This window comes from Rhizobium sp. BK529 (genome assembly GCF_014194105.1).
Lineage (GTDB): Bacteria > Pseudomonadota > Alphaproteobacteria > Rhizobiales > Rhizobiaceae > Rhizobium.
Genome location: NZ_JACIAU010000002.1, coordinates 518,371 through 632,627, shown reverse-complemented (window position 1 = coordinate 632,627; position 114,257 = coordinate 518,371). Strand labels below are relative to the sequence as shown.

Below are 114,257 nucleotides of genomic sequence, written 5' to 3'. Positions count from 1 at the left end.
CCGATGCAGGCCAGATTTCGATAGAGGCGAGAGTAAGCGACCTTGTCCGATTGGGCATCATTGGCCTTTTTGCCTATTGGACGATGGTTCTCATTGCACCCTTCGTACTGATCGTCATCTGGTCGGCGATCCTTGCGGTGGCGCTGTTTCCGATGTTTGAGGCACTCTCGCGGCTGATTGGAAACAGGCCGGCAATTGCGGCCACCATCATCGTCATCGGTTGCCTCGTCCTGATCATCGCGCCGCTCGCCCTTGTTGCTGTCAATTTTGCCGATGCGCTACAGGCGTTGATCGGCAAGTTACGGACGGGAAATTTCACGCTGCCTGCAGCACCCGCCGCCATTATGGAATGGCCTGTCGTCGGCGAGCGCATCCATGACATCTGGAATCAGGTTGCGGACAACCTGGCGTCCACCATCATCAAGTTTCAGGCGCCCGTTCGTGAGGTCATGGGCGTCATTGTCGCAAAGCTCGCCTCGATCGGCGGCGGCGTGCTGAGCTTCGTCGTTTCAATCATACTGTCCGGCCTGTTTCTGACTCAGGCCACGCGTCTGGCAGAAGCTATAAAGATGCTGGCAAGCCGGATTGCGGGCGAAAGGGGCGTCGGCTTCGCGCGGCTAGCTGGAACGACTGTGCGGAATGTCTCACGGGGCGTGATCGGCGTTGCCTTCCTGCAAACTCTGCTCTGTGGTTTATGTTTTGCGTTCTTTGACATTCCGGCACGCGGTGCACTGACCTTTGCGGTCTTCGTACTTTGCGTGATGCAGCTGGGGCCTGGACTTGTGCTTCTGCCGGTCATCATCTGGGGGTGGTTCTCCTGGTCACCCGTTACTGCCTTTGTCTTCACCTGCCTTGCCGTGCCGATCACGGTCGTCGACAATGTTTTGAAACCAATCCTGATGGCGAGAGGCCTCTCGACGCCGATGCTCGTCATTCTGATCGGCGTCATTGGCGGCACGCTCTCTCACGGCCTCCTCGGCCTGTTTCTTGGGCCTGTCGTCCTCAGCGTCTTCTACGAATTGTTGAGAGCCTGGGCCTGGCCGCAGGCGACCACAGAACTCGAAACCGAACACATCGGATAAATACTGGCAGGTTCATCGGCTGGTACAGTAGACGACGACTTCCTGCTCTATTTCGCGGCAGAGCTGCTCATATTCTGAAATCAGCCTGTCTTCCCTCGGTCTTTGAGTCCGGAACCTGTCCAACGCATCGACCGCAAGATCATAGGCCTCGAACATCTCGGCGAGCGTATCGTTGGTTATCTCCGCCAGAAGATGACGGATATCCGGAAGCCGCAACATCAGTTTTCTGCGGCCGCGTTCTCGGCTCATGGGTAGCTCCGTATTCATAGCAAGTCTGCAATACGAAGACGGAAGGGAACCGGATTGTTCCCCGCACGGTAAACTATATGTTCCGGTTTGGGCGCCCAAAATGCCAGATTCGTCTGAGATGACGGGGCGCATTTCAATTCCGGGCCGTTGAAGAGGGCACCCCTTTCAATGAAGATTGGAAGGGTCGCATCGTTGATTTTGCCATGTGCGCCAATGGGTCGGGTGAATGTCCAGCATCTCACCGGTCACGGCGTTGGCCCATCCGCCGGGCAGACGCTGGCAAGGAAAAACCAGGGCATGGGTGCCTTCGTCGTCGATGACGGCGAGTTCTATATCCTCTCCGAACGGAGCTGTAATGACCAGCCGCCACATCACCGAACCCTCCCCGACGATGCACCGACCGGCAAGAGGCCATTGTTTCGGTATGCCAATTGGTCTGCCGACGTGGCTTCTCCTGCCAGCACTCTTCGGATGTTGCATTCCGCTATTCCTGCCTTGGCGTCATACCAGCGATCATGAACTCTCTTCGCAGTGAACCCAGCGTAGCGGGCGATCGCTCATTCAATGTAGAAAGTCAGATTGCCGTTGCGGGCACGCGTCGCCCATTCGATATCGTTTGGTGTCAATTTCCTGGCCTTCAATTGCTGAACGAGCCACGGGTTGGAGCGGATAGCTGCCCGGATTGCCTTCACATGTTCATCACTGCCCGGCGAAGGCACCGAACCGATTTCATGTGCGGTATGATAACTGACGACCGAAAATCGCTTGCGCTGATAGCTGTTGATGTACTCCGGCAGGTTTTCTGCCCAATTCATGCGCCGGTATTCCTTGCGGGCCTCCTCGGCGGCGACGGGCAGCACCAGCGGCGCAGCGGTTGCGATAGCAATAGCAAGCGCAAACTTCCTCATCTTTCAGCTCTCTCAAGTGGCCGTATGGCAATTGTGCCACAGAGTAGCGGAACGAAGAGCCGGAGGCATTGAGCGGGATCAATGGTGAAGGGACCGGGCCAAACGCTGCCCGGTCGATCTTCGGCAGGTCGGGTTGTGGGAAAAGACCAATAGAGCCTACGCGATGCTACTCCGAGCTACCGTCCAAAGGAGGTAAACTCTCGCTATTGTTGAGAAGGAAAAGGTAGTCAAGGCACTGGACCAGTTCTGAAGGGGCGGAGGAGACCATCATGTCCACCAAGATGGAGGCGGCGCCGCATGTTGCCAAATACGGCTCCATCGTTTCAAGCCTGACGGGACGAAAGTCGTTCATCGGATCGCAAATGGCGCGCCACGAACCTGTGCATGCTTTGCCCCAGGAGGAGAACGGGCCACAGATGAACTGGATCCGTCAGCTCTATGAGCACATGCCCGACGCTGTGTTTTTCATGAGTAGCAAGAATAGAATTTCAGCGTGCAACAGGGCTGCGGTGACCCTGTTCGGCTACGAGGAAGAAGAATTGCTCGATGGCAAGATCGACCTCGTCTGGTCCTCGACGCCGGGCGTCCAGCTCAGGGGACGCTGGGCGGACCGGGGTGCGGTGCGCGCTGGCCTAGCAACGACCAAAGCCGGTGTTCAGTTTCCAGCTTCCCTGACCGTTATCCGGGAGCAGGACGAAAGAGAACCCTTTGCTGCGGCGATCTTCGAGGACTTCCGAACGGAGCGCGAAACATTGCAACAGGTTCAGGAGCTTCAAGGTGAATTGGCGCGTCTGGCAAGAATAGTCGCGCTCGGGGAGATGACCGCGACGCTTGCTCACGAATTGTCCCAACCGTTATCTTCGATCACCGCTTACTCGGAGGGCTGCGAGCGCCTTGTGACAGACGACCGCCGCCGGCACGGCGGAGAACTTCGCGAAGCCTTGTCCGAAATTACGCATCACGCCTTGTGGGCAGGAACGATCGTCCAGAATATCAGGGAATTCGCAAGGTACGGCACCGTCGACAAACGACTGGAAGCAATGCACACCTTGATTCCCGACGCAACGACACTTGCGCTCGCCGGAGCATTCCGGAAGGGCCTGCACATCGATCTGCAACTCGAAGCAGAGCGGGACATCGTGCTTGCAGACCGCGTCCAGATCATCCAGGTGTTGACGAACCTTATTCGCAATTCCGTGGAGGCGACCGATGGCGTGGAGCAACCGTCTATCGAGATCCACACCAGAATCGATGATTTCTCGCAACTGATTGTCGACGTGTCCGACAATGGCTGCGGAATTGCCACCGAGATCGAAGAGGCGTTGTTTCGCCCGTTTGTGACTAGTAAACCGCGCGGACTTGGCATGGGCCTGGCGTTGTCCAAACGCATCATCGAAGCGCACGGAGGCCACATAAGGGCGCGCAAGGGATTGCAGTGCGGTGCAATCCTATCGTTTTCGCTTCCGCTGGTGGAGGCTGCAATCAATGGCGAATGACCTTACAATCCATCTCGTCGATGACGAGGAATCGCTCCGGCGATCTTTAACGTTTCTGCTGGTATCGGCAGGCTTTGCGGTTCGCGCACATAGTTGCGCGAAAACTTTTTTGGATCTTCTACCGCTGTCAGGACGAAGCTGCCTCGTTACCGATCTAAGCATGCCCGATATCCATGGCATCGAATTGCTTCGACGATTGAGGCGCGTAAACGCAGACGTGCCGGCGATCATCATTACCGGCCAGGGAGATATCGCGACGGCGGTTCAGGCGATGAAGGTTGGAGCATCCGATTTTCTGGAGAAACCGATCGACGAAGAGACCCTGATTGCAGCCATCAATGGAGCAATGAGGCAAGGGTGGTGCGGCAGCGCCGTGACCGATTGCGAAAATGCTGCGGCGCGACTACGCCAGCTCACGGACCGCGAACGCCAGGTCCTGTCCGGCGTGCTCGATGGCTTACAGAACAAAATGATAGCCTATCATCTCGGCATCAGCTCGCGCACCGTGGAGGTCCATCGCGCCAATGTGATGGCCAAGATGGGCGCGCGCAATCTGGCGGAACTCATGCGAATGGCCATGACCATCGATACCGCGGCGCAACCGTTTGAAACCGCAAAGACTTTGCCGGCCGGCAGTTCGGCCATTTATCTTCGATAATTCTAATACACGCCTTGCAACCTCAGGCTCGTGGGATATGATAGGTTATAAAGGTCTTAAATGATTGCGTGCTCTTGTCGTAGGGGCGGTCATGAGGAGCGCAAAGGTCAGTGCTTTCAGTAGGCTTGGGCCGACGGCTGACGAGATCTGCCGGCAGGTAGAACGGATTCTTACAAGCGAGGAATTTCACGCGCCGAAACGCGGACGAAGTTTCCTGGAATTCGTCGTTAAAGAGACGCTTGCAGGTCGATCAGGCTTCCTGAAGGCATTTACGATCGCAAATGTGGTTTTCGGTCGGGAAGCTTCGTTCGACCCGCAGAACGATCCGGTTGTCCGGATCGAAGCAGGCCGAATACGAAAGGCGCTTGAGCGTTATTATCTCGTCGCAGGCCAAGAGGACGACGTCGTCATCACGGTGCCCAAAGGCGGATATGTCCCGCATTTCGAATATGCGCGGGGTGCCCCGGCCCCACTAGATCCGGTAGAGATCCTGGACAGGGCACATGACGCTGAATACGAAGCTCAGGATCATTCGCTTCCGAAAACGCATCGTCCGGGATTGGTCACCCTTTTGGGTCTCGGGGCTGCGCTCGCAGTCGTGCTGGCTCTTTTTATCCTCGCACTCACGCACGCATTGTCTTGGCGTGACGCTTCGACCGCGGTCGTGACGCCAACACGTCCTGGGCCAAAGGTGTTCATCGAATTTTTCACCGAAAGCAGCTCTGCTGACGCCGGCTTGGATATTGCACGGGGTCTCAGGGACGACATTATCGGGCGGCTTGCCCAGTTCGACGACATCGTCGTGGTCGCCGATCCGCTGCGTGGCGAGCACGGCGCCTCTGCCGATTACGCATTGCAGGGCAATGTCCAGCTCGATGGAAGCAGGCTGCGGGCTGCTGCCAGACTGGTGCGCCAATCGGATGGAGTCGTCATCTGGGCCGATAATTTTGATGCCGATCTTCAAACTCAAAACGAGCTTGCGATTCAAGGCAATGTCGCACGGCTGATCGCCGATGCGATCGCACAGCCCTATGGCGTGATCTTCCAGACCCACACGGATAAGCCAGCGAGACCGGCACAGACGGGAGACCAGACCGCCTATATCTGTATGCCTGCCTATACCAGCTATCGCCAGACCATGACCGCGCAAAGTCACAGTGCGGTACGCGAATGCTTGCAACAAGCGACGCAGCGTTTTCCCGATGACGCAGTGTCCTGGGCGTTGCTGTCCACGGTCTATCTCGACGAGATCAGATTCCGCCACGCGCTGGGTATGTCATCGTCAACCCTGCCTCTCGCACTGGCGAACACTGCGGCGGAGCGAGCGATATCGCTTGCGCCGGGAAATCCCAACGTGCTGCAGGCACAGATGCTAGTGAACTTTTTCAGCGGAGATATCGACGAAGCCCTGAAGGTAGGGACCGCAGCCTACGCCGCAGACCCTGACAATGTAGAACTCGCGGGCGAATACGGTTTTCGCCTGGCGATGTCAGGGAAATGGCAATCGGGCTGCGAGTTGCTGTCGGTCGCCCTCAACAAGGGTATTGGCGCCAGAGGTTATTATGAGATCGGCATGGCTTTGTGCGCCTTCATGAAAGGCGATATCGAAGAGGCTGAGCAATGGTCTAGGCGGTCCGATCTCGACAACAATCCCATGCATCGCCTTGTGCTTCTATCCATCCTCGGAGCAGCCGGGAAGATGGGCGAGGCCATGCAGCAAAAAGATTGGCTCAATATCCACGCGCCCGTTTTGATGGCGAATATCCGTCAGGAGGTTTCGCTCCGACTGCCACGACCAGAGGACCAGGAACGCTTCCTGAACGGACTGCGTGCCGCGGGACTGGTCATCAGCGCTGTGTCGGCAAGATAAAAGCTATTGACCGGCGCCGACGTTATTCAGCCTGTGGCTGCTCGATACCTCCATGGCGATTTGTGCTGCGAGCTCTTCTTCAACATCAAGAATGGCATGGCCGCGCAGGTCTCGATCATATTGATTTGCCCAGACAACTGCACCGTCAGCGCCGTTTATCAGGCGGACATGCAGGTGAAGGATCGCGCCTTCGACGAGCACACTTCCTTGCAGGTTGAAAAGTAAGCCGGACATTTCCACGCTGGACCTGCCCGGAGCAATCACGATAAGATTCTCTATCTTCATGAGCTTTGCAATCAACTGATCGGCCAATCCCTTCACGAAATCAGCTCCCTGCGCAGTGCCCCCAAGGACGGTAAAGGGATCGACAACAATCGTGATCTTGCTCTTCACCGCTGATGTAGCCGGCGCCGGTAATGGTTTTGGTGGAAAGAGATAGGCCTCAAGCGGACGGATAAGGGCGAGTATGGCAATTGCCCCGAACAGCGCGACGACACCGATCGGCAACAGGAGATCCCGATAGCGCACCGGTCGCTCCTGCTTAAGGGACCATCGCTTAGTCTTGTGGTTCTGCGGGATGGAAACTTCGTCTGCAATCGAACTGTCTTCTTCCACTGAAAAGTGCGGCGCATAGCCTCCTTTGGGAATTGTAATCTTAATGTGATCACCACGGCCGCAGACGAGATAGTATCGTTCGAGCGCGCGTCGGATCCGCCCTGCTTCAATGCGGACAACCGGATCACTTTGAGCATCGAAGGAGGCATCGCGTCCAAACACCGCCTGTGCAATCGTATAGGCCTTGAGCTGTTCGCCACGGCCTTCAAGCGTCTCTTCAACAATATATTGCAGGAAACGGCGGCCGCGCTCGGGGGCAAGGAATTCAGGACTGGCGAGGATAAGGTCAAGCTGCGCACGCACGCCCGCAGGATCTTGAAATGCGCGGCTGTCTCCTCCTTCATCCGATGCCATCAGACCTCCCGCGATACATCGTGTCGCTCTCATCAAGGAGAATGGACCTTATACACCGGTCGATGAGCCCGAGCTTCAGTAACACTACGTAAGGGGTATATCGAATACCGGCGCGGCCTGCGATTGCTTATGCTGCGATATGGATTGAGGGCGACGCGTATGCTTCAAAACCAGACGATCGTAAAGCAAACGACAGTTGAGGGCCACCGCCATGGCCACATTGCCGGAGCGGCCAGGGATCAATCAATCCGGCTCAAGCCCGACGAAACGATATATAGCGAAGGCGAACACGCTCTTGCGATCTACCAGGTCGAAGCGGGCGCGGTGCGGATCTACCGCCTCACGGCACGCGGTCAGCGATATATTTTATCCTTTTGCGGCAAGGGCGAATGGTTTGGACTCGAGACAGGTAATGTGCGAACCGATTTTGCAGAAGCCGTCTGCGAAACCTGTATCAGGCCCTTTCGCGCCGATCAGGACACAGTTGTCCCCATAGACCTTCTCCATATTGCTCTGACGAACCTCGCAAAGGCACAGCACAAACAGCTCGTCATCACCGAGCAAAGCGCTCTGAAGCGCGTTGCTGCCTTTGTCAATGAAATGGCCGATCGTCATCCCCGAGATTGCGAATTCGATATGATGATGTCGCGCAGCGATATCGCCGACTATCTTGGGCTTACCGTCGAAACCGTCGCCCGGTGCTTCACGAAACTCCGCGAAAAACGCATCCTCCGCCTGAACGGCAAACTGCAACGCGTCGTTCGCCTTCTCGATCACGATGCACTCATCGCAATGACGATCTAGCGGCAGCAAATTCCAGCAGAATTGATCGTGTAAAAAGAGGAATTGAGCAATGAGTTACGTATCCGGTCGCATTTCAAACGGATTGACCAAAATGCTCCTTGCAGGCCTGGTCTCGCTGGCGGCGGTTCCGCTCACCACCCTCCAGGCGCAGGACAATCCGTTCGATCAATTTCCATTGCTCATCCAATGCAAATACAAAGATACCTATCATGCCTTCTACATATCACGTATCTCCGCGGACGGTGTCGCGACCTATATGGCATCTGAACGGATTGCCGGCACGATCACCCTGGATGGCCACGCGAAGGCAACCGGCGGCGCGGAGGGCGGCAGCTGTGTCGGCAAGACCCTAGAAGAGCTTCGTGCATCCGGCCAGGCCTTTGACTTTAAACGTTAAGTGAGGACGAGGCCTAACGGCAGGTCGCTCGAGCGGATAAGAAACACCGCGCCGGTTCGATCAGTTTAGCCCTTGGTTGCCCCTGCAGTCAGCCCGCCGACGAAAAGGCTCTGGAAGAACAGGAACAAGAGCGCGATCGGGAGCGTCATCACCATGGAGGCGGCCATGACCGCTCCCCAATCGGCCGGCGTCGTATGTGTGAGAATGATACCGTCGACGGCCCCCTCCTCGACCAGATCCCGCACGGTTGCGAGTGGATCATCTGCCTGAAACTGCGGTGCCGCCGTGGTATGATAGTCACTTTGCTTCATCGCGCCACAGTGCGCAGTGTCACCCGCTGCATGCCCCTGCGGGATGCCGCCAGTTTTGTTCGATCCGCCACGCAGTTTTCCTCCAGTTCGCCGGACGACGCCCATTCCGCAACACCGCAATGTCTAGCCTATCATACGAGTTGCGTGCAAAGGGTGTTGCCAGATCCACGCCAGCGGGCGGGATTGGGGAAAACATCAGCGTTGATGGCGACAGCTTCCGCTAGCCACGCAACCGCCGTTCCCGTAGAAGCGGATAACCATTTGGTTATTTCGCAACCGCTGAGGTGTTCACCATGAAATTCTACAAGCTTCCGCAAGCCGACCTCGATGTGTCGAGCATCATCCTCGGAATGATGCGGATCGCCAATATGAGCAACGGCGAAATCCAGCAGCTGGTCGGCGCCGCTCGCGACGCCGGCGTGACGTTTTTCGACCATGCGGACATTTACGGAGGCGCACCGCATCGCTGTGAAGCCCGCTTCGGCGAGGCTATTTCGCTCACCGCCGCCGAGCGCGAAAAACTCCTCATCCAGAGCAAGGTCGGCATCCGCAAGGGATTCTTCGATTTCTCTGCCGAACATATTCTGGCCTCGGTGGATCAATCGCTTGCAGCGCTGAAAACCGATTATCTCGACGTGCTTCTGCTGCATCGGCCGGACACGCTTGTCGAACCCGAGGAAGTCGCGGCAGCCTTCGACACGCTTGAATCTGCCGGTAAGGTCCGGCATTTCGGCGTCTCCAACCACACGCCCGGTCAGGTCGAACTGCTCAAGACCGCAGTCAAGCAGCCGCTCATCGTCAATCAGGTGCAGCTCAGCATCACCCATGCGCCGCTCATTGCCTCAGGCATTGCCGCCAATATGGCCGGGCTCGACCAGTCGGTCGACCGCGACAACGGCCTCCTCGATTATTCCCGTATCAACGGCATGATGCTGCAGGCATGGTCGCCTTTCCAGAAGGGTTTCTTCGATGGCGTATTCCTAGGTGACCGCGAGAATTTTGCCGATTTGAACGACGCCATCGACGAGCTCGCAAAAGCCTATGGCGTAACCCCGACGGGCATTGCCGTCGCGTGGATCACCCGCCATCCTGCAAAGATCCAGGTCGTCCTCGGCACCACGAAGCCGGAGCGTGTCGCCGAAGCCGCCGCCGGCTCTTCTGTCTCGCTCACTCGCGAGGAATGGTATCGGCTGTTCAGGGCTGCAGGGCACACGCTGCCCTGACCTGCCGCTATGATACGGTCGCCTGATAACCAGGCGGCCGCCACTGCAGCTGCCGGCATTACGCTAAGTCGTTTTTAGCGAGACGAGGCAAGCTCAAACGCAGAGCCGCCGCTCGAGGCTGGCGATGTCGGATTGGCTCAAGCCTATCTTCGTGAGATAGGAATCAACGCCGCCGTAACGTCTGGCAAGGTGGCCGAGTGTGCGGGCCATGCTGTGCGGCGCCGACGCAAGGACTGCGTCCGCAAGGTTGGAAGGTATGCCGCGCGCGACCGCCCGTGCGTGGAGGTCTGCAAGCAAGGGAGAGAATATCGATCCGGTCAGCGCGTAATCTTCAATGATAACAGCGTCGTCGACGCCGGCATGTGCGAGCATCAGAGCGGCAATGATACCGGTACGGTCCTTGCCGGCTGTGCAATGGAATAGGACGATCCCTTCCGGCGCATGTGCAATTGTCCTCAGCACTTTGGCGATTGCCGGCTGACAATTATCGAGCGCCTGGCAGTAGCGGTCACCCATATCGAAATGGGGTGATTGCGCCGCCATCATTTCGACTGGCGCCAATGCCGAGAATAGCGCAACATTGTCGTACTGAACCCGCGCATCATTCGTGAAAGGATTGGCCTCCCGGGCCAGTTCCTGCGGGTTGCGCAAATCGATCACAGTCGTCACCCCGTGAGCGATCAGTGCCTCGATATCGGCCGCGCTCAGCGCATGCAGAGCGTCGCCGCGCAGGACCGAGCGCCAGCGCGTCAGTCCACCGTTGCCGGCCGGATAACCGCCAAGGTCGCGCACGTTGCGGGCGCCGGTGAGCGCGATAAGTCTCTCATAATTTTGCATGATCAGCGGATTCCGGATTTCATGAAGGATTCGATGACGTGCCGCTGGAGAACGAGATAGATCAGCAGGATCGGCAGGCTGGCGAGCGCCGCGGCCGCCATCAGCGGCCCCCACAGATTGCCCTCCTGCGTCATGAACATCTGCAGGCCGATCTGCACGACAGAGTTTTCGGGTCTGCGTGACAGCAGGAGCGGCCAGAAATATTCGTTCCAGGCGGAGATGAAGGCGATGATCGAAAGCGAGGCGATCGGCGCCCCCATATTCGGCATAACGACCTGCCAGAGAATGCGAAAGCTTCGTGCCCCATCCATGCGCGCGGCTTCCAGCACTTCGGTCGGGAAAGCCCGTAAGGCATGATAAAGCAGAAGGATGGCAAAGGCGTGTGCCGCGTTCGGCACGACGAGCCCCGTCAGCGTATCGAGCAATCCAAGCCTGGAAGCGAGCACGTAGTTCGGGATCATGGTGACCTGAAACGGCACCAGCCAGGACAAGGCGATCAGACCATGGACAACGGCCGACAGCCGCATGCGCCACTGCACAAGCGCATAGGCGGTCAGCATGCCCGTAGTCACCTGCAGAAGGGCGGTCGCGGCCGCGACGACGGCCGTGTTGAAGAGCATCTGCAGCATCGGTACGCGCGTCAGCACGAACAGGTAATTGTCGAACGTCGGATCGGACGGCCAGAGCGCCGTCGAGAACATCTCGTTTTCCGGCCTCAGCGACGTAACGATCATCCAGTAGACCGGAAAGATCGAGATGAGCGAAAGAAGGATCATGATGGCGTGCACGCCGAACTTGCGGAGGAGCCCGCGGGACGGTGCCGATCGGCCCGGCCGGTGATTGCGGAGGGCTTCAGTTGTCATAGAAGGCAATCCTCTTCGTCAGCCACATGCAGAGAGCCGCAAGCACGGCGAAACCGGCAAAGGCGATCATGCCTGCAGCCGAACTCCAGCCGGTCGAAAGCGTTTGAAAGCCGTATTCCCAAAGCAGATAGAAGATGTTCGTTGTCGATTTGAGCGGACCGCCATTGGTCAGCACGTTGATATAGGCAAAGCTCCATTGCGCTCCGAACAGCACCGTCATCATCGAGAGCAGCAGGATGGTCGGCGACAGCAACGGCAGCCTGATATCGCAGATGATGCGAAGCCGGCCGGCGCCATCGATGCGCGCGGCTTCGATATAGGATGGGTTGATCCCCGCATTCGCGGCAGAAAACAGCAGGGTCGAAAAGCCGATCAGCTTCCATCCGGTGATCCAGGTCAGCGTCGGCAAGGCATAGGCAGGATCGGTCAAGAAGCCGATGCGCCCAAGCCCGAGACGTTCAAGGGCGAGCGTGACGAGCCCCTGGTCCTCGTTCAGAAGCCAGCGCCATAGAATGGCTGCGACAACCGGCGCGATGATCATCGGCACGAAGATCATCGCCCGATAAATCGTTCGGGCGCGGCCTCCGAGATCCTGAGTCCAGATTGCGACGAAAAGGGGAATGATCACCGACATTGGAAACAGGCCGATCGTATAGTAGAGCGTGTTCCAGAGGGCATTACGCATTTCCGGCAGCGCCAGCAGCCGCTGGTAATTCGCGAGCCCCACAAAACGTTGCGGCGATGTCGGCAGCATGTTCCACTGATAGAAAGATAGGCGAAATGTCTCGGCGAGCGGCACGTAGGTCCAAACCATCAGCAGGACGAGCGCGGGCGCCAGGTATAGCCAGGGTGAAATGGTGAAGCGTTCACGGGTGATCTGCGCTCGTGCCGTAGCCTGTTTCGTTGAGGCGGGACCCACCACCTCTGCCTGGATATCCGTCATTGGCGAAAGCTCCGATCGGTTGCCCATAGAGGGCGGCAGGTGTCGCCGCCCCCTCACCTTCCAAAGCAGGTTTACGGCATCAGGTCCTGCCCCTGCTCCTGCGCACCCTTCAGGGCTTCGACCGGATCACCGTTTCCAAAGACGGCTTCACGAACACCGTCCATCATCATCTTTTCGACCTGGCGATAGTTCGGTCCGGGAAAGGCGACATTGGCCGTCAGGCGGTCAAGCTGTTCGAGGTTGGCCCGGAACATCGGGTTCTCATTGACCCAGGGGCCAAGGTAGTTGGGGTCATCGACGATATCGAGGCGCAGCGGCAGATAGCCGATCTTGCTGGTGATGATCGTGTAGGCTTCCTTGCTCGTCAGATATTTGAGGAGCTCATAGGAGGCGCGCTGTTTGCCGGGATCCTTGCTGAAAACGAAAAGGGCGCTGCCGGAATTGGTCGGTGCCGTCGGCTTGTCGCCGAAGGAAGGCATCGGCGCAAGGCGCAGGTCGAATTTGCCCTGGGCTGACTTCTTGACGCTGGAAAGCAAGGCACTCGTATAGAGGAACATGCCCATGTTGCCGGCGGCAAACGTATCGGATGCGCTGGCCGGATCGATCTTGGCATGGGCGCCGCTGTCGACCATGCCACGCAGCATCTTGACGGCATCGGCCGCGTCTTTGTCGGCAAAAGTCAGCTTGTTGCCGTCGCGCACCCTGCCGCCATTCGACATGACGATCGACTGATAGACGAAGGTGCCGTCGGTTGGGCCGTAGGCGCCGGGGAAGAAGCCATTCTTGCCGGTCTTTTCCCTGATTGCCTTGCCGGCAGCGTTGACATCATCCCAGGTTCTGGGCGGTTTGTCCGGATCGAGGCCTGCCTGCTTGAAGAGGTCGGCGTTGTAGAAAAGGATCGGCGTCGAGAATGTATAAGCAAGGCCATAGGTCTTGCCGTCGACCTTGCCAAGCTCCAACCCCTGCGGGATCATGCCGGTAACCTGATCCTTCAGTTCGTTCTCATCGACCATATCTTCAAGGGCATTGGCGCCGAGGTCGCTGGCAATATAGATCAGATCCCTGAAAACCAATTGCGCCACGTCCGGCTGCTTGCCGGCGACGATATCGGCCTGCACGCGCGACATGATCTCATTGGACGGGACGGCGATGGTCTCGACCTTGATGTTGGGGAATTTCTTTTCAAAACCGGCAATCAGTTCCTTGGTCGCATCGGCCCCGGCGCTCGCCGAGGCGAGATTGTAGTTGTAGAAGCTGATCGTCACCGGCTTGTCGACGGATGCGGACATTCCGGCAAAAGCACCTAAAGGTAAGAGCGAGACGGCGGCGAGCGCTGCCGTGAATTTCAATGCAGTTCTGCGCAACATGTCTGTCTCCTGGGACTTATTCGGCGGCGACGGGAACAGCCCGCGCCAGCAGCATTTCAAGCGGATAGGTGTTGAGTTCGGCGCGATCGGACGGCAGCGGCACGAAGGCCATAGTGAGGCCGGACGGGCGGATCGTGCCGATACCAAAAGAGGCGCCGCGCACCATGCGCAAAATGTCGGTGCGCAGAATGTCGGTCGCAGCATGCTGGCCGGTGCCGACGACGACGGGGATGCCGTGCCAGACCGAGACGCGGTCGTGATGGATGTGGCCGCTGAGGATGCCGACGATATTCCGGCCCTTGAGCAGTTCGCGGAACCGTTCCGACTGTGGGAAATGAATGGTGCGCCAATGGGTTGTATCGGGTTCGTCACCCAGAGCCGGCGGATGATGAACGACGATGAGCTTTGGCAGGTCGGAATGGGTATCCAGCGTCGAAGCCAGCCAGTCAAATTGCTCCGGATCGATCGTGCCGCCAATCAGGCCCGGTGTCGAGGAGTCGATCGTGACGATGTGAATGCCGTCGACGACGTCGTCGTGATCATAAGGGGCGTCCGGATCATCCGTCGCGATGCCCATGCCCTCGTAGAAGCCGGGCCGCGTGTCGTGATTGCCAAGCGCATAGATGACGGGCACATCGATCCGCGCATCCATGATTTCTTTCAGACGGCGAAAGCTCTCCGCGTCGCCGCGATTGGTGAGATCACCGCTGGCGATCACGAATTGCGGCTTCGGCGTGACTGTGGCGACCAGATCGAGCACCTGGCTGAGCGTTTCGGTCGTATCGCTATAAAGATGGTCATCATCGGCGGTGCCGATGTGCAGGTCGGTCAGATGAATGAAGGTGGTATCGCGGCGCATCGGAAGGCTCCCTGACGGTTCTCCTAAGGGACCGATAGAGGGAGCGTGTTTCGCAGGCGTGACGGATTTAGAATGCTGTTCGAAACACGTTCGGACCGGATCAGCTGATGTCAGGAAGGCCGCCGGAACATCGGCGCAATGACCTCTACCATTCGCGCGATGACGAGATCGGGATTGTCGAGATCCATCTGATGGTTGGTGAGAACCTCAGTTCTCTGCCGGCTGCGGGTGACCTGTGAGCGAATGCCGAGCGCACAGTTCAGACGCCAGCCGATATCCACCTCGTCGAGCCAGGGCGCGATCCGCTTCAATTGCGGGATGAAGGCGCGGTGATGCTCGACATCCTCGATGATGCGACGGTAGAGAGGCGCGCTGTCACGGTGGGAATGGGCCATGTAGGTGAAGTGCGACAACACAGGATAGCTCGACGTCGGGTCGGTTGCCCAGCGGATCGATGGACCGACGAGAGCTGCTATCACCTCTTCGATATCGGGAGGATTGGGCGCCCGCCGATCGACGGCTTTCTGCAGCAAGCTGAGGCGCTCAGCGTTTAACCGGCGATAGACGCGTTCGGCAACAGCCGTGATCAGCTCCTCCTGGGATCCGAAATGATAGGCGATCGCCGAAGGCGTCGCCTGCGCCTGGATCGCAATCCGGCGCGCTGTCAGCTCTTCCAGGGCGTGCGCCTCGCAAAGCAGCAGCTCGCAAGCATCCATGAGGCGTTTTGCAGTGACGTTCGTTCGATTGGACATGAGGCGAGAACCTCCGCCCAATGGCGTAGGCCGCAAGTGTGTAGTCCAGATGACGCAGAGCGATGAAAATTCGGCGAATGCCGGTGTCGCCCTCAATATGAGGCCAGCAGGTTCTGCCCGAAATCCGGTTCGACGCCCAGGATCGGTGCGACGCGGCTGATAATGTCGTGCACCATCGGAGCTGCCGTATTCGTAGCGAATGTCAGCCCGTGCTGACCGGTCAGCGGTTCGTCTATGAAGGACAGCACCACATATTTCGGCGCATCGATCGGGAAGGCCGCCAGATAGGCGTTGAAGCTCAGCGTGTGCGAATAATGGCCATTCACGACCTTGTTCGCTGTGCCTGTCTTGCCGCCGACATGGAAGCCCGGTACGTCGGCGGTGCGTCCGGAGCCTTGTTCGCCGTTGAGCTTGAAGAGATAACGGATCGTGTCGCTGGTGCTTTTCTTGACGATCTGCTGTTCGGTCTTCGCTGCCTCTTCGGCCGTACGCGGCAGGAAGGTCGGCTCTATGAGCTCACCGCCATCGACAAGGGCGGCACCGGCAACCGCGGTCTGCAGCGGTGTGGTTGCCACGCCATGACCGAAGGAGATCGTAATCGAATTGATCTTCTTCCACACTTTCGGCTGTGTCGGCGTCTTCACCTCCGGCAGTTCGGTTTGCATCTTCGTCAACAGGCCGAACCGGGTGAGATAGTCCTTCTGGCGATCCATACCGACTAGGTCCATCATCCTCGCCGTGCCGATATTGGAGGAATAGCGGAAGATTTCCGGAATGGTCAGCCAGCGGCGCGGCACGTCATGGTCGTCGTGGATGGTGAAGCCGCCGTAGTGCAGCGGTCCGGTGGCGTCGAAACTGTCGGAGAGTTTCACCGTGCCACTGTCTAGCGCCAATGCCATCGAGAAGGTCTTGAAGGTCGAGCCCATTTCGAACGTACCGTTCGACATGCGGTTCAGCCAGCCTTCGCTGCCGGTTGCCTGCGGATCATTCGGATCGAAATCGGGGGCGGACGCCATGGCGAGCACTTCGCCGGTATGGACGTCGAGGATGACGGCGCCGGCAGCCTTGCCCTTGTATGTGGTGATAGCGTCGGTGACGACGTCGTGAACCGCATTCTGCGCTCGGATGTCGATCGACAGGCGCACCGGCTCCAGATTCTCGCGCACCGCAAGTCCGGTGGATTCCAAATCCGAAAGACCCTGCATGTCGAGATACTTCTCCATGCCGGCCATGCCCTTGTTGTCGATATCGACATAGCCGAGGATGTGGGCTGCCGTGCGCCCTCCGGGATAGAAGCGTTTCACCTCCGGGCGGAAGCCGATGGCCGGAAGGCCGAGGGCCAGAACGTCGCTTTGTTGCTTCGGCGTCAGCTGGCGGCGCAGCCACGTGAATTGCGAACGCTTGTCGGACAGCTTCCGATAGAGCGCTTTTTGGTCAAGCTCCGGGAAAAGATGTGTGAGCTTCTCGACCGCTTCATCCACATCGACCATATGGCTCGGCTCGGCAAACATCGAAACCGTGCGGATATCGGTCGCCAGAAGTTCGCCATTGCGATCGAGAATATCTGGCCGGGAGGCCATGATCGGATTTGGCGGAATGCTCGATGTCGTCGTATCGACGGCAAGGCCATAATAGATGAGCTTGCCGAACATTCCGAGGTAGACGATGCTGAGAGCACTCGCGAGCGTGACGATGCGGCTTCTCGCTTGCCGTGCCGTTCCGGTCTTGCGAGCGGCCCGCGTGAAGGGAGCAGATTCGAAGGTGAGCTTCACCAGCCGACCGCTTCTTAAGCTGATACTATGAATGATCGACATCGACACACACCGAGAACAGAACGCACCAGCGCATAATCCACTCGTCTGCATCGGCCATCGAAGGGGACATGTGCGAATTCAAAGTCCTGCTGCGGACCGAATTCTCGCGCCTCAGGCAGAACGTTCAAACCTCTCTCCATCTGGGACCTGGATGGTTAACAACGTCTTATTCTGCTGCGTGCATTTTGTCGCAGTAATCCGATTTGGGCTGCGCCACATTCGGTCGCGGATTTAAAACGATTTTAAAAATCACCTCACGAAACTAATCGATTTTAATTCTATCGTTAAAATTTTCTTGTTGCAGCGCAAAAGGATTCGCGCCTAAATCGCTCCGAAGGTCAATTTGCTCTTTGGAGGAACGCATATGACTGTGGCATTTCCGCTGACTGAAAAGCGCAATGTCGACGAACTTCTGAAGCACCTGATCCAGCACAATCTCTCTTATCCGGGAAACTGTGCCGTTTCGCTCAAGGCTCATGTCGCCCTCGTCACCTCCTCCCACTCCTTCGCGCTGGGTACGGCGCGCACGGCTTGGTAGCAATCAGAAGCCGGCTTATAGATTATCTATGCCGCGAGACCGCTGCGAACTTTAGGTGGCCAACGCACGGTAAGCTCCTTTCCACCCAATAACCATCAAAGCACTTAGGCTGCAGGCGTAATAGCAACTCGTTCTCGATCTTTTGGGGGATGAGAAGAGTTTTATATTGTCCTAAATCAGAAATCTGATTTACTGGCGCCGCGCTGCTTGGCTTTGAGGGGGATATGGCCGATGGTGTGGACCCGCAGGAATATTCTGGCTGGCGGATTGGCGTTACTTGGGGCAGGCGCGGTACAAAGGCCGGCTTTTGCTCAGGCAGCGTCCTATTTCGCTGGTACCGCTGTCGATAATGGCGTCACGTTCCGAGCAACGAACTTTGCCAAAATCGACAGGCAATGGCACCGCCAGGTGGTGAAATATTTCAGCAGCGAACCAATCGGCACCGTAGTTGTCGATACGCGGCACCATTTTCTCTACGTGATCATGGAGAACAAGACGGCCATCCGTTACGGCGTCGGCGTCGGCCGCGAGGGCTTCAAATGGTTCGGCCGCGCCACGATCGACAGCAAATCACTTTGGCCGCGCTGGACACCGCCACCGGAGATGCGCAAGCGCCACCCCGAACTGCCAGAATTCGTGGCGGGTGGCTCACCAAAGAATCCACTTGGGCCCCGTGCCATGTACTTGCACCGGGACGGCGTCGATACAGGCTATCGCTTCCACGGCACACTTGAGCCGTGGAGCATCGGCAAAGATGCCTCCAGCGGCTGTATCCGCATGTTCAATGAAGACGCCATCGATCTTTACCAGCGTTGCCCGATCGGCACCGCGGTACAGGTCTTGCCGCATATTGCCGACCAGGCGCCAGCCGCCGAGGTCAGCCAGGCAACCCCTGTCGAATGAGGAAGATCAACTTGATGTCTGTTAGGATCGGATATGCGAGGCGCCTTTGCGTCGCGGCGGCCATGTTTTTGACGCTCACAGCCTGCACCACCACGGATATCGCCTCCGTGGAAGAGCCTCCCGCGGCGCCGTTGACTGGCCAGACCAATGATCCCGCGCCCGGTTTTGAAAACGTCAAGGCTGGCAGCGAAGAGGACTTCATCCTCAACGTCGGCCGACGAATCTACTTCACGCAAGATTCCGCCAAGCTCGATTCCGTTGCCATGGCGACGCTGGATAATCAGGCTGCCTGGCTCAACAGAAATCCGGCCTGGCTGATCAAGCTGCAGGGATTTGCTGACGATACCGGTTCAACATCGAAGATGAAGACGCTGTCACAACAGCGCGCCGACGCGGCAATGGCCTATCTGGCCTCGAGGGGCGTGGACCCGAAACGGATGTGGGCCAAGGGTTACGGCGAGGACCGAGAAGTCCGCGACTGCACGGAGCGTTCCTGCAGGGTACAGAACCGACGCGTCGTCGCCAATCTGCGCATGGAACGTGATGCGACCTGATCGCCGCTTATAACATCGATCGCTGAGAAACTCCTCCGACCTCCGCCGTCCTTGCACACGTCCGTGGAATGGAAACATGTGTTCCTGCTCGATCGAGGTAAAGCACCCTACTCCGCCTCATCAATATTGATGAAGTGAAGCAGCCGACCTCCATCTTCCTCAAGGCTCCGTCAGACTGCACACTGGTGTTGCGGCGCTGGACTCTGCGTCCGTCGTCCGCGCAACGCCTAAGGCATTGAACTTGTATCCGCTTAAGGATGCTTTGCAGGCTGGACACGTAGATGAAGTTATCGTACCGCGTTCCTCACATCTTCTTTCGTGCGGCGTTTGCCATCAGTGCTCTCGTCCTTCTTGCCGGGCCTGTGTCACCGGCTCTCGCCGACGACACTCCCTTTGCTCCTCAAACGAAAATCCGTCTGACGATTGCCCAGTGGATGCCATCCAAAGGCCAGTTTGAACGATGGGATGCGATCGGCGGCGAATACACCGTCTCGGATGAGGGCGCAGTCTTTTTGCCCTTCCTTGGAGCCCTTCCCGTCGGCAAGCTTGATAATGCCGGCCTCGCAAACCAGATTGCCACGCGTCTGCAGGAAAAGATCGGACTGATGCAGGCACCTGTGGTGATGATCGAAATTCTCGAATATCCGCCGATCTATGTCGTGGGAGACGTAGCCAAGCCGGGAGAGTATAAATTCCGCCCCGGCCTTACCGTCCTGCAATCGCTCGCAATGGGCGGCGGCCCGCTCCGCGCCAAAGGCGAGCAACAAACGCAGTCGATCAGGCTCGCAGGCGAATTACGCGAAACCGATCACTCGATTTTGCGCAGCGCCGCAAAGCTGTCGCGGCTCCAGGCGGAGATGGACGGAGCAAAAGAGATAACCTTCGACCGGACGGATGGCAGCGACCAGCAATATGCGGCGGGGATCTATAACGAGGAACGGGTCATTTTCCGGGCTCGAGCGAGTGCGCTGGAGAGACAGTCAAAGGCACTCGTGGAACTGCGTGACCTTCTGAATACCGAAATTTCGACGTTGGAAGAAAAGCAAGCGGGGGCAGACGAAAATATCAAATCCGTCGAGGACCAACTGGTCAGCGTTAAGACGCTCGTCGAGAAGGGCCTTACGCTCTCGTCGCGGCAAATGGACCTGCAACGGCTGCTGACGACCTATCGCGCTGACAAGCTCGACCTCGTCACTGCGATCATGCGGGGCCGTCAGGCCATCAGCGAGACAACACGGAATCTCGAGGGGCTTGCTGATACGCGCCGAAGCGAAATCGCAACCGAAGCGCAGTCCGAACGGGCAAATCTCGATCAGCTCAAAATGAAACGGGAACTGACGCAGAAGCTGCTCATCGAGGGGCTCGCCACTAGCGCCGACGCTAAAAACCCTGGCGATGAACTCCCGCTTACCTTTACCGTAAGCCGGCGGAATGACGGACAGATCAAACAATTCCCGGCCTCGGAAACGACGGCGTTGGAGCCCGGTGATGTGGTGAGAGTGGTCCAACCTCATATTTTGGAAGGCTCGTCCGATCCTGACTCCGCCGAGTCTTCCGAACAACCTCAAGCGCTTGCGGATCGGGCCAGCCAGTGACCGGCGAAAGCATGTGTTGCAACCAACAACTTTGCTGCCAGCCTATGGCCAGGGATATCTAATGACCTTGCGCATGATACCTCCTCGTGGCCAGACCTATACCCAGATTCTCAAATCGACGATGCTGATGGGCGGCTCCTCGTTGATAAACGTCGCGCTCAGCATCATCAGAAACAAAGCTCTGGCAGTCCTGCTCGGGCCGGAAGGCGTGGGACTTATCGGCCTCTATGGATCGATCATCGATATGGCCCAAGCGATTGCTGGTCTGGGCGTGAGTAGCAGCGGCGTGCGCCAGATCGCCGAAGCTGCCGGCACCAGCGACGCAGACAGGATCGCACGATCGGCGACCGCGCTCAGGCGCATATCGATGGTACTCGGCCTTCTTGGTGCGCTCTTGCTTGCCGCACTGGCCTTTCCGGTCTCGAATTTCACCTTTGGCGACTCCCAGCATGCAGCAGGGATCGCACTCCTCTCTCTAGCCGTATTTTTTCGGGTGGTCTCCGCCGGACAAACCGCATTGATTCAGGGAATGCGGAACATCGGAAGCCTTGCCGTCATCAACGTGCTCTCGGGGCTCTTCGGAACCGTGGTCAGCATCCCGCTGATCTATCTGTTTGGCGCACAGGCCATCGGGCCGTCCCTGGTCGTGGTCGCGGCTGCTTCAATTCTTCCCACCTGGTGGTACAGCCGACGAATCTCCACGCATCGCCCAGCAATGTCGGCGCGCCAGTTCGGCCAGGAAGCGACCGCTCTGCTCCGGCTCGGCTTCGCGTTCATGGCAAGCGGGCTTCTGACCTTCGGGGCGGCATACGCCATCCGCATCATCGTGCTGAAGGAGGGGGGCGTTGCCGCGGCTGGATTGTATCAGGCGGCTTGGGCGCTTGGCGGGCTCTATGCCGGTTTTATCCTGCAGGCGATGAGCACGGACTTCTATCCGCGCTTGACTGCAGCCGCAGACAACAATGCCGAGTGTAATCGGCTGGTCAACGAGCAGGCGGAAATAAGCCTGCTACTGGCCGGGCCTGGTCTGCTCGCCACCTTGATCCTCGCACCGCTCGTGATGAGTTTGTTCTATTCTTCGGAGTTTCATGGCGCCGTGGAGCTTCTGCGGTGGATCTGCCTTGGAATGATGCTCAGGATCGTCGCCTGGCCGATGGGTTTCATCGTCTTGGCGAAGGGTGCGCAGACGATCTTCTTCTGGACGGAGGTCGCAGCAACGCTGGTGCATGTGGGGCTGGCATGGCTCTTTGTGTCAAAATTTGGCACGCCAGGGGCCGGCATGGCTTTTTTCGGCCTATACGTCTGGCACAGTATCCTGATTTACGTCATCGTCCGCCGGTTTACCGGCTTTCGCTGGTCGCCCGCCAACCGGAGGCACGCGCTTCTGTTCCTGCCGACGTCGGGATTGGTATTCGCGGCCTTTTTGATCTTGCCGCCATGGTCGGCGATGGTGATTGGCTGCGTCGCCGTGGCTGCGAGCGGGCTTTACTCGCTACGCATGTTGGTCGAACTGCTTCCACCGGAGTCGGTACCCGCAATTGTCAGAGGATGGATCACGAAATCCGCATAAGAAAAGCGCGCATCAGATGATGCACGCTCCTTCTGATGCGCTATCCATTTCCCGCGGTATGCAGGTATCACTTCAGGCGGGCACGACGTGCTGTTCGGGCTGACGGACGACGCGGCCGGTGCTGACCTCGGCAAGGGCCTGACGCAACGCCTCGACGACCCCGATGATGTCGAGCTCCGTCATCTGGGCATAAAGCGGCAGGATGACGGTTTGCTGCTGCGCTGAGATGCTTCGCGTCAGGCTGGTGGCAGCGCGATGGGAGCCCTGATCGGCATAGGCGCCTTCCAGATGGATGTTCATCACACCGCGTCGGGTCGATATCCCTTGATCGAGCAGGACCTGCATGACCGCCCGTTGGTCGATTTCGTCAGACAATCGCACACAAAAGCTTTGCCAATTGCTGCGAGCCCAGCGGGGTTCGGTCGGGATCGACAGACCGGGGATCGTGGACAGCCGCTCGCAATACTGTTCGGCAAATCGCCGCCGCTGCGAAATCAGTCCCGGCAGCCGCCGCAATTGCTCCCGTCCGACGGCAGCCTGAAGGTCGGTCATGCGGTAATTGTAGCCCAGCTCGTCGTAATCCTCGAAGATAACCTGCTTCGAACCGTGCCGGACGGTATCGGTGACGCTCATTCCATGCTGACGCCAAAGCCGGAATTTCCGGTCGTAATCGGGATTGGCCGTGGTCAACATGCCGCCATCACCGGTCGTGACAACCTTGCGGGGATGGAAGGAGAAGCAGGCAATGTCGCCATGCGGCTTGCCGATCTTTTCCCAACGCCCGTCCCATAGGATTTCGCTTCCCGTCGCGCAGGCCGCATCTTCGATAACCGGAATCGAATGACGCTTGGCGATCTCCACGATCGTGCGGAGGTCGCAAGGCATGCCAAGCTGATGCACGCACAGGATCGCCTTGGTGCGCGGCGTGATTGCCGTCTCGATCAGGCTAGGATCGATATTGTAACCATCCGGCTCGATATCGACGAAAACAGGCACTGCATTGCAGTATCGAACAGCGTTCGCGGTCGCGATAAACGAATGGCTGACCGTAATGACTTCGTCGCCGGCACTGACGCCGACCGCCATCAAGGCGAGATGAAGCGCCGTCGTGCAGTTGGAAACGGCGCAAGCGTGCTCGGCGCCAACGTAGGCCGCGAATTCCTTCTCAAAGGCCGCGACTTCCGGCCCCTGCGTCACCCATCCCGATAGTATGACGCGGCGCGCGGCCTCAGCCTCCTCCTCTCCGAGGACGGGCTTTGCGACGGGAATTGTAGATAGCAGCGGGCTCATGCGGCCTGGCCTCCTGCCGCAGCAGTCTTCGACTGCCACCATGCGACGAGGTCACGAAGCCCCTGCTCCATCGATATCTCCGCCTTGAAGCCCAGGAGCCTTTCGGCCTTGCTGATATCGGCAAGACGACGGGTGACACCGTTGACGGCGCGCGCCTCCTTGTGCTGCGGCTCAAGCGAGGATCCCATGATGTTGCTCAGCATCTGCGCGAGTTCCAGCAGGCTTATTTCCCTGCCGCTCGCGACATTGAACACCTCGTCCGTGACGTCGCTCTTCGCTGCCAGCATGTTTGCCCGGGCGATATCGCGTGCGTCGACGAAGTCCATCGTCTGGCTACCGTCTCCATAGATGAGGGGCGGCATTCCAGCCGCAAGGCGCTCCATCCAACGGATCAGCACTTCGGTATAGGCGCCATAAACATCCATGCGCGGCCCGTAGACGTTGAAATAACGCAGCGCTACGTAGCGCAAGCCATACATTTCCGCGAAGCTGCGCAACAGCCCCTCGTTGAACGTCTTGGCCGCACCATAGATCGTCCTGTTATTGTAGGGATGATGCTGCTCCGTCGTCGGAAAGCTCTCGGCGAGCCCCAGCACGGACGCCGAGGAGGCCGCGACAACCTTTGACACGCCTGCCTTGACGGCAGCTTCAAGGACATTGAACGTGCCTTCGGCCAGAACTTCGAAGGCAAGCCGGGGCTCTTCAGCACATTGCGTGATGCGGATAGCCGCTTGGTGAAAGACGATGTCGACGCCCTCGAAGGTCTTTGCCAGAAGCGCTCTGTCGCGGATATCGCCCTCAATGATGTTAACGGACCCGCTGGCTATTGCCGTGCTGAGATTGTCCCGGCGTCCGCGCACGAAATTGTCGAGGACGATGATCTCCCGCGGCTTTTCCAATGCGACGAGATCGGCGATATGCGACCCGATCAGGCCGGCTCCACCGGTAATGAGTACCCGCTTATTTCTCATGATCTTCCCTCACGCGATATATTCAGCACAGGATCGGCATCCGTGCGCCAGCGTATGAATTTCGCGGGCACGCCGGCGACGACTGAGAATGGCTCGACATCGGAGACGACGACGGCGCCTGCACCGACGATCGCCCCCTTCCCGATGCGCACGCCGGGAAGAATTGTGGCGTTGGTACCGATATCGGCCCAGGCGCCGATGTGGACCGGCTTGATTTCGAGATCCGTGCGAATGATAGGAACATCCACGGGCAATGCCGTGTGGGTCGAACCAAGTACCTTGGCGCCAGGCCCCCAGCCGACAGATTCCTCGATCACCAGGTTGCGCGCGTCGAAGTAGGCCATCGGCCCAATCCAGACATTATCACCGATTACGCAAGTGCCATCGTAACGGCCCTGGATATAGGCTTGAGCGCCGATGAATACCCCATTGCCGATTTCGAACGTTTCCGGATGCTTGAAACCGGCACCGCCTGCGACCTGCAATCCTGTACCGCAGCTTCGCGCAATCGCCTGCCAGATGGCTTTCCGCATCAGGCTGTCTACGACGCCGTCGCCAGCTGCAAAGCGGCCGTAGAGTTCGATCAGACCGGCCCGTCCATACGATTGCTTGAGCTCTTCGGCGAGCCCGGCCTGATAGGCGGGATCTGCCGGCTTCTGGCTGCGGCCGTGAACGGCCTGCACGACGCGCGCCTCGCCTCCACGACTAGCTGACATAGGCATACTCCAGCGCTGCGGCGACCTGATCGACGTGCTGTACGGGCATTTCGGGATAGATCGGCAAGGAGAGAACCTCGCGTGCGGCGGCCTCCGAGACAGGGAAGTCGCCGACTTGGTAACCAAGGTCGGCATGAGCCTTCTGCAGATGAACGGGGATCGGATAGTGCAAGCCCGACGGAATACCTTCCGCTGTGAGCATACGCTGAAGGCCGTCGCGATCGCGGCTTCTGATAGCGTAGACGTGATACACATGCCGGCGGTCGGCGACCTCGACAGGCGTCTTCAGGTGTGACGAACCCGCAAGCAGCGAGGAGTAGCGGCGGCCATGAGAGCGACGTGCTTCTGTCCAGGCTTCGAGGTGCCGCAGCTTGATGCGCAGGATCGCACCTTGAATCGCGTCCATGCGATAATTGAAGCCTTTCAGCAGATGATGATAGCGCTGCTCCTGACCCCAATCGCGCAGCATGCGCATCGTCTTGGCCTGATCGTCGCTGTTCGTGACGACAATCCCGCCCTCGCCGCAAGCGCCGAGATTCTTGCCCGGATAGAAGCTGAAGCAGCCAGAGACGCCGATGCTGCCGGCGCGCGCGCCTTTGTACCGCGCGCCATGTGCCTGGCAGGCATCCTCAATGACCGGGATTCGATGGTGGTCAGCGATTGCCATGATCCCATCCATATCGGCCATCTGGCCATAGAGATGGACAGGAATGATCGCCTTTGTTCGGGAAGTGATCTTCGCCTCGAGCTGAGCCGGATCCATTGTGAGCGTCACAGGCTCTACATCGACGAATACGGGTGTTGCGCCCGTGTAGCAGATCGCCGACACGGTCGCGACAAAGGTAAACGGCACGGTAATGACTTCATCTCCGGGGCCGACGCCCGCGGCAAGCAGGGACAGATGCAGAGCGCTCGTTCCGGTATTGACGGCGATCGCATGCTTGACGTTGCAATAGTCAGCGAATTCCTGCTCGAGACGGGCAACCTCTTCGCCCAGTATGTATTGCCCCGAGGCGAGGACGCCGAGAACCGCAGCGTCTATCTCGCTCTTGATCGATTGATATTGTGCCTTCAGGTCCAGGAACGGGATCATGCAATGCGCCTCGCCTCTTCGAGCTCAATGATACGGCCGCGCTGGGCGAGCGACCGGCTTGCTGCTTCAAGGACGCGAACGACACGCAGCCCGGCATGACCGTCCGTAATCGGCCGTGAATTTTGCTCGATGCACTCGACGAACTGATCCAGCTCGCGCTTCAATGCCTCGGTCATATCGAGCTTAGGCGCCCACATATCGCCGCTGCGGTAGCCGACCAGCATCTGATGCACCTTCTCGCCATAGGCATCAGAATTGGGGCACATAGTGATGCCCTTGTCATAGACCTTGATCTTTTCGCTTGGCTCCAGGTCGTCATAGACGATCATCTTATTGCTGCCGCCGATCAGCGTGCGGCGGACTTTGACAGGGGCCAGCCAATTGACGTGGATATGTGCGATGAGCTTGCTCTCGAAGAAGAGCGTTAGGTAGGCGATATTCTCCGGCTCACCGAGCACATGGCTCATGCCAGTCGCCGACACGGCCACCGGCCGTTCCTGCAGGACATGGTCGAGGATGGAGAGATCATGCACTGCGAGGTCCCAGATGACGCTGACATCATGCTGGAAGAGGCCCAGATTGACCCGAACGGAGTCGTAATAATACATGTCGCCCAGGCCGCTTTCGACCAGTTCGCGCATTTTGCGGACGGCTCCTGTGTGGACGAACGTATGGTCCACGGCCAGCACGAGCCGCCGGCGCGCAGCCTCTTCGACCATCCGCAAGGCTTCTTCCGTCGTCGATGCCATCGGTTTTTCGACAAAGACATGTTTTCCGGCCATCATGGCCTGCATTGCGAGCTTGAAATGGGTCGAGACGGGCGTCGCGATGGCGATCGCATCCACTCGCGGATCGCGCAGGACTTCCTCGAAATCATCGGTGATCGTGACTGCGGGATAACGGCCTCTAACGGCCGCCAACCGCTCGACATTGAGATCGCAGACTGAAATCAGCTGCGCGCCGGCCGCTTCCGAAATGTTACGAACCAGATTTGGGCCCCAATACCCATAGCCAACAACGGCGATACCGATCATCGCACTCCTCCCAACGCAATTATGTCAACTGGACCGTCATTGACGCGACCGATCACCCTTGCCGGAACGCCGGCAACAATCGCGCCATCGGGCACGTCCCTTGTTACAACCGCTCCGGCGCCGACCTGTGCGGCCTCTCCGATGGTCACGCCAGGCAGGATGGTAGCGTTGCTACCGATCGACGCGTGGCGCCTGACCAGTGTCGGGACGACAACCCAGTCGGCCTCCGTTTGCAGACTGCCATCCGGATTGGCGGCACGCGGATATATGTCGTTGGTAAACATGACCCCGTGGCCGATGAAAACGCCGTCTTCCAGCGTCACGCCTTCACAGAGGAAGGAATGGCTGGAGATCTTGCAGTCTTTGCCGACGACGACGTTTTTCTGGATTTCAACGAAGGTGCCGATGCGCGTTCGCGCGCCGATCGTGCAGCCGTAGAGATTCACAAGATCTCGATGATGGATGACGCTGCTGTCATCCAGCTTGACGTTCGATGCAATCATACGCATGCACCCCTACTCTTCAACAAATCCTGATTTATAGATGAAACCGGAAACCCACTGATTGCGCCAAAGATTTCATCTAGACAGGACAAATATTTCTTGCCCCTCAAAGAGAATTGTTTTCGTCTTCTGAGTAAAGAAACAAAACGTCTAAGCTTATTCACCTAAAGGCGTATCTACTTATGACGACGTACCCCAAAATTCATAGCCCACAATCAACATTGGTGGTGGAGCAAGCTCGAATTCGGCTCGAGCGTACGCCACGGGCCATATTGATTTCATGCGTTTAGCGACTCGATTGGTAACTGGGGGACAACGCAATTAACTACTCGGCGATTGGCCTAGTATCGCATAGGTCCATACCAAGAATTAGGACCAATTTACATCTTGCGATGGAACTAATGTTCGTCTTTAGCCTATATTAGCTAGTTTGAGATCGCTGAAACTGTGGTATTTAATTCCCACTTTAGTGCTTCCAAACCCTCATATCTGAAGGGCTTGAGTGTTCGGTTGTTGTTGGGGCGTAGTGAAAACTCGGCTGGGGAGGATGAAGCAGTGAATTCAGCGCTTATACCAAATCTAGACCTAAGGCAGGAAAATGTTACTCTGCCACTTAAGATAGAGAATAATTCGACGGCATCGATCTCGCCGTCAAAGCCAAAGCATTCTCTCGTGATCCTCGATAACCGTGAACTTGATCGGCAATGCCTTGCGCAGTGCATGGCCGCCCACAAGACGGATCTACATGTCCTGGCATTTGGAGAGATTGAAGAGTGGAAGCAGAGACGCGACGAATATCCGCCGCTTTCGGCAATTCTCTTGAACATTGGCGGAAAAAAAATCGATGAACCTGCCGTTTCAGGACAAATCAGAAGCCTTTCGTCGGAATTCGGGACGATACCGGTCATCGTGCTGGCCGATAGCGACGATTTCAACCAAATCGTCAAGGCACTCGAATATGGAGCCAAGGGCTACATACCTGCCTCAGTGAGCGTCAGCGTGTGCATGGAACTCATCGCGCTGTCCGTTGCGGGCGGCGTCTTTGTGCCTGCAAGCACACTATTCGCCATGCGTCACCTGCTGGAGTCCAGCAACTCGACCGCTCGACCGCTGGCCGGCATGTTCACGGACCGTCAGGCCGAAGTCGTAGAGGCGCTCCGCCGAGGAAAGGCGAACAAGATCATCGCCTATGAGCTCAATCTGCGAGAAAGCACCGTCAAAGTGCATGTTCGCAACATCATGAAAAAGGTCAAGGCGACGAACAGAACAGAGGTCGTATTCAAGATCAACGATCTCTTCGACAGTATTACTTCCCGCGAGACAAGCAGAGACAGGATCGACGCTGTCGGACGGACAACTGTTCCGTCACATCACTAGCACAGCCTTCCTTAAAATCGGCCTCGGTGGATGCAGAGAATTGCACCACCGAGCCCAACGTTTGCGCCTGAGCACCTGAGCTCGGATGTGATCCGTTCAGCTTGCCCAAGCCCCACCATGTTTACCGTCACTTCCGGCTCTGCCCCACACGCAGTTGCCCACCATAGTTTTCCGCTCAGGTCTTACAAAGTCTATCGCTCGGCATGAACTGGACACCCGGCTGCAGTCCCGGGGATTGGCGGTCTGCTAAAACTCGTCCTTCTCGATTATTCAGCGAAGGACACCCTTAAGCGGCGCCGGCACTCATGAAGCATGTCTGGAAAGTAGCGCCGTTCGGATCCTGCGCAGCGGGCTTCTCTGCGAACGGGGAACCAGACCCTTTGCAAGATGCCAAAAATATCGGAACTCAGGCATTGGCGGCACATTCGGCCGCAATTGGTTCAAGCGCAGTATGGTGATCAGGTCATCAACGCCCGAGTACAACCTCTGGCGCCAGCCGATACCAGGTCTGAAATGTCGAGATGCTGTACGTTCGCCCGATCCCCCATCTGCGGAGGGACCGTGACGAAGAGCGTTCGCAAGATTCGGCTGCTGACAGCGATCGAGAATATCGGCGAAATATCCAAGCCATTCGGGATCGCTTCGTATGGGAAGCTGGTGAATGCTTTTTCGGCTCGTGCCGGATCCTTCGGAGATAAGCCGATTCTCTTGCTGGCTTCCTTGAGCGAGGACGAAGCGCGCGCGCCTGAGTTCGTCGTGGGACAGAGACGGATAAAAGTCTTGCAACCTTCGCGCTTGCGCGAGCTGGCCTTTACAGGCCAATGCGAGGAGAAAATACGCCCATTCGACCGGATCCGGGTCAGCCGCCCCGTAGTCGATCATCGTCACCTTGACCAAGTTCAACAGAAGCTCGTAGGCGCGATCGGCATTACCCTCATAAAGGGCACAAAGAGCGAGACCGAACTTGGCTTCAGGAAGGTAGGATACATACTCCAAGCAGCGCGCGTAGCAGTCCTTGGCCTCCTCCACGTTGCCCTGCTCAAGGAGCAGATTGCCTTGCTTCAACAAAGCGCGGTCGCTTGCCATTGCGGCGACTTGGATGCTTGCTTGCTCAGAGACGCGTTCAACTTTTATGAGGTCGCCGAAAGGCCCGGACTGAATGATCTTTTCCCCGGATTGCAGGCCCCCATTCAGCATAAACCATTGATATATTTGCGGCCTGTGATTCAGAGTGTGGCGAGAATGGACCAGATTATAGCCCGCCGTCGAAATACGCTGGATCTCGCCAGGGTGGGCAAAGAGATATTCCAATCGTTCAATCACGTCGTGGTGGTCGGCAAAGACACAATTTTCCATGTCGGCAAAGCCAGCCGCCTGCAGTGCTGCCGTCCGTTCTGTCACGAGACAGGAATTCGCCGCCGGGATCTCAAAATGCTTTCGCACCACCTCGCCGGCCATGGTGCCGCATGCCGGTACGACGAGGCTCGCGTTGAGCGCGCGGGCATAGGCCTCTCCCGACAGCAGCTGGGAGGCAAGCTTGCTCTCATAACTATGTTGCGGCGAAACCAGGCAGGGATATCGATCGCGGATTATCGGAAAGACCTTCTGCCGCCAGGGGTAAAGGCCATTGACCTGGCCCGTGAGCGTGACCGGTATGACCTTGTGCTGGTGATAGTCTTGAAAGACTTCCGGATCGATGAAATTTGGCCAGACGAACAGGTTGTCCTTTAGTTCCGGCATATATTCCGGAGCCAAGGTCGCAATCGAGAAATATGTCTCGATGCCCCATTGCTCCATATCGGAAAGAAAGCCGCTGCGCCGATCGCACCATGGATCCGCGTTATGAAGGCCAAGCTTCGGAACGCCGACATAAGCATTGGTATTGGTGATGCTTATCCGTCTTGATCCGTGCGACCGATAGCCGCTCTCAAACAGCGTCAGATCCGGCTCGTATCTCTCACATATCTCTGCGTAGTCGCAGTCGTGATTGACGACGACGACATCAAAGTGTGTGCTGAGGCACTTGACCTGCTGCTGCATGTGCAGCAGCAGGTAACCGGCTGCTTTCGCATTGGGTTGATGATCCCATTGAAAGAAAACGAGCCTCGGTTTGCGATGATTGCCGATGCTATTCATGTTCCTATCGCGTCGCTTCCGAAACAGGAAGGCCGATCGCCGGAATAGGCAGATGCGTATAAGCCGTTTGCGCAGGCCTGACGCCAGGCATGTTCCGCGATCCCCCGGAGAGCTTCCACTCGAAATAGGCGATCGTTCTCTCAAGCCCCTCACGCAGGCTCACCGTCGGCTGCCAGCCCAGTTCTTGCTTTGCGCGGCTGATGTCAGGTTTACGCTGCGTCGGATCGTCGACCGGCAGAGGCTTAAAGACAATGCCTGACCTCGACCCCGTCATTTCTATGACCATTTCGGCCAGCTCCCGAACCTGGAACTCGCCTGGATTGCCGAGATTGATCGGTCCGGTAACCCCGGCCGGCGCGCCCATCAGGCGGATGAAGCCCTCGATCAGATCGTCCACATAGCAGAAGGAGCGCGTCTGCGTGCCATTCCCGAAGATGGTGATCGGCTCGTTTTGAAGCGCCTGAACGATGAAGTTGGAGACGACGCGGCCGTCATTGGTCTGCATGCGCGGCCCGTAGGTGTTGAAAATTCGCGCTACGCGAATTTCCACGCCATATTGGCGGTGGTAATCGAAGAACAGTGTTTCGGCGCACCGCTTGCCTTCGTCGTAGCAGGCACGGGGACCGATCGGATTGACGCTGCCTCGATACTCCTCGGGTTGAGGATGGACTGCCGGGTCGCCGTAAACCTCGCTCGTGGAAGCCTGGAAAATCTTCGCCTTGGTGCGTTTGGCAAGACCGAGCATGTTGATGGCCCCGTGCACATTGGTCTTGATCGTCTGAACGGGATCGAACTGATAATGGACTGGAGATGCCGGGCAGGCGAGGTTGTAGATCTCATCAACCTCTACATAAAGCGGGAAGGTAATGTCGTGGCGAAGGATCTCAAAGCGAGGATCATCAAGAAGATGCAACACGTTGTCGCGCGAACCGGTGTAATAATTGTCCACGCAGAGGACGTCATTGCCTTCTCGCAAAAGTCGCTCGCACAGGAACGATCCCAGGAATCCGGTGCCGCCCGTAACCATAATTCGCTTGTGTCCGTGCATTGAAATGCTCCGTTGTTGATGTTTGCCTCGCAGAGCGAGGGGTCAGGTCAGTAGGCTCCCCTGCGTTTGAAGACCGCAGGGATTGTGCTGAGAAGAATGTGCCAATCGAACCACAGGGACCGATTGTCGATATAGAACTCGTCGAGTTGCTGCTGCAGTTCGAGATCCGCGCTGCTGCGTTCGGATATCTGCCAGAGACCGGTCAGTCCCGGCGTTACAGAGCGGCGCTTGTTTCGAAACTCACTGTCCATCGCCAGGAGGTGATACTCCGGGAACGGCCGCGGTCCGACGAAGGCCATTTCCCCTGCAATGATGTTCACCAGCTGCGGGAGTTCGTCGAAACTCGTCGAGCGAAGCAGATGCCCGATCACAGGCAAGACGCGTGGATCCTCTTTGAGCTTGAAGTGCGTCAGCCACTCGACGCGCATAGCAGGGTTTTCCCGGAACAATGCCTCGAGGCGCTGTTCTGCATCTCTATACATCGTTCGCAGTTTCAGGACGTGCACGGGCTTGCCGGACAGACCCTCCCTCGTGTGCCTGAAGAAGACGGGCCCTGGATCGATGGCGTAGATCGCGGCTGCGGCAACCATAATGAAGGGTGCGATCACGATCGTTGCTGGGATGGCGATTGCGAGATCGATGACCCGACGGATCAGGTCCGAGCTTGCCGAGCTCCCGCTGGAGGCGACACGAATACCGATCTCTCCGCCGACATCGGCAGGTCGCAACCCGTTTATCTTGAGGTTCGGCGTATCGGACAGGAGAATGACTTCGGCGAACTTTTGGCGCATTGCCGCCAGATCGGCGATAAGCGAGCCTGTGTCACCGGCAATCAGGGCAATGGATGGTGCGCTGTCAGGTGATGTTTCCGACGCATCGGGGAAAAAGGGTTCTGGCCTTATGCCGTACTGCCAATGATCCTTGAAATGCGCCGTGAGCGTAGGGGTAAGATTGCGGCCGCCTATGATCACCGCCCGCTCCCCCCAAATTCCAAGTCTCCGGCACAGGCCTCGTGCGAGCCAATGCGTAACAGGCTGAACAATCAGCCCGAGGCCGAGGAAACCGATGACGGAAAGCAGCAGTCGCCCCCCTTCCGGCAGAAGAATTGCTCCGAGCGCCGCGAGGACAGCCACCTTGAAGGCGGCTATCGTGCGGCGCCGCAGGTGTTCGTGGTCATGAAGCCGATACCCGGGATAGAGGCCGGCCGATGCATAGAGAACGATCGTCGCCAATGCTGCGAGGGCGAAAGCACGTTCCAATATCGTGCCCGCCGAACCATCGGGAAGGATGGAAAGGAGAGCAAGATAGACAATCAGATAGGCCGCAACGTCGCCGGCAACCAAGAGTGACGATGTTGCAAGTCGAGGAAATCGGCGCCGGAGCGCAAGCGGCATATTCAGCTCTGACTTCCTCAGGGGATCGGCTGTCCTAACAACTGTTATGGGTGGAACAGAGCTTGCCGAAGCTGCCCGCGATGCCGCGTCATTTGTGGTGGCGACCTTCGACGGACCCGATGTCATTGCTGACGGCGCAAGTAAGGACATGGTGGTTTACTCCTCTACGGCCTTTGTCCTGACGCACCCGATCCAGAAACAGAGTCCTCGATCGGAAACGTCCGAAGCCCCAGCCTCTGAAAGACAGTCAGTGAGATGAAGGTCGGCACGACGAGCGCATAGCGCCGCCACAACCGTCGCGGCTCACATAGAAGGCGAAACGCCCATTCGAAGCCGCTTCTTTGAATGACCCTTGGAGCCTGGCGTTTGAGGCCGGCATGAAAGTCGAAGGCAGCGCCCACTCCGATGAGAACCGAAGCTTCCAGATGATCGCGCATGCGCGCCATCCAAAGCTCCTGTTTGGGACTGCTCAGTCCGACCCAAATGATATCCGCGCCTGACCGATTGATCCGGTCAGCAATATCCCTTTCCTCTTGCAGCGAGAGTTCTCGAAAAGGCGGCGCGTAGGAGTCGACTATCCGTGCTTCCGGGAATTTTGCGATAAGCCGAGCCTGCAGCTGATCCAGCGTCTCGGCCGTCGCGCCATAAAGGAAGTGACGCAAGCCCTTGGATCTACCGGCTTCGAAAACAGCCAACATTAGATCCGGTCCGTAGACCCTGTCGCTTTCCACATGGCCAGCGCGCTTCAGCGCCCATACCAACGGCATACCGTCGGGGGTTACGAGGAATGCACGATTGTGTATGGACCGAAGCTCCGAGTCTTTCTGACACCGCACGACACCGTGCGCGTCGCGAACGCAGACATATTCTTTCCTGCCGTCTTCAATCGCCTTTTCAATCAGTCCGGTCGCGCTTTTGAGATTGACTGCCGAAACTCGAACACCAAGGACATTCGTCCACTCCAGGGTCCCCTTTGGATAAAGGTCTGGAGTTTGGTTTCTGTCTGCTGGTGAATTTCTCATGACCTACGCTTTACCTACGGCTTTTGCCAACTGAACGGTTGACAGAATATGCTGGCAAGGCGCCTGCCTCTAGACTTTCACATCCAGCTATTGGGCGTAGAAACACTTCACATTTCTGCGTCGCGCATAGAAATGCATTACAATATTGGAAGTAAGAACGTATCCGCCGGGTATGCCCCATTGATCTTTTGGATAAGCGTTACCCCGAAAAGGGCTGTTTTGACCCTCACTGGGCCACAGCAGACAGTTCTTTTAGCGCGACAAAAGCTGGGGAGGTTTGAGCCCGGCGATAAAGCCTAAAGAGAGGCAATGGCGAGTTCAGCAGGCGAATTGCCGGTACCTACCGGAGAGCCTCCAGAGGTGCCTGGTACTGCCAACCAACTGCAGAAGGATTTGAGCTCTGATGGCTATACCGTCATCAGGGATGTCCTGACGCCCGAGCAGGTGGAAGGATTGCGGCGGGTTGCCAAACAGTATCTGAGATCTGGTGGCTGTTATCCCTATGGCGGAAAATTCCAGCTTCATGCGATGTATGTCGTAGAGGAGGTCGCTAAGCTTTTAACTTCGAGCACGATCCTCGATCGCCGCAAGGAAATTACGCAACCGCTCGATGTGGTTCTTACAGGTGAATGCGATCTCATGATCAACACGACATCGTCATCGCATAATGACGTCCCTCACCATCCTCGCTGTGCTGATGGAAGTATTTTCTCGGACAAGAGTTTCAGGGTCTATAAGATCGCGTTTTACCTGCAGGACCAGGGCGAAAATTCGCGCGCGACATTGAAGGTTCGACCCGATCCCATCTCAAGGGCCTGACCCAAAGCTTGCCGGCGAAGAGTCTTGGCGCACGCGAGCGATGCTATCATTTTCGACGTGCGTATCGAACATGCCAGCAAATGCCGACACCTGTTGACAGGAGCCTGCTCAAACTATGTGAGCGGGCCGGACCGTGGTTTCGCCTGGATGTTCAGCGCGCTTTCACTTCAGCGCGATCAATCATTCGATGGTTCAGCAGAATGCCTGAGACCTATTCCTATGCCGAAGAAGGCCGCCATCGCCATCCCGACGTTCGGGGCACGCTCAGCGCAAACGTATTGATGCAGCTCGCAGTCAACAACATTGTCCCGCCCATTATCGGGGCCTCCGTATTGCATTGAACCGCCGGCTGCGGTTTTCGCTGAGCAGGAAAGAGCGCATCGTCGCCGTTACCGCATGCCGCGCGCACCCCAGGTCATGCGGCTCCATTACCGGTCATCTCGGCGCTATCAATCATTGGGACGAGTGAAAACACTGTCCTTGTCCGCACCAGCTCTCTGTAGATCGACCAGGCTGCCAAACGCACCCCACCGCATGATCGGCGGATCGATCCGAAAGCTCTTGTTGTTCAGATTGCCGCTGTAGCGGTTGCGCGCGAACTGCACGGATTCAGTCCCGTGGTTAGGCGCGTAGATGAAGGCTGCGACCCCGTTGCTGCTATCGATCGAGATGATATTGTCCTCTATCCGGTTTGGGGCGGCCCACGGTGGATGCCATCCCCAACCAGTGCCATCGTCCACGCGGAAGGCCGCACCCGAGCCGTTTGAGATGGTGTTTCCTGTCACCAGGTTATTCCAGCCGCCGTTGATGCCGATCGCACAGACGTTGCCGGAAAGAGTGTTTCCTTCGATGCGCACACCGCTCGCCTTGCCATCAGTATAAATCGCCCAGCTGATCGGAGACGGCCATTCATTGATATTTTCGTATCCCCGAGGCCAGAAAGTGCCATCGGCCCTGTTCATGAGATGCCCTGTCCCGGTGACGAGATTGTAGCGGATGATGCTATTTAGGAGGTCGGCCTGCTCTCCCATCATCTTGATGGCGCCACCATCGGCCGTCTGCTGATTGGCATTACGCACGATATTGTGTTCGATGATCGCGTCGTGGACTGCGTCCTGGCTGCCCCAAAGGGAGCCGCCGGCGATCCCGAATTGTGCGGTATTTTCGATCAGGTTGTTGGCGATCCGGATACCGTCGCCTGCCTGGAACCATATGCCCGCCGTCTCGAAGTAGACCTTTCCGATGTCATGTATATGGTTCGACAGAATTCTGACACCGTTCGATTTACCGAAACTGCCATAGGTGGTGCCGACATAGATGCCGTTGCCGGCGATATCTCCGATCACATTGCCGGCAATCAGAACGTCGCTGCTCTCAGTTACATGGATGCCGACGCCGACATTTTCGACGAGATTGCCGAGCAGCCTGACACCGTTGGCGTGTTCAAGTCGTATAGCGCCGAACCCTCTGGTGTCGGTATAGAATTTACCGCTGCCTTCGGGCGCTCCATCACGAAACTGGAGTCCTGATACGACCATGTCATCGGCACCCTCCAGCCGAAAGAATGTCGGCAGCACACCGGCCACAGCGGTCGAATTAGGCGAGAACCCCTCGGCAGGGATATAGTCGAGCTGGCCTGCTGCAACATTGTAGCGCCATTCCCCAGGTGCATCGAGAAAGGCCGCTCCTGTCAGGAAATAGCGGCTGCCTTCTGCGGTGAAGAAATAGCTGGTGCCCTTGGTTTGAACGGTCCGCGTTGCAGCGTCGATCGAAACGACCGGCAATGTATCGCTGCCCCATTGGCTTCCAGGCTTGAAACCACCGACGATGTTGACGACGAGCCCTGATGCGCCTTCGAGCGTCGGGATGTCGCCGGCATGATAGCAAAAGCGCGTATTGCCTTCCCATTGGTCAATCGCCGGCTTGCATTTGGCGGCAAACAGCCATCCCTTGCGAGGATCTCCATCGGAAGGAGCGTTCGGAAAGCGGGCCAGGGTCTGGCGAACCCCGTTGACGAAGAGATCGCCGACGGCTTCGCCCGGCGGCAAGCGCAGTGGCGCCGTCCAGCGTCCGGCAGCCTGTAACACCCAGTTATTCACAAGCCGACCGCCGTGCAAGATGGGTGTCTGGTCGCATCTCGCCGTGATAACCAGGCCCTTGTCTCTGGTATCGAAGACAATGGGGCGGGCGAGATAGTAATCTCCACCCTCCATGGCGATCGTGCTCTGGGCGCCCGCCGCCCGCGCAACGTCGCGCGCCCGCTCGATGCTAGCGAAGGGACCGTCTGTACCTTCCTTATTTGGCTCGGGATGACGACCGCTCCAAGTGTCGTTGCCGACGGGCGACACATAGAATATCGCGCGTCCCGCGGCCGTGCCGGTCCCCCCATCGCCACCGAGAATCCCCTTGAGTTCGTCCGATAATGCGCCTGGCGCGGCCTCGGCGCAGGTCGCTGCCTGGATTGTCTTATGCATGATGTCGGGCGCAACCGCGTCCGAACTCACCGGCGCCGAATTGCCCAAACGCGGAGAGAGCGCTGTAAGCAGTACGCAACAGGACAGCGTGAAACAAGGTCTCATGGGATTGATGGATCCGGCCTTGTGATGGGCATTCGCCATCCTTGGTCGACCTCAGCTGAAACGGCGGGCACATATAGCGAGAACATGATGATAGCTGTGCTGAACAGAATGAAAATGGCGTCATTCTGGACTAGAAAAATGCTCTCGGTCAGGTTCATCACCAGGACCATCACGGTGAAGACATTGAGCCAGAGCCAGCCATATTGCGGATTACGGCACTGAAGAATCGCGCCCTGGTGGACTGCGCGCAAAAGCAGCAGGACAAAGAAGGTCGTGCCGATGATGCCGAAACTGAGCATCGCATCGCGGTAGCCATTATGGGCGTGAGGCGCCATCCACAGAACTTCGGACCAGATGGACCATGCTCCAGGGTTAGCTTCCGTCCAAAACGCCTGATAGCCGAAGCCGAACATCAGGTGGCTGGCAATCTGGCGGTCGACCAGCTCCCACAACGGAACGCGGCCCGTCAAGGTAGCGTCCTTGCCGAGCGCTTCGAGGAACGGAACCAGGAACTCGTGAAGCGAGATAAGAAGGCCCGCCGCTAGCTGAACGAACAGCAGCACGAGGACGATGCGGCCGATGCCGCTGCTTCTCTGCAGGGCCGAATAGAATCCGATCAGGCCGAATGCCGAGGCGGTCGCGATTGTCGCGGTCATCGATCCCGAAGCAACAAGACAAATCCCGCTCGCGGCCAGCAGGATAAAAGCGGTCCGCCGCAAGCCGAGAGTCCCGTCGATCAGCACGACGGTCGCCGCCAGGATCATGATGCACGAATACCAGCCGAGGCTGTTCTTGTTGATGAAGATGCCTCGCATCTCGCTGTCCATGGGCATACGGGCAAGATGAGGCGCCACCGCGAACATCGCCAGGCTCAGTACGATACACGTTCCCAAAGTCGCAAAGACGAGCAAAAGCAGCTGTCTCGGCGTAAAGCGCATTGCCAGCACGTAGGCAAGAAGCATGGTAAACAAAAGGCCGACGGCGCGCCGCAGACTCAAGGATGGACTGATTGACCATAAGATGGACAAAAACGGCAGCATGAGCATCAGGGGGAGCAGTAGATTGCGCCTCAACGCCATGAGGAACAGCGGTAAATTTTTTGTCAGGATCAGTACTGTAAATGCATATACGGGCAGACTAACGAGGCGCAGCAGCGACTTGGAGTGATCGCTCAACGCTCCATCCGGATCTGACAGTAAAAGCGGAAAAAGCGCGCCTGTCTGCAGGAACAAGCATGTACCGGCGCCCCAGCATTCTATGCTTCGCCAACTGATGGTCGGCCCGCTTGTCATTCTAAGACCGTATATGCTCATTGTCGGTCCTGGCCGAGCTGATCAAAGGAGCGGCTGCAGTCTGGAAAGGCGTGCATCTCCTTTCACAGCTACGCTGCTACACTCAAGAACAACCATCCAAATATCCGCGCAGTCAACGCACGCAAATGACGGCGCGGCTACGTCGAATGCCGGCACCCACCTCCAAAGGACGTGCTTGCGATTAAGCGGGCGACTGGAACCTACCCCAAAAGATGAGCCCTAAGCCTACGGGATTGCCCATAAGAGCAGATGTTACCCATGTCCATTCGCCGGTAGCTTGCAAAGGTGCAGACAGCAAAGCACGCCACGTCGCGCGCCGCGAGCTTTTGACGAATTGAGCGGTTCCGACGACAGGCTGCAGTCCGCAAGCGATGCTTAGAAGGTTGGGATTGCTATGGTTTCGCGTTATGATCCTGGTTCGGCATGCTCCACGACGAGAGCTTCACCGGTCGCGGCGGCGTCAACGCCTGCCTCACCGTCCCTACCCCGAAAGCAGATCGGGGGCTTAGACGCATCTGATATAGCCATCCGCGAGGCCTCAGGTACTGGAGGCAACGGCGGGGCTGGCCTTCCACACAATATCAGGACCATGCTGCTGCACCGCCTTGCCGTGCTGCAAGCCGCTTGAGGGCGTCATGGAGCAGTCCGGCATCAGCGTTCTCATCAACAATTACAACTATGGTCGTTTCGTCGGACGGGCGATTGACAGTGTCCTGAGTCAGGATGTGCCCAACGTCGAAATCATCATCGTCGATGACGGATCGAGCGACGAATCGCGTTCCGTACTGGAAGCCTATGACGATAGGGTGAAGCTACTCTTCCAGGAAAATTCGGGACAGGCAGCCGCGATCAATGCTGCGGTAAAGCTCAGCAGCGGCGGTATCCTGTGTTTTCTGGACGCAGACGATTGGTGGGCTCCGGGCAAATTGTCGGCGATCCGCGCTGCCTTCCAGTCGGATTCTGCGGTATCGCTTGTCTATCACCGACTTCAGCCGGTTGCGATCGATGGCTCGCCAACTCTCAAGCCGATCCCCCGGACGCTCTGTTCTGGAGACCTCTCGGCGCGACTGACCAGATCGGCCGGCTGGTGGCCCTTCCCGTTGACGTCAGCCATCTCCGTTCGGCGCAGCGCGTGGGATGCTGCAGGGCCTATCCCGGACCAGTTCCGCATTTCGGCCGATGCGTGGCTCACGGGGATATATCCGTTTCTCGGAGATGTTGCTTCCTTGCCGGATGCACTCGGATTCTACCGGATCCACAACAACAACTGGTATCGGCCGGTCGACGATGCCGCGATGCTGCGACGGCGAATGGCCCATTGGCAGCGCACCGTCGAAGCGACGAACAGGTTTCTTGCAATTCACGAGATACCGGCACGGTTGAGCCTGACGGATCATTACCCCTACTGGGTGGCGTCGACGGGATTGGTCGGTGCTGATATGCCTACTCGCGTCAAGCTTGCCTTCGAAGGGCTGTTTTTCGCCGGCGAGCCAAACCTGCTCAGACGCACACGCGACGCATTCCGTTCAGCCCGTGATCTCCCTCGGTTCGGCCGGGACATCGGCTTATCGGAGGCAGCGAAATGAAGGCGCTGCTGCTTGTTTCCGAACTGGAAGATTATACGATCGCCTTCGCCAGCGGCGTCGCACGGCACCTTGATGTCGTCCTCGGCGTTCCGCGCCGACGCTACGCGCATCTGGCGTGCTGGTTCGATCCGGCAATCGATTTGCACCTGCTGGACTGGCCGCGGCACCGTTCGCTCGCCAATCCCTGGTTCCTGCATCAGCTGACCCGGCTCATCCGGCACGAAAAGCCGAGTATTATTCATCTTCTCAGCAATAGCACTCTCTGGCTGAACTTTGCCGCTCCGTTCTGGCGGCCGATCCCGCTCATAACGACGGTCCATGATGTCGATGTACATCCGGGAGATTCCGATACCCGCACCCTGCCCGGCTGGGCGCCGGAATTGATGGCAAGGCAGTCCGGACACCTCGTCGTCCACGGTGAAGCGCTGAAGCGGATGGCGCTCGATCGATATTCGAAATCTCCTGACTGCGTCCATGTCCTGTCGCACCCCGCCATTCAGCGTTACGCAAAACTCGCCCGGCAGCAGAATCTGGCGCGACGCCAAGCCGACGGCACTCTGCGCGTCCTACTCTTCGGACGGATCTTTGCTTACAAGGGCCTGGAGCATCTGATCCGCGCCGAAGCAATGCTCAAGGATGCGCTTCCGAACCTGCGCATTACGGTCGCAGGGCGCGGCGACAATCCCTGGCTGTTCAAGCCACTGATGGGGGACGCGGATCGCTATGATATCCGTAACCGCTATATCGAAGATGCTGAAGTTGCGCAGCTTTTCCTCGATGCGGATATCGTTGTGCTTCCCTATACCGAAGCCTCTCAAAGCGGGGTGCTCAATCTCGCCGCGGCCTTCGGCAAACCAGTCATCGTGACTGACGTCGGTGAGTTACGCACGACAGTTCAGCCGAATGGGCTCGGAATGGTGGTCTCGCCCGGAGATGCGGAAGACCTTGCAAAAGCCATCCGCACATTGGCCGAGAACAGTGAACTCAGAAATAATCTCGGCGCAAACGCGCTTGCCTGGGCCACAGGACCGAACTCACCCGAACAGGTTGGAGCCCAAGCAGCGGCCGTCTATCGCGAGGTCGTTCGATCATGCTGATGAAGACGTCGGCGGAAAGTGCTCAAATGGCAAGTGTACGCCACTATGTCCCGGGCGGCTGCGAGAATGGCGGCGGAATCGGCAGGCTGGTCGGCTATATAACCAGCAGTGCAAGGCAAGCCGGCGCAACGCACTTCGTCACCGACACCAGAGGGCCTCGGTGGTCCGCGGCAACGTCGACCCTGCGTCTGCTGGGCGCCATCCTGACGATGGCTAGGGATCGGGTCGTTGCTCCTACACGTATTCACCATATCCATGTCGCGGGTCGAGGCAGCACGTCACGAAAGCTGATCCTGACGGAGGCCGCCCGTATGCTGGGCTGCTCTCACATATTGCACTTGCATGACTATGATTACGCCAGCGATTTTGCTGCCCGTTCTCCACGCCAACAAGCGCTCATCCGTCGAATGTTTCAAAATGCCGACTGCGTGGTGGCGCTTGGCGAGCGCGATCGCGTGACGCTGACGACCCTCCTCGGCGTAGACGGTCACCGCGTCATCGTTGTCCACAATTGTGTCCCGGATCCCGGCGCACGGCGCAAGCTTCCCGCTGATCAGACGCCACTCATCGTCTTTCTCGGCCGTTTGAGCGAACGCAAGGGCGTGCCGGAGCTGTTGCTGGCGCTCAACCATCCGACAATGAGGAAATTACGATGGCGAGCCGTGCTGGCAGGGGATGGACCGGTTGAAGAATACCGCCGCCAAGCCGCCGCGATGGGGCTGTCCGATCTGGTGGAGATGCCAGGTTGGCTTGGGGCCGACAAGATCAAGAACTTGTGCGCCCGCGCCGACATTCTCGTCCTGCCCTCACATGCCGAAGGCCTGGCTATGGCCGTCATTGAAGGACTAGCCCATGGTCTTGCCGTCGTCACCACGCGGGTTGGAGCGCATGAAGAGGTCATCTCCGACGGCAAAACCGGCGTCTTCGTCCCTGTCGGGGACCAGGATGCACTGGCTGCGGCCCTGGCGGAACTGGTTACGAACCCTGAAATGCGTGCCCAACTCTCCATCAAGGGCCGCGCCCACTACCTCAACCACTTCAGTATGATGGCGTACATGAGGTCGATCGGAAAACTTTACGAGGCCATCTCCACGCAACCTCAGGCAAGGGTTAGCGCATCATGACAATCTCAACTTTCCCGCCAGATCGGAATGTTCCCATCAGAACGATGCACTACGAACCCCAGTTTCAGGCAGAGACGAGATCGGATGATTTCGATTTGGCATCCGGTTTGCGGCTGCTCCGCCGCCGGATGATGATGATTGCATGCCTGGTGGTGCTGATGATGGCCGTTGCTACCATTGTGATCCTGGGGATGCAGCCGAGCTATCATGCCGAGTCCCGGCTTATGATTCACGCGCCGCTGGCAAAGTCGGTGAGCAGCGACGATAGCGGCAATGATCCCTTGAACGTGGCATCGGAAGCGGAGCGGCTGCGGTCCAGGAGCGTGGCCGAACGCGTCATTCGCGATCTGCGGCTCGACGAGCGGCCGGAATTCAATCCGGAACTGCGTCAACCGTCTCTGACCGCCGAGATCAAGGCAAGTCTGCGGCAGTTGATTGACAGCGATAAACCGTCCGGGCCGCCGCAAGACAAGCTCGAGCCGGTTATCGAAGAATATTACAAGGCGCTCCAGGTGGTCCGAGACGGCCCCGGTGGTGTTATCCGAATCGGATTCGATACGTACGATCCCGAATTGGCGGCTGCAGTGCCCAATCGTCTGATCGATATTTACCTGGAAGAGCGCGAAGAGAGCGCTCGTAATCGTCTGGACGCCGCAGGAGGGTGGCTTCGACAGCGTATAGCGGAGCAGCAGGCTCGCACCGATGCGGCGCGCAATGCCGCCGACGAATATCAAAAGGCCACGGGTATCGTTCCAAATGACGACGCTCAGAGCGAACAGATCAAATCCATCATGGAACTGAGCGACCGGCAGGCAAAAATCGAACAGGACCGCGTCGATATAAAAGCAATCATCACCACCCTGGAGGCGGCCGACGACGCCTCGCTTGCCACGCAGAATGACTCCATTCCCGACAGTATCAGCGCAATGGAACGCGACCTTCGGGCACAGCAGCAGGATCTCGAACGTCTTCTCGACATATATGGCAGCGACGCCCAGCCGGTTGTCGATCTGCGTGCAAAGATTGACAAATCGCGGGCCGATCTCGGCACTGCCGTCGATCGCTATGTTCAATCGCTGCGCGCCAAGCTTGCTGCGCTTGATCGTGAAGACAGCACAGTCCGCTCCGCCCTGACGACCGCCTACAATCTGCGGTCTCGTTCCACTCTCGATAAAATCGAGCTGGCGCGGCTGGAGCGCGTCGCCGACAGGGAACAGACGGCCCTGGACAAGCTGGAGGAACAGCGCCGGGTATTTGCGGCGCAAGCCATGCTGCCCGGCGCGGAAGTTGAAGTTCTGTCGCCGGCTGCGGTGCCACTGGCGCCACAAGGACGGGGCCGGCTTTTCTATCTGATCGGCGCTCTCGTGGCTTCGGCCTCGATCGCCGTGACGGTCGCTTTTGCAGTCGAGATGATGGACAAGTCTGTCCGCAGCTTCGACCAGCTCGCCGGGATGGGACGCTTCGTACCTGCCGGTTTCATACCGCGCCTGAAACGGGCAACCAGGCGAAATCCTTCGGTCCTCTTTGGGCACATTCAGGGCGGGATGTTCGACGAAGCAATTCGTACCGTCATGATTTCACTCAAACAAACCAATGGCGGGAAGCTCCCGGCCAGCATTGTCGTCACGTCCGCCCATAGCGGCGAGGGCAAATCGCTTGTCGCCGGATCTCTGGCCATCGAACTCGCAGCCAACGGAACCCCTGTGCTGCTCATTGATTGCGACCTTCGGCGCGGAAAACTCGACTCGCTTTTCAAGTCGGGACTCAAGCGCGGACTGAACGATTTCATGAGCGGACATGCTGAAGTCGACGACATCATCTATCATCACCCAAGTGGTATCGACTTCATCCCCGCCGGCAACCCCAGCCACCTTCGGCACACCCGTCTGGCCGATCTAGCGGAGCTCATCGAAATGGCCCGGGCAAATGGCCAGGTTGTGATCTTCGACAGTGCGCCCGTGCTTGCCTCCACCGATACGGTGCATTTGACCGCAATTGCAGAGAGGACGCTCATGGTTGTCAGATGGGCAAAAACCAGCCGCCGCGCCGTCGATTTTTGCCTTCAACAACTGAGGGCTTCTTCACGAAGCCCGGACATTTCCGTCGCGATAAACGGGGTGAAGCCGAGAAAGCACGCCCTTTATACGTTCGGTGATTCCGAGTTGTTCGCGAGATCGTTGATGAAATACTACAAAACGACGGTTTAAACCCTGGAATAAACGACAGATGGCCAAGGAAATTCATCGGCGTTCGCGCCTTTCCTACACCACCAGCATCCAAAGATAGCGTTAGTATTCGAGTTGGAGAGCGACCATGGATACCGGAATGAGAAATAACAGGAAAGTTGCGCTGATTACCGGTGTGACCGGACAGGACGGTGCATACCTAGCTGAACTGCTCCTGGAAAAGGGTTATACTGTTCACGGCATCAAGCGGCGCTCATCGTCCTTCAATACTAATCGCATCGAGCACCTCTACGAGGATCCTCATGTCGAGAACCCTCGCTTCATTTTGCATTACGGGGATATGACCGATTCAACGAATCTTATCCGGGTCGTCCAGGAAACACAGCCCGACGAGATTTATAATCTCGCCGCCCAGAGCCATGTCCAAGTTTCATTCGAGACGCCGGAATATACTGCAAACGCGGATGGAACCGGCACCCTCCGGTTGCTCGAAGCAATTCGCCTTCTCGGCCTGACCAAGAAGACACGCTTCTATCAGGCATCCACGTCCGAACTCTACGGCAAGGTTCAGGAAGTCCCCCAGAGCGAAACGACGCCCTTCTATCCGCGATCTCCTTATGCGGCCGCCAAGCTTTACGCCTATTGGATCGTGGTCAATTATCGCGAGGCATATGGTATGCACGCCTCGAACGGTATCCTGTTCAACCATGAAAGCCCGATCCGCGGCGAAACATTCGTGACGCGTAAGATCACCCGGGCGGCAGCCGCAATCCATCTTGGCCTGCAGGACCGGCTCTATCTTGGAAATCTGGATGCCAAGCGCGACTGGGGGCATGCACGAGAATATGTCCGCGGCATGTGGCTGATGCTGCAGCAGGACGTACCGGAAGACTACGTTCTTGCGACGGGAGAAACCCACTCGGTTCGCTCCTTTGTCGAGAAGGCCTTTACAAGGGTGGGCATGCCAATCGAGTGGCGCGGCGAAGGTGTCGAGGAAAGAGGGTATGACAAGATATCCGGCCGGTGCGTAGTAGAGATCGACCCGGCCTACTTCCGCCCGACAGAAGTCGATCTTCTACTTGGCGATCCGACAAAGGCGCATACGAAGCTCGGCTGGAAACATGAGACCACTCTTGATCAACTGGTTTCGGAGATGGTTCGCGAGGACCTGAAAGTCATGGCACGGAATGTTCCGTCTGTCGGTGCGAACAAAGGTTTGGTCCATGCCTGAGGTGATCTACAGCCTCGCCGGAAAAAAGGTCTATGTCGCGGGCCACCGCGGCATGGTGGGGTCCGCGATCGTACGGCGTCTCGCTTCCGAGGGCTGCAAGATCTTAACGGCCACGCGCGCTGAGGTCGACCTGACACGGCAAGAGCAGGTGGAGGCCTGGATGGACAAGAACCGCCCCGACGCCATCTTTCTCGCCGCGGCCAAAGTTGGCGGCATTCTCGCCAACGATACTTATCCTGCCGACTTTCTCTACGAGAACCTGATCCTTGAGGCTAACGTCATTCATGCGGCGCATAGTGTTCGTGTCGAAAAGCTGATGTTCCTGGGGTCGTCCTGTATCTATCCGAAATTCGCCGATCAGCCGATCGTTGAGGAATCGCTTCTGAGCGGATCACTCGAGCCCACCAATGAATGGTATGCGATCGCAAAAATTGCCGGACTGAAGCTCTGCGCTGCCTATCGAAAACAGCATGGCGACAATTTCATCTCGGCCATGCCGACCAATCTTTATGGACCAGGCGATAATTTCGACCTCGAGTCAAGTCATGTCATGCCGGCGCTGATCCGTAAGGCGCACGAGGCCAAGATCAGCGACCAAAAGGAAATACGCATCTGGGGCACAGGAACGCCACGGCGCGAGTTCCTGCATGTCGATGATTGCGCCGACGCCTGCGTCTATCTCATGAAAACCTATTCCGACGAAAGTCACGTGAATGTCGGCTCCGGCGAAGACCTTACCATTCTCGAATTAGCTAGGCTTGTTGCGGAGATCGTTGGTTTCGAAGGCGACATCATATGCGATCCCAGCAAACCGGATGGCACGCCACGGAAGCTTATGAGCGCCGACAGATTGCGCAATCTTGGCTGGGCACCAGCGATAGGACTGAAAGAGGGTATCGCGGACGCCTACCGCTCTTTTTTGAATGGCCATTATCTTGAACGCAGCAACGTCGCCGCAGAGTAACGGCAGGCGACGCCTTTAACCCTGCAGAATGTGCTGCCTCACCAGATCCTTCAGGCGCTCCGTATCGCCGGCTTCGATGGCATCAATCATCTGGTGATGCTCCCGGCTCGATTGGTCTACGCGGGCGCGGGTTCGCCATTGCGACACAGGCGCCGATGAGGTTCGCTGGCGAACTTCGGTGATGAGATCGACCATTTCCTGATTGCCTCCAAGGACCAGCAATTGGCGATGGAAGGCAAGATTTGCCTCATAGAGCTCCAGCATGGTGCCGTTCAGCACCATGAAGTCGAAATGCTCGGCAAGCCCGCGCAGAGCGGCAATATCTTCCGGAGACGCATTCTGGACAATCGTTCCCGCGATAGCCGTTTCCAAGATGATGCGGATTTCGCTGACCTCGCGCGCACGCCTGCCATCCGGCTCGTAGACATGATAGCCGCGGTTCGGCACATGTTCGACGAGCCTCTTCTGCGCAAGTCGATCGAGAGCCCGGCGCACTTCCGGCCGTGTGCATTTGTAGCGTCGTTCGAGATCGATCTGTTTCAGCCACGTTCCCGGCAGCAGGACACCAGCGAGAATGTCCTGCAACACGAGATCCGTTACATCGCGCCCATCGGACGTGCCCTGCTCCGAATCTATCATGATATCTGCCATTCGAACGTCCCCTCTCCTTGTTCCTCGATATCACGGGCAGAGGCATTGCCGTAAGTCTGGCCGAATAATTTGCAGTGATGAAAATTTATTCGTGCACATGGATTGCGCATAGATTTTTTGTATCCTAAATTGGCGCCAATTTTGGATACTATGCAAAATGAAGCTGTTTTGGAAGCCATGAAAAACTCGGACGCCGTGTGGGATATCGTCGAAGCTAAGCGTGAAGCCTTCTTCGCGCTCAGCGACCGGATCTGGGATATGCCGGAGACGAATTACGAAGAATATCGCTCCGCCGAAGAGCATGCCCGCCAGCTGGAGGTGGAAGGGTTCCGTGTTGTACGCGGGATTGCGGGCTTACCGACGGCCGTTATGGGGGAAGCCGGCGACGGTGGCCCTGTCATCGCCATCCTCGGCGAATTCGATGCCCTGCCCGGGCTGAGCCAGCAAGCCGGTGTCGCTGAAAAGCATGAGGTAACGGCAAACGGCAATGGCCACGGATGTGGCCACAATATGCTTGGTGCCGGTTCGATGCTGGCCGCCGCCGCGGTCAAGGATTTCCTGGCGGCAAACGGCCTGAAAGGCCGCGTGCGTTACTACGGCTGCCCGGCCGAAGAAGGCGGCTCGTCGAAGGGTTTCATGGTTCGTGCCGGCGTCTTCGACGACGTCGACATTGCCATTTCCTGGCATCCGGCGGCTTTTGCCGGCGTCAACAACCCCGTCTCGCTCGCTTGCAACGAGATCAATTTTCACTTCACTGGCCGCTCCTCCCATGCATCTGCAACGCCACATCTCGGCCGTAGCGCGCTCGATGCCGTCGAACTGATGAATGTCGGCGTCAACTATATGCGCGAGCATATGCCTTCAACGGCGCGTATCCACTATGCGGTTACCGATACCGGCGGCTCGGCACCCAATGTCGTGCAGGCCCGCGCGACGGTGCGCTACCTCATCCGCGCGCGAAATCTTCCTGAACTCCTGTCGCTCGTCGCGCGCGTCAAGAAAGTCGCCGAAGGCGCCGCCCTGATGACGGAGACTTCGGTCCGCAGCGAAGTGATCAGCGGTGACGCCAATCTCGTCGGTAACGTCCCGCTTGAAAACCTGATGTTCGCCAACCTGGAGCGCCTTGGACCGCCTGTCTTCGACGAAGAGGACCGTGCCACTGCGCGCAAGTTCCAGGCAACAATGAGCACCGAGGACATTGCATCTTCCTATGCCCGCTTTGGTCTGAAGCCGAAGAAAGACCAGCCACTCTGCGAAGAGATCTTCCCGCTTTATGCCGGCGACAGCACGATCGTCGGTTCCACCGATGTCGGTAGCGTCAGCTGGGTGGTGCCGACGGTGCAGATGCGCGGCGCGACCTACGCGATCGGCACGCCCGGACATTCCTGGCAGCTCGTCGCGCAGGGCAAGCTGCCTGCGGCTCACAAGGGAACGGAACATGCGGCAAAGGTCATGGCGAGTACTGCCATCGACCTGATTGGCAATCCTGATCTCATCGAGGCGGCCAAAGCGGACCTGAGGGGCCGCCTCGATGGGACGCCATTCGTCAATCCGATCCCGGATGACGTTCAGCCGCCGCTGCCGGAGAAAAAGGCATCATGAACCAGCCCGGAATCCTCGAGCTTATAAGCTTCGGTCCCGATGGTTGGGGCAAGGCGCTGCTGGCCGGCGCGTGGATGACGATCCTGGTAGCACTGGCAGGTTATGCCATCGGCGCGGTAATCGGTACGTTCGGCGCCTGGGCGAAGATAACAGGTGGGCGCGGCATCAGAATCGTGGCCGATACCTATACCACGGTCCTTCGCGGCATACCGGATCTGCTTGTCATCTATCTCTTCTACTTTGGAGGTAGCGCGGCCGTCACGGCCATTGGTCAGTTTTTCGGTGCTGAAGGTTTCCTTGGCTTTCCCGGCTTCCTTGCCGGGTCGCTCGCTGTCGGCGTCACCTCGGGCGCGCAATTTACCGAGGTTTTCCGCGGGGCATTCAAGGCGGTTCACTCGGGCGAGATCGAGGCCGCGATTGCCTGCGGCATGGGCCGGTTGCTAAGGTTCCGTCGCATCGTAGCACCGCTGACGCTTCGCCATGCACTGCCAGGCCTCGGTAATGTCTGGCAGGTTATTCTGAAGGAATCAGCTCTCGTCTCCATCACCGGTGTTGCCGAGCTGCTCCGCCAGACACAGGTCGCGGCGGGATCGACTGGCCTACCTTTCGATTTCTATGTTGTTGCCGGTGCAATTTACCTTGCCATTTCAACCGGTTCTGGCCTTTTCCTGCGGCGGGCTGAAAAGTACTTCGCTCGTGGCGTGAGGAGAAGCTGATGGACTGGCATTTTCTTACCGAGACCTTCGTCAGTCTTGTTTCCGCGATCCCACTGACGCTTCAGCTTGCCGCAACCTCGATCGCACTCGGGGCTGTCCTAGCGCTTGCAATCGCGCTGTGCCGGCTTTCCGGTATTGTGGTCCTCGAATGGTTCGCGCGTAGCTATGTCTTCGTCTTCCGTGGCACTCCACTGCTCGTACAGATCTTCCTGATCTATTATGGGCTCGGTCAGTTTCCCGAGGTCAGGCATTCCATCTTCTGGCCATTCCTGCGCGAAGCCTATTGGTGTGCCGTTCTCGCGCTCACCATGAATACGGCTGCCTATGCCAGTGAGATTATTCGCGGCGGACTCCTGTCGGTGCCTTTCGGCCAGATCGAAGCGGCACGTGCCTGCGGCATGCCGCGTTTCATGCAGTTCCGTCGTATCGTTCTGCCTCTTGCGACAAGACAGGCCCTACCGGCTTACTCGAACGAAATGATCTCCATGGTGAAGGCGACATCGCTCGCCTCGATCATCACCTTGATGGAAGTGACCGGTGTTGCTGCCAGGATCATTTCCGAAAGCTATCGGGCAATCGAAGTTTTCATCGTGGCAGGCGCTATCTATCTGGCGATCAACTTCCTGCTGACGCGCCTTGTTTATCTTATTGAATATTGGCTAAGCCCGCATCTGCGCCAGCCTGCTCCCCATCATCCGGCGGTCACTCCCGGATCCGCCCTTGAAGGAGACGCCCGATGACTGTGGCGAACGTTCCTCTCTCTCCGATCGCGCTCAGCGTGAAGGATCTGCACAAGAGTTTTGGACCTGTGGAAGTTCTCAAGGGCATCTCGCTTGATGCGCATGAAGGCGATGTCGTCTCCATCCTCGGCTCTTCCGGTTCGGGAAAGTCCACCCTCCTGCGCTGCATTAACCTTCTGGAGACACCGAATTCCGGCGAAGTGACTGTCGCTGGCGAGACGATCCGCATGGTTGCTGACGGCAAGGGCGGCAGCCGACCGGCGGAGCGCAGACAGGTCGACCGTATCCGCTCGCAGCTCGGCATGGTCTTTCAGAGCTTCAATCTCTGGTCCTATAAGACCGTGCTCGAAAACGTCATCGAGGCGCCGGTGCATGTGCTAGGCCGTTCCAGAGCGGAGTGCATTGAGGAGGCGGAGACCCTTCTCGCCAAAGTCGGCATCGCCGAGAAGCGCAATTTCTATCCGTCACATCTTTCCGGCGGCCAGCAGCAGCGCGCAGCGATCGCGCGGGCCCTTGCCATGCGACCGAAGGTGATGCTCTTCGACGAACCGACGTCGGCACTCGATCCCGAACTGGTCGGCGAAGTGCTGCGCGTCATGCGCGCGCTCGCGGAAGAAGGCCGCACGATGCTGGTCGTCACCCATGAAATCGGCTTTGCGCGCGACGTCTCCAGCCGCGTCGTCTTCCTGCACAGGGGCGTCGTCGAGGAAGACGGCAGACCACAGGATGTCTTCGCCAACTCCCGGTCGGAACGTTTCCGGCAATTCATCAGCAAATAGTTCTCTCAGCCCAAACAAGAAAAGGGGAGCAAAATATGACATTCTTTTCAAGGGTTCTGATGGCGACATCAGCCGCTGCGATCATTGCAACGGCAGCCGTCGCGCAGGCGGAAGACAAGAAGTGGACGACGGTAACGATCGCCACCGAAGGCGCCTTCAAGCCCTATAACTTCACCAGGCCGGACGGCTCACTCGACGGGTATGAGATAGAGCTGACCAAATATCTCTGCGACCACATGAAGGTCGAATGCAAGATCGTTGTCCAGAACTTCGACGGCATGATTCCGGCGCTGAACGCCGGCAAGTTCGACGCCATCATTTCTGGCATGTCGGCGACGGCCAAGCGCGAAGAGGTGATTGCCTTCAGCGATTCCTACGGCTCCACCGGCCAGGCCTTCGCGACTTCGAAGACCGGCGATCTCGCAAACCTGCCGGACAAGGGCCAGGTCTTCTCGCTTGCCAGCGATGAGGCAGGTGCTGCTGCCGAGATCGAAAAGATCAAGCCTGCGCTCCAGGGTAAGACCATCGGTGTTCAGACAGCCTCCACCGCGGCCGCTTTCGTCGACAAATATCTGAAGGGTGTCGTCGATGTCAGAGAATATAAAACGACGGAAGAACACGACCTCGATCTCAAGGCAGGCCGCGTCGATATCGTCATGGCATCCATGGCCTATCTGACGACGGCCTCCCAGAAACCTGGCAATGAAGATATGACGACGACAGGTCCACGCTTCCAGGGCGGTTTCCTCGGCCGCGGCAGCTCGGTCGGCTTGCGTAAGAGCGATACCGAGCTGAAGGCCATGTTCAACGATGCGATTGCCGCCGCGAAGGCGGACGGCACCATCAAGACGCTTTCGGAGAAGTGGTTCGGCTTCGACGTGACGCCGAAGTGAGTTGATTTCAAAATGATACCCGGCGAGTCGTGCTCGCTGGGTATCGTGAGCTAACGTCACGAGACTTCAAAGATCAACGTGCATTCAGTTGTGCTCGCTCGGGCCAGTCCGAAGGGACGACGGGCGCATATATTCTCTGCTCGCTAAGTGTCGCCGAGATCGCTATTCGTGTGATTGCGGGTGTCGCCATTGGCGAACCCGGCATCGATTTAGACATGACACGATCGCAATGCGAGAGAGAGGGCAGCGATGGCCAATCTTCCCGATATGACGAAGCACCGAGGCTTTCCGTCCGGCATGCCCGGCAGCGGCATTCAGTTCACCATCCGCCGCGCCAACCCCAAGGGCGTGACGCCGATCAAGGCACTGCCTCGTCGCGCCCGGCCCGGCACGGCGGAACACCGTGTCGATGCAGCCTTCCTGCATGCGCTTTGGCATTACTTCGGGGCGGAGCCTTTCGAGCGCGGCAATCTCGACGCCGCGCGGCTCAACCTGCTGTTCGGACGAGAAGTGGTCGCAGTAGACAAGGATTTCGACCCGAAGTCCTATGAGGCGATGCTCGTCATCAACGAGAAGGTGGCGCGTCAGAATTTTCCGGAATCGTTCGAAGACGTTATGGAAGTCTGACAGGAGCGTTCATTGCGCGTTTCTGCCGCCGGACTAATTTTCAGTCTCGATGTTGACTTCATATTCGGCAAGCAAACGCTGTACGGTTTCGTTTCCGGTGTAAAAGCGTTTCAATCTGGCAAGCTCGGCGTCAGTCCCCGTGCAGAGCCGCTTCAGCTCCTCGTCAATCTGTGCGCGCCGTTCGGCATAGGGCGAATCCTCGCCCCGAAAGTGATCGCATCCGTCGCGGCGCTCCATAAAGGCTCGCACATCTTCAGGCAGTTTGAACGTATCGGACTTCCGATCGGCAGCCAGGCTTGCTCCGCAACACGCGCCAGAAAGGCTCAAAAGGAACAGGCCCATAGCGATCTTAGGCCCGACGATCATCATGCCAGCGCCCGTTCTACAGCGATCTGCGCCATCGCAAGAGCGGCCCCTCGCGTCTTTGCGGCTGCAACGAAAAGGCCCTTGTGGCAGAAAGTTGCTCCTTCGACGCCGCAAGCCAATTCCAGATCATGGCCGGTCAACCCTGCCCAGGAGGCAGGCAAATCCGCGCGCAGTTCAAAGCCCTCGTCGGAACGCCGAATGCCGGTGAGGCACCAGTCGTTTTCCCGCGGGTGAACGACGAAAAGCAGCTGATCGGCCTTGGCCTTTACAATCGCGGCGCGGAAGGGCATGCCCATCGGCAGTTCGAGGATCCTGCCCTCGCCTGTCTCATCGATCGCCTTGAGAACAAGGCCTTCGGCACGCAGCTTGGCATCCTGCGCCGCGATACCGGCCTCGACGAAACTGCGGACGATCGAAAGGGCAGCGTGGAACGCCCGGTCGTCGGCATCGGGATCCTTGGCATCGAAAACCGGCTTCAGGGTTTCAAGAAGCGCTGGCAGCGTCAGGCCGGCCAGCTCGCCTGCAATCGAAAGATCAAGCGCGCCATTGTCGGTCAAATCGACCGGCAGCACGAATTTGGCGTCGAAGGATGCATGCACCGCTGCGATATGCGCTTCGGGCACCCCCAAGGCCGCAAGATAATCCGGCCCGTAATGTTTCCAGATGAGGCCGAAGGAACTGTAGGGCCTTCCATCCTCTCGCACTGGCGCGCCGCGCTGATGGTGGTCGAAAATGCCCGCGGCAGGGTCATATTGCCCGCCGACATCATAGATGATGCGATCAGCGGCCGGCGTGGTCCATTCTATGTTCCTGCTTCGGACGATCCGTGCTTCGGGGAAGATTCGGCTGAGGATGACGCTCGAGAGCAGCTCATCAGCGTGAAAGCCGCCGGAATGCGTAACCAGGTATGAAAGGATCATTATCAGATACGCCTCTCGCAGCCGATTGTATTTCCGTCCTGATAGCCCGCGTCCGCTGCCAGCTCAACAGTGCGTGAGGAAAAGGGCGGCACAATTCTTCTGACGACGAACAATCGCACCTTGCCGGCCGCGGCATCCTCAGCTCAGGTTTTTCAGGTAAAGCGAGAGCAGCTGTGTTTGCGAGGAGATGCCGAGCTTGCGATAGACGTTGCGGCGGTGGACCTTCACGGTCCCCGTCGAAATGTTGAGCTTCAGGCCGATCGATTCCGACGAGTGCCCCTGTAACACCAGCTCGACGATCGCCGTTTCGCGACCCGTGAGGTTGAGATCGTGCCAGACCGTATCCGCACGTCGGACGATTTCGCTCTTACGGCGGCTTTTGCCCCTTGCGGCAAGCTGGGCATCGAAGCGTGGCGCGAGCCCGGCCCAGTAATGTTTCACCATGCTGGCCACGAGCGGCTCGACCTTTTTCAGCGTCGAGAATTCGGCGGGTGGAAAGCCGCCGGTCTTTTCCCGCCGCATCAGCGAAAGGACGACGGTAATATCGCCATCGACAGGCACGAAGAAGCCGATTTCCTCTGCAAGTCCGGTTTGAACGTAATAGGTGCGGTAATATTCGCTGGAGAAGAATCTGTCCGGTGCTAGTTCGCGCATCCTGAAGACACCTTCGCGACGTTCCCGAGCGGTATGATAGAAGGGGTCGAGCAGATAGGGACCTGCCTGATAGAGTGTGACGAAAACGACGTGCTCGTCGCGGTCGAAGGTGCTGTAGAGATCGATCGGCCGCTCTTTTGCCCGATAGGCGAAGACGACGACGTAATCGAAGCGCACGAGCGAGGCCATCATCTGGCGATATGTATCGCCAAAACCGGCATCGCTCATGGCGGGCTTGCCGATCGTCGCATTGAAGGCTGCAAACAGCGTCTCCAAGTCGATGCTCACCAGCGTGCTCCTTCCCCCGCGCCGCGCAATCCACGCGGCCGAGATATACACCTTCCACGAAACGTTACGCGCCTAAATACCTCTTTCGGGGTATATACCGTGCAAGAGGCTCAGGCTTACTCTTTCCTTAACGACGGTGGCAATAAGGCAGCGACAGACTGCCATTCCAAACCAACCGCAGGGAACAGACGTGGCATCCGCTTCGACGAACGATATCGAATTCCGTTCAGTCACGAAAAACTATGGCGCCGTGACCGCCGTAACGGACATCAACCTGACTGTGCCCAAAGGAGCGTTTCTAGCGCTGCTCGGCCCTTCCGGCTGCGGCAAGACGACCTGCCTGCGTATGATCGGCGGCTTCGAGCAGCCGAGCGCGGGATCAGTGCTGATTGATGGGCGCGAAATGAACGGCGTTCCCGCCTATCGCCGGCCCGTCAACATGGTCTTCCAGCATTATGCGCTATTTCCGCATTTCAACGTCGAGCAGAATGTCGCCTATGGGCTGAAGCAGATGCGCCCCCGGATCGCGGCGAAAGAGATCGACCGACGCGTCGCCGAGGCGCTCGAGATGGTTCGGCTCGGCGGCTTCGCCAAGCGGCGGATTCATGAAATGTCGGGCGGCCAGCAGCAACGCGTGGCCCTTGCCCGCGCAATTGTCAACCGCCCCTCGGTCCTGTTGCTCGACGAACCGCTGGCAGCACTCGACAAGAAGCTGCGTTCGGCCATGCAGATCGAGTTGCAGACCCTTCAGCGTGACCTCGGCATCACTTTCGTTCTCGTCACCCATGACCAGGAAGAAGCGCTTTCGATGGCCGATGTCGTCTGCGTCATGAGCGCGGGCCGCATCCGGCAACTCGGCAGCCCGCAGGAGGTCTATGACCGCCCGGCCGATCTTTTCGTCGCCGACTTCGTCGGCAAGACGAACCGTATCACCGCTTCGATGGAGGCCGACGGCACGACGCTCAGGCTGGCGGATGGCTCGGCAATCGCCTCCGGCAAGAAGCTCGAATCAGGCAACGTCATTGCGGCACTCCGACCCGAGGCAATCCATCTGACTCGCAAGGCGGCAGCAGGCACATCATTCAAGGGGACGGTGACGCATCGCATCTTCCTCGGCTCATCGGCGGAATATGCCGTCAGCGTGCCGGGGCTCGGCGATTTCCTGATCACCGCTGATCGACGCAGTATGAACGAGAGTGATCTCGTGGAGCCGGGCGAGGAGGTTTTCCTCGGTTTCGACCCTGCCGCCATCCATGTCTTTCCAGCATCGAATGCATAAACCGAAACAAGGGAACAGCATCATGAGCAAGGATTATAAGGACAATCTTCCCATCTCGGCCGAAGGCCTCATGGATGAATTCATGCGCCTGAAGCGCGGCTCCGTCAGCCGCCGACACTTCCTCGGCGTCACCGGTCTCGGTCTCGCAACCGCCGTGCTGTCGCGCTTCCCGGGCGCGCTTTCGACACCTGCTTATGCGGCAGAAGACTTGGGCACGCAGATGTCGATTGCCACTTGGCCGAACTATCATGACCCGGCGACTTTCGAGAACTTCAAGGCGGCAACGGGCGTTGCCGTCGAGGTCAACGTCTTCGGCTCGAACGAGGAAATGCTTGCCAAGCTGCAGGCCGGCGCCTCCGGCTGGTCGCTCTTCGTGCCGACCAATTATACGATCTCGACCTATCACAAGCTCGGCCTGATCGAGGAACTCGACCTTTCGAAGATTCCGAACTTCAGCCAGGCAAGCGAAAGCCCACGTTTCACCAAGGAAGGCCAAATCGACGGCAAGACCTATGCCGTGCCGAAGAACTGGGGCACAACCGGCTTCTCCGTCAATACGTCGAAGATCAAGACCAAGCTTTCGAGCTGGAAGGACTTTTTCGAGATCGCCCAGACGGAAGCCGACGGTCGTGCCATGGTGCACGACTATCAGCTGACGACGATCGGCAGCGCTCTTGTCTCGCTCGGCTACGATTTCAATTCGATCAAGGCCGACGAGCTCGCCAAAGCGGAAGAGCTGCTGGTCAAGGTCAAACCGCACCTCTTTGCGATCAATTCCGACTACCAGCCGTCGATGCGCTCGACGGATGCGTGGCTGACCATGTGCTGGACCAATGACGGTGCGCAGCTCAACCGCGACATGCCGGAACTCGCCTATATCCTGGGCACCGACGGCGGCGAGATCTGGACTGATTATTACGCGATCCCTAAGGATGCTCCGAACAAGGCCGCCGGCTATGCGCTGCTCAACTACCTGATGGACCCGCAGAATGCGGTGAAGGAGCATATCGCCAACGGTGCACCGACAACCGACAGCCGCGTGATCGCATTGTTGCCGAAGGAGATCACATCGAACAAGATCGTCTATCCGGATGAAGCCGCCCTCACCCCGCTGGAATTCGGCGCTGCCGTGACACTTACCGATCCCGGGCGTGCTGAGCTGATGGCGCGCTTCAAGTCGGCCTGATGCATTCTCCGATTCCCGTTCTCCCGCGGCAAACCGTGGGAGAACGGTTTAGCTCCTCGACCCGGCGAATGAAGACTGAGCCATGTTCCTGACCCACGCCACCAGACGGCGCCTGATCACCGCGGCCCTTGTCGGCCCGGCCAGTATATGGCTGTTCGTCTTTCTGGTACTGCCCTTTATCGCCATCATCGTCTTCGCTTTCGGGGAGCGCGCGCCGGAAGGCGGTTATCAGCCGGCTTTCACGTTCGAGCAGTTCGCCAATCTTGGTGCGCGCTCGGCCGCCTTCATCAATACGCTGATCCTCGCGCCAATCGGGGCAATCGCCTGTCTCATCGTCGCCTATCCGGTTGCCTATTACCTCGCGGTCAAGGCGAGCCCACAGCGCCGGCTGCTGCTCGTCTCGCTGGTCGTCGTTCCCTTCTGGACCAGTCTGCTGGTGCGCACCTATGCATGGATGTATCTGCTCGGCGCGCGCGGTATTCCGCATTTGCTCGAATTTGTCGGCATAGAAAACGTTCGGCTGATCAATACGCCCGGCGCCGTGCTGCTCGGCATCGTCTATGGCTACCTGCCTCTGATGATAATGCCGATCTATGTCAGCCTCGAGAAGCTGGATCGCAGATTGCTGGAAGCCTCGGCCGACCTCGGTGCGAAACCCATCTCGACTTTCTTCGGCATCACCCTGCCATTGTCGCTTCCCGGAGTGATGACCGGCGTTGCGCTGGTGACGATCCTCCTTCTTGGCGAATATCTGATCCCGCAACTTCTCGGCGGCGGCAAGGTCTTCTTCATCGGTAACGCGCTTGTCGATCTCTTTCTGCAATCCCGCAACTGGCCGTTCGGGTCGGCGATCGCCGTCACGCTCGTTGCCGTCGTGGTCATCGTGCTGCTTGTCGCAATGCGCATTGCGTGGCGTGTCGCCGGAACACGGCAGGTGGATCTTATCTGATGCGCGCGCTCGTCACCTTCGTCTATCTATTCCTCTATACGCCGATCGCGCTCGTCGTGCTGTTCTCCTTCAATGCGGGACGCAATGCCAGCGAGTTCACCGGTTTCTCGACGCAATGGTATGGCCGGGCTCTGTCGAATACCTTCCTGATGGAGGCGCTGCGCAATAGCCTGATGATCGCCGTGACCAGCGCGGCACTCGCGGCAATCTTCGGTACCATGGCGGCAATCGGCATGGAGCGGCTCGGCGCGCGGACCCGAGCGATCTTCGACGGGCTGTTTGCTGCTGCAATCGTCGTGCCGGGTGTCGTGATCGGCATTGCCACACTGGTGGCACTGGTCGAAGTCTTCGGCTTCATCAATCCCGTAGTGGCGGCCTTCTGGCCTGGCGATCAGCCGCCGAAACTTACACTCGGCTACGGCTCCATCATTGCCGCCCACGGGCTCTTCACGATGGCGCTGGTGACGATGATCGTGAAGGCGCGTATCGCCGGCCTCGGGCGCGATATCGTCGAAGCCTCCAGCGATCTCTATGCGACGCCATTCACCACGTTCCGGCAAATCGTGCTGCCGCAGATCATGCCGTCAATTCTGGCGGGCTTCTTGCTTGCCTTCACTTTCTCCTTCGATGATTTCATCATCGCTTTCTTTGTGGCGGGCTCGAACACGACGCTGCCGATCTATGTCTTCGCCTCCATCCGCCGTGGCGTGACGCCGGAAATCAATGCGATCGCGACGATGGTGCTGGTCGCCTCGCTCGTCCTTATTTTCATCGCGCGTTTCCTGATGCGCGAAAAGACAACGACAAACTGACCGGGGAAATGCCATGATACTGAGGGATCGCGTTGCAATTGTCACGGGGGCAGGCTCGGGTATCGGGCGGGCCGGTGCGCTGATCATGGCGCGCGAGGGCGCCCATGTGGTTGTTGCCGACATTGATTTCGCGAATGCTGAAGAGACCGTCGGCTTGATTGCCAAGGCGGGCGGCAGTGCCGAAAGTCTCGTCATCGATGTGACCGACGACGGGGCGCTCGAGACCGGCATTGCCGCCATCGCCGCCCGCCACGGCCGCATCGACATTCTCCACAATCATGCAGGCGCGCAAGTCGCCGGCGATCTGGAACAGGTTGCGATCGAAGGCTTCGACAGGTCCTGGAGTCTGAATGTACGGGCGCATTTCATGGCGTCACGTTTTGCCATGCCGATCATGAAAAAGGCCGGCAAAGGCGTGATCCTCAATACGTCATCATCGTCGGGCGTGCTCTACGACCGGGAAATGATCGCCTATACGACGACCAAACATGCTGTCATCGCCATGACCCGGCAAATGGCAGGCGACTATGCAAAGTTCGGTATCCGCGTGAATGCGATTTGCCCCGGATGGGTGGACACCCCGTTCAACGAACCGTTCATCGCGCAGATGGGCGGACGCGAAGCGATTGAAGGTTATATCGCCGAGAAGGTGCCCCTTGGCCGTTGGGCGAATGTCTCGGAGATCGCCGAGCCGATCCTATTTCTGGTCTCGGACCGTTCCTCCTACATGACCGGGCAGATCCTCGTCGTCGATGGCGGCGAGACCATCGTCTAGGGACCTTTGACGCCGTCAAGGCTTATCGAGAGACAGGCGAAACTGCCGGGGTGTGGCGCCGGTTCGTTGCTTGAAAATATCGTAAAAGCGGCTGCTGGAACCGAAACCGCAATCGAGGGCGATTTCCAGGATCGAGTCCTCGGTCTCGGCGAGCCGCTGCATTGCTCTGGCGAGCCGGTAACGCGTCAGATATTCCATTACGGAAATGCCGAGCACGTCGCGAAACGCTCGGTTGGCGGTGGTCGGGTGCACATGGGCACGTTTTCCAAGCTCCGCCAGGCTCAGTTGTTCGGAAAAATGCCGGTTGATCAGGTCGGTCAGCACTTCCGAATGACGAATTGCAGCGCTGACCGGCGTCGCGGCAGCCGCGATCAGCGACCCCTGACCATCGGCATGATCGAGTATGAGCCGGCGCACCCTGAGCTTTGCCTCCTCGGCAATCAGCTGACGCCGCACCGGATCGCCCCTGCCCCATTCCTCGACCCAGGCTGAGACGGTCAGCGATGTCGTTTCCCGCCGGCTGGGCTCGACCACGAATGCTCCCTGCATGATCGCCTGCCTCGCCTTCTTGTCGATGGCGAGCGCGAGAAAATCGACGAGCGGAAGGTAGATGCAGATAAGCGGCGCCTCCGGCGTGACCTGGATCGTCTGATGCGGAATGGCCGCCCAGAACAGGACAAGGCGGCCGGCATCAACCCGCTCCTGGCGCCCATTGAACAGATAGGTCATCGCGCCATCGAGAAGCAGGTTGATCTCGACATGGTCGTGCCAATGCGCAGCGCTCATAGCATCGGCCGTGTGGCGTTCGATCAGAAAGCCGGGCGGCGATCCCGTCCATTCACCACTCCTGTTGACGTGATCGTCGTTCATGGCATTCCTGCGCTCCAATCCGGGAATACTGGCTTCAATAGCAGGAAGAAATTCTGAATTGGAAGAGGCACGACTCTGGCAACTTGATTGGCGGGAGATCGAAATGCCGAAAATTTGCCTTGTGGGTGCGGGAAGCACCGTTTTTGCGCAGAACATTCTGGGAGATGTGCTGTCCACGCCCTCAGGCAGCAACTATACGATCAGCCTGTTCGATATCGATCCCGAGCGGCTGAAAACATCGGAGATCGTCGCGCGGCGCATCTGCGACGCACTCAATCTGCAAAATGTGAAGGTCGAGGCTACCCTTGATCGCCGCCAGGCGCTGAGTGGATCGGATTTTGTCATCCTGATGATGCAGGTTGGCGGCTACAGGCCGGCCACAGTGACGGATTTCGACGTACCGAAGAGGTACGGCCTGCGACAGACCATTGCCGACACGCTCGGCATCGGCGGCATTTTTCGCGGGCTTCGCACGATTCCCGTGCTGGAGGCGATCTGCCACGATATGGAAGAGGTATGCCCCAACGCTCTGCTGATGCAGTATGTGAACCCGATGGCGATCAACTGCTGGGCTGTCAAGGAACTGGCGCCATCCATCCGCACTGTCGGCCTTTGCCATAGCGTTCAGCATACCGCCGCGCATCTCGCCTCATGTCTCGGCGAGAACATTGCCGACATCAACTATATTTCAGCCGGCATCAATCATGTCGCCTTCTTCTTGAAATACGAAAAGCTGCATGGGGATGGCCGGCGCGAGGATCTCTATCCCCGCCTGAAGGCTTTGGCTGGAGAAGGACGCGTACCATCCGACGATCGGGTACGCTTCGATGTGCTCAAGCGGCTCGGTCATTTCGTAACGGAATCCAGCGAGCATTTCTCCGAATATACGTCTTGGTACATCAAGGAACGCCGTCCCGAGCTCATCGACAAGCTGAACATCCCGCTCGATGAATATATCAACCGTTGCGAGAGGCAGATCTCCGAATGGCATGCTCTGCGGCGGGATCTCGAAGGCGACAAGCCGATCGAGGTTTGCCGCAGCAATGAATATGCCGCTGGTATCATCAACGCTGCCGTCACCGGCAATCCGGCGCTGATCTACGGCAATGTTCCCAATAACGGTCTGATCGAGAACCTGCCCGCCGAGTGTATCGTGGAAGTACCCTGCCATGTTGACAGGAACGGCATCCAACCAACTCGCATCGGCAGGATTCCTTCGCAGCTTGCCGCGGTGATGAAGCTCAGCGTCTCGGTCCAGGAACTGACTGTGGAAGCAGCGCTTACGGGCAAGCGCGACCGCATCTATCAAGCCGCCCTGCTTGATCCGCATACATCGGCAGAACTCTCGCCGGACGAGATCTGGGGCTTGGTCGATGATCTGATCGAAGCACATGGCGATCTTTTGCCGAAATACCATTGAGGTCGATCAGAGCCCACTGCTCCCAGCAGATCAACTATCAGCAGGCGTGTCGCCCTTTTGGGCGGCGCGCTTTTTTCTTTGGCCATTTCAATGTTCTGTCAACTTCTCGAAAAAATCATAAACGATCATAATTATGATTGACATTGATCACATCGGGTGTGAACTTGACGCAAATATACGGAATAACCGCAGGGGACGATCGGTGAAGCAGAATGGTGGAGTGAAGACCGATCGGCTCGACGCCATCCGCAGCCACCTCTATGCGAACGGCTTTTCGACCATTCAGGATTTGGCTGAGGCTGTCGGCGCTTCGCTTGCGACCGTGCGGCGCGACCTGCAGGTTCTCGAACAGGATGGCGCCATCGATCGCGTCCATGGCGGGGCCCGCATCGCCGAGGGGTCTTCAGTCGAGCTTGCTTTTCAGGAGCGCGAAAAGCGTCATCTCTCGGCCAAGCGCGCGATCGCCAATGCCGCCTACGAAAAGCTTTTGCCGCGCACGGCGATCTTCCTCGATGCCGGTACGACGGTTCTTCAGCTTGCGAGGCTAATCCGCATCAATCCAATGCCGCTGCGCATCTTCACCAACGGTCTGATCGTCGCGCAGGAATTCCTAAACATTCCGCATCTCGAGGTCGTGCTTCTCGGCGGCCAGCTGCGCAGCGAAAACGCCTCGCTCGTCGGCCCGCAGGCCGAGGCGATGCTGGAAACGATCTGGTTCGATCAGCTGTTTCTCGGCGCCAGCGCCATCAGTCCCGATGGCGCGATCTATAGCGTCGACAGCGCGGAAGCCAGCTTGAACCGACGCATGCTCGCCCGCTCGGCCAACGGCTATGTGCTGGCCGACTCTTCGAAATTCGGAACCATGGCGACTTACAAGGTCGCGCCGCTCAACGCTGCAAAACTGATCACCGACAAGGGCCTGACGCCACAATGGCGCGCTGAGCTCGCCAATTTCGGCGTCGATGCGACCGTTGCTGAGCTTGGAGCAAAAGAATGAGCGAAGAGCTGATCCTCGGTATCGATGGCGGCGGAAGCAAGGTGCTCGTCACCCTGGCCGGCAGAGACGGCCGAGTCCTGCGCAGCGCGCTCGGCGGCGGCGTCAATCCCATGGATAATCCCGATTGGCGCCAGGAACTGGAGCGACATATCGAACCCTTCCGTAGAGAGGCGGGACTGGCCGCCGTCGGCGCTGCCTTGCCGGCCTATGGCGAGGTCGCATATCTCTCGACGCTGCAGAAACAATGCATCGACGAAATTTTCCCGGATGTCAGCAAGGCTGTGCTTAATGATGTCGATGCGGCCCATCTCGGCGCCTTTGCCGGTCGGCCAGGCATCCTCATCCTGTCGGGGACTGGCTCCATGTCCTGGGCGCGCAATGCTGCCGGGGCATCGGCTCGTGCCGGCGGCTGGGGCGATATGATCGGCGACGAGGGCAGCAGCTATTGGATCGGCCGCACAGCCCTGCATCTCATCAGCCAAAGCCTTGATGGGCGTGGCAAGCCAACCGCGCTGGCGACGGCCATCTACGATCATCTCCAGCTCGACATTTCGGATCCGATCAACGCGCTCGGCGGCTGGATCAACGGGCTTGCCATGCCTCGCGCCGGCATTGCCGCCCTCTCCATCCTTGTCGACAGAACCGCACAGCAAGGCGACGAAACGGCGATCGGTTTGATCGAAGAAGCGGCGGATGAGCTTGCCAAGCACCATTCAGCGATAGCAAGCCATTGCGAGGCCGGCACCGACTGGACCTATGCAGGCGGCACCTTTTCCAGCCGTCGCCTGCTCGAAGCGGTCGAGCGGCGGATCGGCCAGCGAGCGATCGCACCTGTACTTCCTCCCATTGGTGGTGCGCTTCTGGCCGCCGCCCAACTTCTCGACTGGCCCCTGGACGAGGGCTGGCTCGGGCAAATCGCGGTCGAGGCTGAAGCCGTGATCGCGCGATCGAGACAATGACTGTCAAAGAAAAAGAGGATGGGAACATGCGTAAATTCATATTGCCTTTGCTTGCCTCAGCTGCCCTTGCGATCGCCCTGCCTGCCATGGCAGACGACGCTAAGCCCCTCGCCGGCCAATCGATCACGGTGCTGATGCCATCGCCGCAGGGAGCCACCGTTGCGGCCGATTTTGAAGCCGAGACCGGCATTCATGTCGATCTCCAGACACTGTCCTGGGACGATATCCGCCCGAAACTGGTCACAGCGCTGGTCGCCGGCACGGCGCCGGCCGATGTCACGGAATTCGACTGGTCCTGGACCGGGCAGTTCAGTGCTGCCGGCTGGTACATGCCGCTGAACGACGTGATCGACAAGGACACGGTCGCCGACATCGGCGTCGCCAAAATCTTCACCGTCGATGGTCAGTTGCTCGGCGTGCCCTATACCAACGACTTCCGCGTCATGCTCATCAATAAGAAGCACTTTACGGATGCCGGCATTACCGAGACGCCGAAGACGCTCGACGAATTGGTCGCCGCGGCGAAGAAGATCAAGGAGAAGGGCATCTCCACCTATCCGATTGGCCTGCCGCTCTCGGCAACGGAAGGCGCTTCCACAAGCTGGTATCTGCTAACCAAGGCTTTCGGCGGCGAACTCTTCGACAAGGACTTCAAGCCGCTTTTCCTGACGCCCGATTCCGCCGGCTACAAGGCGCTCGCCTTCGAACTGGCGCTGCTGAAGGACGGCCTGGTTGACCCCGCTTCGACGGGTCTCAAGGACAGCCAGATCAATGAGAGCATGTTCGCACAGGGGCTGACCAGCATCATGATATCGGGTGAGCCTGGCCGGCTAGGTCAGATGAACGATCCAAAGCAATCCAAGGTCGCCGGCCAGGTCGAAGCGATCCTGGTGCCGACCGCCAGTGGTCAGACGCGCAGCTTCGGTCTTCCGGAAGCGCTCGCTATTCCGAACGTTTCGCAGAACAAGGAAGCGGCGATCGCCTTCGTCAAATGGTTCACCAGCAAGGAGTTTCAGAAGAAGAATGCGGCAAACGGCGCTCTGCCGACCCGTACTTCGGCTCTCTCCGAACTCAATTCTGAAGGCAAGCTGACGAGCGGCGACGCACTTGTTGCACAGTCGAAGACTGTCGAACCGCTGTTCCAGCAGGGTACGCCGCCATGGTATCCGCAGTTTTCCAGCGCGGTAAACACGGCGATCAACAGCGCGGCAAAGGACCAGATGACCGTTGATCAGGCCATGCAGAGCATTGCAGACGCCGCGAAGCAGGCGATGGCGCAATGACAGTCGTCACCGCTGAAGGTGTCGCGGCCAAGCGGAGTGTCGGCCTCAACGCCGACACCATGCTTGGATTGCTGCTGGTGCTGCCGATCCTCGTGACCATGGCAGCACTGGTCTTCTATCCGATGGGGCGAACGGTCTGGGACTCGATGCATCGGGTCAACCCGATGCAGGCGGGAACGCCTTTCGTCGGATTGGAAAATTACATCCGCATGTTGTCAGACGCCCAGCTGGCGTCGACTTGGACGAATACGCTGATCTATGTCGTCCTCGCAGTTGCCGCCGAAACCATTTTCGGCGTGCTCGCCGCAGCGCTCATCAATCAGGTGAGGGTCGGGCGTCAATGGGTGCTGGCAGCCGTCATCCTGCCCTGGGCGCTTCCCGGAGTTGTCAACTCCGTCATCTGGCTGTGGATCTATCAGCCCGGCGCCGGCTTGTTGAACGGCATACTTGTGGCACTTGGCCTGCCCTTTGAAAATCATGTCTGGTTCAACGACAGGACAAGCGCAATCATTGCCGTGACCGTCGTCCATGTCTGGCGCATGATGCCACTAACAATCGTCATCGTGCTCGCCGCCATGCAAAGCATTCCGGCGCATCTCTATGAAGCCGCGCGGATTGACGGAGCAACGCGCGTACAGATGTTCAGCCTGGTCACGCTTCCGCTCGTGCGCAGCGCCATCGCCGTCGCCATGACGAATGCGACCGTCAACGCCTTCAATCTCTTCGACGAGGCCTGGGTGCTTGCCGGTTCGAGCCTCGAAACGCGGCCTATCCTCGTGCAAATTTATCTCGAGACATTCCAGAACCTTCGTTTCTCCTATGGCATGGCGCTTTCGGTCGTCATCACGCTGGTCTCGCTGCTGGTCTCGCTCGTCTACGTCCTGCGCGTCTATCGCAACACACGGTTCGACTGATGAAACCAACCATTCTCTATCGACTGATGATATGGATCGGCCTTGCCGTGCTGCTGATCTGGTCGCTCGGCCCGATCTACTGGACGATCGCAAGCTCGGTGACGCCGACCGAGGACTTTTCCACGCGGCCGATCCACTTCTTCCCGCAACATTTCACACTGGACCATTATTCACGCCTTCTCGGCATCAACATCGCGCGGATCGGCGGAGTGGAAGTCTGGAAGCAGTTCCGCGCAGCACTCCTGAACAGCTTGATCACCTCTACGGCCGCCACACTGCTCTGCGTGGCAATCTCGGCACTCGGCGCTTATGCCTTCACCCGCATGCGCTTTCCCGGACGTCACCTTCTGTTTGGCGCTGTTGTCGCAACGCTTGCCATTCCCGCCTATGCGGTGCTGATCCCGCTTTATCAGATCATGATCAGGATGCACCTCGTCGATACCTATACCGGCGTCTCGCTGATCTATGTCTCGGCCTATCTGCCGCTCTCACTCTGGCTGCTGCGCAGTGTCTTCGAACAGCTTCCGATCGCGCTCGAAGAGGCAGCGCAGCTCGATGGCGCGGGCCGTCTCTACATCTTCTTCAACATCGTGTTGCCACTTGCTGGCCCCGGCCTGACGGCAGCCGCAATCCTCACTTTCCTGGGAGCATGGGGGCAGTACCTCGTTCCTCTCATCTTCTCGCCGCAGGCGACAAAGCCCCTGACGGTTCTCATCCCGGAATTCGTCACCAAGAACTTCATCGACTACGGGCTGATTACGGCAAGCGGATCGATCGCCATCGTCATCCCTGCCCTCGTCGTCATCTTCCTTAACCGGTACCTCGTCAGCGGTTTGCTGGCTGGTTCGGTCAAATAATTGGAGACATTATGAACACGACCGAAAAGGTAATCTTCGAGCAGTTCCCGTACTGGGAGAAAGCCATCGGCTCGAATGCAGCAAGCGGCAAGGCGGAAGATCTTCTCGTCTTCGTCGGCTGCGGCACTTCCTTCAACCTTGCCCTGTCTCTGGCGGCCTACGCCAATAACCTGAAGCGCAAAGCAATCGCGGTCCCCGGCGCGGAATGGCTCAACCGGCCTTCTTATTTCTGGCCGGAATGGCAGAAGACTCATGTGGTCGCGCTCTCACGCAGCGGCGAAACGACGGAAACGGTTGCCGCCGCAAAAGCGAGCCGCGCCGCCGGCGCCTATGTCACAGCCGTCACCGTCGAGCCGGAAAGTGCCCTTGCCAGGAACTGCGACCAGCTGATCTGCTCCCCGACCCATCCGGACGAAGGTATCGTCATGACGGTGTCTGCAAGCCTCATGGTCTTGCTCAGCCTGCAGATGATCGGCACGACCGTACCAGCTTCGGTCGTCGCATCCGCGCGCCAGCTCGCGAATGCGCTTGACGCCGCCCTGCCCGATATCATCAAGGACCGTTCGCACTTCGTTTTCCTGGGCGGCGGCCCACTTTTCGGCATTGCACTGGAAGGTGCCTTGAAGCTGATGGAGATGAGTCAGTTGATGACACAGGCCTTTCATCCGCTCGAATACCGCCACGGGCCGATTAGTCTCGTCGATGAAAAGACGGCCGCCATTATGCTTTACAGCGCGGATCAGAAAGCTGCCGAAGCCAAGCTCGTTGGCGAGTTGCGCGAAAAGGGTGCCGTCGTCATTGGAATCGGCGGTCCCGGCGACCTAGAGCTTGCCGTCGATGTCGATCAGTCATCTGCCGGCCTCGTTGTCCTGCCGGCCTTGCAGATCCTCGGGGAACGTGCTGCGCAGGCGAGGCAGATCGATACCGTTTCGCCGCGTCACCTCACCAAGGTTGTGACACTGGTATGAGTGCTTCGATCGATAAGAACCGGCAGATTGCCCTGGCGAAGCTTTTTGGTGCAAGAGACCTGCCGCTGCCACGTGGCATTACGTCGGTCTGTTCGGCCCATCCGCTGGTCATAGAGGCGACGCTTCGGCGTGCCGTCCGGCAGAAAGAGGCCGTGCTGATCGAGGCGACCTGCAATCAGGTCAATCAGGAAGGCGGCTATACCGGCATGACGCCGGCGGACTTTCGGACTTTCATCGAGCAGATCGCGGCAAGCGTTGGCTTTCCCGCCGAGCGCATCATTCTCGGCGGAGATCATCTCGGCCCAAATCCGTGGCGAAAGTTCGGCGCAGACGAAGCCATGACGCGCGCCGAAGTCATGGTCACGGCCTATGTCGAGGCCGGCTTCGAAAAGCTGCACCTCGACACATCGATGGGCTGCGCCGGCGAGCCTGTCGCACTCGCCGATGAACTGACAGCAGCAAGGGCGGCGCGCCTCGCGCAAGCAGCGGAAGAGGCTGCGCTTCGCACGGGTCGTCATCCGCCGGTTTATGTCATCGGTACCGAGGTGCCGCCACCCGGCGGCGCGACCCACGCGCTGGATGAACTCGAAGTCACGCGGAAGGAAGCCGCTTTGCGGACGCTTGACGTGCACCGCCAGGCGTTTGCCGAGGCCGGCGTCGGTTCGGCGCTGGAGCGTGTGATCGCTGTTGTCGTTCAGCCCGGTGTGGAATTCGGCAATGCCAATTTCGCACTCTACAAACCCGAGCGCGCGCAGACGCTCATTTCAGCGCTCGACGAGATGAACGGGCTGCTCTTCGAAGCCCATTCCACCGACTACCAGCCGGCGAGCTTGCTTTCGGCTCTGGTCGACGGCGGCTTTGCGATCCTGAAAGTTGGGCCTGGTCTGACCTTCGCCTTGCGCGAAGCGCTCTACGGTCTTGATGCGATCGCCGATGTCATCGACGATGCTGCGCAAGGTAGCGGACTCGCGGCGACCATGGAAAAAATCATGCTCGCCGAACCTGGTCATTGGGCAGGTCACTATGGCGGCACGCCGGATGAACAACGACTGCAGCGGCATTTCAGTTATAGCGACCGCATCCGGTATTACTGGCCCGATGAACGCGCGACCGAGGCAGTCGACAAGTTGCTAATCAGATTGCCCGATGCCATTCCGGAAACGTTGATCAGCCAGTATCTCGCCCGCCTCTATCCTGAAGTAGTCGAGAAGCGTATCGCACCGAAGGCGCGCGATCTCTGCCTTGCCGCCATTGATGCGGCGCTCGCCCCCTACGCCACCGCGACGGCGCCTCGATAAGAGGCGCGTCGTATGCCGCTCTTGATGAACGGCCGCAGATTCGAAACCAGATTTCAGCCGGAGACAGTTATGGCGTCCGTAAACGTAGCGAATGTCCGCAAGAGCTATGGTCACTTTGAGGTATTGCACGGGGTAGATATCGACATCGGTGATGGGGAATTCGTCATTCTCGTCGGTCCCTCCGGCTGCGGCAAGTCAACCTTGCTGCGCATGATCGCCGGCCTGGAGGAAATCTCCGGCGGCAATGTCTCGATCGGCAGCAAGGTGGTCAACAATGTCGCTCCAAAAGAGCGCGACATTGCCATGGTCTTCCAGTCCTATGCACTTTATCCGCATATGACTGTCGAAGCGAATATGGGGTTCTCGCTGCGGCTGGCGAAAGCGCCGAAGGAACAGATCAAGGCGCGCGTGCGTGATGCGGCGCAGATTCTCGGCCTCGAACATCTGCTCGACCGTTACCCGAGAAACCTCTCCGGCGGTCAACGTCAGCGCGTTGCCATGGGCCGGGCGATTGTCCGCCAGCCGCAGGTCTTTCTTTTCGACGAACCTCTTTCCAATCTCGATGCCAAGCTTCGCGTGCAGATGCGCTCGGAAATCAAGCAGCTGCACCAGCGGCTGAAGACCACGACGATCTACGTGACGCATGATCAGATCGAAGCCATGACCATGGCAGACCGCATCGTCGTGATGCGTGACGGTTATGTCGAGCAGATCGGTTCACCCCTCGATCTCTACGATCGACCGGCCAATCTCTTCGTCGCCGGCTTTATCGGTTCGCCGGGCATGAATATTATCAGAGGCAGGATCAGCATGTCTGGACCCCTTGAATTTATCGCCGATGGCGGAGCTCGCCTGCCGCTGCCGGAGACCGCTGCGGCAGCGCGCGGCACGGAAGTCGTCTACGGCATTCGCCCGGAGCATCTGATGATAAGCCCACATGGTGTGAGCGCCGAGGTCGTGGTCATCGAGCCAACCGGGGCCGAGACCCAGATCAACGCCAGATTCGGATCGGATCCGCTCGTCACCACAGTGCGGGACCGGCTTTCCCTTCAGGCTGGCGACACCGTCGGCATGTTGCCGGATCTGACGAAGCTGCATCTTTTCGATGCCAAGACCGAAAAGCGGCTATCGGTCGGGTAGCGATACGCCACTTGGTCTCTTCGTCGCCCGCACGAAATGAAGTACGAGAAGGTCATGAATGAAATCCCACCTTCTCGCTCATCGATCAGCTGCGAGATCAGGGATCTGGCGTTGTCAGTTCCGTTTCCTTGGTGTCGACGACAAATACGGCCAGAATTTTTGCCGGTTTCGTCTTGCTGGCATTTGCACTCACCAGATGGTGGTCGCCGGGAACTTCAACCCAGTTCTCACCGGTCTTGAAGACCTTTTCTTTGCCGTCGTTCACCTTGCTTTTGATCTCGCCTTCGATGACCGTCGCATAGATGAAGGCGCTTTTCGCATGAGTATGTGCCGGATTATAACCCCCCGGGCCATATTCTACGAGAACGCCGCGCATGCTTTTTCCAGGCACGTTGGGCAATTCGTGATCGAAGACGACCGTGATCTTTGCATTGTGTGCAGACTGGGCAGCAAAGGCCGGCGCTGCAACGAGGGTTAGTGCCAGCGCGGCAGTAGTCATGGACTTGAACATCGTATCCTTCTCCTATCAGGCTCGCTACGATCCGGGCAGGCTAAGTCCGCCCTGGGCGGAAGGTCAGATATACGATGGTTTGATGTCCGCGCTCACCGTCATCAACAGACAGCCCGCAATTCCGTCACAAACCAGTTAAGGTTGTTGTTGCGGTAATCGTCAACAAGATATATCCCGAGAATGCCACCCGAAATTGTCTTTCGCCGTCGTTTCGACTGAGGTCGAACTTCCAAACCGATCACATCCCGGAGCGATCGAATGCATGTCCAGCCGCAACACCGGATCTATGTCTGCTTCTTTCTCTTCGCTATTTCAATGGGAGCGCTGCTCTCGCGATTGCCTGACCTTCAGGACGCTCTCGGCGTCGACAAGTCCGAACTCGGACTCACGCTGATCGGCGCGGCGATCGGTGCGCTGATTTCCCTTACCTTCGCGTCCCCGCTGATTGCGCAGTTCGGCGCACGCAGGACGGCGTTCCTGACGGTGCTCGGAACATCCGCTCTACTCGCAACAATCCCCTGGGCCAACGCCGCCTGGCTGGTTTTCTTCATTCTTCTCTGCGAAGGCCTCCTCGCAGGCGCACTGGAGATCAATCTCAATGTCGAGATCGACCGTATCGAGGCGCAGCTTGGCCGTGGTGTGATGAACAGGGCGCACGGCTTCTGGAGCCTTGGTTTCTTCCTGACTGCGCTCGTTGGCTCGGCCGTTCGTCAAGCGGGCGTGCCCATGCATCTGCACCTTGCCCTGACATTCACCTTCGTCCTGATCGTCGGCACCGTGGTTATTTCGGGCATCAAGAATGCGCCAGCGCGTGCCGGGGGTGAGCATGTGGAGGGTCCGAGTATTGCGCTGCCGACATGGGGGCTGATGCCGCTCTGCATAATCGGCATCGCCGCCTTTCTCGTGGAAGGCGCCGGTATCGACTGGTCGGCCATCTATATGCGCGACGCCTTCGCAGCCGAGCCCTTTATCGGTGGCCTCGGATTGACGCTCTTTACCTTCTTCATGGCCCTGGCCCGTTTGTTCGTCGACCCGTTTGTCGATCGGTTCGGCGCGCGCGTGGTCGCGACTTTTCTGCTGGTTCTCTCGGTGGCTGGCCTTAGCGCCGTCTGGCTCGCGCCGCACCCCTATGTGGCCCTGTTCGGCTTTGCGCTGATGGGCGCTGGCTGCAGCGCGGTCTATCCGCTCGCCGTTTCCGCGGCGGCACAGCGGACCGATCGGGCGGCGCATTTGAATGTCGCGGCCCTCGGGCAGATGTCCTTCGTCGTTTTCTTCCTGGCGCCGCCGCTCCTCGGCTTTGTCGCTGAACACGCCGGCATCAGGGTCGCATATCTCGTCTGCCTACCCATTATCATTGCGGCTTTGTGCCTCACGAAAGCGCTAAAGCCACGTGGAACCGACTACAAGGCAGGGATCGAGAGTGAAACCAGTCAGGCGGCGCGCGTATAGGTGATCGCCCATGATTGGCTGATCTTAGGATTGGCCGGGTTGGCCAGCAGAACGGCGAACGACGAGCGTACAGGGTAATCTCTCAACACCCGGCTGGACCGTCTCGCCTTTCGACAGGCCGAGGATAGCAAGTCCCGCCCGGTGGCCGAGCTCCTTGAGCTCCATATCGACCGTCGTCAGAGGTGGACGCGTCTGACGTGAGACGACTTCCCAATTATCGAAACCGACGACTGCGATATCGTCGGGGATTGAGATGTTTCTGTCGCGCAACGCATCGATGACGCCGCGGGCGATCTCGTCGCTGCCGCAAAAGATCGCCTCCGGCTTCGGGCCGGAGCGGGAGAAGACGGTTTCGATCGCGGCGTGTCCCCATTCTTCCGACCAGTCGCCGAACATGACCTCGGCCGTCGGCCCGACGAGTTCCTGATAGGCTTCGGCGCGAATACAGGCGGCACGATAATTCTGTTCGCCGGTAATATGCAGGATACGAGACCGGCCAAGGTGCTGGAGATGTCCGACTGCCAGCCGCGCGCCCTGGGCATCATCGGGGTGGAAGCTGACGCTGTGCGACGGTCCCTGCGCGAAAACATAGACTACCGGTATGCGCAGCCTGGTCAATTCGGGGGGCGGCTCCAGATCGATACGCGTCGCCGTAAAGATGATGCCATCGACTTGCCGGTCGAGCAGCGCTTCGAGATGTAGTTTCGCCAATCGTGGGTCGTTGTTGGTCGCACAAAGGAAAAGCGAGACGCCGTGATCGACCAGCACTTCCGATACGCCGCTCGCCATCGGCAAGGTCAAGCGTCCATAAGTATCGTTGGTCAGCATGCCGATCGCATGGCTACGCTTCGTTAACAACCCACGCGCGAGCGCGTTTGGGCGGAATCCAATCTCCTCAGCGATCCGTCTTACCTTTTCGCGCGTCTCGGCATTGGTTCTCCCGGTGCCGTTCAGCGCATTTGAGGCCGTTGAAATGCTCACGCCCGCAGCCTTCGCCACGTCACGGATCGTATGCCGGCCGCTACCAGAGTCCTTCAAATTCGCACCCACTCAACTGGCTTGTTAAAACCTTTTAGCAGAAATAATTTAGTTGCTAAAAGGTTTTAACAAAAACATGACCTTTTAATGCATACAGCCTGTCGACATGAAAAATTTTCTCATCTAACGTCGTCTTTGTCTTGAGGCAGAGGAGCCTCGCATAAGAGAAGGGGAACCGCATGTTACATTTGAAAACCACCATTGCCGCTATTGCGCTGCTGGCGAGCTCTTCTCTCGCCAGTGCCGAAGAAATCACGCTATGGGTGCGGACGTCTTCTGGCGCCGTGCTCCAGGGCCTGGCCGAGAAATACAATGCTTCGCATTCCGACAAGGTTAACGTGACCCAAATCACCGCCGAGCAGATGGTCCCGAAGCTTGGTGCGGCGATTGCGGGTGGTGCAGCGCCCGATGGCGCGGTTCTCGATTTGATCTACCTGCCGACCTTCGCGGCCAATGACAGCCTTGAGGACATCAGCGATTTCGTCAAGAGCCTGCCCTATTCCGCGGCGCTGAGCCCGTCGCATATCCGCCTCGCCACCTATGACGGCAAGGTCTATGGTGTACCGGCGCTGCCCGATGCCTCGATCATCGCCTACAATACCGACCTCTTCAAGAAGGCCGGCCTCGATCCGGACAAGGCACCGGCCTCTCTCGAAGAGATCGCCGCCGACGCCAAGAAGATCCATGCGCTCGACAAGGAAACCTACGGTTTCTACTTCGTCGCCAATTCCGGCAGCTGGTTGATCTATGATTTCCTGCCGCATCTGTGGGCTGCCAACGCCGACGTGCTGAGCGATGACGGCCGCACTGCTACCGTCGACACTCCGGCGATGCGCGACACGATTGCCGCCTATCGCGACATGTGGAAGGAAGGCGCCATCCATCCGACCTCGCGTTCAGGCAATGGCAACAACGCCGTCGAAGCCTTCGCCTCCGGCAAGGTCGGCATTCTCATGACCGGCTCCTATATCGTCAACCTGCTGACCAGCAAGTACCCGGACGTGAAGTTCGCGGTTGCTCCGATCCCTGGCCCGAAGGGCGGCGCATCGAGCTTTGCCGGTGGCGACACCGTGGCGCTCATCAAGGGTATCAGCGAAGGGAAGAAGAAGGTCGCGCTCGACTTCGTGAAATTCTACATGGAGCCCGAGCAGCAGGTCTACATCACCCAGGAATCCGGCATGCCGTCGCGCACGGATCTCGCCAAGGAGGCCTATGCCAAGTTCGACCCACGCAACCTTGTCGCCTATGACATTCTCGCTAAAGCGCGTACGCCCTATACGTTCTCGTCGGATGAATTGTTCGTCAGCCGCACCGGGCCGTTCCTCAACCTGATTCAGGGCACGATCTTCGGCGAAGACGTCGATGGTTCGATCAAGAAGGCGCAGGACGACTTCACCAAAATCCTCGACCGCACCAATCCTTAACTGTGCCCGAAGCGGGGCGGTCTTCCGCCCCGCCGCTTGCGGATTGCCGACGCGCGGTTCTGAAATTTCGAGGAAAAATAGTGGTCGACACGCCGACAACTCATCTCAGACAGCCGGTTTCCGGGGAGCCGGAGCCGAAGGGTTGGCTGGGGCTGGCCTTCATCCTGCCCGGCTTCCTCTTCATCCTGGTGCTGTTTCTCGTCCCACTCGCCATGACTATATGGATGAGCTTCTACAACTGGCCGCTGCTCGGCCGGAAGAAATTCATTGGTTTAGCCAATTACAGCGAACTGCTTGGCGATATGCAGCTCTGGCATTCGCTGGGCTTCACAATGCTCTATACCGTGCTGGTGACGGCGGCTATTTTCGTGGTGGCCTTTCCATTGGCATTACTCGTCGATCGCCCGTTGCGCTCGGCCGGCTTCTTCCGCACCATCTTCTTCATGCCTGTCGTCATCGGCTTTGGTGCCGCCTCCACGCTCTGGATGTGGCTGCTTAATCCCGATAGCGGCGTCTTCACACAGGTTCTGCGCGGCATTGGCCTGATCAGTTCGGCACCGCGTCCGCTCGAAAGCTTCTGGCCGGCGCTGGCCGTGATCATCCTGATGGTTGTCTGGAAGACGGCAGGTTTCACCATGGTCATTCTGCTGACTGGTCTGCAGGGCATTTCCAACGATGTGATCGAGGCCGCCAAGATCGATGGCGCAAGCGTCCTCAGCCGCTTCCGCCGCATTACCCTGCCACTGATGCGCAATTCGCTGGTGCTGGCGCTGGTGCTCAACGTCACCTCCTCCATGCTCGCCTTCGATCAGTTCTTCATCATCACCCAGGGCGGGCCGGAAAACAGCACGATCTCCGCGGTGTTCTCCATCTATCTCGCGTCCTTCTCGTCCTATCGGCTCGGTTATGGTTCAGCACTTTCCTTTGCGCTGTTGGTCGTGCTGGTCGCCATCAGTGCCATCCAATTCGTGCTGCTGCGCGAGCGCCCGGAGGAAGGTTGATGACCCAGCCGACAACAAGCACCAACCCGCGCGGCGGCCAAACGGGCTATCTGCTCTTCCTGCTCGCATCGATCGTGTTTGCGATCTTCTTCATCATGCCGATCGTCTGGTCGCTGGCGAACTCCTTCAAACCAGCCGCAGAAGCGCTCGCTAATCCGGCAGCATTGTTCTCCAAGACTTTCTCGCTGGAGAATTACCGGCGGCTCGAGAATGTCGGCGCCGGTTGGTATGTCTACGCCGCCAACTCGGTGGTGATCGCGATCGGCACGGTCGTGCTGACGGTCGTCGTTTCGGTACCTGCGGGCTACGGCTTCTCAAAGTTCAGATTTCCCGGCCAATCGATCCTCTTCGTGCTGATCATGGCGACGATGATGATCCCATTCCAGTCGATCCTCACACCACTGTTCCTGATCCTGAAGCTCCTCGGGCTGCAGAACAGCCTTGTCGGCTTGGTGCTGATCTATGTCACCTTCCAGCTGCCCTTCTCCGTCTTCATGATGCGCAATGCCTTTGATGCCGTGCCGAAGGCGCTGATCGAAGCGGCTCGCATCGACGGCGCCTCGCAGGCGACGATCCTGCGCCGCATCATGCTGCCGATTGCACTGCCCGGCGTCGCGACGGTGGCGATGTTCGCCTTCCTGAATTCGTGGAACGAGTTTCTGGCCGCCCTCATCTTCCTGTCGGATCAGAACAAGTTCACTCTGCCGATCATGCTGGTAAACGTATCCTCCGGTCTCTACGGCATTATCGACTGGGGCGCATTGCAGGCCGGTATCGCGGTCACCATGATCCCCTGCATCATCCTCTTCCTTCTTCTGCAACGCTATTATGTGCGCGGCCTGACGGCCGGCGCCGTGAAATGAGACGCGGCCCCGTCCGCTCAAGGAGTTTTCATGCCTATCGCCCAGAAATCCCAGTCACGAACCTCGATCGACCGCTACGTTCCAGCCGACCATACACGCGTCGCCTTCAATGGTGGCTTCTGGAAAAGTTGGACAGAAACCGTCCGTGATGTGACGATCCCCACCCAGCATATGCGGCTCGATGAGGAGGGCTTTCTCGAAGTGCTCGACTTCGACAAGCCCGCCGGCCCGCTGGTCCGGCCGATCCAGCCGAGCGGGCTGTCGATGCAGCATTTCTTCGATTCCGATTTCGGCAAATGGATCGAGGCGGCAAGCTACACACTGAAGAACAACCCGAACCCCGATATCGAAGCCAAGATCGACGCGATAGTCGAAAAGCTTGAACACGGCCAGATGGCCGACGGTTACCTGAACAGCTGGTTCATCCGCCGCGAGCCGGAGAAGCGCTGGACCAACTTGCGCGACCTGCATGAAATGTATTCGATGGGCCATCTGCTGGAAGGCGCCGTCGCCTATTACGAAGCAACCGGCAAACGCCGCTTCCTGGACGTAATGATCCGCGCCGTCGATCATATCATCGACACTTTCGGCCGCGAGCCGGGCAAGTTGCGCGGCTATGATGCGCATGAGGAAATCGAGCTGGCGCTGGTCAAACTCTATCGCGTCACCAAAGATCCACGCCACCTCAAGCTCGCCACGTATTTCGTCGACGAGCGCGGTCAGATGCCCTCCTATTATGACGAAGAGGCGCGCAAGCGCGGTGACGATCCGGCCAATTATGTGTTCCACACCTATGCCTACAGCCAGGCGCACATGCCGGTACGCGAGCAGACGCAAGTCGTGGGTCACGCAGTGCGAGCCATGTATTTGTTCTCGGCCATGGCCGATCTCGCCTTCGAAAACGACGACGAAAGCCTGAAAAGTGCTTGCGACCGGCTGTTTGACAATCTGGTGGGACGCCAGCTCTATGTCACCGGCGGCCTTGGCCCGTCGGCGTCGAACGAGGGCTTTACCCGCGAATATGATCTGCCCAACGAAACCGCCTATGCCGAGACCTGTGCGGCTGTGGCGCTCGGCTTCTTCAGCCATCGCATGGCACAGATCGAACTCGACAGCAAGTTCACCGACAAGCTCGAGACAGTTCTCTACAACGGCGCTCTGTCGGGCATCTCGCGAGACGGCGAGCACTATTTCTATGAGAACGTGCTCGAAAGCCACGGCCAGAACCGTCGCTGGAAATGGCACTACTGCCCCTGCTGCCCAACCAATATCGCCCGCTTCATCACCTCGCTGGGTCAATATTTCTACTCGACCAAGGCTGATGGGGTCGCAATTCATCTCTACGGCGAAAACACCGCGGAGCTTTCATTTGGCAATAGCTTCCTGCGCCTGACGCAGAACACGGAATATCCGTGGAACGGTGATGTCAGGATATCGCTTGGTCTAATGCAGCCAAAGCGCTTCACCCTGCGACTGCGCATTCCCGGCTGGTGCCGCGATGCTCACGCTTTCGTCAACGGCGAGGCGGCCAAGCTCGATATTACCAAGGGCTATGCGGCGCTCGAACGCGAATGGAGGGATGGCGACGAGGTTCGCCTCGCCTTCGATATGCCGGTCGATCGTCTCTACGCTCATCCCGCTGCGACAGAGGACAATGGCCGTTTTGCGCTGCGCAGAGGTCCGGTGATTTTCTGCGTCGAGGAAGCCGATCTCGGTACGGAGCCACAACGTCTCAGATTGCCCTCACAGGGGGACATTGTCGCACGCTTCGATGCAACGCTTCTCGGCGGTGCCACGATCCTCGAAGGTGATGCGCTCGAAGCCGATGCATCCGACTGGCAGGAGACGCTCTACCGCACTCAACCGCCGGCGCTGAAGCCGACGCGTTTTCGGGCAATTCCCTACCATCTCTGGGCAAACCGAGAGCCGGGCGCAATGGCCGTCTGGCTGCACGAAAAGTAAGGAGATCACAATGGCACGACTTGAACTGCGCAATGTGATCAAATCCTACGGGATCTACGAAGCTGTGCGCGGCATCAATCTCAACATCGAAGACAACGAATTCGTCGTCTTCGTCGGCCCGTCCGGCTGCGGCAAGTCGACGACCCTGCGCATGATCGCCGGACTGGAACACATCACCGGCGGCGATATCGTCATCGGCGATCAGGTCGTCAACCGGCTTGGCCCAGGAAAACGCGACATTGCAATGGTGTTCCAGAACTATGCGCTCTACCCGCATATGAGTGTCAGGGAAAATATCTCCTTCTGCCTTGAACAGCAGAAACTGCCGAAAGCGGAGATAGACGCGCGCATCAGCCGTGCGGCCGAGACGCTGCATATTACAGAACTCCTGTCGCGACGTCCCGGCCAGTTGTCGGGCGGACAGCGTCAGCGCGTCGCCATGGGCCGTGCCATCGTGCGCAACCCCAAGGTCTTCCTGTTCGACGAGCCGCTGTCCAATCTCGACGCCAAGCTGCGCGTGCAGATGCGCACCGAGATCAAGCGTCTGCACCAATTGCTGCCGACCACAACCGTCTACGTCACCCACGACCAGGTCGAGGCCATGACCATGGCCGACCGCGTTGTCGTGATGAATGGCGGCATCATCGAGCAGGCCGGGCCGCCGCAGGAACTCTATCATCACCCGGTCAGCCAGTTCGTGGCCGGCTTCATCGGCTCGCCGTCGATGAATTTCCTGAATGCAACGCTTGAGGCAGACAGAGACGGACTGATCGTCGTCCTCCAGAACGGCAGCCGCCTTGCCGTTCCGCAGGCACGGGTCTCAGAATATCGGGCGCATGCGGGCAAACCCGTCGTCTTCGGCATCAGACCGGAATCGATTTCAAGCACGACGCCGAAACCAGGTTTTGAAACCTTAGAGGCTAATATCGAGCTGGTGGAGCCGCTCGGACCGGAGACGATGATCTATTTCGACATCGGCCCGGTCAGCATCTGCGCCAATGTCGATCCTGAGAGCAATCCGCGCCCGCGCACGAAAATGCCGCTCTCCTTCAATATGAACCGCATGCATCTTTTCGATCCCGTCGGTGGCAGGTCGCTTTCGGCCTGACGTCCGCGGGTGGCCAAAAGGGGTTCCCTCATTAACCGAGGGGATCGCCGTGATCGCGCACCATTTGTCTCAGACGTGTGAAGACGGCCGGCGACTGGCGCACACCATCATGCTCGAATTCATTCGTCACCCAGGTTCGGACATTTCCGACGTCACGAGCAGTCGCGAGCGACAGTTCGGCATCGACATACATGTCGTCGAAATAGACCGCCGCGGCGACCGGGATCTCGTTCGACACCAGCCGGGCAGGATCGTAAAGCGGCTCGAACCCATCGTAACGTGCCAGCGCTTCAACGGCAGCGCGGAACGGCCGCAATGAACGAATTTCCTCAAACATCCACGGATACATCATCTCGCCGGTGAGATAGAGCGGCCGGCTTGCCTCACTAAATTCGGCGAACTCTGACCGGATGCGTTCCGCCGCCCAACCGGTCGCGCCGTTGCCCTGCCCATAAATGCTCTCCTGCAGGACGACAAACATCGGGTTCCCGTCATAGGACGTCAGCGATGTGATCGAAGCCAGGAATGCATCGGAAAAACGGGTTTCCTCCGGATCGGAAAATGCCTCATCGACCAGCCAGTGCACATTCTCGTATCCTGGTGCCATGCCGAAATCGATGCCGATGGTCTGTAACCGGCGCACTGTCAGGCGATCACCATCCGGAAGCCGTACATCATCGGCGGCAATACGCTCGGCGATACGCGTGATCCGGTTGCGATCAGCCGGATAGCGCTGATAATATTCCCGGTTCTTGGCCGCAACACGCGGATAGGTGCGGCGATAGACATCATCGGCCGTTGCCGAAAGCCCGGCCAATCCGCCGGTGACATAACAGGCGGCCAGTCCCTCCGGCGCCTCGGACAGATAGGTCAGCGTCAGGAAGCCGCCATAGCTCTGACCAAGGGTCTCCCAGCGCACCCCGCCGAACACGGTCTTCCGGATATGCTCGCAATCGGCGATGATGCTGTCGGCGCGAAAATGGCTGAGATACTTAGCACCGGCCTTCCCGTCCGCAAATGCTGCCACGGTGGCGCTCTCGATGCGGGTGCTCCGGCCGGTGCCGCGCTGATCGAGCAGCACGACACGGTAATTTTTAAGTGCTTCACCCAACCAGGACGGTCCACCACCCACCGGACGTGGCGACTTGCCGCCAGGACCGCCCTGCAAAAACAGCAGGAAAGGCAGCTTTTCCTGTTTTCGGGCGGGGTCACAGACCTCGCGTGCGAAGACTTTGATCGCTGTGGCATCAGGCCTTTTCCAGTCGAGCGGCACGTCGACGAGATGGTCGCGGATATGAACGCCGGGGATCGTGTATTCGCTGACGAGCATAATCAAATCCTGTAGATTGTTTGTCGACACAGTGCCTACAATTGCCCTATGCTGGAATCAAGCATTCAATTTCGGCAAAATTTACGGATAGATAGCGTGTCTCTTGCAGCCTGGTCCCATCCCGTCGCAGCCATTACTGACGAAGAACGGCATGCGCGCCTGTCGCGCCTGCGCGAACGCATGCAGGTGAGCGGCATCGCCGCCACTCTGCTCGGCCCAACCGAAAGCTTACGCTATTTCACCGGCCTCGTCTGGCACCTGAGCGAACGGCTGCTTGGCGCGGTCGTGACTGATGACAAGCTGATTTATATCGTTCCCGGTTTCGAGCGCAGCCGCGTCGAAACGCTGCCGCATCTGCCGGGTGATATCGCCGTCTGGGAAGAGGAGGAAAACCCGGCAGCACTCGTCTCGCGGCTCGTCGGGTCGACAGGCAAACTCGCTCTCGACGATGCGTTGCCGCTTGCCTTCTATCATGCCTTCACGGCACAGATGGGCGCAACACGTCTCGTGGATGGCGGGCCTGTCATCCGGGCCCTGCGTGCCATCAAATCGTCAGCGGAAATCGCCCTCATCCGATATGCGATGGGCCTTACGCTGGATATCCACCGCAAGGTCCGCGACACACTCACGCCCGGTACAGCCGCGTCCGACGTGGTGCGCTTCATCGACCAGCAGCATCGCGCGGCAGGCGCGGATGGTGGCTCGAGCTTCTGCATCGTCTCCTTCGGGGGAGCGACCGCGCTGCCGCACGGCGCAGACGGCGAACAGATCCTGCAGGCGGGCGATGTCATTCTCGTCGATACAGGCTGCCGCCTCGATGGCTATCATTCCGATCTGACCCGTACCTACATGCTGGAAGGAGATAATAATGCGTTCGAACGCGCCTGGGCGATCGAGCGCGAGGGGCAGCAGGCCGTATTCGACGCAGCAAAACTCGGCGCGCCCTGCGAAAGCCTTGATGCGGCCGCCCGCGACAAGTTTGCCCACCACGGCCTCGGTCCGGACTACCGCCTGCCCGGCCTGCCGCATCGCGCCGGCCACGGTCTCGGCCTCGACATCCATGAAGCGCCTTACATCGTCCGAGGCAACCAGACGCCGCTGGCACCGGGCATGTGCTTCTCGAACGAGCCTATGATCGTCTTCCCCGGTGCATTCGGCGTCCGCCTCGAAGACCATATTCATATGGGCGAAGACGGCGCGCATTGGTTCACGACACCGGCGGCCAATCCCTACGCGGTCTGAGTCTTTCACGCATAAGCTCGACGAACTCAGCTGACGCCGCCGATCCCTAGGAGCGGACGGTGTCAGGCATCAAGTGCAGCCAATATCTGCCTCGACCACCATAGGTCGATCATGGATGAAACGATTCTGCGGCGGGAACCGCTCGTTATCGCAGGGCCGCTGTTTCGATCCCATTTTCTTCCGCGCCCTGTCATCCCGACATAGCGATTGGTGTCATAAAAATTGCGCCGCTTACACAAAAGCGTCACTGATAACAGCTATGTTAAAGTCATCCGAATGAATTTAGGATTCATCCGAATGATTGAGGAACAACATTCGATCGACGCGAGATCGCGGTCGGGCCAATGGCAGATCGTCGAGAAACAGATCAATAGGGATATTGCTTCGGGTGCCCTTCCACCCGGAAGTCGGCTGCCAACCGAAGCCGAGATCATGGAGCAGTTCAAGGTCGGCCGTCATAGCGTTCGACGGGCGATCGCCGAGTTGGCCTCTGCCGGCAAGGTGCGGGTTGAGCAGGGTCGCGGCACCTTTGTGGAAGAGCATTCAGTCCTCACCTACAATATCGCCCGGCGAACACGTTTCCGCAAAAATCTCCTGGAACAGGGGCGCGTGCCCTCCGGCCAGCCGGTCTCGGAGTCTGAGATCGCTGCGCCACCCGGCGTCGCCGCGGCGCTGAAGCTTCCCGAAGGTGCAAAGGTCTATATGATCGCCCGGCGTGGCTTTGCCGACGATGTGCCGATCAGCCTCAGCCACTCCTACCATCCGGTCGAGCGCTTCCCTAACATGCATCTGCGCCGCCGCGCAGGGGAATCCGTCACCAGCATCTACGCTGCCTTCGGCATCCCCGATTATGTCCGGCAGACCACGATGATCCTCACCCGTCGCGCGATCGGCGATGAAGCGCAGCTTCTCGCCCAGTCGCCGCAGCAGCCGGTGCTGGTCGTCCAAAAGACCGACGTCGACATGGAAGGCCGGCCAATCGCCTATTCTGAGACGGTCTGGGCCGGAGAGCGCGTGCAATTCAGCATTGACAACGGGCCGGAGGATCGCGTCGCGACCACGGCGAAAGGACAGGACGATGAATGACACCATGGAAGCCGGCGCGCCCCCTGCCAGCTTCAGCCATGCAAGCATGCTCGACATACTTGCCAGGGCCGATGCCGAAGGAATCAAGGCAGTTGCAGAGGATTTGCTCGATGAACTCGGGCCGGTGGAGGTTCTCTTGAACCGCACCGGCCTTGCGATGTTGCCCTATATCGACACCGTCCAGAACACCGCTTTCCACCTCGGCGAGGTGCTGATGGCCGAAGCCCATATCCGCCTGCCGGCTCATGGCACAGAGGGTTATGGCGCTGTCGTCGGACGCGATCTCGAACATGCGATGGCCATGGCGGTCATCGATGCGAGCTTCGCGAGTGATATCGGCAAGGCTGGCATCGTGAATTTCCTGACAAGCGAACAGAGCCGTCAGACACAGGATGACGATATCAGGCTGCGCAAGGTCGAGGCGACGCGCGTGCGGATGGAGACCTTCTGATGAACCAGACCTTGCTCCTTCCGACCATTGAAGACATGCGCACCAACGCGACATTCGATGCGCTGATGTGGGCGCTTGCCCGCCCCGGCCGCGCCCAGCCTCTACCCTTTCCGGGTCTGCTCGCGCTGGCCGAAAGCCTGCTCGACCGCGAGTGCAGCTTCTTCTGCTTCGATGAAAGACTGAAGGCCGAGATTGCCAGGACCGGCGCGAATGCCGTTGCCCTGCCGGAGGCCGAATATGTTTTCGCATCGCTCGGTGGTCCTGCAGAGATTTCTACCCTGTCGGTGATGCTGGGTGGCAACCTCCTCTATCCCGATGCCTCGGCGACGATTTTCGCTGAAGCGCAGATCGGCTCGGGGACGATGCTTCGCCTCACCGGCCCTGGCGTCAATGGTTCCATCGATATCATGATTGGCGGCGTCCATTCGGATTTCTGGGCACTGCGCGCCGAAGCCATCCGTTATCCCCTCGGCTGGGACATTTATCTTGCCGACGGCGCAAGCCTTATCGGCATTCCCCGCTCCACGAAGATAGAGGTGCTCTGATGGCCTATGTTGCAACACGTGGCGGCGAACACGCCATTGAACAGTCCGAGCGTCTCTATCGCGAAGAGCTTGGGCAGATCGACAAGACCCGCGTCGACGCGATCGGCGAGAGCCTTCCCTATCTCGTCGACCGCGTCATGGGCGAGGCTTCTCTGTATGCGCCTGAACTTGCCGCACTTGCGCTCGCCCAGTCCGGCGGCGATCTCTATGAGGCGGTATTGCTGCTGCGTGCCTATCGCACGACCCAGCCGCGCCTGACGATCGCCGAGCCGGTTTGCCAGCAGGATCTCTTCACGGTGCGGCGTATTTCGGCCGCCTTCAAGGATATTCCGGGCGGCCAGATCCTGGGACCAACGCTCGACTACTCGCACCGGCTGCTGAATGTCGACGTCTTGAATGGAGCGACTTTTATTCCCGAACCTGTGGAATCTGCGGACAAGCCGGCACCCGCCACGCAGCCCTCGCTGACTGACTGGCAGAAGGCGCAGGGCTTGATCGCCGAAACGCCGACCAAGGACATACCGCTTGACGAGATCCCCGACGTAACGCGTGAGCCGCTACTCTTTCCGGCGAGCCGCGCCCACAAGCTGCAGAGCCTGGCACGCGCCGATACCGGTGGCACGCTGGCGCTCGGCTACTCGACCATGCGCGGTTATGGCAGTGTACATCCGACCGTCAACGAGCTCAGGCTCGGCGAGGCCAAGGTCCGTATCCGCCATCCCCGCGGTACGCTCTTCAGTGCCGGACGCGTGCGCGTCAGCCAGAGCGAGGTCATCTCCAAGAGCAAAGGGCTGGAACTCGGCTTTTCTGCCACCTTCGGCTGGAATGAGGTCAAAGTGATCGCCGCCGCCTCGCTCGATCTTGCCTCCAACCAGCCAAACCCGCATCCGGCGTCGAACGAGGAGTTTATCCTCTACCATACGGAACCCGTCGAAAGCTCGGGCTTCTGCATTCACTTCAAGCTGCCGCATTACGTGACCTTCCAGTCGAGCCTCGATGCGATCAGGCGCGTGAAGGCCGACAAAGCGAATGAAACCAGCGCGCCGCAGGACGGCGCGGTCAAGCAGGCCGAACTCGAAAAGGCAATGCCGTGAAACTCGATCAACTGACAAAACCCTGGGCGGCCTTCACCTACGGCTTCCTGGATGAATCCGCCAAGCGCGAGATGCGCCGCCGCATCCTGAAAGCCATTGCCATTCCCGGTTATCAGGTCCCCTATGCAAGCCGCGAAGTGCCGATCGCTCGTGGCTGGGGAACGGGCGGCCTGCAGGTGACGCTGACGCTCCTGAAACCCACCTCGATCGTCAAGGTCATCGACCAGGGCGCCGACGATTCCGTGAATGCCAGCAGCATCCGCAAATTCCTGCGCCGCGTCAGCTCGGCCAAGGAGACGCTGGACACGCTGGAGGCGGATATCATCCAGTCGCGCCACCGCATTCCGGAGGAGAAGCTGCGTGAGGACCAAATCCTCGTGTTGCAGGTTCCCAATCCCGAACCGTTGCGGCCCGTCCAGCCGGACATGTCGGAAGCGCGCATCATGCATGGCGACGCCGATTATGGTCAGCTCTGGCTGACGCTTTACGAGCAGCTCGTGCGCTCGGGCCGCATCATGCAAGGTTCCAGCTATCCCAGCATGGTCAACGGCCGACATGTCATGACCCCGTCACCGATCCCGCGCTGGGACGTGCCGAAGATGAACCAGGCGGCAAACCTCACCATCCTTTCGGCCGGCCGCGAAAAACGCATCCATGCCGTCCCGCCCTATACGCGCGTCGAGCCGCTCGTCTTCGACGACGTGCCCTACCGGGTCGAGGATCATGCTGACAAGATTTGTCATCGTAGCGGCGTAACAGGCTATTTCATGAACGAGCTGCCGCAGGACGACGGCTCATCGAGTTTCGAAGTCTCCGACAGCCAGTATGGCGTCAAGCATATCCGCAAGCGGGATGGTGAGACCGTTGCTATCGGCGAAACCTATTACAAGCAGGGGAGGATCGAGCAATGACCGCCGTAAATTTCTCCGCCTCCGATCCCTCTGCCTCGATGCGCCAACCACCTCGGCTGATGCTGTCCTCTCCCATCCTGGCGATGAACGGTATCCGCAAGAGCTTCGGCGATGTCCAGGCGCTGCGAGGCGTCGATGTTACCGCCTATCCGGGCGAAGTGCTCGGCATTGTCGGCGAATCCGGTTCCGGCAAGTCGACCCTGCTCAGGATGATGAACCTCGAAGACAGGCCAGATAACGGTGAATACCGGCTAGCGCTTCCCGGCCGTGAGGACCTCAATCTCTTCACGCTCGACCGTTTCGAGCGGCGAATGCTGCGGGCGCGCCATATCGGCATCGTCTACCAAAACCCGCATCTTGGCCTCAGGATGAACCACACGAGCAGCGGCAATGTTGCCGAACGGCTGCTGATTGCCGGCGAGCGGAATTTCGCCATTCTTCGTGCACGCGCGAAAGACGCGCTCGATGCCTCGGAATTTCCGGCCGCGCGCATGGATGCCCGCCCCGCGGAACTCTCCGGCGGCATGCAGCAGCGCGTGCAGCTTGCGAAGGCAATCGCGCTCGAACCTGCGCTCCTGCTGCTCGACGAGCCGACAACAGGCCTCGATGTTAGTGTTCAGGCGCTGGTCCTCGACACGCTGAAGCGTCTGCAGCGCGAGCGCCGTATCACCATCGTCATCGTTTCGCATGATCTCGGTGTTATCCGCACCATGGCGGATCGTGTGATGGTGATGCGCAACGGCGAAGCCGTGGAGGAAGGCCTTGCTGATCAGATCTTCCAGGATCCGCAGCATGAATATACGCAGCAGCTCGTGCATGCGAAGCTTTGACAGGAGACTGACCCGGTGAACATGCATACACATCCTGCCACCGCAGCGCAGACGATCCTTTCAGTTCAGGGATTGGCGAAGCATTTCGAGATGCATCATCTCAAGCGCACGCTCCATGCCTTCGACAAGGTTGATTTCGAACTGCATGAGGGCGAATTCATCCTGCTGACAGGCGAAAACGGCGCAGGCAAATCGACATTGCTGCGCACGCTTTATCGCTCCTACATACCGCGGGCGGGCCACGCCTATTATCACACCCGCGAAGGGGTCATCGACCTGACGGTTGCAGCCGATGTCGATATAGCCTTTCTGCGCAAGCGGGAGATCGGCTTCGTGACGCAGTTCCTGCAGGCGCGTCCGCGTGTGGCTGCCGAAGAGCTGGTCGCTGAGCCGCTGCGGCTTGCCGGTCGGCCTTACGGCGAAGCGATCGACGAGGCCCGCCGATGGCTGTCCGCCTTCGGCGTCAAGCCCGACCTCTGGGCCGCCTACCCCTCCACCTTCTCTGGCGGCGAACAGCAAAAGGTCAATCTGGCGCGTGCGCTCATCCTGCCGCAACGGCTTCTGTTTCTCGACGAGCCGACCGCCTCGCTCGACAAGAATGCCCGCCGCGCCCTCGTTGCCCGCCTCGCTGAGCTGAAAGCTGCTGGCGTTGCGATGATTGGCGTTTTTCACCACCCCGACGACGTCGCGGATCTCATTGACCGCGAAATCAGTCTTCACACCCGACAGATCCAAGATGGAGCATATGATGTGGCTGAGTGATTTCGAAATCGTACTGCGCGATAGAACCATACCGCGCGGCGCAGTCCGGATCGAAGATGGTTTCATCGCCGACGTCAGGGAAGATCCGGTGGCCTCAGCCGATATCAACGGCGGTGGCAGGCTGCTGCTTCCTGGCTTCATCGACATGCACGGCGATATGATCGAACGCGAGATTGAGCCTCGGCCGAATGTGCGCTTCCCACTGGAACTCGGCATCTTCGAACTCGATAAGAAGCTCGCCGGCAACGGCATCACCACCGCATACGCGGCTTTGTCCTTCCATGCCAATAGCGGCTACGGACACATTCGCTCGGAAGAACATTCGCGCTCGATCATCCAGACACTCGTCGAGCTCCGGAAGAACGATCTTCTGATCGACCACAGGGTTCATGCGCGCTTCGAAATCACTTTCACTCATGCCCGAGTCGTGATCGAGGATCTGCTGCGGGCCGGTGCGCTCGATCTCGTCTCGCTGATGGACCATACGCCGGGTCAGGGCCAGTACCGCGATGTCGAGCGGCATATCGAGACGATCGCGCGCAACAACAAGATCACGATCGAACAGGCTGCCCATCGCGTGCGCGAACGCATGGAAAACCGCGCCCAGAACAATGACGCGGTCGACAATCTTGAAGGCATTGCAGCAACGGCCCGAGACCACGGCGTCATCATTGCCTCCCACGACGATGATAGCATCGAGAAAGTCGTGATCGTCGAAGGGCTGGGTGCACGCATCAGCGAATTTCCGGTGACGATGGCCGCAGCACAAGAGGCCCGCAAGCTCGGACTTGCAACGGCCATGGGCGCACCGAACGCGCTTCGCGGTCTGTCCTATTCAGGCAACCTTTCTGCACGCGAGGCCTATGAACGCGGCGTTCTCGATATCCTGGCAAGTGATTATCATCCCTCCGCCATGCTTCCGGCGGCGATCGCGCTCGCCGAAGCTGGATCGGGCGGGTTGGCGGCTTCTGTCGCGCTGGTCAGCGCCAACCCCGCCCGAGCGCTCGGGCTTATGGACCGGGGCGCAATCGAAGTCGGGCTTCGTGCCGATCTCGTCATCGCCGAGCATGGCCGCCTTCCGCGGGTACGAGCCACCTTCTGCCGGGGCAAGCAGGTTTACTCAGACGGAATTGTCCGGCGATTTCAACGGGCTGCGTAAGTGGCCTGATGCAGCAAGGCGTCACGCGCTCTCCTGCGACAAAATACATCCGGAAATTCCGGATGTATTACTTGATAGAAATAGCGTAACTATCGGCAAATATTGAGAAATTACTTAATAAAACTGTCACATTGGAATGTTATATTTTATTTCATAGACTGATATTAAGTATAATTCAGGTTCGTCTTTGGCGTTTCTGACAAGCAGAGGTTTTCCGGTGCTTGAACTTCACTCTCTCAGGAAGAAATTCGGTCAAACACACGCGGTCGACGATGTAAATCTTTCGATCGATGCCGGGCAAATGGTCGGCATTATCGGTCGCAGTGGCGCCGGCAAGTCGACGTTGCTCCGGCTGATCAATCGCCTGGTCGATCCGACATCGGGCACCATCATGTTCGACGGCAAGGACATTACCAAGCTGCGCGGCCGTGAATTGCGCCTCTGGCGCGCCTCCTGCGCCATGGTGTTCCAGCAGTTCAATCTGGTCGAGCGCATGGATGTGCTGACCAATGTGCTGATCGGCCGCGTCGCCCAGCACGGCTTTATCTCTTCCATGCTTCGCCGTTTCACGGACGAGGAAAAGGAGATGGCAATCCGCGCACTCGACCGGCTCGACCTCGTGCCGCAGGCGCTGCAGCGGGCCGGTACCCTGTCGGGCGGACAACAGCAGCGCGTGGCCATCGCCAAGGCGCTGGTACAGAACCCGAAGATCATGCTTGCCGACGAGCCGATCGCCTCGCTCGACCCGGCCAATGCGACGCGGGTCATGGAGGCGCTGCGTAAGATCAACCGCGAGGACGGCATTACCGTTCTGGTCAATCTTCATACGCTCGATACTGCCCGGAACTATTGCGAACGCATCATTGCCATGCGGGCCGGGCGGGTGCGCTTTGACGGCGCGCCGGCGGATCTGACCCAGGAGCGGGTCCGCGAAATTTACGGTACCGACGATTACGACGCAGAAATCGACGAGGCCGTGACATCCACCTCATTCAACGCAGGTCGAGCCACAAAAGAAAAGGTTTACCAGGCGGTATGAGTTTCGCCCGCGGCGGCGCCAGGCCGCGGGCTTCTTTTTGCAACAGGAGAGTTGGAATGAAAAACGTCCTCATGCTTGCGGCCGTAACGGCTGCGCTTGCCCTTTCCAGCGAGGCCCACGCCGACGGCTGGAAAGACCAGTACAAGACGATCCGCCTCGGCGTTCTCTCGGGCGAGAACGAAAAGGACCGTATCGCACGCCGCGTCGGCTTCCAGCAGTATCTTGAAAAGGAACTCGGCGTGAAGGTCGAGATCTTCACCGCCGGCAATTATGACGGCGTCATCCAGGCGCTTGCATCCGACCAGATCGAATTCGCCTTCCTCGGCTCCTCGGCCTATGCTGCCGCCTATACCGAGACCAATGGTGGCGTTGAGCCGCTGCTCGCCGGCCAGGAACAGGACGGCTCGACCGGCTACTATTCCGTCGTCACCGTTCGCTGCGATTCCGGCTACAAGTCGGTCGACGACCTCAAGGGCAAGGTTCTCGCCTTCGCCGATCCGGATTCGACCTCCGGCTACGCCGTGCCCTACTATAACCTCGTTAAGCAAGGCTACGATCCTAAGACCTTCTTCTCTGCCATTCCCTTCTCCGGCGCACACGAGACCGGCGTGATGGCGGTTGCCAACAAGCAGTTCGATGCTGCGGCGACCTATATCAACAACGACATCAGCGGCATACCGCAGCGCATGGAATCCAAGGGCATGATCCCGAAGGGCGAGATCTGCCGCATCTGGCAGTCGCCTGAGATCACCAACGGTCCCTTCACAACCCGCACGAACCTGCCGGCCGACATGATCGCCGAGGTCAAGGCGGCGGTAAAGGCAACGCCTGAAAAGGCGCCCGACGCCTTCAAGGAAATGAGCGGTGGCGACAACTCCACCTCCAAGGGGTATGTCGATGTCAATCACCAGCGTTACCAGTGGATCGTCGACATGCGCGACTGGCTGAAGAAGCAACGCCGCAACGGCTGATATCTTCCACCGACGCCAAACAACGGGAGCGCCGCGCCCTCTGGCGCTCCCACGACCGGGATCAGACATGACGACAGCATCGCCCTCTATCGCCATCCGCCAGTTCGAGGCCGAATACCATCGCATCCGCAGTCGCACCAAAATCATGCAGCTTGTTTCAGTCGCGGTCTTTGCCGCCGCGGTGCTGCTGACGGCCTGGACGGGTGGCTTCTTCGACATGACCGAGGTCAATCTGCCCTCTGGCGAACGCATCACCACCTGGAAATTATGGGCGTCACTACCCCGGCTCGGCGAATATCTCTACAAGACCTTGCCGCACCTGCGCATCGAGACACTCGGCTCTGACCTTGCCGAATGGTTCTGGCGCTGGCCGGTCTGGCTGGAACTGCTCGGCGAAACGATCCTGATCGCCTATGTCGCGACGTTTTTCGGTGTCGTCGGCGCCTTCACCCTGAGCTTCCCGGCTGCTCGCAACCTCAGCCCCAACGGTTTTTTGCTGATCGCTTCCCGTCGTTATCTGGAGGTCATTCGCACGGTTCCGGATATCGTCTGGGCGCTGATCTACGTCTTCTGCTTCGGTGTCGGGCCGCTTGCCGGTGTGCTGGCGATCGCCACGCATGCAACGGGTTCGCTCGGCAAGCTGTATTCAGAGGTCAACGAGAATATTGACATGCGGCCGCTGGAAGGCGTCAAGGCCTCGGGCGGCACCTGGTTCCAGCAGATGCGCTATGGCGTCGTCCCCCAGGTCATCCCCAATATCATCAGCTACACGCTGCTGCGTTTCGAGATCAATGTCCGCTCCTCCTCGATCATCGGCTATGTTGGCGCCGGCGGCCTCGGCCAGGAGATCCGCACGGCTATGTCGCTTCAGGAATATACCGATCTCTCGGCGCTCTTCGTCATCATCCTCGTCACCGTCGTGATCATCGATTTCCTGAGCGAGAAACTGCGCCATCGCATCATCGGCTTTGAAAGCCGGAGTATCTGAGACATGACAGACGCCTCTTCTCTCTCCGAACTTCGGCAGCGCGTACCGGACGCCTTCAAGGTGTCGCCGCGCGTACGGTTGATGCGCTATGCCGGCGCGGCTGCCCTGATCCTGCCGCTCATTGCCGGTTTCTATCTCTTCGACTTCTCGCCTGCACGCATTCTGAATGGCCTATCGCGGCTCGGGATGATCTTCTCTTTCATGTTCCCGCCCTATATCTGGACGACGTGGCAGGAATGGAGCGATGTGCTCGTCGGCCTTGGCCAGACGATCTCGATGGCGTTTCTCGGAACGCTGCTTGGGGCGCTCGTCGCCTTTCCGCTCGCCTTTCTCGGTGCGAAGAACATCATGCCGCTCGGCTGGGTGCGACTGTCGACCCGCCGCGGTTTCGATGCGCTGCGCGCCGTCGAGCAGATCGTGCTCGCGCTGATCTTCATCCGCGCCTTCGGCCTCGGCCCGCTTCCGGGCGTCTTCGCCATCGCCGTCTCGGAAATCGGCACATTCGCCAAGCTCTTTTCGGAAGCGATCGAAAACACCTCGCGCAAACCCGTCGATGGCGTCCTGGCCTCTGGCGGCGGACCGCTGCAGACCATCCGGCTTGCCATCATGCCTCAGGCCATGCCGGTGATCCTGTCGATCATGCTCTATAATTTCGAGTCCAATACCCGCTCCGGGACCATCCTTGGCATCGTCGGCGCCGGCGGCATCGGTTTTCTGCTGGCGGATCGCATTGCCGCCTATCGCTGGCCGGAAGCCTGGACGATCATCTTCCTGATCGTCGCCGTCGTCTACGCTATCGACCTTACCTCCGCCTGGCTGCGCGGCAAGATCATTGGCAAGAACGACAGTGTGCGCTAGGCAACGGAAGAGCGTGGCAAGGGAAATTGAATGGCTAGGGTAATGGTGGTCGGTAACGCCAATGTGGACCGGATCTGGTGGCTCGACCGGCCGCTTGTGCCGGGCGGGAGGCTCTCCTGCCAGTCGATCGAAAAACGCTATGGCGGCGGCGGCTTCAATACCGGACTGGTTCTGCTAGATCTCGGCCACGAAGTCGTTCTAGTTGCCAGCCTCTATGATGATGATGAAGGACGCGCCTATCTGAAGAATCTTGGCAAGCGTGGCTTCAATACCGATTTTGTCGACCTCGTGCCCGGCACGACGCCATCAGTGGAGATCCTTGTCGACATCAATGGCGAACGCACCATCATCGCGCCGGCCGGTCGCCGCAGGCCCGGCATCGAGGCCTTGCCGCAAGTCGATGCCTCGCTGGTCTATCTCAATGCGCGCGCCATGAGTGCCACCGCGCTGCGGCAACTAGATGATTTCGATCGGGTGGTGTCGCAATATCCGCTCTTTGCCGAGCGCCGACCCGCGAATGTTCTCATCGCTTCGCGTTCAGACATGAAAGGTGCAGCACAAGCCGCCTGGCAGACAGCTGCCGAGATAGCAGAGCCGCGGCTCGAAACTCTCGTCCTGACGAGTGGTATGCAACCTATCGAAATCGTCACTGGCCAAGACCAGGTTATCGTCGACGTGCCGCGCGCCGCCCCGGTGCGCGATACGACGGGAGCCGGAGACTATTTTGCCGGCGGTTACATTGATGCCATGATCGGAGGGCTCGATGCCAGCTCGGCAGCATTGGCCGGCTGCAAAGCCGCGGCGGCGCGCCTCGCAGCCTCCGAACATGCCGGCCCTTGAAAGACACGCCTGCAGATCTCACCTGATGATCTCCATTGTTCACCTGTCGAACTGACAGCCCTTTGCCATCAGCAGTCGCTGCCGTTCCTCAACGTCGACGCTTCACGCGTCGGAGGAGATTTCATGGGATTCATTGATCGTGACATCCAGCCGTCGTCCGACGCCGGGCTGCTGGACGCCTATTCTGAAACGGTGTCGAATGCGGTCGATATGGTCGGCCCGGCGGTCAGCCGTATTGAACGCGTTGGCGGGCGGGCGGGGCATGGTTCCGGCTTCGCCATCTCGCCGGATGGCCTCGTCGTCACCAACAATCACGTCGTCGGTGATGCGAAGTCCGTCACCATCAAAACCCCTGATGGTGTCGTCGTCGAAGGCCGCGTGCTTGGACGCGATGAGGATACCGACCTTGCCCTGATCCGAGCCAACGACTGGTCCGGCGCCTGGGCGCATCTTGCCGACTCCAAAAAGTTGAAGCGCGGGCATATTGCAGTCGCCATCGGCAATCCACTCGGCTTCGAATGGACCGTTACGGCCGGCGTCGTTTCTGCGCTCGGGCGCTCCATGCGTGCCGCCAGCGGCCGGCTGATGGAAGATATCATCCAGACCGATGCAGCACTCAATCCTGGCAATTCGGGTGGTCCGCTGGTCTCTTCGACCGGCGAGGTCATCGGCGTCAATACCGCCGTCATCCAAGGTGCTCAAAGCATTGCCTTTGCGGTCGCCTCGAATACCGCCAAGCATGTCGTGTCGGAAATCCTGCGCTTCGGCGAGGTCCGCCGCGGATATATCGGCATTGCCGCCGATACGGTCGACCTGCATCGACGCATTGCGCTTGAGGCCGGCGTTCCGCAGCGCACGACAGTGCGCCTGCGCCGAGTCGAAGACGCGGGTCCTGCTGCGAAAGCCGGCCTTCGCGAAGGCGATTATCTGCTCGCTATTGGTGGTCAACCGGTATCGGGAATTGACGACGTCGTCCGACTTCTGGACGGGTCGACGATCGATACGGACGTCGATGTGCTGATCTTTTCCGTCGCGGGCCGGATCGAACGGCGCACCGTTCGCCCTTCGAAAAGAATACATTAGTATTGACGATCGCCAGACAGAGAAGAGAACGAAGTCGAAGCTCGCCTTCGTTCTCCAGCAGCGGCATTGATCCTGCTGCCTATGCAACGAGCCTCCGCACCTCGATCTCGGCGATAAATTCGGGGCGAACTTGATCCCCATCTTCTCGATGAAGGCATCGAGCTAACGCACACGATCTTCGGAGCGGTAGGCAACGTCCGGTTTGCCCGACTGTCCGAAGCCGGTTTTGGCATGCATTCGTAATACGCACGACCGTATTAATGCCCTGGTTTGTGCGGAAAAACCGCAGAAAAACAAAGGCACCAGCCTGAGGGCGGGTGCCTTGCTCGCTACTTCAGCGACATCGCATCAAATCATGTCACGAAGATCCGGGCACGGTCGATGTCGCCGCAAGCAACCCCTGAAGAGCAGACGGCTCCGTAGAGAAGGCGTCGTAAACACAGGGCGCTGCAAACACAGCCGCTCCCAGAATGCAGATGATGACCCTTTTCATTGAAACCTCCGTGGACGCAGGCAAGCTGCGCTGAGTTCGTATCCGGACCGTTTACACAAGGTTCAGCTCGACATTGATGTTGCCGCGCGTCGCCTTCGAATAGGGGCAAGTCTGGTGCGCCTCGTCGACCAGCGCGCGGGCGACCTCCGGCTCCAGACCCGGCAGGCTGATATTGAGGCGCGCCTGCAGGAAATAGGCGTCGCCGGTCATGCCGAGGTCGACCTCGGCGTCAACAGCCGTATCAGCGGGAAGCCTCAGCTTGCGCTTGCCGGCAGCCAGGCCCATCGCGCCGATGAAGCAGGCCGACCAGCCGGCAGCGAAGAGCTGTTCGGGATTGGTGCCGGCATGGGCACTGCCCGGAGGCGAAAGCTTCACATCGAGCTGCGCATCGCTGCTGCGCGCGGCGCCGTCGCGGCCGCCTGTCGTATGGGTCCTGCCGGTATAGAGAACCTTTTCAATCGTCGTCATGAGAGCACTCCTTGGTTTGCTATCGCTATCTGCGACATCTGGTGACGGAGTGGTTTTTGACAGTCCGACGTATCCCCTATGTTTCTAAAATCGGCCGAACTGTATCAAAGCGTAGCGACAGTCTATGCGGACATTTTCTTATACAAATCAGCGGAAAAATCAGTTGGCGCGAATGGTGACTTCCGCCGCCAGTCCGCCGCCTTCGCGATTATAGAGCCGCACCGACCCACCGATCGCGGCGGCCAATTGCTGGGCGATTGCTAGGCCGAGGCCAGTACCGCCAGTCTCGCGGTTCCGCGACTGCTCCAGCCGGAAGAAAGGCTGCATCGCGGCCTCTAGCATCGCATCCGGAATACCGGGGCCGCGATCCATCACGGTGATGGCAATTGCCTCCTCGCCTTTTTGCTCGACGCTGATTTCAGCGGCACCGGCAAATTTCAACGCATTGTCGACGAAGTTCGTGAGAATGCGCCGAAGCGCATGCGGCTTGGTCGATGCGACGCCCTGGACGAGGCCGACGACGCTGACGGCCTTGCCGGTGTCCTGGTAATCATAGGCGATGCTGTCGATGAAGGACGACAAGTCGATGCGCGAAAACTTCTCGCCATTGCCGTGAGCACTGCGGGCATAGGCAATCCCATCCTGCACCAGCCGTTCGATCTCGCCGAGATCGCGCACCAGCTTGTCCTTCTCGGGAGAATCGTCGGCCATATCGGCACGCAGCCGCATCCGGGTGATCGGCGTCTGCAGGTCATGAGAGATCGCCGCCAGAATCTGCACGCGCTCTTCCAGATAATGCGCAATGCGCTCTCGCATTGCATTGAAGGCCCGTGCCGCATGCGCAACCTCGCTCGGGCCACGCTCGCTGAGCGGTGCATCTTTCTTGGTCGGGTCAAGGGCATCGGCCGCCGCCGCAAGCGCCCCGAGCGGGCGGATCGCCTGACGCACGGCAAACCACGTACAGAGCACCAGCATCAGCATCTGGACGGCAAGCACATAGGGCAGCCATGCTGCAATCGGCATGGGGGGCCGCGGCGTGATATCGATCGTCAGCGGGCTTCCGTCGCTTAGCGTCAAATGCGCCTGCAAACGGCTGATGTCGCCAGGGATGGATTCCATGCGTATCGGATAGGTGCCGCCGATCGCCTCCTCGATCCGGCCGCCAATTTCCCGGCCCTTGCTGGAATTGTCGGGCACGCCGGGAAGGCCCGGTCCGAGCACGAAACGATAATTGCCGCGACTCAAGCGGTCGAGCAGGTCAGGCCGCTGATCTGCCGGTAGCCGATCGAGAACGGCAATCGAGGTTGCGACGTCGCTTTCCAGCGTACCGAGCATAACGGCCTTGGCCGACATGGAGCGCTCGACGAAGAGCACGGTGAAGGACAGGCCATAGGCAATTGCCAGACCCAAAAGCAGGATAAGGAAAAGCCGAGCCCGCAGGGTGCTCGGCCAGAAGCGGGATCGAAGAACCGCACCCGCACTCATGACCTCGCCTCTTCGATCTCCACCGGAACGGAAAAGACGTAACCTTCACTGCGCACAGTCTTGATATAGGTCGGCTCGCGGGCGTCATCCCCCAGCCGCTGGCGCACACGGCTGACGAGGAGATCGATCGAACGGTCGAAGAGCTCCGCATCGCGGCCTTGTGTGAGATTGAGAAGCTGATCGCGGTTGAGCACGCGTTGCGGATGATCGATAAAGACGCGCAGAAGCCGGTATTCGGCACCGCTCAGCGCGATCTCCGTTCCCTGTTTGTCGAGGAGGTGCCTGCCGACCGTATCGAGGCGCCAATCGCCGAAGCGCAGCCATTGACCCGCCTCAGAGATCTGCAGGTTCGGCGGCAAGGCGCGGGTACGCCGCAAGACGGCTTTGATGCGGGCCAGAAGTTCACGCGCGGCAAAAGGCTTCGGCAGATAATCATCTGCACCCATTTCGAGCCCAATGATACGATCCATCTCGTCGCTGCGGGCGGTCAGCATCAGGATCGGCGTCGCCTTGTGTTTTCCGGCGCGCAACTCGCGGCAGAGCACGAGCCCGTCATCGCCGGGCATCATGACATCGAGCACAATGAGGTCGACCGTATTCGCCTCGAGAAAGCTGCGCATCTGGCGGCCATCGGCAGCAACGCTCGTGCGAAGTCCGTTCTTCTTCAGATAGCTTGAAACCAGCTCTCGGATTTCACGGTCGTCATCGACGATCAGAATATGGTCGACATGCTCCATCTTTAGACTTTCGGATCCTCTATCAATCGGGCGCAAACAGATTCGCTACTCCCTTTTGACTCTGAATCGGCTGCCGCGAAACAGGAATTCCGTTCGCGGCAGCCCCGACAGATGTCAGAAGCGATCGACATCCAGAATGGCCTGGGCAAAGGCTTGCGGTGCTTCTTGCGGCAGGTTGTGGCCGATGCCGCCTGATATGGTGCGATGCTCATACCTGCCGGTGAATTTCTTGGCATAGGCCGAAGGTTCCGGATGTGGTGCGCCATTGGCATCGCCTTCCATGGTGATGGTCGGCACGGTGATAACAGGGAAGGCAGCTAGCTTCTTTTCGAGATCGTCATATTTCCGCTCACCGTCCACAATGCCGAGACGCCAGCGATAATTGTGGATGGTGATGGCCACATGGTCAGGGTTTTCGAAAGCCTTGGCCGAGCGATCAAATGTCGCGTCGTCGAAGTTCCACTGCGGCGAGGCAAGCTTCCAGATCAGCTTTGCGAAATCATGGCGGTTAGCCTCATAGCCCTCGCGGCCGCGCTCGGTGGCGAAATAGAACTGGTACCACCAGGAAAGCTCGGCCTGCGGTGGCAACGGCTTCTTGTTGGCTTCCTGGCTGCCGATCAGATAACCGCTGACGGAGACGAGCGCCTTGCAGCGCTCCGGCCATAGGGCGGCCAGGATATCTGCGGTCCGGCCACCCCAATCGTAACCGCCGATGACGGCGCGCTCGATAGCAAGTGCGTCCATGAAGGCGATGATATCGGAAGCGATAGCAGCCTGCTGGCCATTGCGCGGTGTATCGGCGGAGAGGAATTCGGTTGTACCATAGCCGCGCAGATAGGGGATCAATACGCGGTAACCAGCGTCGGCAAGCACAGGCGCCACATCGACGAAGCTGTAGATATCGTAAGGCCAGCCGTGGAGAAGCAGCACGACCGGGCCATTGGCAGGGCCGGCTTCCGCATAGCCGACATTCAGAACGCCGGCCTTGATCTGCTTCAGCGGCGCGAAGGATATATGCGAACCCGCCTTGACGGCAGCGACCTGCGACTGACCGCGTGCGGCGCTCGTCAGGCCGAATTCGACCGCAGCCATGGTCATGGCTGCGACACCGAGGAAACGACGACGCTGAAAATTGATTTCACTGGACATTGGCTCTCTCCATTTCGAGTTGATGGCAGGGAGAAAACAGCCGGCATGTATCCCCGATGTTTCGGGCATCCGCTTCTATTGCATGCGGATGTAGCAGCCGGCGCCCTGGATACGTTCTGATACAATTCGCCGCCGCCTCAATCGGACTTGCGGTGCATGAGGAAATCACGAAGCACGACGGCATTGTTGTGCTCGTCGTCGCGGGCGGCATAAAGCAGGGTGACAGTGCCCCTCTTCACAAAATCCGCCACAAGCTTCACCTCCTCCTCTTTATGTCGAAGCTCGTCCGTGTAGCGCGTTCGGAACTCCTCCCAGCGATCCGGTTGATGATTGAACCAGTGGCGGAGCTCTGCACTTGGAGCCACATCCTTCATCCAGGCATCGAGTGCAGCGCGCTTGTTGCTGAGGCCGCGCGGCCAGATGCGATCGACCAGCAATCTGGCGCCATCCGCAGCAGCCCTGGCCGCATAGGCGCGCTTCAGCTTTATGGCTTCCGCTTTGACCATCTTCGCATCCTCCATGCTAGGCCGACCGTCTCTGCCGGCAATATCCCGGCGATATGGCAGTTATGGAGGAAAGATAGCGCAGCCATGATCCGTGCGCCTCCTACACTTCGGTACATATTGCCACAGAACCGGACACATCCGAGATACATCGCTTCGACCAGATTGGCCCCCGTTGCTGGTCGAGCCGGCATCGCCGTCCAGCCCGATCACCCGGTTTCAAGGAAACGATGATGACCCTTCTTATCATTGCCTATCTCGGAGGGGCGCTGACCATAGTCAGCCCCTGCATCCTCCCCATTCTGCCCTTCGTCTTCGCGCGTGCCGGACAGCCCTTCGTGCGCAGCACGCTGCCGATGCTGATCGGCATGGCTGCCACTTTCGCGCTTGTTGCGACGCTTGCCGCCGTCGGCGGAAGCTGGGCGATCAACGCCAATGAATATGGTCGCCTTGCCGCACTGACTTTGCTTGCCGTCTTCGGCGCCAGCCTGATTTCGCCGCGCATCGCAAGCTTCATCACTCAGCCGGTCGTCGATTTCGGCAATCGGCTGCTGAACGCTTCCGGCAAGGCCGGTTCCGCACCGACGGCGGCAAGCGCGCTCATCCTCGGCGTCGCAACCGGCCTGCTCTGGGCGCCCTGCGCCGGGCCGATCCTCGGTTTGGTGTTGACAGGTGCCGCCCTCCAAGGCGCCAATCTGCAGACGACATTCCTGTTGCTTGCCTACGCTGCGGGTGCGGCCACTTCACTGGCCATTGCGCTTTCTGTTGGCGGGAAGATTTTTGCCGGCATGAAGAAGTCGCTCGGCGTCAGCGAGCGCATTCGCCAGGGGCTTGGAGCTGCCGTGCTTGCGGGCGTCACCGTTATCACGCTCGGCCTCGACACCGGCCTGCTCTCGCAGCTTTCCTATGCCAGCACCGCTTCCTTCGAACAAGCCGCGCTCGACAGGCTGAACGTGCGGCCGAGCGGCAGCGCGCCGTCTGAAGTCGCAAGCAACGACAAGATGATTGGCCTTGCCGATGCCAATAAGCCTTTCCACAGCGACCTGCCCGTCGAAGGGCCTGCCCCGTCGCTCGATGGCGCTGTCGAATGGCTGAACTCGCAGCCGTTGACGATGGAACAGCTGCGCGGCAAGGTGGTGCTCGTCGATTTCTGGACTTATTCCTGCATCAACTGCATCCGCACCATTCCCTACGTCCGCGCCTGGGCCGAAAAGTACAAAGACCAGGGCCTGGTGGTGATCGGCGTACACGCCCCGGAATTCGCCTTCGAAAAGAAGGTCGACAATGTCAAAAAAGCGATTGGCGATTTCAAGATCGGCTATCCGGTCGCCATCGACAACGACTACAAGATCTGGCGTGCCTTCGATAACAGCTACTGGCCAGCCCATTACCTGATCGACGCCAAAGGCCAGATCCGTGAACACCACTTCGGCGAAGGCAACTACCGCCAGACCGAACAAGCGATCCAGGACCTGCTGCGCGAAGCCGGCAGCGAAATGGCCGAGAGCGCGCCGGTCACACCGGATGCGACGGGCGCAGAAGCAAGCCCGGACCTGAAGCATATCCGCTCGGGCGAAACCTATATCGGTTATCAGCAGGCCACCAGCTTTGCATCCAACGAAAGCATGCGCGCCGATGCCCCCAGCGATTATTCGATCAAGCAGCCGAGTCTCAATCAGTGGGGTCTGTCAGGCAAGTGGACCGTCGGTGCCGAAGAGGCCACGCTCGATCAGGCAGGCGGTGGCATTGCCTACCGCTTCAGCGCCCGCGACCTGCATCTCGTCCTCGGACCTGACACTGACGGCAAGCCCGTCCGCTTCCAAGTGACAATCGACGGCAAGGCGCCAGGCGCCGATCATGGCAGCGATATCGATGCCGATGGAAACGGCGCCGTGACCTCGACGAAACTCTATCAGCTGGTACGCCAGTCCGGCGAGGTGAAAGCGCGCGACTTCGAGATCCGCTTCCTCGACCCCGGTGTCCAGGCCTATGCCTTCACCTTCGGCTGAACCAATTACCCTCCCATCCCAACCTCAAACGACAGGAGCAAACACCATGAAACGCAGCTATCTTTCCACTCTCGCGCTTGCTTTCGCCACCAGTGTCATCGCCTTCGCGGCCCAGGCAGCCGAGGTGAAAAACATCGTCATCGTCCACGGCGCGCTCGCCGACGGTTCCGGCTGGCGTCAGGCAACCGAAATCCTCGAACGGCGCGGCTTCAACGTCACGATTGTCCAGGAGCCGATCACATCGCTTGCCGATGATGTCGCGGCGACCAATCGGGTGTTGGATCTGGAGGACGGCCCGACCCTGCTTGTCGGCCACAGCTATGGCGGAATGGTGATCAGCGAAGCCGGCAACAGCTCTAATGTCGCGGGCCTCGTCTATGTAGCGGCCTTCCAGCCGGACAAGGGCGAAAGCCTTATCAGCCTCGCCAGCTCGAAGCCTGCCGGTGGCATGAACATTCGCGAGACGAAGGACGGCAAGTACCTCTATCTCGACCCAGCCGCCTTCGCCAACGATTTTGCCGCCGACCTGCCGAAGGACGAGGCCGCGTTCCTGGCAAAGTCGCAGGTCTTTGCCTCGAAGGAAGCATTTTCCGCAAAGGTGAACGATCCGGCCTGGAAGACCAAAAGGAGCTGGACGATCGTTGCCACGGAAGATCGCTCGATCAATCCCGATCTAGAGAGGGATATGGCAAAGCGCGCCGGAAGCAATGTCACCGAGATCAAAGGCAGTCATGCAGTCTTCGCGTCTCAGCCGGAAAAGGTCGCGGATGTAATCGAAAAGGCGGCCAGGGAAGCAGGCAAATAAGCAGGTCGCTGGCGGCAGCCGGAGCCGGTGGATTTCCGCCGGCTCCGTGTCTATGAACACACGGTCATCGCCTTGACGAGGCGAAACGCTGAGTTTTGTTACATCACCTTCTGGCGCCCGTAGAGCAGCAGCATGCCGATGATGACAGCGCCATAGATGAGCTGGCGGCCGGCCTCTTCAATCTGCATGACAGACAGAATGGACTGCAGCAAGGTAATCAGGATGACGCCGGCCACGGTTCCAAGATAGGAGCCCTTGCCGCCCAGCACGTGCGTGCCGCCGAGCACCACAGCAGCAATCGACGGTAACAGGTAAGCATCGCCCATGGATTGGGACGCTTTCGAGGCGTAGCCGGCAAGGAGTACGCCTCCGAGAGCGCTGAGCCCACCCGAGATGACAAAGGCCAGCAAGGTGATCCGACGCGTGTTGATGCCGGACATATAGGCGGCGCGTTCGCGGTTGCCGATCGCATAGAGCGCCCGACCGAAGGTCGTGCGCGTCAAGAGGAAGACGGCAAGCAAGCCGACGGCGAGCCACACCAGAACGCCATTCGGAAGCCCCGGAATGGCGTAGGCGGTCGCCAGGAAGCGCATGGCGGCAGAGGCCGAATCCTGGGGCGAGAAGCCGCCCGTGTAAACGACCATCAAGCCCTGAGCGACAGCATTGGTGGCAAGGGTGATGATCATCGAGGGAATGCGGAGATAAGCAACCGCGACACCGTTGACGAGCCCGATCGCAGCGCCGCAGAGAATGCCGAAAGGGATTGCCAGAATGGCACCAGTCGCCCCGTAGGCGGTGGCAGCACAGGCCATCATCGCCCCTGTCGTCACCACCCAGGGTACCGACAGATCAATCTGCCCAAGCAGGATGACCGCCATCATGCCGGTTGCGATGACGCCGAGAAAGGAGGCCACCTTCAGCTGCTGCAGCAGATAATCCAGCGACAGGAAATTGGAGGAATAGAGCGAACCGCCGAGAAGCAGCAGAATGATGCAGCCAAAGGCGATCGCCACCGCCGGATCGACCCCGCGCAGACGGGCGGGCACAGGAATATGCCGCATTGTGGAAGCGCCCTCACTCATTGGAACCACTCCAGACGATTGCGAACCCGCGACAGGCCGATACAGCCGATGCTGACAGCCAGCATCAGCACGACACCTTGGAAGAGCGGTTGCCAGAGCGGGTCGAGATCGAAGACGAACAGGAGATCGCCGATGGTCCGGAAGGCCAGCGCCCCGAAAACGGCGCCGACGGCGCTTCCCTTACCCCCGGCAAGGGAAACGCCGCCAAGCACTACCGCCGCAATCGAATAGAGCGTATAGGCGTTGCCGCTCGCAAGAGCCGCCTCACCCGTATAGGAAAAGAAGGTCAGGTATAGCCCGCCAATCGCCGACAGCAGGCCAGCCAGTGCGTAAGCCGCAAGCTTTGCCCGCTTCACCGGCATGGCCGACATATAGGCAGCGTTTTCTGCCGACCCGACGGCATAGGCGGTGCGGCCGAACACAGAACGGCTGAACGGCACCCAGATCACTAAGATGACAAGCACGAGTACGACAAGGCTTGCCGGGACGGTGCCAAAAAGCTTCGAGGTGAAGGCATCGGCGAGATCTTCATTGACCGAGCCGCCGGGTGTCGGCCGCAAAAGCAGCGCCAGTCCGTAAAAAACCGCACTCGTCGCAATCGTCGTGACGATCGGCTGCAGACGACCGAAGATGATGATCAGCCCATTGAGAAGACCGCAGCCGAGGCCTGTTGAGAGCACGGCGACAACGCCGAGCGCGGTCTGCAGCGGCGTGCCGACGACGAGCCATGAAGCAAGGCAGTTGCTAAGGATTAGGATCATGCCGACCGAAAGGTCGATACCGGCGGTGATGATCACGAAACACTGCGCCATCGCTACAAAGGCAAGCAATGTCGCCTTGTTGGCTGCGGTCTGCACCACATTGGGTGTAAACCCCGCCGGATGGTTCGAGACATAGATGATGAACATCAGGACGAAGAGGAGCACCGCAAAGAGCGTTCCCTTCTGCTGAACATACCAGTAGCGCCATTCGCCGGTCGCCTGCTTGCTCATTGGGTCATCCTTTGCTGCGCCTGGCCGGCGCCGATATTGAGGGCGGCGCTGACCAGTTCGCGCTCGGTGATCTCGTCTCCCTCGAGGATGCGGATGATGCTGCCATCATACATGACGAGCACCCGGTTGCAGCAGCCGACCAATTCGTCGTAATCGGTCGAATAAAAGATGATGGCTGCACCGGCGTCGGCGAGCTTGCGCAACAGAGCGTAGATTTCCTGCTTGGTGCCGACATCGATGCCCCGGGTCGGATCATTGAGCAGGATGATGCGCGGCCGGTTCATCAGCCATTTGGCGATCACCACCTTCTGCTGGTTGCCTCCCGATAGCAAGGCGACAGGCATATCGATCGTTGCCGCCTTGATCGCCAATAGCTTCAGCAGTTCGTCGATTTCTCGGCCCTCGGCAGCTCTGTCGATGATGCCATGGCGCGAAACGCGGTGAAGCGCTGCGATCGATAGGTTCTCACGCACGGTCATCGGCAGCATGAGCCCTTCCGTCTTGCGATCTTCCGGAATCAGCGCCATGGAGATATCGCCAGATTTCGCCGCGCCAGGACTCTTCAACCTTATCGGTTTGCCATCGATCGCCACCTCGCCCTTGAGGTCGCGCAGCACGCCGAACAGCGCCAGCAGCAGTTCACGCTGCCCCTGTCCATCCAGCCCGCCGAAACCGATGATCTCGCCGGGGCGCACATCGAAATTGATCCCGGAGAGCCGATCCCCCCAAGAGAGGCCGCGGCAGGACAGAACCGGTACGTCTGCCCTCGGCTGCAGCGGCTTGGGCGGAAAGACGTTGGTATATTCGCGGCCGATCATCAGTTCCACGACCTGCTGATCCGACTTGGTGCCGGCGGGATAGGATTCGATGCTGCGGCCGTTTCTAAAGACCGTGCAGTCATCGGCAAGTTCTGCAATCTCATGCATGCGATGCGAAATATAGATCAGCGCCATGCCCTCGGTCCGAAGCTGCTTCAGCACGTTGAAGACCTTCTCGACGTCGGATTGGGTCAGGGCTGAGGTCGCCTCATCCAGGATCATCAGCCGCGGCTTGCGGGCGAGCGCCTTGGCGATCTCCACCATCTGGCGGCGCGAAAGCGGCAGATCCTTCACGAGAGACGAGGGATGAATATCGGCTGCACCGGCGCGGGCAAGCGCTTCCTCGGCAATCTGGCGCTGCCTCTTGCGGTCGATCATGCCAAAACGCAGCGGCGGATTGCTGATGACGATGTTGTCGGCCACCGAAAGATCCGGAATGAGTGACAATTCCTGGAAAACACAGACTATACCGGCGGCATTGGCGGCAGCCGGCGAGACAAAGGAAACTTCATTGCCGTCGAGCAGCATGCGTCCCTCATCAGGCGCCACCACACCGGCCATGATCTTGATGAGCGTCGATTTGCCGGCGCCGTTTTCGCCGAGCACGGCGTGGATTGCGCCCTGCCGCACGGCGATATTGGCTTCCTTCAGCGCAATTGCGCCGCCATAACGTTTCGATATGCCTTCCAGGCGCAGAAGCGGTTCGGAAAGGATCATGCATCCAGCCTCCATTCGGTCGCGTCGAGATCGAGACTGCGGGCGCGAACGCCCGCAGTCAGGTCCGGATGGTGGCTTTTACTGATTTTCCTTGGTCTGCCCCATGATTTCCTGTGCGGAGAAGTTGATGCCGCAGGTCGGGAAGGAATTGCCGACAAAAAAGTTGTCGGATTCCTTGGGATAGTAATCCTGGCCCTCCTTGAAATCGGGATCGGAGACGAGCGCTGTCGGCAGCTTCACGGCCTGGGGGACGACCTGCCCCTCGAGTGCCGCAATGGCCGTCTTGATCGCCACGGCAACCTGCGCCGGGCCGGTTCCGGCCGACGCGCATTTCAGGCCATCCGCCGCATGGGCGGCGCAGAACTTACGGAAGCCGTTCTCCGTCTCACCGCCGAAGGGCACGAAGGGATGCTTCGCATCGATCATCGCTTGCACGACGCCGGTATCACCGCCCTGCGCAGTGATGCCATCAAACGGACCGTTGGTGGCGATTGCATCGGCCGTCGCCTTCTGCGCTACACCATCATCCCACTTGCCGACCACTTCGGTGACGGTAAATTTCTTGCCGGAAGCATCAAGAGTCTCATGAATCCCGGTATGGCGATCGGTATCGACGGAGGTGCCGGCAACGCCGCGCACTTCGAGAATCTTGCCACCCTGCGGCAGGTGTTTCACCAGCCAATTGGCCCAGATGACGCCAAGGCCCTTCTGGTCGACGTTGACGTTGATCGCATCCTTGGTGTCGAGGATATTGTCGAAGGCGACGAGGACGACGCCGGCTTCCTTGGCGCGCTTGATGACGGGACCGAAGGCCGTCGGGTTCTGAGCGTTGACGACGATGGCATCATAACCGGCGTCGATGAAGTTGTTGATCGCGGAAATCTGGGCCGGAACGTCCTCGCCGGTCGATACGACCTTGAATTCTTTCAGCTTGGCGGCAACATCCGGCTGGGCGGCATAGGCTTTTGCCGTCTGAACCATCTGGATACGCCACGTATTGGCGATATAACCGTTGGCAAGTGCGATGCGGTAAGGACCTTCCTTCTTCGGATATTGCAGGAACTGGGTTTCGGCCGACCATGGAACCATGCAGTTCGGATCGGCGGCGGGGCCGGACACGACCTTTGGCGCTGCCATGGCCGTGCCGCAGAGCAGGACAAACGCCGACGCGGAAAACGCGGCGAGACGGGTCACCTTTGCTTTCTTCACCTTGAACATTGAATATCTCCTCCTCAGGCGGACCGGGCCGCTCCTCCTTAAAATCTTATTGGCATGTTGATTCCGGCAGGCTCCATCCCAACCTTTTCCGGCGCAATTTCAACGTAACACAGTTGACAGCGCTGTCAAATCGGATTTGCTAGCGCTGTCAACTGCAACCGCTCAAGAAAAATATTTCGCAACTGCGAGATAAATTACGAAGATGCATAACTTTACGTATGAAGCGAGGCAGACATGCGAAGAGTAACTTTGGACGATGTTGCGAACCTCGCGGGCGTCAGTCCGATCACAGTCTCACGCGCGCTCCGTAAACCCGACGCCGTATCGGAGGCGCTGCGACGGCGGGTCAATGCGGCCGTCCATGAGCTCGGCTATGTACCCAATATTGCGGCCAGCCGGCTTGCCTCATCACGAACGCATGCGATCGGCGTCATTGTGCCGACCCTCTACAATGTCATCTTTGCCGAATATCTTTTTGCGCTGCATGAAGTGCTTGTCAGCGCGGGCTTCCAGGTGATCGTCGTCAATAGCCGGTATTCAGAGCAGGAGGAAGAGAATGCCATCAAAGTACTTCTCGGGCAGCGGGTCGAAGCGATCATCATCGCCGGCATTCATCATACGCCACTTGCTCATCAGCTTCTGACGCGGGCACATCTGCCTGTCGTGGAGACATTCGAGCTGTCATCCCATCCAATCGACATCAATATTGGCATGTTGCAGGATCGCGCCGGGCAGGCAGCGACAACGCATCTCATCGACCGGGGCTTCACCCGTATTGCCTTTTTGGCAGGAAACCTTGACCATCGTTCTCAGTCCCGCTTCGACGGTTATCGTCTGGCGATGCAGGAAGCTGGCCTCCAGAACCTGGAGATCGTCACCCAGAGGCCGCGGCACAGCTCGGTCGCGCTCGGCGCCGACCTCCTGGCCCTCATGCACGAGCGAGGCAACCATCCGGAAGCAATCTTCTGCACTGACGACAACGTGGCACTCGGAGCCATGCAGGAGTGCCGCAAACGCGGCATTCGTGTGCCTGACGATATCGCCATCATCGGATTTCACGATCTCGAATTTTCCGCCTGCGCGTCCCCGTCCCTATCGTCGATCATGACGAGGCGTTTCGAGACGGGCAAACTTGCCGCCGAAAAGGTGCTGGCAGCTCTCGATTCCACGAACCGCCAGCCGCCGAACCAGATCGATCTTGGCTTCGAAGTCATCGCCCGCGAGAGTACGGGCGAGACCATCGCGATCTCCAGCTAAGCCGCAGCCCGATCCTCGCTCCTGGCGATCATGACGGGAACGCCCTTGTAACTTGGCGTGCCCGATTTGTGATCATAATGATCGAGGGCGATCACCGCGTTCATTTCCGGATAATAGCCGGCCACTGAACCGACTGGGATATTATACTCGACAGCCGTGAAACCCGTGACGGTTTTCCCGCCGCCATTGGTTGTGGCGGAGCGGATATCGATCCTATCTCCGTCTTGCAAGCCCCGTTCCGCAAGATCCTGGCGGCTCATGAAGATGACATCACGACGGCCAAAGATGCCGCGATAGCGGTCGTCGAGACCATAGACCGTCGTATTATACTGGTCGTGGCTGCGCAGCGTCGTCAGCACCAGAGTCGTGGGATCCTTCAAACGAGGATCTTCGTCGAGACCAGGAGCGACGAGGAAGTTTGCCTTTCCGCTCGCCGTCTTCCAGACGCGGTAGGAGGCAGGCACATCCAGGCGGAAGCCACCGCGGACACGCACACGGCTGTTGAACTCGTGAAAATCCGGGAAGACCACTTCGATCTTGTCGCGGATGCGATCGTAATTGGCGATCAGCCCGGTCCAGTCGATGCCGTATTTGCTGCCTAACGTCGCCATTGCGATACCGGCGATGATAGCTGGTTCGGATTTCAGCAATTCGCTCGGTGGCTTTAGAAAACCGCGCGAGGCGTGCACCATGGACATGGAATCTTCTACCGTTACCGACTGCGGGCCAGAGGCCTGGGTATCGAGGTCGGTCCGCCCGAGGCAGGGAAGAATGATCGAGGTCTTCGCAGTCAACAAATGCGAGCGATTGAGCTTGGTGGCGATGTGGACGGCAAGATCGAGCTTGCGCATGGCCTCGAATGTCACATCCGGATCGGACATGGCGACAGCCAGATTGCCGCCGAGGCAGATCAGCGCCTTGGACTGACCGGCGGCGATCGCCTCGATGGACTCGATCGCGTTGTGGCCCTTCTTGTCGGCAGGACGAAAGCCGAAGGCGCGCTCCATGCCATCGATCAGCGCCGTGGTCGGAATTTCGGTGATCCCGACGGTCCTGTCGCCCTGTACGTTGGAATGACCGCGCAGCGGGCAGAGGCCGGCGCCTGGGCGACCAACATTGCCGCGCAGCATCAGGAAATTGGCAAGCTGCTGGACATTTGCCGTGCCGTTGGCGTGCTGCGTGATGCCCATGCCGTAACACAGGATCACATTGCGAGCGTTGAGATAGACGTCGACAGCGCTGTTCAGCGCTTCCATAGTGAGGCCGGAAACGCTCAGGATCGCCGCCCAGTTGGTATTGACGAGGTCCTGCTTCAGGGCGTCGATGCCGACGGTATGTTCGGCAATGAAGGCTCGGTCGAGTACACCCTTGCCCCCAGCGGCGAGATCTGCCTCATCCCGTTCGAAAATCAGCTTCATCAGCCCCTTGAGCGCGGCAAGATCCCCGCCGGTGCGAACCTGATGATAGGCAGACGCAATGCGCGTCGAGGAGAAGGTCATCATTTCCACGGGGTTCTGCGGCGCGGCGAAGCGCTCCAGCGCGCGCTCCTTCAGTGGGTTGAAGACGATGATGGGCACGCCGCGGCGCGACGCCTCATGCAACGTGGTCATCATGCGAGGATGGTTGGTTCCCGGATTGTGGCCGAAGCTGAAAATCGCATCGGCATGGTCGAAATCCTCAAGGGTAACAGTACCCTTGCCAACGCCGAGTGACAGCGGCAGGCCGACACTGGTCGCCTCATGGCACATGTTCGAGCAATCGGGGAAATTGTTGGTACCGTAGGCACGAACGAAAAGCTGAAAGAGGAATGCGGCTTCATTGGACGCGCGGCCCGACGTATAGAACTCAGCCTCGTCGGGGCTTGCGAGCTTATTCAGTTCTGCACCGATCAGACTGAAGGCATCGTCCCATTCGACGGCTTCGTATTTGTCGGTGGCGCTATTGTATTTCAATGGATGCGTCAGACGGCCCTGGTCTTCGAGCTTATGATCGATCCAATCCCAAAGCTCCGAAACCCGATGTTCGGCAAAGAATTCCGGCGTGACACGACGGGCGGTTGACTCCCAGGTAATAGCTTTTGCACCGTTTTCGCAGAATTCAAACGAGGACGTGTGCTTCGGATCGGGCCAGGCGCAGCCGGGACAATCGAAACCTTCCGGCTGATTTGCCTTGAGCAGCGTGGCGCTCCCCTGTGCGATGATCTGCTGATGTTTCAGCGTCTTCGCCACTGCTTTCAGCGCATCCCATCCGCCGGCAGGATGTCCGTATTCCTCAACGCCTTTGGGACGTTCGTCGCTCATGTCAGCTCTCCGTCTTCAAAAATTACCCAACGATAACAGCAATGGACCGGGCCGTGCATCATACTGAGGCATAGGTAGCGTTGCTGCCGGCAAGGCGGATGTCGCCATCTCTTTCGAAGCCTCTCACTCGGATCAGACACTGCGCATACACAAAGCAGAATGGTGATTATTTAATCATTTCATGATTTGCCTAAAAATTTGACTCTCCTGCTTGTTCACTCTGCTGCATTGCGTCATAAATAAAGCATGAGCCGGCTCGACCTGACCATTCTCGTGATTGATGAAAACGCCATTCGCGCCTCCATTATCGAAGAGGGGCTGCGAGAGGCAGGCCATGCGCGCGTGACTGTCATTCACGAGGTTCAGGGCGTGGCGCGGATCATCGAGACACTGCGACCCGACGTGATCATCATCGATATCGAGAACCCCAACCGAGACATGATGGAGCATCTGTTCCAGCTTACCCGCACCGTCGGCCGGCCGATCGCCATGTTCGTCGATCGTTCTGACACGGCCTCGATCGAGGCCGCAGTGGATGCCGGCGTCTCGGCTTACATCGTCGACGGGTTGAAGAAAGAGCGCGTCAAACCCATTCTTGATATGGCGGTTAGCCGCTTCAATGCCTTCAGCCGACTACAGCGCGAACTTGCCGACGCCAAATCGGCGCTCGAAGAACGCAAAGTGGTGGAACGCGCCAAAGGCATATTGATGAAGATGCGTGGGCTGTCGGAGGAAGAGGCATTCACGCTGCTGCGCCAGACCGCGATGAACGAGAAGAAGAAGATATCCGACATCGCCCAGAGCGTCGTCACCGCGGCGGGGCTCCTGATGTGATGGCGGCTTCGTATGCTGATATCAGGAGGAAGCCGGAGTGAATATGATGATGACAAATCTCGACCCCGGCGCTGGCCTCCCCGCCCCTGCGCGTCTCAACGGCGAAGGTGACAGAACACTAAGAGCCGGTTTCATCCCGCTTGTGGATGCTTCCGTGCTGATCGCCGTCTCCGAATTCGGCTTCGCCCGCAAGGAAGGCCTGACGCTCGATCTCGTCAAGGATGTCTCCTGGGCCAATGTCCGCGATCGCCTTGCCTTCCGGCAATTCGATATCGCCCACATGCTCTCGCCAATGCCCGTTGCCTCGATGCTCGGCCTCGGCTCGAACCCGTCACCGACGATCACGCCCTTCTCTCTTGGGCGCGGCGGCAACGCGATCACGCTTTCAACCCGGCTGTTCGACAGAATGCGGGATACCGCCGGCCTTTCCGAGGCGGCGAGTGCGCTGGAAAACACCAAGGCACTTGCCAAGGTTCTGGCCGAGATGAAGGCGCGCAGCGAACCCTTGCCAACCTTCGGCGTCACCTATCCCTTCTCCTCGCACAATTACGAGTTCCGCTACTGGCTCGCCGCCGGCGGCATCGATCCGGACAAGGACGTCAAACTTGTCGTCGTGCCGCCGCCGTTGACATCGGATGCACTGGCGGCCGGGGCGATCGATGGGTTCTGCGTGGGAGCACCATGGAACATGGTCGCCTCGGAGCGCGGCGTCGGGCGCATCGTCGCCGCGAAGCAGGACATCTGGCCCTCTGCGCCGGAAAAGGTGATCGGCATGCGGCCGGAATGGGCCGAAACCCACCCCGAAACGGTCTCTCGCCTGATCGTCGCGCTTGACGCGGCCGCCCGCTGGTGCGATC

108 protein-coding genes (2 of these 108 only partly in view) are annotated in these 114,257 nt (G+C 58.9%); 66 read left to right on the top strand and 42 right to left on the bottom strand.

Going from position 1 to position 114,257, the window contains the following annotated elements; genetic code table 11:
- On the top strand, positions 1–1,082 hold the 3' portion of the coding sequence (locus FHX08_RS19950) for an AI-2E family transporter (RefSeq protein WP_184327578.1). Its footprint begins 34 nt before the window's first position; 1,082 of the gene's 1,116 nt are visible here — the last part of the coding sequence; the start codon falls outside the window, past its left edge; it ends in the stop codon at positions 1,080–1,082.
- Between the two features lie 12 nt (positions 1,083–1,094).
- Here FHX08_RS19950 and FHX08_RS19945 read toward each other — a convergent pair whose 3' ends face one another.
- The 3 genes from FHX08_RS19945 to FHX08_RS19935 all read right to left on the bottom strand — a co-directional run bounded on the left by FHX08_RS19945 (position 1,095) and on the right by FHX08_RS19935 (position 2,239).
- Positions 1,095–1,331, bottom strand: coding sequence for a hypothetical protein (locus FHX08_RS19945; protein ID WP_132655385.1), 237 nt, complete (start codon positions 1,329–1,331; stop codon positions 1,095–1,097).
- 165 nt (positions 1,332–1,496) lie between these two features.
- A complete protein-coding gene (locus tag FHX08_RS19940) occupies positions 1,497–1,811 on the bottom strand; it encodes a hypothetical protein (RefSeq protein ID WP_165911928.1) in 315 nt (104 codons plus the stop codon).
- 77 nt (positions 1,812–1,888) lie between these two features.
- Positions 1,889–2,239, bottom strand: coding sequence for a hypothetical protein (locus FHX08_RS19935; RefSeq protein ID WP_132655383.1), 351 nt, complete (start codon positions 2,237–2,239; stop codon positions 1,889–1,891).
- Between the two features lie 269 nt (positions 2,240–2,508).
- Between FHX08_RS19935 and FHX08_RS19930 the strand changes: the two genes are divergently transcribed.
- The 3 genes from FHX08_RS19930 to FHX08_RS19920 all read left to right on the top strand — a co-directional run bounded on the left by FHX08_RS19930 (position 2,509) and on the right by FHX08_RS19920 (position 6,263).
- Positions 2,509–3,735, top strand: coding sequence for an ATP-binding protein (locus FHX08_RS19930; protein WP_132655381.1), 1,227 nt, complete (start codon positions 2,509–2,511; stop codon positions 3,733–3,735).
- Entirely contained in the window at positions 3,725–4,393 is a 669-nt protein-coding gene (locus FHX08_RS19925) for a response regulator transcription factor (protein ID WP_132655379.1), read from the top strand. Before FHX08_RS19930 ends, FHX08_RS19925 begins: the two co-directional genes overlap by 11 nt.
- Positions 4,394–4,484: 91 nt before the next feature.
- A complete protein-coding gene (locus FHX08_RS19920; protein ID WP_132655377.1) occupies positions 4,485–6,263 on the top strand; it encodes a hypothetical protein in 1,779 nt (592 codons plus the stop codon).
- 3 nt (positions 6,264–6,266) lie between these two features.
- Here the strand turns inward: FHX08_RS19920 and FHX08_RS19915 are convergent, their stop codons facing one another.
- Positions 6,267–7,232: a hypothetical protein gene (locus FHX08_RS19915; RefSeq protein ID WP_132655375.1), complete on the bottom strand. Its 966-nt coding sequence runs from the start codon at positions 7,230–7,232 to the stop codon at positions 6,267–6,269.
- Between the two features lie 159 nt (positions 7,233–7,391).
- Here FHX08_RS19915 and FHX08_RS19910 point away from each other — a divergent pair, with 159 nt between their 5' ends.
- Both FHX08_RS19910 and FHX08_RS19905 read left to right on the top strand, forming a co-directional pair.
- On the top strand, positions 7,392–8,036 hold the full coding sequence (locus tag FHX08_RS19910) for a helix-turn-helix domain-containing protein (protein WP_132655373.1): 645 nt from the start codon (positions 7,392–7,394) through the stop codon (positions 8,034–8,036).
- Between the two features lie 49 nt (positions 8,037–8,085).
- A complete protein-coding gene (locus FHX08_RS19905) occupies positions 8,086–8,433 on the top strand; it encodes a hypothetical protein (protein ID WP_132655371.1) in 348 nt (115 codons plus the stop codon).
- Between the two features lie 65 nt (positions 8,434–8,498).
- Here the strand turns inward: FHX08_RS19905 and FHX08_RS31550 are convergent, their stop codons facing one another.
- Positions 8,499–8,744 carry a hypothetical protein gene (locus tag FHX08_RS31550; protein WP_245508315.1) on the bottom strand — a complete coding sequence of 82 codons (246 nt, stop codon included), beginning with the start codon at positions 8,742–8,744 and terminating at the stop codon, positions 8,499–8,501.
- Positions 8,745–9,037: 293 nt separating this feature from the next.
- Between FHX08_RS31550 and FHX08_RS19895 the strand changes: the two genes are divergently transcribed.
- On the top strand, positions 9,038–9,967 hold the full coding sequence (locus tag FHX08_RS19895; RefSeq protein ID WP_132655369.1) for an aldo/keto reductase family oxidoreductase: 930 nt from the start codon (positions 9,038–9,040) through the stop codon (positions 9,965–9,967).
- A gap of 93 nt (positions 9,968–10,060) precedes the next feature.
- On the opposite strand, the gene FHX08_RS19890 is transcribed toward FHX08_RS19895, so the two are convergent.
- The 7 genes from FHX08_RS19890 to FHX08_RS19860 all read right to left on the bottom strand — a co-directional run bounded on the left by FHX08_RS19890 (position 10,061) and on the right by FHX08_RS19860 (position 17,402).
- Positions 10,061–10,804: a tyrosine-protein phosphatase gene (locus FHX08_RS19890; RefSeq protein ID WP_132655367.1), complete on the bottom strand. Its 744-nt coding sequence runs from the start codon at positions 10,802–10,804 to the stop codon at positions 10,061–10,063.
- Positions 10,805–10,806: 2 nt separating this feature from the next.
- A complete protein-coding gene (locus FHX08_RS19885) occupies positions 10,807–11,667 on the bottom strand; it encodes a carbohydrate ABC transporter permease (protein ID WP_132655365.1) in 861 nt (286 codons plus the stop codon).
- A complete protein-coding gene (locus FHX08_RS19880; protein WP_132655363.1) occupies positions 11,657–12,610 on the bottom strand; it encodes a carbohydrate ABC transporter permease in 954 nt (317 codons plus the stop codon). The genes FHX08_RS19885 and FHX08_RS19880 overlap by 11 nt, the downstream gene beginning before the upstream one ends.
- Positions 12,611–12,681: 71 nt before the next feature.
- The gene (locus tag FHX08_RS19875) at positions 12,682–13,977 is read right to left on the bottom strand and encodes an ABC transporter substrate-binding protein (RefSeq protein ID WP_132655361.1); all 1,296 of its coding nucleotides are present in this window, start codon (positions 13,975–13,977) and stop codon (positions 12,682–12,684) included.
- Between the two features lie 16 nt (positions 13,978–13,993).
- Positions 13,994–14,836 (bottom strand): metallophosphoesterase family protein, encoded by an 843-nt coding sequence (locus FHX08_RS19870; RefSeq protein ID WP_132655359.1) that lies wholly within the window; start codon positions 14,834–14,836, stop codon positions 13,994–13,996.
- A 110-nt stretch (positions 14,837–14,946) separates the two neighbouring features.
- Entirely contained in the window at positions 14,947–15,588 is a 642-nt protein-coding gene (locus tag FHX08_RS19865; protein ID WP_132655357.1) for a TetR/AcrR family transcriptional regulator, read from the bottom strand.
- A gap of 92 nt (positions 15,589–15,680) precedes the next feature.
- Complete coding sequence (locus FHX08_RS19860; RefSeq protein WP_132655355.1) at positions 15,681–17,402, bottom strand: penicillin-binding protein 2; 1,722 nt, start codon at positions 17,400–17,402, stop codon at positions 15,681–15,683.
- A gap of 364 nt (positions 17,403–17,766) precedes the next feature.
- On the opposite strand from FHX08_RS19860, the gene FHX08_RS19855 reads away from it, so the two are divergent.
- From FHX08_RS19855 to FHX08_RS19835, 5 genes are all read left to right on the top strand, one after another.
- The gene (locus FHX08_RS19855; RefSeq protein ID WP_165911927.1) at positions 17,767–17,940 is read left to right on the top strand and encodes a hypothetical protein; all 174 of its coding nucleotides are present in this window, start codon (positions 17,767–17,769) and stop codon (positions 17,938–17,940) included.
- A gap of 231 nt (positions 17,941–18,171) precedes the next feature.
- Positions 18,172–18,843 (top strand): L,D-transpeptidase, encoded by a 672-nt coding sequence (locus FHX08_RS19850; RefSeq protein WP_132655353.1) that lies wholly within the window; start codon positions 18,172–18,174, stop codon positions 18,841–18,843.
- On the top strand, positions 18,840–19,397 hold the full coding sequence (locus FHX08_RS19845) for an OmpA family protein (protein WP_132655351.1): 558 nt from the start codon (positions 18,840–18,842) through the stop codon (positions 19,395–19,397). Before FHX08_RS19850 ends, FHX08_RS19845 begins: the two co-directional genes overlap by 4 nt.
- Before the next feature lie 281 nt (positions 19,398–19,678).
- On the top strand, positions 19,679–20,992 hold the full coding sequence (locus tag FHX08_RS19840) for an SLBB domain-containing protein (RefSeq protein WP_132655349.1): 1,314 nt from the start codon (positions 19,679–19,681) through the stop codon (positions 20,990–20,992).
- Positions 20,993–21,053: 61 nt separating this feature from the next.
- On the top strand, positions 21,054–22,562 hold the full coding sequence (locus FHX08_RS19835; protein WP_132655347.1) for an O-antigen translocase: 1,509 nt from the start codon (positions 21,054–21,056) through the stop codon (positions 22,560–22,562).
- A gap of 72 nt (positions 22,563–22,634) precedes the next feature.
- Here FHX08_RS19835 and FHX08_RS19830 read toward each other — a convergent pair whose 3' ends face one another.
- From FHX08_RS19830 to FHX08_RS19805, 6 genes are read right to left on the bottom strand one after another with little or no spacing between them, the layout of a single operon-like run.
- Entirely contained in the window at positions 22,635–23,852 is a 1,218-nt protein-coding gene (locus FHX08_RS19830; protein ID WP_132655345.1) for a DegT/DnrJ/EryC1/StrS family aminotransferase, read from the bottom strand.
- Entirely contained in the window at positions 23,849–24,823 is a 975-nt protein-coding gene (locus tag FHX08_RS19825) for an NAD-dependent epimerase/dehydratase family protein (RefSeq protein ID WP_132655343.1), read from the bottom strand. The genes FHX08_RS19830 and FHX08_RS19825 overlap by 4 nt, the downstream gene beginning before the upstream one ends.
- Positions 24,820–25,539 (bottom strand): DapH/DapD/GlmU-related protein, encoded by a 720-nt coding sequence (locus tag FHX08_RS19820; protein ID WP_132655341.1) that lies wholly within the window; start codon positions 25,537–25,539, stop codon positions 24,820–24,822. The genes FHX08_RS19825 and FHX08_RS19820 overlap by 4 nt, the downstream gene beginning before the upstream one ends.
- Positions 25,529–26,632, bottom strand: a complete 1,104-nt coding sequence (locus FHX08_RS19815; protein ID WP_132655339.1) for a DegT/DnrJ/EryC1/StrS family aminotransferase — start codon at positions 26,630–26,632, stop codon at positions 25,529–25,531. Before FHX08_RS19815 ends, FHX08_RS19820 begins: the two co-directional genes overlap by 11 nt.
- Complete coding sequence (locus FHX08_RS19810; RefSeq protein WP_132655337.1) at positions 26,629–27,666, bottom strand: Gfo/Idh/MocA family protein; 1,038 nt, start codon at positions 27,664–27,666, stop codon at positions 26,629–26,631. Before FHX08_RS19810 ends, FHX08_RS19815 begins: the two co-directional genes overlap by 4 nt.
- Positions 27,663–28,169, bottom strand: a complete 507-nt coding sequence (locus tag FHX08_RS19805) for an acyltransferase (RefSeq protein ID WP_132655460.1) — start codon at positions 28,167–28,169, stop codon at positions 27,663–27,665. Before FHX08_RS19805 ends, FHX08_RS19810 begins: the two co-directional genes overlap by 4 nt.
- A 555-nt stretch (positions 28,170–28,724) precedes the next feature.
- Here FHX08_RS19805 and FHX08_RS19800 point away from each other — a divergent pair.
- Positions 28,725–29,546 carry a response regulator transcription factor gene (locus FHX08_RS19800; RefSeq protein ID WP_132655458.1) on the top strand — a complete coding sequence of 274 codons (822 nt, stop codon included), beginning with the start codon at positions 28,725–28,727 and terminating at the stop codon, positions 29,544–29,546.
- 303 nt (positions 29,547–29,849) lie between these two features.
- Here the strand turns inward: FHX08_RS19800 and FHX08_RS19795 are convergent, their stop codons facing one another.
- The 4 genes from FHX08_RS19795 to FHX08_RS19780 are packed head-to-tail and all read right to left on the bottom strand — an operon-like array spanning position 29,850 to position 35,146.
- Positions 29,850–31,682, bottom strand: coding sequence for a glycosyltransferase (locus FHX08_RS19795; RefSeq protein WP_132655335.1), 1,833 nt, complete (start codon positions 31,680–31,682; stop codon positions 29,850–29,852).
- A gap of 4 nt (positions 31,683–31,686) precedes the next feature.
- Entirely contained in the window at positions 31,687–32,730 is a 1,044-nt protein-coding gene (locus FHX08_RS19790) for a UDP-glucuronic acid decarboxylase family protein (RefSeq protein WP_132655333.1), read from the bottom strand.
- Between the two features lie 47 nt (positions 32,731–32,777).
- Complete coding sequence (locus FHX08_RS19785; protein ID WP_132655331.1) at positions 32,778–34,274, bottom strand: sugar transferase; 1,497 nt, start codon at positions 34,272–34,274, stop codon at positions 32,778–32,780.
- 14 nt (positions 34,275–34,288) lie between these two features.
- A complete protein-coding gene (locus FHX08_RS19780; protein WP_132655329.1) occupies positions 34,289–35,146 on the bottom strand; it encodes a WecB/TagA/CpsF family glycosyltransferase in 858 nt (285 codons plus the stop codon).
- 309 nt (positions 35,147–35,455) lie between these two features.
- Between FHX08_RS19780 and FHX08_RS31545 the strand changes: the two genes are divergently transcribed.
- Positions 35,456–35,965, top strand: coding sequence for a hypothetical protein (locus FHX08_RS31545; RefSeq protein WP_245508314.1), 510 nt, complete (start codon positions 35,456–35,458; stop codon positions 35,963–35,965).
- 449 nt (positions 35,966–36,414) lie between these two features.
- On the opposite strand, the gene FHX08_RS19770 is transcribed toward FHX08_RS31545, so the two are convergent.
- Together FHX08_RS19770 and FHX08_RS19765 are read right to left on the bottom strand one after the other, a co-directional pair.
- Positions 36,415–38,544 carry a nitrous oxide reductase family maturation protein NosD gene (locus tag FHX08_RS19770; RefSeq protein WP_132655327.1) on the bottom strand — a complete coding sequence of 710 codons (2,130 nt, stop codon included), beginning with the start codon at positions 38,542–38,544 and terminating at the stop codon, positions 36,415–36,417.
- On the bottom strand, positions 38,541–39,857 hold the full coding sequence (locus FHX08_RS19765; protein ID WP_132655325.1) for an O-antigen ligase family protein: 1,317 nt from the start codon (positions 39,855–39,857) through the stop codon (positions 38,541–38,543). The genes FHX08_RS19770 and FHX08_RS19765 overlap by 4 nt, the downstream gene beginning before the upstream one ends.
- A 635-nt stretch (positions 39,858–40,492) precedes the next feature.
- On the opposite strand from FHX08_RS19765, the gene FHX08_RS19760 reads away from it, so the two are divergent.
- The 6 genes from FHX08_RS19760 to FHX08_RS19735 all read left to right on the top strand — a co-directional run bounded on the left by FHX08_RS19760 (position 40,493) and on the right by FHX08_RS19735 (position 48,045).
- Positions 40,493–41,443, top strand: a complete 951-nt coding sequence (locus FHX08_RS19760) for a glycosyltransferase family 2 protein (protein WP_132655323.1) — start codon at positions 40,493–40,495, stop codon at positions 41,441–41,443.
- Complete coding sequence (locus tag FHX08_RS19755) at positions 41,440–42,540, top strand: glycosyltransferase family 4 protein (RefSeq protein ID WP_132655321.1); 1,101 nt, start codon at positions 41,440–41,442, stop codon at positions 42,538–42,540. The genes FHX08_RS19760 and FHX08_RS19755 overlap by 4 nt, the downstream gene beginning before the upstream one ends.
- Positions 42,534–43,664, top strand: a complete 1,131-nt coding sequence (locus tag FHX08_RS19750) for a glycosyltransferase family 4 protein (protein WP_132655319.1) — start codon at positions 42,534–42,536, stop codon at positions 43,662–43,664. The genes FHX08_RS19755 and FHX08_RS19750 overlap by 7 nt, the downstream gene beginning before the upstream one ends.
- Complete coding sequence (locus FHX08_RS19745) at positions 43,661–45,871, top strand: GumC family protein (RefSeq protein ID WP_132655317.1); 2,211 nt, start codon at positions 43,661–43,663, stop codon at positions 45,869–45,871. The genes FHX08_RS19750 and FHX08_RS19745 overlap by 4 nt, the downstream gene beginning before the upstream one ends.
- Before the next feature lie 106 nt (positions 45,872–45,977).
- Complete coding sequence (gene gmd / locus FHX08_RS19740) at positions 45,978–47,081, top strand: GDP-mannose 4,6-dehydratase (protein WP_132655315.1); 1,104 nt, start codon at positions 45,978–45,980, stop codon at positions 47,079–47,081.
- A complete protein-coding gene (locus tag FHX08_RS19735) occupies positions 47,074–48,045 on the top strand; it encodes a GDP-L-fucose synthase (protein ID WP_132655313.1) in 972 nt (323 codons plus the stop codon). Before gmd ends, FHX08_RS19735 begins: the two co-directional genes overlap by 8 nt.
- 15 nt (positions 48,046–48,060) lie before the next feature.
- On the opposite strand, the gene FHX08_RS19730 is transcribed toward FHX08_RS19735, so the two are convergent.
- A complete protein-coding gene (locus tag FHX08_RS19730) occupies positions 48,061–48,696 on the bottom strand; it encodes a GntR family transcriptional regulator (RefSeq protein ID WP_132655311.1) in 636 nt (211 codons plus the stop codon).
- 177 nt (positions 48,697–48,873) lie between these two features.
- On the opposite strand from FHX08_RS19730, the gene FHX08_RS19725 reads away from it, so the two are divergent.
- The 6 genes from FHX08_RS19725 to FHX08_RS19700 all read left to right on the top strand — a co-directional run bounded on the left by FHX08_RS19725 (position 48,874) and on the right by FHX08_RS19700 (position 54,053).
- A complete protein-coding gene (locus tag FHX08_RS19725) occupies positions 48,874–50,298 on the top strand; it encodes a M20 family metallopeptidase (protein WP_184327577.1) in 1,425 nt (474 codons plus the stop codon).
- Positions 50,295–51,014: an ABC transporter permease gene (locus FHX08_RS19720; RefSeq protein ID WP_132655307.1), complete on the top strand. Its 720-nt coding sequence runs from the start codon at positions 50,295–50,297 to the stop codon at positions 51,012–51,014. The genes FHX08_RS19725 and FHX08_RS19720 overlap by 4 nt, the downstream gene beginning before the upstream one ends.
- Positions 51,014–51,754, top strand: a complete 741-nt coding sequence (locus FHX08_RS19715) for an ABC transporter permease (protein WP_132655305.1) — start codon at positions 51,014–51,016, stop codon at positions 51,752–51,754. The genes FHX08_RS19720 and FHX08_RS19715 overlap by 1 nt, the downstream gene beginning before the upstream one ends.
- Entirely contained in the window at positions 51,751–52,533 is a 783-nt protein-coding gene (locus FHX08_RS19710) for an ABC transporter ATP-binding protein (protein WP_132655303.1), read from the top strand. Before FHX08_RS19715 ends, FHX08_RS19710 begins: the two co-directional genes overlap by 4 nt.
- A gap of 35 nt (positions 52,534–52,568) precedes the next feature.
- Positions 52,569–53,426, top strand: coding sequence for a transporter substrate-binding domain-containing protein (locus FHX08_RS19705; RefSeq protein WP_132655301.1), 858 nt, complete (start codon positions 52,569–52,571; stop codon positions 53,424–53,426).
- Between the two features lie 249 nt (positions 53,427–53,675).
- Positions 53,676–54,053 carry a hypothetical protein gene (locus FHX08_RS19700; protein WP_132655299.1) on the top strand — a complete coding sequence of 126 codons (378 nt, stop codon included), beginning with the start codon at positions 53,676–53,678 and terminating at the stop codon, positions 54,051–54,053.
- Positions 54,054–54,086: 33 nt separating this feature from the next.
- Here FHX08_RS19700 and FHX08_RS19695 read toward each other — a convergent pair whose 3' ends face one another.
- The 3 genes from FHX08_RS19695 to FHX08_RS19685 all read right to left on the bottom strand — a co-directional run bounded on the left by FHX08_RS19695 (position 54,087) and on the right by FHX08_RS19685 (position 56,281).
- Positions 54,087–54,422, bottom strand: a complete 336-nt coding sequence (locus FHX08_RS19695; RefSeq protein ID WP_132655297.1) for a hypothetical protein — start codon at positions 54,420–54,422, stop codon at positions 54,087–54,089.
- Complete coding sequence (locus FHX08_RS19690) at positions 54,419–55,339, bottom strand: MYG1 family protein (RefSeq protein WP_132655295.1); 921 nt, start codon at positions 55,337–55,339, stop codon at positions 54,419–54,421. Before FHX08_RS19690 ends, FHX08_RS19695 begins: the two co-directional genes overlap by 4 nt.
- Positions 55,340–55,477: 138 nt before the next feature.
- Positions 55,478–56,281, bottom strand: coding sequence for a helix-turn-helix transcriptional regulator (locus FHX08_RS19685; RefSeq protein WP_132655293.1), 804 nt, complete (start codon positions 56,279–56,281; stop codon positions 55,478–55,480).
- Positions 56,282–56,471: 190 nt separating this feature from the next.
- Here FHX08_RS19685 and FHX08_RS19680 point away from each other — a divergent pair, with 190 nt between their 5' ends.
- From FHX08_RS19680 to FHX08_RS19660, 5 genes are all read left to right on the top strand, one after another.
- Positions 56,472–57,560: an ABC transporter ATP-binding protein gene (locus tag FHX08_RS19680; protein WP_132655291.1), complete on the top strand. Its 1,089-nt coding sequence runs from the start codon at positions 56,472–56,474 to the stop codon at positions 57,558–57,560.
- 22 nt (positions 57,561–57,582) lie between these two features.
- The gene (locus FHX08_RS19675) at positions 57,583–58,746 is read left to right on the top strand and encodes a spermidine/putrescine ABC transporter substrate-binding protein (protein WP_132655289.1); all 1,164 of its coding nucleotides are present in this window, start codon (positions 57,583–57,585) and stop codon (positions 58,744–58,746) included.
- A gap of 82 nt (positions 58,747–58,828) precedes the next feature.
- The gene (locus tag FHX08_RS19670; RefSeq protein ID WP_132655287.1) at positions 58,829–59,695 is read left to right on the top strand and encodes an ABC transporter permease; all 867 of its coding nucleotides are present in this window, start codon (positions 58,829–58,831) and stop codon (positions 59,693–59,695) included.
- A complete protein-coding gene (locus FHX08_RS19665; protein WP_132655285.1) occupies positions 59,695–60,507 on the top strand; it encodes an ABC transporter permease in 813 nt (270 codons plus the stop codon). Before FHX08_RS19670 ends, FHX08_RS19665 begins: the two co-directional genes overlap by 1 nt.
- Before the next feature lie 13 nt (positions 60,508–60,520).
- Positions 60,521–61,282, top strand: coding sequence for an SDR family NAD(P)-dependent oxidoreductase (locus tag FHX08_RS19660; RefSeq protein ID WP_132655283.1), 762 nt, complete (start codon positions 60,521–60,523; stop codon positions 61,280–61,282).
- A 15-nt stretch (positions 61,283–61,297) separates the two neighbouring features.
- On the opposite strand, the gene FHX08_RS19655 is transcribed toward FHX08_RS19660, so the two are convergent.
- Positions 61,298–62,152 carry a helix-turn-helix domain-containing protein gene (locus FHX08_RS19655; protein ID WP_132655281.1) on the bottom strand — a complete coding sequence of 285 codons (855 nt, stop codon included), beginning with the start codon at positions 62,150–62,152 and terminating at the stop codon, positions 61,298–61,300.
- Between the two features lie 103 nt (positions 62,153–62,255).
- On the opposite strand from FHX08_RS19655, the gene FHX08_RS19650 reads away from it, so the two are divergent.
- The 9 genes from FHX08_RS19650 to FHX08_RS19610 all read left to right on the top strand — a co-directional run bounded on the left by FHX08_RS19650 (position 62,256) and on the right by FHX08_RS19610 (position 71,988).
- Entirely contained in the window at positions 62,256–63,572 is a 1,317-nt protein-coding gene (locus tag FHX08_RS19650) for an alpha-glucosidase/alpha-galactosidase (protein ID WP_132655279.1), read from the top strand.
- Between the two features lie 202 nt (positions 63,573–63,774).
- A complete protein-coding gene (locus tag FHX08_RS19645) occupies positions 63,775–64,569 on the top strand; it encodes a DeoR/GlpR family DNA-binding transcription regulator (RefSeq protein ID WP_132655277.1) in 795 nt (264 codons plus the stop codon).
- Positions 64,566–65,528 (top strand): N-acetylglucosamine kinase, encoded by a 963-nt coding sequence (locus FHX08_RS19640; protein ID WP_132655275.1) that lies wholly within the window; start codon positions 64,566–64,568, stop codon positions 65,526–65,528. The genes FHX08_RS19645 and FHX08_RS19640 overlap by 4 nt, the downstream gene beginning before the upstream one ends.
- A 26-nt stretch (positions 65,529–65,554) precedes the next feature.
- Positions 65,555–66,811, top strand: coding sequence for a sugar ABC transporter substrate-binding protein (locus tag FHX08_RS19635; protein WP_132655273.1), 1,257 nt, complete (start codon positions 65,555–65,557; stop codon positions 66,809–66,811).
- A complete protein-coding gene (locus tag FHX08_RS19630) occupies positions 66,808–67,725 on the top strand; it encodes a carbohydrate ABC transporter permease (RefSeq protein ID WP_132655271.1) in 918 nt (305 codons plus the stop codon). Before FHX08_RS19635 ends, FHX08_RS19630 begins: the two co-directional genes overlap by 4 nt.
- Positions 67,725–68,582, top strand: coding sequence for a carbohydrate ABC transporter permease (locus FHX08_RS19625; protein ID WP_132655269.1), 858 nt, complete (start codon positions 67,725–67,727; stop codon positions 68,580–68,582). Before FHX08_RS19630 ends, FHX08_RS19625 begins: the two co-directional genes overlap by 1 nt.
- A gap of 11 nt (positions 68,583–68,593) precedes the next feature.
- Positions 68,594–69,550, top strand: coding sequence for an SIS domain-containing protein (locus tag FHX08_RS19620; RefSeq protein ID WP_132655267.1), 957 nt, complete (start codon positions 68,594–68,596; stop codon positions 69,548–69,550).
- The gene (locus FHX08_RS19615; protein ID WP_132655265.1) at positions 69,547–70,848 is read left to right on the top strand and encodes a D-tagatose-bisphosphate aldolase, class II, non-catalytic subunit; all 1,302 of its coding nucleotides are present in this window, start codon (positions 69,547–69,549) and stop codon (positions 70,846–70,848) included. Before FHX08_RS19620 ends, FHX08_RS19615 begins: the two co-directional genes overlap by 4 nt.
- A gap of 69 nt (positions 70,849–70,917) precedes the next feature.
- Positions 70,918–71,988 carry an ABC transporter ATP-binding protein gene (locus FHX08_RS19610; RefSeq protein WP_132655263.1) on the top strand — a complete coding sequence of 357 codons (1,071 nt, stop codon included), beginning with the start codon at positions 70,918–70,920 and terminating at the stop codon, positions 71,986–71,988.
- 97 nt (positions 71,989–72,085) lie between these two features.
- Here FHX08_RS19610 and FHX08_RS19605 read toward each other — a convergent pair whose 3' ends face one another.
- The gene (locus tag FHX08_RS19605; protein ID WP_132655261.1) at positions 72,086–72,499 is read right to left on the bottom strand and encodes a cupin domain-containing protein; all 414 of its coding nucleotides are present in this window, start codon (positions 72,497–72,499) and stop codon (positions 72,086–72,088) included.
- A gap of 258 nt (positions 72,500–72,757) precedes the next feature.
- Here FHX08_RS19605 and FHX08_RS19600 point away from each other — a divergent pair, with 258 nt between their 5' ends.
- Positions 72,758–73,948, top strand: a complete 1,191-nt coding sequence (locus FHX08_RS19600; protein WP_132655259.1) for an MFS transporter — start codon at positions 72,758–72,760, stop codon at positions 73,946–73,948.
- A 24-nt stretch (positions 73,949–73,972) separates the two neighbouring features.
- Here the strand turns inward: FHX08_RS19600 and FHX08_RS19595 are convergent, their stop codons facing one another.
- Positions 73,973–74,986, bottom strand: a complete 1,014-nt coding sequence (locus tag FHX08_RS19595; protein WP_132655257.1) for a LacI family DNA-binding transcriptional regulator — start codon at positions 74,984–74,986, stop codon at positions 73,973–73,975.
- A 179-nt stretch (positions 74,987–75,165) separates the two neighbouring features.
- Here FHX08_RS19595 and FHX08_RS19590 point away from each other — a divergent pair, with 179 nt between their 5' ends.
- The 5 genes from FHX08_RS19590 (at position 75,166) to FHX08_RS19570 (ending at position 81,344) form a co-directional block, all read left to right on the top strand.
- Entirely contained in the window at positions 75,166–76,410 is a 1,245-nt protein-coding gene (locus tag FHX08_RS19590; protein ID WP_132655255.1) for a sugar ABC transporter substrate-binding protein, read from the top strand.
- An 80-nt stretch (positions 76,411–76,490) separates the two neighbouring features.
- The gene (locus FHX08_RS19585) at positions 76,491–77,411 is read left to right on the top strand and encodes a carbohydrate ABC transporter permease (RefSeq protein WP_132655253.1); all 921 of its coding nucleotides are present in this window, start codon (positions 76,491–76,493) and stop codon (positions 77,409–77,411) included.
- A complete protein-coding gene (locus tag FHX08_RS19580; protein ID WP_132655251.1) occupies positions 77,411–78,274 on the top strand; it encodes a carbohydrate ABC transporter permease in 864 nt (287 codons plus the stop codon). The genes FHX08_RS19585 and FHX08_RS19580 overlap by 1 nt, the downstream gene beginning before the upstream one ends.
- A gap of 30 nt (positions 78,275–78,304) precedes the next feature.
- Positions 78,305–80,236 (top strand): glycoside hydrolase family 127 protein, encoded by a 1,932-nt coding sequence (locus FHX08_RS19575; protein WP_132655249.1) that lies wholly within the window; start codon positions 78,305–78,307, stop codon positions 80,234–80,236.
- A 10-nt stretch (positions 80,237–80,246) separates the two neighbouring features.
- Entirely contained in the window at positions 80,247–81,344 is a 1,098-nt protein-coding gene (locus FHX08_RS19570) for an ABC transporter ATP-binding protein (protein ID WP_132655247.1), read from the top strand.
- A 31-nt stretch (positions 81,345–81,375) separates the two neighbouring features.
- Here FHX08_RS19570 and FHX08_RS19565 read toward each other — a convergent pair whose 3' ends face one another.
- Positions 81,376–82,674 carry an alpha/beta fold hydrolase gene (locus FHX08_RS19565; RefSeq protein WP_132655245.1) on the bottom strand — a complete coding sequence of 433 codons (1,299 nt, stop codon included), beginning with the start codon at positions 82,672–82,674 and terminating at the stop codon, positions 81,376–81,378.
- Between the two features lie 96 nt (positions 82,675–82,770).
- Here FHX08_RS19565 and FHX08_RS19560 point away from each other — a divergent pair, with 96 nt between their 5' ends.
- The 15 genes from FHX08_RS19560 (at position 82,771) to FHX08_RS19490 (ending at position 96,533) form a co-directional block, all read left to right on the top strand.
- Positions 82,771–83,916, top strand: coding sequence for a Xaa-Pro peptidase family protein (locus FHX08_RS19560; RefSeq protein ID WP_245508312.1), 1,146 nt, complete (start codon positions 82,771–82,773; stop codon positions 83,914–83,916).
- A 297-nt stretch (positions 83,917–84,213) separates the two neighbouring features.
- A complete protein-coding gene (phnF, locus tag FHX08_RS19555; RefSeq protein ID WP_132655241.1) occupies positions 84,214–85,002 on the top strand; it encodes a phosphonate metabolism transcriptional regulator PhnF in 789 nt (262 codons plus the stop codon).
- The gene (locus FHX08_RS19550; RefSeq protein ID WP_132655239.1) at positions 84,995–85,453 is read left to right on the top strand and encodes a phosphonate C-P lyase system protein PhnG; all 459 of its coding nucleotides are present in this window, start codon (positions 84,995–84,997) and stop codon (positions 85,451–85,453) included. The genes phnF and FHX08_RS19550 overlap by 8 nt, the downstream gene beginning before the upstream one ends.
- Entirely contained in the window at positions 85,453–85,998 is a 546-nt protein-coding gene (gene phnH, locus FHX08_RS19545) for a phosphonate C-P lyase system protein PhnH (protein WP_132655237.1), read from the top strand. The genes FHX08_RS19550 and phnH overlap by 1 nt, the downstream gene beginning before the upstream one ends.
- Positions 85,998–87,092, top strand: coding sequence for a carbon-phosphorus lyase complex subunit PhnI (locus FHX08_RS19540; protein ID WP_132655235.1), 1,095 nt, complete (start codon positions 85,998–86,000; stop codon positions 87,090–87,092). Before phnH ends, FHX08_RS19540 begins: the two co-directional genes overlap by 1 nt.
- On the top strand, positions 87,089–88,003 hold the full coding sequence (locus FHX08_RS19535; protein WP_132655233.1) for an alpha-D-ribose 1-methylphosphonate 5-phosphate C-P-lyase PhnJ: 915 nt from the start codon (positions 87,089–87,091) through the stop codon (positions 88,001–88,003). The genes FHX08_RS19540 and FHX08_RS19535 overlap by 4 nt, the downstream gene beginning before the upstream one ends.
- Positions 88,000–88,833 (top strand): ATP-binding cassette domain-containing protein, encoded by an 834-nt coding sequence (locus FHX08_RS19530; protein ID WP_132655231.1) that lies wholly within the window; start codon positions 88,000–88,002, stop codon positions 88,831–88,833. Before FHX08_RS19535 ends, FHX08_RS19530 begins: the two co-directional genes overlap by 4 nt.
- Before the next feature lie 21 nt (positions 88,834–88,854).
- The gene (locus FHX08_RS19525; protein ID WP_132655456.1) at positions 88,855–89,595 is read left to right on the top strand and encodes a phosphonate C-P lyase system protein PhnL; all 741 of its coding nucleotides are present in this window, start codon (positions 88,855–88,857) and stop codon (positions 89,593–89,595) included.
- Positions 89,582–90,754, top strand: coding sequence for an alpha-D-ribose 1-methylphosphonate 5-triphosphate diphosphatase (locus FHX08_RS19520; protein WP_132655454.1), 1,173 nt, complete (start codon positions 89,582–89,584; stop codon positions 90,752–90,754). The genes FHX08_RS19525 and FHX08_RS19520 overlap by 14 nt, the downstream gene beginning before the upstream one ends.
- Before the next feature lie 217 nt (positions 90,755–90,971).
- Positions 90,972–91,793 carry a phosphonate ABC transporter ATP-binding protein gene (phnC, locus tag FHX08_RS19515; protein WP_132655229.1) on the top strand — a complete coding sequence of 274 codons (822 nt, stop codon included), beginning with the start codon at positions 90,972–90,974 and terminating at the stop codon, positions 91,791–91,793.
- A 56-nt stretch (positions 91,794–91,849) separates the two neighbouring features.
- Entirely contained in the window at positions 91,850–92,764 is a 915-nt protein-coding gene (gene phnD, locus FHX08_RS19510) for a phosphonate ABC transporter substrate-binding protein (protein WP_132655227.1), read from the top strand.
- Between the two features lie 67 nt (positions 92,765–92,831).
- Positions 92,832–93,752 carry a phosphonate ABC transporter, permease protein PhnE gene (phnE, locus tag FHX08_RS19505; protein WP_132655225.1) on the top strand — a complete coding sequence of 307 codons (921 nt, stop codon included), beginning with the start codon at positions 92,832–92,834 and terminating at the stop codon, positions 93,750–93,752.
- Between the two features lie 3 nt (positions 93,753–93,755).
- Entirely contained in the window at positions 93,756–94,610 is an 855-nt protein-coding gene (gene phnE / locus FHX08_RS19500; protein WP_132655223.1) for a phosphonate ABC transporter, permease protein PhnE, read from the top strand.
- A 30-nt stretch (positions 94,611–94,640) separates the two neighbouring features.
- Positions 94,641–95,450, top strand: coding sequence for a PfkB family carbohydrate kinase (locus tag FHX08_RS19495; protein ID WP_132655221.1), 810 nt, complete (start codon positions 94,641–94,643; stop codon positions 95,448–95,450).
- 123 nt (positions 95,451–95,573) lie between these two features.
- Positions 95,574–96,533, top strand: a complete 960-nt coding sequence (locus tag FHX08_RS19490) for a S1C family serine protease (RefSeq protein WP_132655219.1) — start codon at positions 95,574–95,576, stop codon at positions 96,531–96,533.
- Between the two features lie 544 nt (positions 96,534–97,077).
- Here FHX08_RS19490 and FHX08_RS19485 read toward each other — a convergent pair.
- From FHX08_RS19485 to FHX08_RS19465, 5 genes are all read right to left on the bottom strand, one after another.
- Entirely contained in the window at positions 97,078–97,494 is a 417-nt protein-coding gene (locus FHX08_RS19485) for an organic hydroperoxide resistance protein (RefSeq protein ID WP_132655217.1), read from the bottom strand.
- Positions 97,495–97,653: 159 nt separating this feature from the next.
- A complete protein-coding gene (locus FHX08_RS19480; protein WP_132655215.1) occupies positions 97,654–98,979 on the bottom strand; it encodes an ATP-binding protein in 1,326 nt (441 codons plus the stop codon).
- Positions 98,976–99,716, bottom strand: coding sequence for a response regulator (locus tag FHX08_RS19475; RefSeq protein WP_132655213.1), 741 nt, complete (start codon positions 99,714–99,716; stop codon positions 98,976–98,978). The genes FHX08_RS19480 and FHX08_RS19475 overlap by 4 nt, the downstream gene beginning before the upstream one ends.
- Positions 99,717–99,830: 114 nt before the next feature.
- Entirely contained in the window at positions 99,831–100,865 is a 1,035-nt protein-coding gene (locus FHX08_RS19470; RefSeq protein ID WP_132655211.1) for an alpha/beta fold hydrolase, read from the bottom strand.
- A 137-nt stretch (positions 100,866–101,002) separates the two neighbouring features.
- Positions 101,003–101,371: a DUF488 domain-containing protein gene (locus FHX08_RS19465; RefSeq protein WP_245508311.1), complete on the bottom strand. Its 369-nt coding sequence runs from the start codon at positions 101,369–101,371 to the stop codon at positions 101,003–101,005.
- Positions 101,372–101,601: 230 nt separating this feature from the next.
- Here FHX08_RS19465 and FHX08_RS19460 point away from each other — a divergent pair, with 230 nt between their 5' ends.
- Together FHX08_RS19460 and FHX08_RS19455 are read left to right on the top strand one after the other, a co-directional pair.
- On the top strand, positions 101,602–103,377 hold the full coding sequence (locus FHX08_RS19460; protein ID WP_132655452.1) for a cytochrome c biogenesis protein DipZ: 1,776 nt from the start codon (positions 101,602–101,604) through the stop codon (positions 103,375–103,377).
- 46 nt (positions 103,378–103,423) lie between these two features.
- A complete protein-coding gene (locus FHX08_RS19455) occupies positions 103,424–104,182 on the top strand; it encodes an alpha/beta hydrolase (protein WP_132655207.1) in 759 nt (252 codons plus the stop codon).
- Between the two features lie 98 nt (positions 104,183–104,280).
- On the opposite strand, the gene FHX08_RS19450 is transcribed toward FHX08_RS19455, so the two are convergent.
- The 4 genes from FHX08_RS19450 to FHX08_RS19435 form a co-directional block, all read right to left on the bottom strand.
- Positions 104,281–105,264, bottom strand: coding sequence for an ABC transporter permease (locus tag FHX08_RS19450; protein WP_184327571.1), 984 nt, complete (start codon positions 105,262–105,264; stop codon positions 104,281–104,283).
- Positions 105,261–106,256, bottom strand: coding sequence for an ABC transporter permease (locus FHX08_RS19445; RefSeq protein WP_132655203.1), 996 nt, complete (start codon positions 106,254–106,256; stop codon positions 105,261–105,263). Before FHX08_RS19445 ends, FHX08_RS19450 begins: the two co-directional genes overlap by 4 nt.
- Positions 106,253–107,791 (bottom strand): sugar ABC transporter ATP-binding protein, encoded by a 1,539-nt coding sequence (locus tag FHX08_RS19440; RefSeq protein ID WP_132655201.1) that lies wholly within the window; start codon positions 107,789–107,791, stop codon positions 106,253–106,255. Before FHX08_RS19440 ends, FHX08_RS19445 begins: the two co-directional genes overlap by 4 nt.
- Positions 107,792–107,869: 78 nt before the next feature.
- On the bottom strand, positions 107,870–109,009 hold the full coding sequence (locus FHX08_RS19435) for a sugar ABC transporter substrate-binding protein (protein ID WP_132655199.1): 1,140 nt from the start codon (positions 109,007–109,009) through the stop codon (positions 107,870–107,872).
- A 234-nt stretch (positions 109,010–109,243) separates the two neighbouring features.
- Here FHX08_RS19435 and FHX08_RS19430 point away from each other — a divergent pair, with 234 nt between their 5' ends.
- Complete coding sequence (locus FHX08_RS19430; protein ID WP_132655197.1) at positions 109,244–110,266, top strand: LacI family DNA-binding transcriptional regulator; 1,023 nt, start codon at positions 109,244–109,246, stop codon at positions 110,264–110,266.
- On the opposite strand, the gene FHX08_RS19425 is transcribed toward FHX08_RS19430, so the two are convergent.
- Entirely contained in the window at positions 110,263–112,566 is a 2,304-nt protein-coding gene (locus tag FHX08_RS19425) for an FdhF/YdeP family oxidoreductase (RefSeq protein ID WP_132655195.1), read from the bottom strand. The genes FHX08_RS19430 and FHX08_RS19425 overlap by 4 nt on opposite strands.
- Before the next feature lie 246 nt (positions 112,567–112,812).
- On the opposite strand from FHX08_RS19425, the gene FHX08_RS19420 reads away from it, so the two are divergent.
- Together FHX08_RS19420 and FHX08_RS19415 are read left to right on the top strand one after the other, a co-directional pair.
- Entirely contained in the window at positions 112,813–113,400 is a 588-nt protein-coding gene (locus tag FHX08_RS19420) for an ANTAR domain-containing response regulator (protein ID WP_132655193.1), read from the top strand.
- Between the two features lie 46 nt (positions 113,401–113,446).
- Positions 113,447–114,257, top strand: partial view of a CmpA/NrtA family ABC transporter substrate-binding protein gene (locus FHX08_RS19415; protein ID WP_132655449.1) — the 5' portion only. It continues 464 nt past the right edge of the window; the window shows 811 of its 1,275 coding nt (coding positions 1–811); its start codon is at positions 113,447–113,449; its stop codon lies off the right edge, out of view.

Excerpts from the sequence above, each read along its gene's own strand:
- FHX08_RS19620 (WP_132655267.1), top strand. The coding sequence starts at position 68,594 with ATGAACACGACCGAAAAGGTAATCTTCGAGCAGTTCCCGTACTGGGAG.
- FHX08_RS19475 (WP_132655213.1), bottom strand. The coding sequence starts at position 99,716 with ATGGAGCATGTCGACCATATTCTGATCGTCGATGACGACCGTGAAATC.
- FHX08_RS19440 (WP_132655201.1), bottom strand. The coding sequence starts at position 107,791 with ATGATCCTTTCCGAACCGCTTCTGCGCCTGGAAGGCATATCGAAACGT.
- FHX08_RS19675 (WP_132655289.1), top strand. The coding sequence starts at position 57,583 with ATGAGCAAGGATTATAAGGACAATCTTCCCATCTCGGCCGAAGGCCTC.
- phnF (WP_132655241.1), top strand. The coding sequence starts at position 84,214 with ATGATTGAGGAACAACATTCGATCGACGCGAGATCGCGGTCGGGCCAA.
- FHX08_RS19895 (WP_132655369.1), top strand. The coding sequence starts at position 9,038 with ATGAAATTCTACAAGCTTCCGCAAGCCGACCTCGATGTGTCGAGCATC.
- FHX08_RS19855 (WP_165911927.1), top strand. The coding sequence starts at position 17,767 with ATGACTGTGGCATTTCCGCTGACTGAAAAGCGCAATGTCGACGAACTT.
- FHX08_RS19715 (WP_132655305.1), top strand. The coding sequence starts at position 51,014 with ATGGACTGGCATTTTCTTACCGAGACCTTCGTCAGTCTTGTTTCCGCG.
- FHX08_RS19570 (WP_132655247.1), top strand. The coding sequence starts at position 80,247 with ATGGCACGACTTGAACTGCGCAATGTGATCAAATCCTACGGGATCTAC.
- FHX08_RS19650 (WP_132655279.1), top strand. The coding sequence starts at position 62,256 with ATGCCGAAAATTTGCCTTGTGGGTGCGGGAAGCACCGTTTTTGCGCAG.
- FHX08_RS19905 (WP_132655371.1), top strand. The coding sequence starts at position 8,086 with ATGAGTTACGTATCCGGTCGCATTTCAAACGGATTGACCAAAATGCTC.
- FHX08_RS31545 (WP_245508314.1), top strand. The coding sequence starts at position 35,456 with ATGGCGAGTTCAGCAGGCGAATTGCCGGTACCTACCGGAGAGCCTCCA.
- FHX08_RS19880 (WP_132655363.1), bottom strand. The coding sequence starts at position 12,610 with ATGACGGATATCCAGGCAGAGGTGGTGGGTCCCGCCTCAACGAAACAG.
- FHX08_RS19850 (WP_132655353.1), top strand. The coding sequence starts at position 18,172 with ATGGTGTGGACCCGCAGGAATATTCTGGCTGGCGGATTGGCGTTACTT.
- FHX08_RS19725 (WP_184327577.1), top strand. The coding sequence starts at position 48,874 with ATGAAAAACTCGGACGCCGTGTGGGATATCGTCGAAGCTAAGCGTGAA.
- FHX08_RS19795 (WP_132655335.1), bottom strand. The coding sequence starts at position 31,682 with ATGAATAGCATCGGCAATCATCGCAAACCGAGGCTCGTTTTCTTTCAA.
- FHX08_RS19460 (WP_132655452.1), top strand. The coding sequence starts at position 101,602 with ATGACCCTTCTTATCATTGCCTATCTCGGAGGGGCGCTGACCATAGTC.
- FHX08_RS19580 (WP_132655251.1), top strand. The coding sequence starts at position 77,411 with ATGACCCAGCCGACAACAAGCACCAACCCGCGCGGCGGCCAAACGGGC.
- FHX08_RS19450 (WP_184327571.1), bottom strand. The coding sequence starts at position 105,264 with ATGAGTGAGGGCGCTTCCACAATGCGGCATATTCCTGTGCCCGCCCGT.
- phnE (WP_132655223.1), top strand. The coding sequence starts at position 93,756 with ATGACAGACGCCTCTTCTCTCTCCGAACTTCGGCAGCGCGTACCGGAC.
- FHX08_RS19765 (WP_132655325.1), bottom strand. The coding sequence starts at position 39,857 with ATGAGCATATACGGTCTTAGAATGACAAGCGGGCCGACCATCAGTTGG.
- FHX08_RS19830 (WP_132655345.1), bottom strand. The coding sequence starts at position 23,852 with ATGAGCCCGCTGCTATCTACAATTCCCGTCGCAAAGCCCGTCCTCGGA.
- FHX08_RS19915 (WP_132655375.1), bottom strand. The coding sequence starts at position 7,232 with ATGGCATCGGATGAAGGAGGAGACAGCCGCGCATTTCAAGATCCTGCG.
- FHX08_RS19610 (WP_132655263.1), top strand. The coding sequence starts at position 70,918 with ATGGCGTCCGTAAACGTAGCGAATGTCCGCAAGAGCTATGGTCACTTT.
- FHX08_RS19710 (WP_132655303.1), top strand. The coding sequence starts at position 51,751 with ATGACTGTGGCGAACGTTCCTCTCTCTCCGATCGCGCTCAGCGTGAAG.
- FHX08_RS19435 (WP_132655199.1), bottom strand. The coding sequence starts at position 109,009 with ATGTTCAAGGTGAAGAAAGCAAAGGTGACCCGTCTCGCCGCGTTTTCC.
- FHX08_RS19705 (WP_132655301.1), top strand. The coding sequence starts at position 52,569 with ATGACATTCTTTTCAAGGGTTCTGATGGCGACATCAGCCGCTGCGATC.
- FHX08_RS19540 (WP_132655235.1), top strand. The coding sequence starts at position 85,998 with ATGGCCTATGTTGCAACACGTGGCGGCGAACACGCCATTGAACAGTCC.
- FHX08_RS19480 (WP_132655215.1), bottom strand. The coding sequence starts at position 98,979 with ATGAGTGCGGGTGCGGTTCTTCGATCCCGCTTCTGGCCGAGCACCCTG.
- FHX08_RS19445 (WP_132655203.1), bottom strand. The coding sequence starts at position 106,256 with ATGAGCAAGCAGGCGACCGGCGAATGGCGCTACTGGTATGTTCAGCAG.
- gmd (WP_132655315.1), top strand. The coding sequence starts at position 45,978 with ATGGATACCGGAATGAGAAATAACAGGAAAGTTGCGCTGATTACCGGT.
- FHX08_RS19465 (WP_245508311.1), bottom strand. The coding sequence starts at position 101,371 with ATGGTCAAAGCGGAAGCCATAAAGCTGAAGCGCGCCTATGCGGCCAGG.
- FHX08_RS19525 (WP_132655456.1), top strand. The coding sequence starts at position 88,855 with ATGCATACACATCCTGCCACCGCAGCGCAGACGATCCTTTCAGTTCAG.
- FHX08_RS19430 (WP_132655197.1), top strand. The coding sequence starts at position 109,244 with ATGCGAAGAGTAACTTTGGACGATGTTGCGAACCTCGCGGGCGTCAGT.
- FHX08_RS19840 (WP_132655349.1), top strand. The coding sequence starts at position 19,679 with ATGAAGTTATCGTACCGCGTTCCTCACATCTTCTTTCGTGCGGCGTTT.
- FHX08_RS19745 (WP_132655317.1), top strand. The coding sequence starts at position 43,661 with ATGACAATCTCAACTTTCCCGCCAGATCGGAATGTTCCCATCAGAACG.
- FHX08_RS19785 (WP_132655331.1), bottom strand. The coding sequence starts at position 34,274 with ATGTCCTTACTTGCGCCGTCAGCAATGACATCGGGTCCGTCGAAGGTC.
- FHX08_RS19635 (WP_132655273.1), top strand. The coding sequence starts at position 65,555 with ATGCGTAAATTCATATTGCCTTTGCTTGCCTCAGCTGCCCTTGCGATC.
- FHX08_RS19565 (WP_132655245.1), bottom strand. The coding sequence starts at position 82,674 with ATGCTCGTCAGCGAATACACGATCCCCGGCGTTCATATCCGCGACCAT.
- FHX08_RS19780 (WP_132655329.1), bottom strand. The coding sequence starts at position 35,146 with ATGAGAAATTCACCAGCAGACAGAAACCAAACTCCAGACCTTTATCCA.
- FHX08_RS19520 (WP_132655454.1), top strand. The coding sequence starts at position 89,582 with ATGTGGCTGAGTGATTTCGAAATCGTACTGCGCGATAGAACCATACCG.
- FHX08_RS19655 (WP_132655281.1), bottom strand. The coding sequence starts at position 62,152 with ATGAACGACGATCACGTCAACAGGAGTGGTGAATGGACGGGATCGCCG.
- FHX08_RS19925 (WP_132655379.1), top strand. The coding sequence starts at position 3,725 with ATGGCGAATGACCTTACAATCCATCTCGTCGATGACGAGGAATCGCTC.
- FHX08_RS19735 (WP_132655313.1), top strand. The coding sequence starts at position 47,074 with ATGCCTGAGGTGATCTACAGCCTCGCCGGAAAAAAGGTCTATGTCGCG.
- FHX08_RS19660 (WP_132655283.1), top strand. The coding sequence starts at position 60,521 with ATGATACTGAGGGATCGCGTTGCAATTGTCACGGGGGCAGGCTCGGGT.
- FHX08_RS19695 (WP_132655297.1), bottom strand. The coding sequence starts at position 54,422 with ATGATGATCGTCGGGCCTAAGATCGCTATGGGCCTGTTCCTTTTGAGC.
- FHX08_RS19575 (WP_132655249.1), top strand. The coding sequence starts at position 78,305 with ATGCCTATCGCCCAGAAATCCCAGTCACGAACCTCGATCGACCGCTAC.
- FHX08_RS19940 (WP_165911928.1), bottom strand. The coding sequence starts at position 1,811 with ATGCAACATCCGAAGAGTGCTGGCAGGAGAAGCCACGTCGGCAGACCA.
- FHX08_RS19625 (WP_132655269.1), top strand. The coding sequence starts at position 67,725 with ATGAAACCAACCATTCTCTATCGACTGATGATATGGATCGGCCTTGCC.
- phnH (WP_132655237.1), top strand. The coding sequence starts at position 85,453 with ATGAACCAGACCTTGCTCCTTCCGACCATTGAAGACATGCGCACCAAC.
- FHX08_RS19860 (WP_132655355.1), bottom strand. The coding sequence starts at position 17,402 with ATGTCGATCATTCATAGTATCAGCTTAAGAAGCGGTCGGCTGGTGAAG.
- FHX08_RS19815 (WP_132655339.1), bottom strand. The coding sequence starts at position 26,632 with ATGATCCCGTTCCTGGACCTGAAGGCACAATATCAATCGATCAAGAGC.
- FHX08_RS19665 (WP_132655285.1), top strand. The coding sequence starts at position 59,695 with ATGCGCGCGCTCGTCACCTTCGTCTATCTATTCCTCTATACGCCGATC.
- FHX08_RS19845 (WP_132655351.1), top strand. The coding sequence starts at position 18,840 with ATGAGGAAGATCAACTTGATGTCTGTTAGGATCGGATATGCGAGGCGC.
- FHX08_RS19870 (WP_132655359.1), bottom strand. The coding sequence starts at position 14,836 with ATGCGCCGCGATACCACCTTCATTCATCTGACCGACCTGCACATCGGC.
- FHX08_RS19730 (WP_132655311.1), bottom strand. The coding sequence starts at position 48,696 with ATGGCAGATATCATGATAGATTCGGAGCAGGGCACGTCCGATGGGCGC.
- FHX08_RS19770 (WP_132655327.1), bottom strand. The coding sequence starts at position 38,544 with ATGAGACCTTGTTTCACGCTGTCCTGTTGCGTACTGCTTACAGCGCTC.
- FHX08_RS19760 (WP_132655323.1), top strand. The coding sequence starts at position 40,493 with ATGGAGCAGTCCGGCATCAGCGTTCTCATCAACAATTACAACTATGGT.
- FHX08_RS19495 (WP_132655221.1), top strand. The coding sequence starts at position 94,641 with ATGGCTAGGGTAATGGTGGTCGGTAACGCCAATGTGGACCGGATCTGG.
- FHX08_RS19890 (WP_132655367.1), bottom strand. The coding sequence starts at position 10,804 with ATGCAAAATTATGAGAGACTTATCGCGCTCACCGGCGCCCGCAACGTG.
- FHX08_RS19875 (WP_132655361.1), bottom strand. The coding sequence starts at position 13,977 with ATGTTGCGCAGAACTGCATTGAAATTCACGGCAGCGCTCGCCGCCGTC.
- FHX08_RS19790 (WP_132655333.1), bottom strand. The coding sequence starts at position 32,730 with ATGCACGGACACAAGCGAATTATGGTTACGGGCGGCACCGGATTCCTG.
- FHX08_RS19805 (WP_132655460.1), bottom strand. The coding sequence starts at position 28,169 with ATGATTGCATCGAACGTCAAGCTGGATGACAGCAGCGTCATCCATCAT.
- phnE (WP_132655225.1), top strand. The coding sequence starts at position 92,832 with ATGACGACAGCATCGCCCTCTATCGCCATCCGCCAGTTCGAGGCCGAA.
- FHX08_RS31550 (WP_245508315.1), bottom strand. The coding sequence starts at position 8,744 with ATGAAGCAAAGTGACTATCATACCACGGCGGCACCGCAGTTTCAGGCA.
- FHX08_RS19605 (WP_132655261.1), bottom strand. The coding sequence starts at position 72,499 with ATGTTCAAGTCCATGACTACTGCCGCGCTGGCACTAACCCTCGTTGCA.
- FHX08_RS19630 (WP_132655271.1), top strand. The coding sequence starts at position 66,808 with ATGACAGTCGTCACCGCTGAAGGTGTCGCGGCCAAGCGGAGTGTCGGC.
- FHX08_RS19885 (WP_132655365.1), bottom strand. The coding sequence starts at position 11,667 with ATGACAACTGAAGCCCTCCGCAATCACCGGCCGGGCCGATCGGCACCG.
- FHX08_RS19455 (WP_132655207.1), top strand. The coding sequence starts at position 103,424 with ATGAAACGCAGCTATCTTTCCACTCTCGCGCTTGCTTTCGCCACCAGT.
- FHX08_RS19945 (WP_132655385.1), bottom strand. The coding sequence starts at position 1,331 with ATGAGCCGAGAACGCGGCCGCAGAAAACTGATGTTGCGGCTTCCGGAT.
- FHX08_RS19700 (WP_132655299.1), top strand. The coding sequence starts at position 53,676 with ATGGCCAATCTTCCCGATATGACGAAGCACCGAGGCTTTCCGTCCGGC.
- FHX08_RS19755 (WP_132655321.1), top strand. The coding sequence starts at position 41,440 with ATGAAGGCGCTGCTGCTTGTTTCCGAACTGGAAGATTATACGATCGCC.
- FHX08_RS19530 (WP_132655231.1), top strand. The coding sequence starts at position 88,000 with ATGACCGCCGTAAATTTCTCCGCCTCCGATCCCTCTGCCTCGATGCGC.
- FHX08_RS19590 (WP_132655255.1), top strand. The coding sequence starts at position 75,166 with ATGTTACATTTGAAAACCACCATTGCCGCTATTGCGCTGCTGGCGAGC.
- FHX08_RS19615 (WP_132655265.1), top strand. The coding sequence starts at position 69,547 with ATGAGTGCTTCGATCGATAAGAACCGGCAGATTGCCCTGGCGAAGCTT.
- FHX08_RS19550 (WP_132655239.1), top strand. The coding sequence starts at position 84,995 with ATGAATGACACCATGGAAGCCGGCGCGCCCCCTGCCAGCTTCAGCCAT.
- FHX08_RS19670 (WP_132655287.1), top strand. The coding sequence starts at position 58,829 with ATGTTCCTGACCCACGCCACCAGACGGCGCCTGATCACCGCGGCCCTT.
- FHX08_RS19835 (WP_132655347.1), top strand. The coding sequence starts at position 21,054 with ATGACCTTGCGCATGATACCTCCTCGTGGCCAGACCTATACCCAGATT.
- FHX08_RS19640 (WP_132655275.1), top strand. The coding sequence starts at position 64,566 with ATGAGCGAAGAGCTGATCCTCGGTATCGATGGCGGCGGAAGCAAGGTG.
- FHX08_RS19490 (WP_132655219.1), top strand. The coding sequence starts at position 95,574 with ATGGGATTCATTGATCGTGACATCCAGCCGTCGTCCGACGCCGGGCTG.
- FHX08_RS19470 (WP_132655211.1), bottom strand. The coding sequence starts at position 100,865 with ATGTCCAGTGAAATCAATTTTCAGCGTCGTCGTTTCCTCGGTGTCGCA.
- FHX08_RS19720 (WP_132655307.1), top strand. The coding sequence starts at position 50,295 with ATGAACCAGCCCGGAATCCTCGAGCTTATAAGCTTCGGTCCCGATGGT.
- FHX08_RS19750 (WP_132655319.1), top strand. The coding sequence starts at position 42,534 with ATGCTGATGAAGACGTCGGCGGAAAGTGCTCAAATGGCAAGTGTACGC.
- FHX08_RS19485 (WP_132655217.1), bottom strand. The coding sequence starts at position 97,494 with ATGACGACGATTGAAAAGGTTCTCTATACCGGCAGGACCCATACGACA.
- FHX08_RS19910 (WP_132655373.1), top strand. The coding sequence starts at position 7,392 with ATGCTTCAAAACCAGACGATCGTAAAGCAAACGACAGTTGAGGGCCAC.
- FHX08_RS19425 (WP_132655195.1), bottom strand. The coding sequence starts at position 112,566 with ATGAGCGACGAACGTCCCAAAGGCGTTGAGGAATACGGACATCCTGCC.
- FHX08_RS19820 (WP_132655341.1), bottom strand. The coding sequence starts at position 25,539 with ATGTCAGCTAGTCGTGGAGGCGAGGCGCGCGTCGTGCAGGCCGTTCAC.
- FHX08_RS19420 (WP_132655193.1), top strand. The coding sequence starts at position 112,813 with ATGAGCCGGCTCGACCTGACCATTCTCGTGATTGATGAAAACGCCATT.
- FHX08_RS19930 (WP_132655381.1), top strand. The coding sequence starts at position 2,509 with ATGTCCACCAAGATGGAGGCGGCGCCGCATGTTGCCAAATACGGCTCC.
- FHX08_RS19690 (WP_132655295.1), bottom strand. The coding sequence starts at position 55,339 with ATGATCCTTTCATACCTGGTTACGCATTCCGGCGGCTTTCACGCTGAT.
- FHX08_RS19865 (WP_132655357.1), bottom strand. The coding sequence starts at position 15,588 with ATGTCCAATCGAACGAACGTCACTGCAAAACGCCTCATGGATGCTTGC.
- phnD (WP_132655227.1), top strand. The coding sequence starts at position 91,850 with ATGAAAAACGTCCTCATGCTTGCGGCCGTAACGGCTGCGCTTGCCCTT.
- FHX08_RS19810 (WP_132655337.1), bottom strand. The coding sequence starts at position 27,666 with ATGATCGGTATCGCCGTTGTTGGCTATGGGTATTGGGGCCCAAATCTG.
- FHX08_RS19935 (WP_132655383.1), bottom strand. The coding sequence starts at position 2,239 with ATGAGGAAGTTTGCGCTTGCTATTGCTATCGCAACCGCTGCGCCGCTG.
- FHX08_RS19825 (WP_132655343.1), bottom strand. The coding sequence starts at position 24,823 with ATGAGAAATAAGCGGGTACTCATTACCGGTGGAGCCGGCCTGATCGGG.
- FHX08_RS19600 (WP_132655259.1), top strand. The coding sequence starts at position 72,758 with ATGCATGTCCAGCCGCAACACCGGATCTATGTCTGCTTCTTTCTCTTC.
- FHX08_RS19920 (WP_132655377.1), top strand. The coding sequence starts at position 4,485 with ATGAGGAGCGCAAAGGTCAGTGCTTTCAGTAGGCTTGGGCCGACGGCT.